This window comes from Bradyrhizobium sp. HKCCYLS1011 (assembly GCF_051167795.1).
Classification (GTDB): Bacteria; Pseudomonadota; Alphaproteobacteria; order Rhizobiales; family Xanthobacteraceae; genus Bradyrhizobium.
In genome coordinates this window covers 287075-399262 of the sequence record NZ_JBNPTT010000006.1, presented here as the reverse complement: position 1 = coordinate 399262, position 112188 = coordinate 287075, and the positions used below count along the sequence as shown (strand labels likewise).

Below are 112188 nucleotides of genomic sequence, written 5' to 3'. Positions count from 1 at the left end.
AGCGGGGTGCAGCAGCGCTCAACGAAATGAGCGGGAACCCAGCGCAAGCTTCGGACGCGGGCAGGTGATCTGCAGATGCGACATATCCATGCAAATCTCCCCGGTTCGAGCGACAATCGCCGTTCTATATACGTCGCGGTATGATTTGGCAACCCGCCAAGATCACGTGCGCGTGCGTGCTCAGTGGGCGTCGCCTCCGCCGGCCATCGGAGAGCTCGGCTTTTTCAACAGCATCACCGTCAGGCTGAGGCCGATGTAGAAACAGGTCAGCATGAAGAACGCATCGCCATAGCCCATCACGACCGCCTGACGGTGCACGATCTGCGACAGCTGCTTCATCGCCATCAGGGCGGAATCGCCCATGCCCTGCAGCCGCTGCTGCAGCATGTTCAAGGTCTCGACCGCGGTGGCATTGCCCCAGGTGACACGGTCATGCAGCCGGCTGATATGCAGATCAGTGCGGTCGTTCAGCACCTCGTTGATCACGGCAAGGCCGACCGCGCCGCCGAGATTGCGCATCAGGTTGAACAGGCCGGAGGCGTTCTTCACCCGGTCCGGCGCCAGCGTGCCGAGCGCGATATTGTTGGTCGGCACCATCGCGCACATCATGCCGACGCCGCGCAACACCTGCGGAACGAACAGCTCCCAGAAATCGAAATCGCGGGTGATGCCCGTCATCTGATAGGAGCCGAGCGCGAACACGACGAGACCAAATGCGATGATGTAGCGCATGTCGAAGCGCAGCATCAGCCGTCCGACGATCGGCGCCATCAGGAACATGGTGACGCCGGAGACGAACATGGTCTCGCCGATCATCATCGCGCTGTAGCCGCGCACCTCGGCGAGATAACGCGGATAGATATAAGTGAGGCCGTAAAGGCCGATGCCGATGCAGAACTGCAGCAGGCAGCCGACCGCGAAATTGCGGTTGCCGAAGGCGTAGAGGTCAACGATCGGCACCCGCGCCGTCAGCACGCGCCAGAAGAACGCCACCGCCGAGACGATACAGACCGCGGCAAAGATCGCGACCGAGGTATCCTGGATCCATTCATATTGCGGCCCCTCCTCCAGCACATATTCGAGCGAGCCGAGGAAGCCGGCCATGAACAGGAGGCCCCACCAGTCGAAATGCTCGAGCAGCTCGAAATGCGGCTCGTCGAAATCGACCAGCGCCAGCACGCCGATGGTGATCAGGATGCCCGGGGGGATGTTGATGAAGAATAGCCAGTGCCACGACATCGCGTCGGTGATGTAGCCGCCGATGGTCGGACCGATGGTGGGAGCGAGCGTGGCGACGAGCCCGATAATGGGGCCGACGATGTAGAACTTCGAGCGCGGAAACACCGTGTAGGCCGAGGCGAACACGGTCGGGATCATGCCGGCGCCGAGGAAGCCCTGCAGCGCGCGCCACACGATCATCTCCTCGATGGTCGAGGCGAAGCCGCACAGGAAGCTGGACATGGTGAAGCCGGCCGCCGAGATCGCGAACAGCAGCCGCGTGCCGAAGGCGCGCGACAGAAAGCCGGACAGCGGAATGGCGATGACTTCGGCGATCAGATAGGCGGTCTGCACCCACGAGACTTCGCTCGAGCTTGCCGACAGCCCGGCCTGGATCTCGGTGAGCGAGGCCGACACGATCTGGATGTCCAGGATCGACATGAACATCCCGAACACCATGATCAGGAACGCGATCAGCCGGCGCGGCGCCACGTGCTCGGACGGCGCATCCGGCGCTGCGATCATGGTGAGATTTGCTGTCGTCGCGTTGGCCATGGTGTGTTCGGTTCGAGGTGCGGTCCAGCTCAGCAGGAGGTGCGCCCCCTCTCCCCGCGTGCGGGGAGAGGTGCAATCCATCACTGCGGATGGATCATCATCGGCGAGTCCAGGTCTTCCTCGCTGTCGGCATCCTTGGCGCCGTCGGTGGTATCGACGGTGACGTAGACCGACATGCCGGCACGCAACAGGTTCTGCTGCGCGACCGCCTTCGGCACACGGATGCGCACCGGCAGCCGCTGCACGATCTTGGTGAAATTGCCGGTCGCGTTGTCGGGCGGCAAAAGCGTGAACACGGAGCCCGCTGCCGGCGCGATGCTGTCGACCGTGCCCTTGAACTTGCGCGAGCCATAGGCATCGACCTTGATCGTCACCGGCTGACCGGGAAGGACGCGCTTGAGCTGCGTCTCCTTGTAGTTGGCGTCGATGTAGACGTCATCGAGCGGCACCACGTTGCCGAGCCGCTGGCCGACGGACACGAAATCGCCGGTGTTGACCAGACGGTTGGAGAAGGTGCCGTCGACCGGCGCACGCACGGTCGCGAAATCGAGGTCGCGCTCGGCCTTGGCCAATGAGGTCTTCAATTCCGCAAGCTGCGCCTGCGCTTCGGCCTGCTGCGCCTTGGTCACCTCGACATTGTCGCGCGCGGCATCATAGGCCGCCTGCGCCGCCTTCACCGCGGCGACGCCCTGGTCGCGTGCGGCTTCGGACTGTTCGAAGATGGCGTGCGAGGCGAAACCCTTGGTGCTCAGCGCCTGCTGGCGATCATAGTCGAGACCGGCCCGCTTCAGGCCGGCTTCGGCGGACGCAAGATTCGCCTGCGCCTGCTCGACCGCGCTCTGCTGCGCGGCGACCTGGCGGCCGATGCGGGCGATCGTCGCCTCCTGCGTGCCGATCTTGGTGCGGGCGGCGTCGACGGCGATCCGATAGTCGCCGTCATCGATGCGGAAGATGACGTCGCCCTTCTTCACCACGGCGTTGTCACGCGGCAGGATGTCGACGATATGGCCGGACACGCGGGCGCCGAGCATGGTGTTGTTGGCGCGGACATAGGCGTCATCGGTCGAGACCAGGAAGCGTCCGACCAGATAATAATGCACGCCATAACCGGCAGCGGCGAGCGCGAGCACAAGGCCGATGCCCATCATCACCCGCTTGCGCTTGCCCGATTTCGCCGGCGCTGAGGGCGCAGTCCCGTTGGCGGCCTGCGGCTGCCCCGCGGGCGGAGTCGCTTGAGGCGGGCTGCCGGCCGGGGTCTCGTTCGGAGCGTCCGGAGCATGGCGCTTGCTCTCGTCGCTGACATGGTTGCGCAGCTGCTCGCCGAGCGCAGACTCGCGCGCGACAGGCTCCGCGGCCTCCTCCGGCTCGGGACGACGCGCACGTGCAGCCTGATCTCTCGCTGCGGCCATAAGACACTCCTGAACGCTCAAAAAATGCGGCCCGCTCTCGGTCCGACGATGACATTAGCATTGACCGAACCGTTCGGTCAATATAGATATTCGCACGTGCAAACTAGGGAATCACATCCTTTCGGGACCTTTTCGCCCGCCAGAATCTTTGAAAAGACGCTGAACCAATGATTGAAGCCCAGTCCGACACTGTCCGCATCCTCGGTGAGGAGGAGACCTCGAAACGGCGCCAGATCCTCGACGGCGCCCGTAAGGTATTCATGGATCTGGGGTTTGACGGTGCCAGCATGGGCGAGATCGCCCGCGCCGCCGGCGTCTCCAAGGGCACGCTCTACGTCTACTTCACCGACAAATGCGGGCTGTTCCAGGCCATCGTCGAGGAGGAATCGCTGCAGCAGGGCGCGGCGATCTTCAAGTTCGACCCGGCCCAGGACGTCGCCGCCAATCTCGCCGGGTTCGGCGAAGCCTATCTGGCGCTGATCTGCCGCCCCGGCGGCGGCTCGGCCATTCGCACCGTAATGGCGATTGCCGAGCGGATGCCGGATGTCGGCCGCCGCTATTACGACCGCGTGCTGGAGGGCACCATCAACCGGCTCGCCGGCTATCTCGAAGGGCGCGTGAAGGCCGGCGAGCTCGCGATCGACGACTGCCAACTCGCGGCGTCGCAATTCCAGCTGATGTGCCAGGCGACGCTGTTCCTGCCGTTCATCTTCCAGGCCGCCCCTGCCCCCTCGCCCGAACGCATCCGCGCCGTCGTTGACAGCGCGATCCGGATGTTTCTGGCGGCATATGGGGTGAAGGGATAAGGGCCAGACAGAGCCGCACGAACGCTGTTGGCAGGTCCCACGCTGTCGTCGTCCGGCTTGACCGGACGACCCGGTATTCCAGAGACCACAGTGATTGAATCGATAGAGCGCGGCGTACTGGATCGTCCGCTTGCGCGGACGATGACGGCGGAGGTCAAAGCAGCAGCGCCGTAAACTCGACAAGGCACACGTTCTCCCTCTCGCGGCGGACTACGCCCGAGCTTCGCAGATGGATCACCCTCGAAAGATGGAGGGCGCAGGGAATGCCGGGTGAAGGCCTCACCCATGGCCCGCCTGCGAAAAAAATGCAGGCGGCAGGTACCACAGGTGCTGCCGATCAACCGGCATTCCCTGCGCGATGGTCTTCACGCTTATACGCAGTCTCCCTGGTGCGCCGGGCTTTCTGGCCACCATGTCGCGCATGATGCTGACGCATCAGCGCGAGGACACCAGCGTCGGGGTGTCAGGACGCTGCGACTTCACGTCCGCAGCAACACCGTTCGTCAGCGCATCAAAGATACGCTCCGGCTCGCCGCGGCCATCGCTCCCCGCCTCGCGTGTCGTGACGATCGCGCGCAACGCCCCTCCGCAAGTGAGGCGGGATGCCGATAGACAACCACGATTTCTGAAAATACGAAACAAGAATATTTTTCGCCGGGGGACTGGACAGGCCGACTCGCGTTGAAACTGCAGTCGAACTTCGCGTTTTGGCGGATATTTCCCGCGCGAGTCTCAGAGCGGGCAAAACCAGCCTGCTTGTGCGACCGCCACCCACGCGAGGGCGGACATCACCCTGGTCGGCACCAGGCTGGTTGAGCACGTTGCCAGTCGAGTCAAACTGTGGCCTTCTCCAGCGCAAGAGCGCAATCGAACTCTTACCCTGAAGCAAGGACATGCCAGGACCCTCAACAAGGAACATGCATCAGTTACCTGACGTCTTCTCGTTAAAGCGACTGCTTCAGTCTGTGGCGATGCTTGACACGATTATCTGCCCTCAGTGGGAGCATCGTTACTACTCATTCAACTCCAACTGGGCCGCAGGAGAAATGGTTGGCTCCATGCGAAACGGTCAGGGCGATGAGTTCTTTGCAGCGTTCAACTGTCACGGAACCTTCATCAAAGGCTTTGACCATGAGTCCGCAGCGGCATCACTAGGACTGCCTAGTGAACGTTTCTATCGCGCTCTGCCTCACCACTTCGCGGCATTTAGCCGTGAGCCTGCGTTCTCCCCCGAGTACGTCACGTTTTGCATGTGGCGCCTTTCCGACGAACCAGCATGGTCGAGTGCAAAGATTGAGCTGCCCGAAGCCGAAGACAGCGATGGTTCGGCGCATCTTCTTGAAATTCTTGATTGCCTACCCAAAACGTACTGGCGCTGGGCCACTGAATATTACGAGACCGAAGTGTCACAACAGGCTGTGATCGCCGTGTACGAACACCGCACGCTGACCGAAGAGATAGTAGCCTCTCTTAATCCGACCTGCAGTGTCGCGGCACTCCGCGACGATATTGCTGAGATCGGCTATCCAAGTTGAGACTTTTGTCGCTGATGACAGCCTCGGGTCAGAGGCGCCGGCCGAAAACGACGGGCTCTGCCCACCTTGATGACGGACCTCAGTCCGTCGGTCGATGCGCTCCTGCTGAGATGATGCCGTGGTGCTTTGCAAGGCGGTCGTAGCCCGGATAGGCGAAGCCTACCTGGGATTCTGCCCGCATGTCGCTCCGCTCATGCGAGCTACTCGCTGCCGGAAGGTCGGCTTGGGGAAGGTTTGCGTACCCCCAGGCGTTCGGCGAAGCGCATCAGGTAGCCATCCGGATCTTGAACGAGAAATTCACGCTGTCCGTATTCCTGGTCCCCGACCCGATACCAGGTTTCGCTCGGTTGCTCGTAGAGCGGCCAATTTGCATTCTCCAGAGCCTTCAGGATCGGCGCGATGCGATCGACGACCATCTGGAAGTTGATGCCTCGTCCAAACGGACGCTCCATCGCCGCCGTCTCCCAGCGCCCGTTGAGCTCGCAAAGCATCACCTGCAAACGTCCCCGCACGAGATATGCAAATCTGGCAGCTGGGCGATCATAAGCGACTTCGAAGCCAAGCAGATCCCGCCAGAACGATAGGCTGTCTTGTAGGTTCGAGACGCTGAGTTCAGGGACAAGATCGGCCCAGCCGCCTTGCGGCGCATTCCCCATGCTATCGGAGGTCGCACGAGAGACAGGATCTGAAAGGAACGATTGAGACATTTTGGGATCACCCGGCGGCTAATTTCATGTCCGACCAGCTTGTCGGCCCGCTCTTCACCGGAATATCAAATTGAAGAGCGTATGCAATCCAATAACTCTTCTGGGAAACGTCACTCGACTACGAACACCCCGTCGCAAGGCATACACATCCGACATGATCGACTTGTAGTTTGGATCTGAACTGTCCTGCTCAATTCGGGTCGCCCCATCGCAAGCATCACTCGGCTGCTAACGTTCAGGTGTCGCTGTGCCCGAAACCCGGTGGCCAGGACAGTGATCGCGCTGATCGTGTCCATGGCTCTTCCATGATCTGCGCTAGACCCTCAACGAGGAAACCCGGACCTCGTCTGATCAAGCTCTCTGATGACTTGGGTCCGCTCGGTCCGAGGAAAAGCAGCTTGATCGGCATGAAAATACCAGAAGCCGCTGCAGATCGACAGACCGTGCGATACTCATCGGTGCTTGGTCACCGGCTTTCGAAAACCGTACAGGAGTGGAGGAGCCGAGCGCATTAGTTCACTCTCCAACTCGTGACTCAAAAATGTGAATTGCTTTACAGCGACAGGCCGCCGCGCTGCTAGATTGCGCGCGGCTGATTAGCTCAAAGCCAAATCAACTCGATCCCAACTCAGTCGTCGATGCCTGTGCGAGTGTATGTGGATCCTATCGCCAGGGGCCATCAGCCAGGTTGCGTATCTGACTATGGACCGACACGGGCGGCAGGCGCCTTTCGACCTGCCGGTCATGCAGCAGCAACGCTGCTTCGCTACTCTGACAAGTGCAAAACCGAACTGCTCATTGCGAAACGCCTTTTCGAGGTCCGTGCGGGCCAAGAACCATTAACTAGCGACATCGTATTTGCCCGTCATTGGGCTCTCACATTCCAAGGAGCCGCGCTCATGGATGTTCTCGATGTTTTCAGTCAAGATTCTGCGCACATCGCCAGCCACATCAGCGACGAACCTCCGGGAAGCAGTCGCGAAGACGAAATTACTCACCGGCGTTGGGCAAGGTGTGTTCTGGCCTTCTATCTCTGCCTGTTCTTGGGAGGCGCGACAGCGATAGCCATCCGTCAGATGGTGACGCCGCCAAGCGGCACAGAACAACATGCCTCCGTGCGCTCTGACGTGCTGTCAAAGCACTAGCGGTTCACGAGACGGCAAGAACCAGCTTTTCCATCCCGACTGATATTCATAGGAGTTCGACATGGCGATTGCAGGGTTCGTTCATTCGACATCTCCGGCGCAGGTCGCGCGGAACCATGACGGCTGGATCATTGCGGGATACGCTCTGCTCGCAGCTATCGCGCTTGCTGCGCTTTATGTTGCTTCCGGTGGTCCGGGAAACGACCCGGCCGCCCTCGCCACCATGGTGGCCATGCCTTGATTGGTAGCTGAGATGCGAGGCCTCCTGGTTCTCTTGCTTGCCGCTACGATGATATTGGCAGCCCGCGCGCAGCACCAAGAGGATTTTGTGCCGCGCCCGACCGAACCCATGCCGCACGTCAATGTGCCCTAGCATCCCGGGACTTCGGATCCACGGCACGTGCGCCGCGGATCAGCTTTGTAGATCGGGCGGAGCAAGCCGACCCACGCAAACCGTCTTCGACCTGGGTGCTCCCTGCCGTTCAACGCAGTGGCATCGAGGCAAGTTCGGTGGTCGATCTGCCTCAGCACCGCACTTGTCCTATGCCTTTATCTACCGTGATACCATGGCGACATGGGCCGAGCCTTCCATTGGAACCCCCGGAGGCGGTCGCGCATGAGTCGGCATGGAGAATCGGCTCATCGCGCTCCTGCCCCGGGAGCGATACTCCGTTGCGGTGCGATACCTGGGCACGCTCGTCATCGTGGGCGTTGCCACGCTGCTCCGTCTGTCGCTCGCCGAGGAGCTGCAACACTATCCCGTGCTCCTGTTCATTCCCGCCGTGTTCCTGTCGGCGCTGCTGTTCGACCGGGGCTCGGGATTTTTCGCGACAATCGTCAGCGCGCTGATTGCGATCTATCTGTTCATCGAACCGGCCGGCAGCTTCGACCTCGACATCCGCGAATTTGTGCCGCTGAGCATCTTCGTCGGTGTCGGGTTCGCCATCTCGGCTGTGATGGAGGCCTTGCGCCGGGCGATCGACAAATTGAGTCGCGCGGAAGCGCAGAAGAGCCTGCTGCTGGAAGAGCTCGGGCATCGGACCAAGAATGATCTCTTCATGGTCTCATCTGTCCTGAAGCTGCAGGCCAGGGCTCAGAAGGACCCTAAGATCAGAAGCGCGTTGGAAGCAGCGGTGGCGAGAGTGGCTGTCATCGCGCGCGCCCAAGAGCGGCTGCGCGGCGACAAGGACGGCGGCACCGTGGAGCTCGCCGGTTATCTCGAAGACCTTTGCCATACGCTCGGCGACATGCTGCGGAATGTGCGACCGATTGCGGTTGTCGTCAATTTAGCGCGCGTCGAGGTCAGTTCGTCGGATGCGGTTTCGATCGGCCTGATCGTCAACGAGCTCGTGACCAACGCCTTCAAATATGCCTTTCCCCAGGACCGGGGAGGCACGGTCAAGGTGACGTTGTCGCGTCACACGACCGGTCTCGAGCTGGTGGTGGAGGACGATGGCGTGGGTTGTCCTCCAGAGCCGTCTCAGGGCATGGGATCGCGTCTGGTGCGGCTCTTGGCGGCTCAGATGCAAGGTGAATTGAGACGTGATGCCGACCACGCGGGATGCAAGACCATCGTCAGCCTTCCGATCGAGAGATTGGCCTGACCGACTGTTGAAAACGGTATCCGGGGACTCAGGCCATGCACGTCGCTGCGCTCATGAACCGCCCACGCGGTGGCGAAGCCGCGAAATTCTCACCAAGCGGAAGCCTCAAAGGCTGCAGGTGACGCCTGTCGAATCCTGGTATGATCGCTGCTGCCACCCGGGAGGCGACCATGAGCGCCAAGTCTGAGACGTTCGTTTTGAATTCGGCCTTGGAAGAGGCCCTTGCGATCACCGGGCAAAAGCAGGGCAATATCCAGCTCGTCGACTGGCAGGCGGGGTGCCTGGAAATCGTTGCTCATCGCGGCTTCTCGATCCGGTTCTTGACTGCCTTTCAGCGTGTCAGAAGCTCTGATGGATGTGCCTGCGGACGCGCGCTGTTGCAGCGGCGCGCTGTCCTGGTCGAGAACGTCCACGAGGATCACCGCTTCCCGGCTCTGCGTGACGTTGGCGACCAAGATGGTTTTTCGTCGGTCCAATCCACCCCGCTCATCTCGTCGAGTGGAGCGCTGTTTGGCATGCTCTCGACCCATGGTGTGGCCAGGCCGATGGATGCACAGCTCGAGCGGATCGCAATACTGGCCCAGAGAACTGCGAATGAGCTGGTGCGGCTGAGAGCGCAGCGCTGACGCGGAACCCCGACGGACCGCATGTTCGCGTGCGCCCTCAGGCGCCCTGCTTCCTGCTGCCCTTCCCACCATGTGCATGGCCGTGATCATGATCATGCGAATGGTCGTGGGAATGAGAATGAGACTGCACGGCTTCGATCGGCATCATCACCACATGACCGTGGCGCACGCCGCGCTCGGCGATGACGTGATCGGCGAACGCCTTCACCTCGGTGCTCTTGCCCTTGAGCACGGTGACCTCGAGACAGCTTTCGTGGTCGATATGCACGTGCAAGGTCGCCTGCGCGAGCCCGGAATGATCATGTGCCTCCTGCGTCAGCCGCTTCGGCAATTCGCGCGCGGCGTGATCGTAGACATAGCTCAACGTCGCGATGCAGTTGCGGCTCTCGGTGCCCTCGCTGCCGGCACGCTCGAGCCCGCCGCGCAACAGGTCGCGAAAGGCTTCCGAGCGGTTCGCGTAGCCGCGCTGCGCCATGAAGTCGTCGACGTCGGCCAACAGGTCGTCGTCGATCGTGATGGTCAGGCGTTGCATGCAGGTCTCTCCCGGGCGGGCCTCTGGGGCAGCAGTATGATCTTTTCACATTGACATCATACCGGCGTCACCGTAGCGTTCTTTAACATTCGACAAGCGGGCGATCCAAGCGATCTCGCCGAGGGCTGTGCGAGGCCGGCGGCGAACGATGGCGCATGCCCGCATCGAACTGTGGGGCGTGTTGGGGAATGCGTTTACGTGGGTTGGGAGCCGGTCTGCTGACGCTGTCAGTCGCCCAGCAGATCGGGATGGCGTGCGCACAGAGCGCGGCGGAGCCGGTGAAACCGGTGGCGGCCGCAGCCACGCTGCCTGAAGTCAACGTGGACGCGCCTGCGCGCAGCAGCAAGCCGAAGCCCCAGATCAAGCGCCAGGCGCAGCGCCAGCCATCGACCGCGGCCCGTCACACCGCCGCCGCTCCGGCGCCGTCGCAGTCGGCAGCCGCTGCCTCCGGCGCACCGAATGTCGCCTCCGGCCCGTCGCTCGGCCAGAGCATGGCGAGCGAAGTCGCGATCTCGGGCGAGGAGATCAATGCGCGCCCCGCCACGCGGCCGGGCGAGGTGCTCGAGGCCGTGCCCGGCCTGATCGTGACGCAGCATTCCGGCGAGGGCAAAGCCAACCAATATTTTCTGCGCGGCTACAATCTCGACCACGGCACCGACCTCGCGCTCTATGTCGACGACGTGCCGGCCAACATGCGCACGCACGCGCATGGCCAGGGCTATGCGGACCTGAACTGGCTGATGCCGGAGACGATCGGCCGCCTCGACGTGCGCAAGGGCCCCTACTTCGCCGACGAAGGCGACTTCGCCTCGGCCGGCAGCGTCCATATCGGCCTGATCGACAGCGTGCCGAAGGCGATCGCGCAAGTCACCGCCGGCAGCTTCGATTATCGCCGCTTCTTCGCGATGGATTCGAGCAAGGTCGGCAACGGCAACCTGCTGATCGCCGGCGAAGCGGCACATTATGACGGGCCCTGGACCACGCCCGACGACATGCAGAAGCTCAACAGTCTGGTGCGCTACAGCCAGGGCACCGCGACCGACGGCCTCTCGATCACCGGCATGGCCTATGCCAACCGCTGGACCTCGACCGACCAGGTGCCGGAGCGCGCGATCACGTCGGGCCAGCTCGGCCGTTACGATTCGCTCGACCCGAGCGATGGCGGCAAGACCAACCGCTTCGCGCTCTCCGGCCGCATGGCCGGCACCGACGACGTGGGTTCGTGGAAGGCCAATGCCTATGTGGTGAAGAGCCAGCTCGATCTCTACAACGACTTCACCTATGTGCTGCGCGATCAGCAGGCCGGCGACCAGTTCCACCAGCATGACGACCGGCTGATGCTCGGCGCCAATGCCTCGCGCACGCTCGACGGCAGCCTCGCCGGCCTGCCGATGCAGACCACGTTCGGCGTGCAGACGCGCTATGACGACATCGCGCTGGCCCTGAGCTACACGGCGCAACGGGCGTTCCTCAGCAATGTCCGAAGCGACAAGGTCGGCGAGGGCTCGGTCGGCGTTTACGTCGAGAACTCGGTGAAATGGACCGACTGGCTGCGCACCACGGTCGGCTATCGCGGCGACTATTATCAGGCGCACGTCTATTCGCTGTTCGACGGCAATAATACCGGGGATGCCAGTGCCGGCATCGGCAGCCCGAAATTCCGCATGACCATCGGCCCGTTCAACAAGACCGAGTTCTTCCTCGGCGCCGGCTATGGCATGCACAGCAATGACGCCCGCGGCGCCACCACGACCGATGATCCGAACAATCCCGGAACCAGGCTCGACTCCTCGCCGCTGCTGGTCCGCACCAAGGGCGCGGAGGTCGGCCTGCGCACGCGGATCGTGCCAGGGCTCGATTCCTCGCTCAGTCTGTTCATGCTCAATCAGGATTCCGAGATCCTGTTCTCGGGCGATGCCGGCGACACCGAGGCGAGCCGGCCGAGCCGCCGCTACGGCTTCGAGCTGACCAATCATTATCGCCCGGCGTCCTGGATCGACATCGACGCCGACCTCGCCATGACCCATGCGCGCTTCGTCGGCTATGACAGCGGCCAGGCGGCGACCTATGCGTCGCTGGCGGGCTTTCCGGAAGCCCAGCTCGGCAACGCACCCGGCAACTACATCCCCAACGCGCCAGCGATGGTGGCGTCCGCCGGCATCACGCTGGGCGAAAAGACCGGCTGGTTTGGGGCCTTGCGCTGGCGCTATCTCGGTTCCACGCCGCTCACCGAGGACAATTATTTCCGCTCGACCGCAACCAGCATCTTCAACGGCCGCGTCGGCTTCCGCGACGCCAATGGCTGGCGCATCCAGCTCGACGTGCTGAATCTGTTGAACACCAAAGCCAACCAGATCGCCTACGGCTATGGCTCGCTGATTCCGACCGACCAGCTCTACAAGGAGTGCTATGTCACGCCGCCGGCAACGCCGGTGCCGACGCAAGTGTGCCAGAACGGCGTGATGGACCGCGTGCTGCATCCGGTCGAGCCGCTGACATTTCGGATCACGGTGGCCGGCACGTTCTGAAACGTGCTATTCTGCGCGCCCGCTCCCCAAGCCGGACGCAACTCATGTCCGACCGCACCTCGCATTGGCAGGCCGTCTACACCAGCAAGGCCGAGACTGAGGTCAGCTGGTATCAGGACAACCCGGCGACCTCGCTGCGCCTGATCCGCGACGCCAACGCCGCGCCGGCTTCGCGCCTCATCGATATCGGCGGCGGCGCTTCGCGGCTGGTTGATGCGCTTCTGGCTGCCGGCTATCGCGCGCTCACGGTGCTCGACATCTCCGCAGCGGCGCTCGAGGCGGCGCGGGCGCGGCTCGGCGCCGCCGGAGCGAAGGTCGAATGGATCACAGCTGACGTGACGACATGGATGCCGCAGCAGCGCTACGACATCTGGCACGACCGGGCGGCGTTTCACTTTCTCACCGAGGAGCGCGACCGCCGCGCCTATGTCGAGCGGATGCGCGAGGCCGTGGTCCCGGGCGGGCAGATCATCATCGGCACCTTCGCGCTCGATGGCCCTGAGAAATGCAGCGGCCTTTTGGTGCAGCGCTACGACGCGCAAAGTCTCGCCGACACGCTCGGCCCGTCGTTCGAGCTGCTCGACAGCTGCACTGAAGCCCATCGCACGCCATGGGATTCGGTTCAGCAGTTCCAGTTCAGCCGCTTCCGCCGCAGCTGAGTTGGCAACGCGCGACACCGCGCATGCGTCACGCGGTGCGCCACATCAGCTCCAGTTCCTCCAGTTCGGCAAGGTCGACAGCCTCGGCCGGAGCTTCATGGCGGGCGCATGACGCGCGCTGTGGACGCGCGCGCGGCGGCGTCCGCTCCAGCCGCTCGGCATCGGCCACGACACGTCGCGCGAGCTTCATCGTCCTGCAGATCAAGACAGCGCCGTCATCGGTCCCCACTGCGAAGCCCGCGCCAAGCGCCGTGATGCAATACCCTGCCATATGCGCCTCCAACCCCCGCGGCAACATCACCCCGCGCGCCTTGTTCCTGGCGACTGTGGCAGGTCTAGTGTCGGCCAAAGGCAGACCGCGGATCTGGTAAATGAGAGATTAACCAGCCTTCGAACGCATTGGATTTGCGCTGTCGCGCCAAGGCGATGCAGCACGGCGCGAGGCAGCGGTAGCATATGCTTCAGTCGTCCTCGGCCTCGTCCTCCTCGTTATTCCGCCCCCGCTTCGAGCGGGCCTCCTTGCGGCTCGGAATCGAACTCGTCAGATCGGGATCGCGCGCACCGTAGCCATAGCGGTGCTGCTGCGCGCGCGCGGCCACCACCTCGCCCGACACCGCCGCCGGCTGGCAGATCAGGCGGCGGCTGGCGCGGCGCATCAGATCAACGTGGATGTGATCGTAGTGATAGACATTGGAGCCCGGCGCCAGCACCGTGGTGAATTGCTGACAGGCGCCGGCCTCGACATCGCGCAGGAATCCCTGCTCTTCCGGCAGGCCGTGCCAGCCGTCCTTCACGGTGATGCGCCGGCCGTCGGCCAAGGTAAAGGCGGCGACGTCGAGCGCATTGCCGAACGCGTGCTCGGAGATGTGGGCGCTCGGATTGCCGTTCATGCCGCGGCAGGAATAGGCCGAGATCTGCTTGATCTCGACGACGCGCGCGCCGAACCAGCGCATCGCGGCGGTCTGCACGGACTCGGCGAGCCAGTGGTCAAGCGCCGAGACGATCGGGCACGCCAAGGTCGCGGTCGGCTTCACCGCGACTGGCCCCACCGCGCCGACGACATCGCCACGCGACGGCCCGAGCCGCGGCGCCTCGGGCTGCTGGCCATAGGGCCGCAGCGGCGCTCCCTGTGCCGGCGGATAGGCGCCCGGCGCGCTTTCCGGCGGCAGGTTGATGTCGTCCTCGCCCGGCTCCATCCCGGGTGGATTGAGCGACAGCGGTCCGCTCGCCGGCGCCGCGTAGGCCGGCTGCCGGGTGGTGTCATTGGGATAGCCGGCGGGCGGTGGATAGGACGACGGCGGGATAGACGCCTGCGGAGTGGGTGGCCGCGCCGGATAGGGTTGCGATGACGGATAAGATGACGACGGCTGATAGGGCGGCGGCGACGTGGCCGGCGGCTGGTTGATCGGCCAGCGTGGCTGATTGCCGATCGGCGCCGGCGGGCGCAAATCTTCGTCGGCAAAGCCGTAGGACGCCGTGCCCTCGCCGAGCGCGGCCACCTTCAGCGGATAATCCGCACCGCACATGCCGGGGCCGGTGATCGGCTCGATGCGCACGATCTCGGCGCTCTCCTTCACCGCACCGGATTTCAGGCAGGCGATCTCGGCCTCGGCCCGCCACGGCTCGCGCTCCTGGAAGAATCCACGGCCGCAACCCGCAAGCGAGACAAGGACGATGGAGCCGACGAGATACAAACGAACTCCGCGCGTCATGCCCAGAGATTTGCGGCAATTTGCTTAAAGACTTATCAATGCCGTGTGCTGATACCGCGCGACCGATCGCGCTACGGAACTGGCAGCGCGGCTGTCTTTTTTGCCGCCCCCGATCCGCTATGATCGTCAAATCGATTGCGAAATCGACGGGGAATCCTGGAGCCCTTGCCATGACCGTCGCCGGTCGGCTGAGTATGGTTGCCGCCTATCTCGCGTTTGCATTCGTCGGCGCCATTGTGCTCGGCCTGTTTTGAACAAGCAAAGTTGATCTCATTCTGCGCTGAACGCGTTCGCCGCGGCCTGTTCTGCGGCGGCCAGACCTGGAAGCGCGGCGGCTGAGCAGGCAGGTCCTTGATGCTAGGCCTTCATAAAGGCTCGGCCATCGGCCGGGCCCGATCGCATTCATCATGCATTCAGCCGTGCCCCGCTGAAATCGGCGCGTCGCCCTTCCCTCGCCGTCCCCAGCGGATTCATCGTGAACATCCTACGGCTTGCCTTCGCAACCTGGCTGCTTGGCGCCCTGCCGCTCGGCGCGCCCGCAAGCGCGGCGCCGTCGCTGTCATCGGCAGCCGCCACGACGCCATCGGCCGGCACACATGTGGCGCAGGCCCAGCCGACGCAACCGGCCACTCCGCCCGCATCGCCAGACAATGTCGCCGCCCCTGCGAGCACCGAGCCGATCGGCAATGTCGCTGCGCTGAGCGGCACCGTCACCGTGATCCGCAACAAGGATTCGCTGCCGCTGAAGCTGCGCGACGACATCTTCCTCAACGACGTCGTGCAGACCTCGGCGGCCTCCTCGCTCGGCATCACCTTCGACGACGGCACCACGTTTCATTTGTCGGCCAATGCCAGGATCACGATCGACAATTACGTCTATGAAGACGGCGGCAAACAAAATAGCGCGGTGTTCAATATCGGCCGCGGCACCGTCGCCTTCGTCGCGGCAGCGGTGGCGAAGACCGGGGACATGAAGATCGACACGCCGACCGCCACGCTCGGCATTCGCGGCACCACCGGCGTCGTCGACGTGCCCGACAACGCCTCGGCCGCGGCCGGCGCAACCAACAACGTCGCGATCAAGCTCTATCCCGATGCGGACGGACGCGTCGGGCATATCGAGGTCAACGACCGCAACGGTGCGCGGCTGGGCGCCCTGACGACGGCCTCAAGCGGCTTTTCGATTCGCCCGGGCGCCGTCGGCGCCCGCTTCGCCGCCGTTCCGATGGTGATCGCCGCCCGCGAGATCCAGCGTGACCAGGGCTTTGTGCGGCAGGTGCATACGACGCAAAGCGTCGGCCGGCAGATCGTCACCGAGCAGCGCGCCTTCCGCCGAGCCAATCCCGGCCTCGCGCCGAACCGCGGCACGCCGCAGGCACCGCAGCGGCCGAATACCGGCCCCGGCCAGAACAACAATCGTCCGGGCGCGCAGCCGCCCGCGACACCAAACAACCGGCAGGGCCAGCCGCAGCAGCCCGGCGCGCGTCCACCGCAGAACCAGCCGGAGCAGCCGAGCCGGCCGCAGCAGAACCAGCCGAATGACCGCCGCGGCGAGCGACAGAACAATCCGCAGGGACAGCCATCGCGGCAAGGCCAACCACAGCCGCCGGCGCTGCCGGGCCGACAAGGCCAACAGGGCCAGCCGCCGCAACCGACCACTGCGGCGCGACCCGCAGCGCCGCCAATCCAAGCGCCTCCAGCACAAACGCATCCCGGCGCCGGGGCGCGGCCTGCACCGCAGCTACAGCGGCCAGCCCAACCGCCGCGACCGGCGCCGCAGCGCAAGCGCCCAGCCCCCAAGCACGGGCGGCAGCCGGAGCCACGCTGACCCGCGTTAGGCGGCCTCCGATAGCGGCGCTAATCGATGTCGGGATCAGGCGACCTTCGCCGGACGCTCAGCCGTCGCGGCGGGCACAGCTGCGCGCAGCGGCAAGGACAGTCGGACCCGCAATCCCATGGGCTCGTTCGGCATCAGGGCGATGCTGCCGTCATGCTTCTTCAGGATCTCATGGGCAATCGAGAGCCCGAGACCGAAGCCGGTGCCGCTGGCAGAGCGCGCCTGGTCGAGCTTGACGAACGGCTCGAGCGCGCGCGACTGCAAGGCGGCAGGAATCCCCGGGCCATCATCGGCGATCTCGATGGCGATCGCACCATCCACTGACATTGCGAGGCTGACGACGACGCTGGTGCCGTGCTTCACGGCGTTTTCGACCACATTGGTCACCGCGCGCGCCAGCGCCCGCGGCCGGCATTCGTAAACCAGCCGCTCCGGTCCGTCGTAGGACACGACATAACCGACGTCGGAGAAATCGCAGCAGATGGTCTCGAGGAGGCTCGACAGCTCGATGCGCGACAGCTGCTCGGCTTTGGAATCATCGCGCAGGTAGTCCAGCGTCTCGTCCAGCATGCGGCTGACCTGATCGATGTCGCGCAGCATGGCGTTACGTAGCTCGAGCTGGCCGATGCGCTCGGAGCGCAGCCGGAGCCGGGTCAGCGGCGTGCGGAGATCGTGGCTGATCGCCGCCAGCATGCGGGTGCGGTCATCCAGCAGGTTGCGGATCCGCGCCCGCATCTCGTTCAGTGCCTCGCTGACCTGCACGATTTCGCGCGGGCCCCTCCCGGTCAGGCTCTCATGCTCATCCGGCGATCGGCCGAAGGCTGCAGCCGCGCGAGCAACAGCCGACAACGGCTGAATGATGGCGCGCGCCACATAGATCGACAACAGCAGCGCCATGAACACGATGATGATGAGAACCACCACGGTGGGCTTCAAGAGCAGCGGCCAGATGCTTGGGCGGGGAACGTCGTCGAAGACCAGCGCGCGCTCGGCATCGACCTGCACGATGATCTGCGTCGGCGGGCCGTCGGCATAGCGCACGCCGTTGAGCACGGTGATGTCGCGTTGCGCGGCAAGCTGCCGCCGCGCCAGCTGCGAGGTCCAGGGCGCATCCTTGTCGCCGCGCCTCGCCTGGGCGAGCGCAGCCAGCGGCACGATCTCGGCATTGAGGCCGGAACTGCGCGCCCCCGACAGCACGCCCTCGACGGCATTCGCATCCTTCGCTGCGCGCACGAAATGGGTGATGTCGATGACGCGCACCACACCATAGGCCGGGGATTCCTGCTCGTTCGGCGGATCGAAGAGGAGCATCAGAGCCGCGATCACCAGCGCGACGCCGAGCAGGACCGACAGGGAGGCAAGCGCGACGATCTGCGTGGTGATGCCGAACGGCAGCCGCAACCGTTTAATGTCCATCATCGATCGTCTCGACTCGTGGCGTGAAGACATAGCCGCCCAGGCGGACGGTCTTGATCATGGACCAGCTTTTCGCGCCCGGCTCGATCTTCTGCCGGATGCGGCTGATGTGAACATCGATGCTGCGCTCGACCGGCCCGGCCTGGCCGCCATGGGCGAGCTCGATCAGTTGCTCGCGCGACATCACGCGGCCGGAGTTACGGCAGAACGCGAGCAGGATGTCGAACTCAGCGCTGGTCAGCGTGATCTTGACGCCCTCGGGGTCGGCGAGCGAGCGCGTCGTAGGATCGATGCGCCAGCCGTCAAAACGCATGGGCGACAGCCGGCGCGTGCCCATCGCACCGGAATAGCCCTGGGCACGGCGCAGCAGCGCGCGAATCCGCGCCACCAGCTCACGCGGATTGAAGGGCTTGACGACATAATCGTCGGCGCCGAGCTCGAGTCCGAGAATGCGGTCGATGTCCTCACCCTTGGCGGTCACCATGATGATCGGAACGCCCGAGGTCTGGCGCAGCCTGCGGCAGATGCTCATGCCGTCCTCATCGGGCAGCATCAAGTCGAGCATGATCAGATCGAACGGCTCACGCTGCAGGAGGTCGTTCATCGCGGCGGCAGAGGCGACGAAGCGCGGTGAAAAACCGTGATCCTGCAGCACTTCGGTGATCAGGCTGGCGATCTCCCGATCGTCCTCGACGCAGAGGATGCGGGCATTGCCCGGCAGAGCCGCGTCAGTAGCAACGGTCGCATTGTGTGACGACATCATGGGCGCAACATGGTCGATTTCCGGCTGAAAGAACAGTGCCGAGCCGCGGCCAATGATGGCGAAATCAAGTTGAATTATTAACGCAGAAACATTTCTTGACAGATCTTAATCCGCGGCAATCCGCACTCCGCCTATAGCCTCATCAAACTGATAACAGGGATGTCTTCGCGGTCGGCCTGAATGATCGGCGCGGCATCCTTTGAGTGCAGGCGAATTCGTCGAACGTGAAGACTCCTCTCGTCCTCTTGTGCCTCGCCGGCCTGCCGCTCGCCGGCTGCGCCGTTGGTCCCGACTATGCGACTCCCGCGCTCAGGCTGCCCACGGCCTGGAGCAGCGATCACCATTCACGACCGAAGCCGCCGCAGCTGTCGCATTGGTGGCGCAATCTGAAGGACCCGTTGCTCGATGCGCTGATCGCGGAAGCCGTCGACGGCAATCTCGACGTCGCCGCGGCGAAGGCCCGCATCCGCGAGGCACGCGCGACGCGGCGTCAGGCGGTGGGCGCGCTGTTTCCGACCATCACAGGCTCCGGCACGGCGACCGAGAGCCGTACCGCGACGAGCGCGACCGGCGGCTTCGACGTCAGTCCGACCACCTACAGCCAGTACCAGGCCGGCTTCGATGCGAGCTGGGAGCTCGATCTGTTCGGCGCCAACAGGCGCGCGGTCGAAGCCGCGAGCTACGGCGTCGATGCCGCGGAAGATGATCTGCGCGCGACCCTGCTCACGCTGGTCGGCGATGTCGCCTCCTATTACATCGATGCCCGCGCCTACCAGGCGCGCGCAGCGCTTGCCCGCCGCACCGGCGCATCGCAGCGGCAGACGGCGGCCCTGACCGAGCGCAAGCTCGCCGCCGGCTCGGCCTCCGCGGTTGACAGCGAAAAGGCCAATGCGCTCGCGGCCTCTACCGAAGCTACGATCCCGACCTATGAAGCCTCCTATCAGCAGCAGGTGCATCGGCTGGGCGTGCTGCTCGGGCGCGATCCGGCCGCTCTCGCAGCGCGCATGGCCAAGGCGACCACCATTCCGGCGCCGCGGCTGCCTCTGCCCAAAGGCATCCCCGCCGACGTCCTGACGACGCGTCCCGACGTGCGCAAAGCCGAGCGGCAGCTCGCGCAATACACCGCCAAGATCGGCCAGGCCGAGGCCGCGCTCTATCCCGATGTCAGCCTGAGCGGATCGGTCTCGACCACGGCGCTGAAGCTCGGCGATCTCGGCAAGACCTCGACGATCGGCTGGTCGATCGGACCGAGCGTGAGCGTCCCGATCTTCAACGGCGGCAAGCTTGCTGCCGCGGTGGAGATCGCAGAATCGCAGCGCGACGAATATCACCTCGCCTGGCGCAGCGCGGTGTTGAGCGCGCTCGAAGACGTCGAGAACGCGATTGTGAATCTGGACCAGGAGCGGTTGCGGATTGGAAGCCTCGCCGATTCGGCCAAGCGCTATGGCGAGGCGGCGCGATTGTCGCGCGCGCTTTACGAGACCGGATCGAACACCTTCCTCGACGTGCTCGATGCCGAGCGCTCGCAATTCTCCGCCGAAGACAGCCTGCTGGCCAGCCGCGCCAACGTGGCAAAGTATTACGTCGCGCTCGCCAAGGCGCTCGGCGGCGGCTGGGACGGCGGAATCGACGTGAGCAAGCCGGAGGTGGTGGATACCGGGACGGGTCCGCACCTGGCGCAGAGCCGTTGAGAGTTTGATCGCATGAATGCTCCGCTTAATGCTCCCCTTGCTAATCCGCCGCGACCGATCGAGCTGGCCCAGCCGCACGAGCCCGGCAAGCCGTCGCTGCCGAAGCCGCGTCGGTTACGGCGATGGATGGCGTGGCTCCTCGTTGCCGTAGCGGTGGCAGCAGCCGGGCTGGTTGCCCGCGCCAGATGGTCGGACAACGCCGCCGCGAAGCTTGCGACCGCGCCCGTGACGCTCGGCGACGTCGAGCAGACGGTGCTCGCGACCGGCACCCTCAAGCCGGTCAAGCTGGTCGCGGTCGGCGCCCAGGCCTCGGGACGGCTGGTGAAGCTGAATGTCCAGCTCGGTCAGACGGTCAAGGCCGGCGACCTGATCGGCGAGATCGACTCGCTGACCCAGCAATACACGCTGCGCACCAACGAGGCCGCGTTGCGCAATGTGCGCGCCCAGCGCGACGAGAAGGTGGCGACCTTGGCGCTCGCTGAAGCCAATCTGGCGCGCCAGCAGACCACGCTGGCGCAGAAGGCCTCGTCCCGCGCCGACTATGATTCCGCCGAAGCGACCCAGAAGCAGACCGAAGCCCAGATCGCGCAGCTCGATGCGCAGATCGTCGAGGCGGAGGTCGCGATCGAAACCGCGAAGGTCAATCTCGGCTACACCCGTATCACCGCGCCGATCGACGGCACCGTGCTCGCGATCGTCACCCAGGAGGGACAGACCGTCAATGCGGTGCAGTCGGCACCGACCATCATCGTGCTCGGCCAGGTCGATACCATGACGGTGCGGACGGAAATCTCCGAGGCCGACGTGGTCAAGGTGAAGCCAGGACAGAAGGTCTATTTCACCATCCTCGGCGATCCCGATCACCGCTTCGAGGCAACGCTCCACCATATCGAGCCAGCCCCGGAATCGATCAAGAGCGATTCGAGCTTCTCGTCATCGAGCACCACGACATCGTCGAGCAGCAGCTCCTCATCCTCATCGTCGTCATCCAGCTCGACGGCGATCTATTATATCGGCGTCTTCGACATCGGAAACGCCGACGGCCGCCTGATGACCTACATGACGGCCGAGGTGCACATCCTGCTCGGCGAAGCGCGTCATGTGCTGACGATTCCAGCCTCCGCACTCGGCAGCGTTGGCCCGGACGGCGTCACTTCCGTCCGCGTCGCCGGCAGCGACGGCACGGTCGCCAAGCGCGCGGTCAGGATCGGTCTCAACAACAAGATCACGGCCGAGGTGCAGTCGGGCTTACGCGAGGACGAGCGCGTCGTCATCGGTGCAGCCGAGGACACGACGTCCAAGAAGACGGTGATGCCGCCGCCGCCGGGAGGGCCATGAGCGTGGCCGAGCCTCTGATCGCGTTGGAGAAGGTCAGCCGCGCCTACGCCTCCGGCGAGAACACGGTCTATGCCCTGCGCGAGCTCGACATCACGATCGCGCGCGGCGAGATGGTGGCGATCATCGGCGCCTCCGGCTCCGGCAAGTCGACCCTGATGAACATCCTGGGCTGTCTGGATCGGCCGACGTCCGGCAGCTACCGGATCGCCGGACGCGAGATGAACTCGCTCGACCCGGACGAGCTGGCGGCGCTGCGCCGCGAGCATTTCGGCTTCATCTTCCAGCGCTACCATCTGCTCGGCGAGCTCACGGCCGCCGACAATGCCGAGGTGCCTGCGGTCTATGCCGGGCTGTCACCGGCTGCGCGGCGCCGGAAAGCGATCGGGCTGCTCGAACGGCTCGGCATGGACGGCCGGACCGAGCACAGGCCGGGCCAGCTTTCCGGCGGCCAGCAGCAGCGCGTCTCGATCGCACGGGCGCTGGTCAACGATCCCGACGTCATCCTGGCGGATGAGCCGACCGGCGCACTCGACAGTCGCAGCGGCGAGGAAGTCTTGCGCATTCTCGATGAGATCAGCGCCACCGGCCGCACCGTGATCATCGTGACGCATGATGCGAGCGTTGCCCGCCGTGCCCGCCGCATCATCGAGCTGCAGGACGGCCGCATCCTGTCCGACCGCCCCAACCCGGAGCGCGCAGGCGCTGCACTCGTGCGAACGCCCGAGGCGGCGGCACAAGAGGCGGCGTCGGGTTCGTGGCGCGCGCTGCTCGATCGCTTTCGCGAAGCGGCACGGATGGCGCTGCTGGCGATGAACGCGCATCGGCTGCGCGCCTTCCTCACCATGCTCGGCATCATCATCGGCGTCGCCTCGGTGGTCTGCGTGCTGGCGCTGGGGCTCGGCTCGCAGGAACGCGTGCTGGAGAACATCAACAGCCTCGGCACCAACACGCTCGAGGTGTTTCCCGGCAAGGATTTCGGCGACACCCGCTCGGGCAAGATCAGGACGCTGGTGCTGTCCGATGCACGCGTGCTGGCGCAGGAGACCTATGTCGATGCGATCTCGCCGACGGTGTCCACCACTAGCACGCTGCGGTTCGGCGCGATCGAGGTCAGCGCGCAGGTCAGCGGCGTCAGCGAGGACTATTTTCGTGTCAAGGGGACCAAGCTCGCCGCGGGCAGCTTCTTCGATCATGACACCGTGCGCTCCTACGCCCAGGATGCCGTGATCGACGACAACGCGCGCAAGGCGCTGTTTCCCGATCCCGATGTCAGCCCGCTCGGCAGCGTGATCCTGATCGGCAAGGTGCCCTGCCGCGTGGTCGGGGTCACCAAGCAGCAGCAGGGCGGCTTCGGCTCCAGCGCCAATCCGACCGTCTATCTGCCCTACACCACCGTGGAGGCGCGCTTCCTCGGCAACCAGATCCTGCGCTCGATCAGCCTGCGCATCGGCGAGACCACGCCGATGGATGCGGCCGAGCGCGCGGTCACGTCGCTGTTGACCGCGCGGCATGCCACCAAGGATTTCTTCATCCTCAACACCGACGACATTCGTCAGACCATCCAGAGCACCGCACAGGTGCTGACCTTGCTGGTCGCCGCGATCGCCGTGATCTCGCTTCTGGTCGGCGGCATCGGCGTGATGAACATCATGCTGGTCTCGGTCTCCGAGCGCGTCGGCGAGATCGGGGTGCGCATGGCGGTCGGCGCCCGCCGCAGCGATATCCTGATGCAGTTCCTGATCGAGGCGGTGTTGATCTGCCTGCTCGGCGGCTCGCTCGGTATTGCCGCCGCCTTGCTGTTCGGCACCGTCTTCAACGCCTTCGATGTCGGCTTTCGCCTGATCTATTCGCCGCTGGCGATGGTCGGCGCTGCCGTCAGCTCAATGGCAATCGGCATCGGCTTCGGCTACATGCCGGCCCGCAATGCCTCGCGGCTCGATCCGGCCACCGCGCTGGCAAGGGAGTAGACGCTGGCAACTGCGCTATTAGCGCGAGGCGGTCTCGGTCACCTTCTGCTCGGTCGGGGCGCCCTTGTCGGCCCATTCCGGCGGCGCACCGAGCCTGTTGGCCACCAGTCCGATGACGCCGGGATCGCGACCGAACGCCTCGCAGGCCGCATATTTCGGCTTGCCGCCGAGCGAGGATCCGATCTTGTCCAATGACGGCAGTTGCGGAAGCTTGCCGAACGGCGTCGTTCCCGTCACCAGCATCTGGCCGAAATCGTCGCTAAACGCGACGGCGAGCTCGTAGGCGTCGCCCGCGGTCGACAGCGTCGGCGAGTTTGTGAAGGAATTGGCGCCGCGCCCCCAGACCATCGCGGCCTGTTGCTTGCCGCCCCGATCCAGCGCCTCGGCTTCGATGGTCAGGCTGCCGAGCCCGATCGGCAGCCGCGGCACCGGCACCGGAGCCGCGACGCCAAGCGCCGCCGGGACCACCGAAGCCACTTTCGATGCGCCCGCCGCGATCCTGTCCGTGGGCGACGCTTGCGTGACCACGGCATGCGTCGTCAAATCGGCCGGCTCACCGCGTCCCACGACGACGAAACGTTCGCTCAAATCGACGCACAGGGCGCGATCGACAGCATTGGCAACGAGCTTGCGCTGCTCATCCGACAGAGCCGGCGCCGCGTTTTGTGGGAAGATCGCCGGCGAGACGCGGATGGTCTTCGCGGCAAGCACCCTGTCCTTGTTGACGTGGAGGAGCGACTTCGCAAGCACGCCGTCCGATGGCGCCAGCTCCTGATAGGAGGCAAGCGTGCCGCTCTGCGTCATCGGCGCGGTCGCGCAGCCGCATAACATCAGCGCGAGAGCGGGACTGATGAGGTTCGCCGCGATGTGCGTTGAGCGGAAGCCCCTGCCGATGCCGATTGCAGCGACACGCTGCGGCACGACGTCTTCACCACGCATCCGGCTGCCCCCACACTCATCGTTGCGCGTCTGACACGCGAGCGCGCGATCTCTATGTGAGAAATAGTGAGTGCATGGGAGCGGCGGGATTAAGAATACGACGCGGCGTAACGAAATGTTGAGGCGATTAGTTCGCGCTCATTCATGCCGCGCCACGGCCATTGTTCAGTCGATGCAGTGGCGGTTGTCTGCCCGGGACACGCTTTTGCTACAACTGAGCCTCGATCGCGGCTTTGTCTATCACTGACCACACTCGCCAGATTTTGTCATCCTGAAACAAATAGAACACATTTTCCGCAAACGAGAGTCTCTTCCCGTTCACGGCGAGGCCGAGGAATTGTCCCTTCGGCGTACATTCGAACTTCAATCGGCTCCCGATGTAAGGCGGATCCGAGATCAAGAGCTCGACGTTGAAATAGAGATCAGGAATCTCGCGAAAATCCTGCTCCAGCATCGCGCGATAGCCGGCAAGCCCGAATGGTCGCTCGTTGTGATGCACGTCATCGGCGACGAACTGGCCAAGCTGCGACCAGTCCTGCCGGTTGAGGCAGGCGATGTAGTCGCGGTAGATGTCTGAGAGTTCGTTCCTGGTCATGGCAGTCCTCCGTCGTCCCGAGCGGCGCTGGGAGCGATCAAATTGCTCAGTGCAATACTGAATGCGGCCGCCAGCGCCGCCAGGTCATAGATCATACAGCATCAACGAAATTCCATTCCCGTCCGAACGCCGATGGACCAAGCTTACGATGAAGAAGCGCTATTGTCGTGATGCGGTCTCGGTTGCTTGCGGCTCGGGAGGCGCCCCCTTGTCGGACCATTCCGGCGGCGCGCCAAGCCGGTTGGCCACCATGCCGACGAGGCCGGGATCACGACCGAACATCTCACAGGCGGCATATTTCGGCTTGCCGCCGAGCGAAGAGCCGATCTTATCGAACGACGGCAGTTTCGGCGGCTTGCCGAACGGCGTCTCGCCCGTCACCAGCAGCTGACCGAAATCGCCACCGAACGCCACCGCGAGTTCATAGGCGTCCCCGGCACTCGATACGGTTGGCGAGTTGGTGAAGGAATCGGCGCCGCGCGCCCAGACCATCGCGGCCTGCTGCCGGCCGGCCTGGTCCAGCGCCTCGGCCTCGATCGTGAGGCTGCCGAGCCCGATCGGCAGCCTCGGCACCGGCGCCGGCACACCGAGCACACTCGGGACCACCGAAACCACCTTCGAGGCGCCGGCAGCCACCTTGTCGGTTGGCGATGCCTGCGTGACCACGGCTCGCGTCGTCAGATCGGCCGGCTCACCCGGCCCCACGATCTTGAAACGCTCGCTCAAGTCCATGCACAGCGCCCGGTTCACCGCATTGGCAACCAGCTTGCGCTGCTCGTCCGACAAGGCCGGTGCGGCAGTCGGCGAAAATGCGGCAGGCGAGATGCGGAGCGTCTTTGCGGCCAGCACGGCGTCCTTGTCGACGTGGAGCAGCGACTTCGCCAGCACGCCGTTCGACGGCGCGAGATCCTTATAGGAGGCCAGAGCGCCGCTCTGGGTCATCGGCGCCGTTGCGCAGCCGCACAACATGATTGCAAGGCCGAGACCGATGAAGCCCGCGGCCTGTGCCGCGGTGCGCGCCGATTGGGCTTCACCGATGCCGACCGCGGCCGCCGACTGCGGCACGACGTCTTCACCGCGCATCCGGCTGCCCCCACTCTCATCGTTGCGCGTGTGACGCGCGGACGCACGACCTCTATGTGAGCAATAGTGAATAGATGGGAGCAGCGAGATTAAGAAATATTACGAAACGTAATGAAGTATTGCAGCCCGGCGCGCGGCCAGTGATGTGGTAGCGCCATCGGTTTCATCACTGACCGATCCACGTGCTGAATCCGCCAACATCATCCCGCGAGCTTATCCAGCGTGATCGGCAGGTCGCGCACGCGCTTTCCGGTCGCGTGATAGACTGCGTTGGCGATCGCAGATGCGACGCCGACGATGCCGATCTCGCCGACGCCCTTGATGCCCATCTTGTTGATGATGCGGTCCGGCTCGTCGACGAAGATCACCTTGATGTCGTGCACATCGGCGTTCACGGGCACGTGGTACTCGGCGATGTTGGCATTCATCACGCGGCCGAAGCGATGGTCGAGCTGTGCCTCCTCGTGCAGCGCCATGCCGATGCCCCAGACCACACCCCCCATGATCTGGCTCGCCGCGGTCTTGGTGTTGATGATGCGGCCGGCGGCGACCGCGTTGACTACGCGCGTCACCCTGATCACGCCAAGCTCCTCGTCGATCTTCACCTCGGCGAACACAGCCGAATGAGCATTGTGGGCATGTTTATCGTCGTCCTCGAACTCCGAGCCGCGTTCCTTCTCGATCCGGTCCATGCCGGCATGCCGCATCGCATCGGCCATGGCGACACGGCGGCTGCGGTCGCTGCTTGCCACGATGGCGCCATCCGCCAGCATGACCTGGTCGGGCGTGAGCCCCTGCAGCGGCATCTCCGGCATCGCCTGCGCCGCCTTCAACAGCTCGGCGCGGATGTCGTCGGCCGCATTGACGATGGCATGCGAGATCGAGGCTGCGGTCCATGATCCGCCTTCCACCTGCGCCGTCGGCAGACTGGAATCGCCGAGCTTGACCGTGACGCTGTCGAGCGGCACGCCGAGCTGCTCGGCCGCGACCTGCGCCATGATCGTATAGGTGCCGGTGCCGATGTCGGAGGCCGCGCTCGCCACCTCGACATGGCCGTTGGCGGTCATCAGGATGCGCGTCGCGAACGGCATCTGCAGCGCTTCCCAGACGCCACTGGCCATGCCCCAGCCGACCAGTTCGCGGCCGTCGCGCACCGACCGCGGCTCGGGATTGCGCTGCGTCCAGCCGAAGGCATTCGCCGCCTGGCGATAGCACTCCTTGAGCTCCTTGCTGCTGAAGGGCAGGCCCTTGTCCTGGTCCTGATCGGAATAACAATGCAGCCGCAGCTCGACCGGGTCCATCTTCAGCGCCACCGCGAGTTCGTCCATGGCGCATTCCAGTGCATAGACCCCGCTGGCCGCGCCGGGCGCGCGCATGTCGCCGGGCGTCGGCATGTCGAGCTTCGCCAGCCGGTGCGTGGCGCGCGAGGTCTCGGAGCGATAGAGCACGTCACCCCAGCCGATGTCGTTGCGGGAGAACGATTCGTGCTGCGAGGTCATGGCGATGGCCTCGTGGGTGAGGGCGGCCAGCGTGCCGTCCGCATGGGCGCCGAGCGCCAGACGCTCGATGGTGGCAGGACGATAGCACAGGCCATACATCTGCGCGCGGCTCAGCACCACCCGCACTGAGCGCTTCAGCTTGAGTGCCGCCATCGCCGCCAGCACGACCTCATATTGCGGCCGCAGGCCGGAGCCGAATGCGCCGCCGACGAACGGCGACAGCACCTGCACGTCTTCGGACTTCAGCCCGAAGACACCGCAGACATATTGCTGCACGTTCTGCACGCCCTGGGTCTTGTCGTAGACGATGAGCTTGCCGTCGCGCCAGATCACGGTCGCGGCAAACAGCTCCATCGGATTGTGATACTCGATCGGAACGACATATTCGGCGTCATGGCGCACCGCTGCGCCGGCCAGTGCCTTGAGCGCATCGCCGCGCGGCTTCACCGGCTTGTCGACCTTGAAGGCCTGCTCGCGCCGGGCGTGGAGGTCGGTCGCGGAGCTTTCGCTGTGATAATTGATCTCGACCAGGGTTGCGGCGAAGCGCGCGGTGTCCTCGTCCTCGGCCACCACCAGCGCCACCGGCTGGAAGTTGAAGTGAACCTTGTCGTCATAGAGCGGGCGGAACGGCGCGCCGCCTGCCGGTGCGACGTCGTCGCGATAGTCGTCGTCCTTCGACCCCATCTTGACGCGGTTCTTGTGGGTGAGAACATCGATCACGCCCTCGACGGCAAGGGCGCGGCTGGGATCGATGGAGGCGATACGCCCGCGTGCGATGGTCGAGGAGACCACCACGCCATAGGCCAGGTCGGGTGCGGTGAACTCGCCGGCATATTTGGCAGCGCCTGTGACCTTGGCACGGCCGTCGACGCGGGAGGTCGCGGTGCCGATATAGGTGGAGACGTGATCAGGCATGTTGTCAGGCATGGGATCACCGTATCGTCTTGACCGACTGGACTTGCGGAGTGGCATTCGCAGCCTGCGTCAAGGTGCGAATGATGGCGCGCCGCGCGAGCCCGATCTTAAATGTGTTGTGAGCATGGCCCTTGGCGTCCTTGAGCAGGACGTCCGCGGCATTGGCGAAGACATCGCGGCTGGGCGCCTGTCCGCGCAGGGCCTCTTCCGCCGCGCTGTCGCGCCACGGCTTGTGCGCCACGCCGCCCAAGGCAAGCCGCGCCTGCTGAATATGACCGCCCACGAGCTCGAGCGCGGCCGCGACCGAAACCAGCGCGAATGCGTAGGAGAGCCGGTCGCGGATCTTCAGATAGCTGTAGTTCGCTGCAAAGCCCTGCGGCGGCAGTTCGATCGCGGTGATGATCTCGTCGGTGCGCAGCGTGTTGTCGAGGTCCGGCCGGTCCCCCGGGAGCCGATGGAATTCGGCAAACGGGACGATGCGCGCGCCGGTAGGCCCTGCGACATGCACGCTGGCGTCAAGCGCAGCCAGCGCTACGCACATGTCGGACGGATGGGTGGCGATGCAGGCATTGCTGAATCCAAGGATGGCATGGTTGCGGTTGAGGCCGTCCTTCGCGGAGCAGCCCGCGCCTGGCGTGCGCTTGTTGCAGGGCGTGGCCACATCGTAGAAATAGGCGCAGCGCGTTCGCTGCAACAGATTGCCGCCGGTGGATGCCATGTTGCGCAGCTGCGCCGAGGCGCCGGCCAGGATCGCGCTCGAGAGCAACGGGTAACGGCTTTCGATCAGCGGATGATAGGCAAGGTCGCTATTGGGCACCAGCGCACCGATCATCACGCCGCCGCTGTGCGACGGCTCGACTGATCGCAGCGGCAGCCGGGTGATATCGATCAGCCGCGCCGGATGCTCGACGTGATACTTCATCAGGTCGATCAGATTGGTGCCGCCGGCGATGAACTTGGCGGCCGGATCGGCGGCCTTCAGCCTGACCGCCTCGGCGATGTCGGCCGCGCGGGCGTATTCGAAGGCGTTCATCGGCTGCCTCCCATTGCGCCCATCGCCTGCTCGATGGCGGCGACGATGTTGGGATAGGCGCCGCAGCGGCAGATGTTGCCGCTCATCAGTTCGCGGATGTCGTCCACCGTCTTCGCCCTGCCCTCCGCGATCAGGCCGGCGGCCGAGCAGATCTGGCCCGGCGTGCAATAGCCGCACTGGAAGGCGTCATGATCGATGAAGGCCTGCTGCAGCGGATGCAGCGCATCTCCCTTCGCCAGCCCCTCGATCGTTGTTACCTCCGAGCCGTCCTTCATCACCGCAAATGTCAGGCAGGACACCACGCGACGGCCGTCGAGCAGCACCGTGCAGGCGCCGCACTGGCCATGATCGCAGCCCTTCTTGCTGCCGGTCAAATCGAGATGGTTGCGCAGGAGATCGAGCAGCGTGGTCCACGGCGCGACGGATACCGTTCGCGACTCCCCATTGATCTTCAGCGTGATCGAAAGAGGCGCGGGCGTGGACGTGGCATGCGCCCCCGCTTGGGGGGATGATGGCGGGCTCATGCGGGATGCTCCGGGTGAGACAACCCGCAATAACCCGCAACGCAACGAATCGTTCGAAAGAAGTCGCGCTAAGCTTCAGGCCGCCCGACCAAGCCAAGCACGCATCTTCTGCGCCAGGCTGCGGCGCGGCGACCCGTCGGGATCGCTCGGATCGTCCGATCCGTCGGGATCATCGACCGTGACGCTGCCGGGCTGGCCGGCGTCAGATCCGCTGCCCTCCTCCACCGTCTCGTGGTCGCTGCCGGCAGTCGGCGGCACGGAGGACGATTTCGCGGCTGGGATCATCGACTTGATCTGGGCGGCGACCGCTTGCACCCGGTCGACGTCATCCAGCATGGCCGGCGCGGTTTTCGGCTGCTCCGGCTCAGCCTCGGCATCTGCCGGCCCGGGCGGCGCAGCTTCGACGAGGCTCTCGCTAACAGGTTCGACCGCAATAGCCACGATCTCGATCGCATCGATCTCGTCGGCGACCGGCTCCATTGGCGCGCTCGCGTCGCGCGAACTTGGCGGCTCCACTGGCTCGGCTGCCACTTCCGGCAACGGCGCCGGCTGCTCCTCGGCGCCTCGGCTGCGGCGCTTGCGCGTTGCAGCCGCCTTGCTCGCCGCCGTCAGCTTGCTCTCGGACGCCGGCTTGGCCAGCTTCTCGGCAGCGACGGCAGGCTTGCCCGCAGGCGCGGGTTTGGCCTTGGTCTTGCGGATCAGACCCGCCAGCGCATAGGGCCCGACATTCTCCAGGAACGTCTTCTCGTGCTCCCGCGACAGCCGCGCCACCGCGGCATCCAGCGTCAGCCAGTCGACCGCACGCACATCGTTCATCAGCGCGCGGGTCGGCTCGCCGCTCGCCTCCATGCGCCAGTAGTGCACGACCTTGGCACGCACGCCGGTGTCATAGACCAGGGTGCCGAGGAATTCGTGCACAGTCACACTGTGCCCGGTCTCCTCCAGCACCTCGCGCTTGGCCGCTTCACGCGGCGTCTCGCCGTCGTCGAGCTTGCCCTTCGGCAGCACCCATTCGTCGCGCTTGCGCAGGCGCACGACCGCGATCCGCGGCGGCTGCTCCCGCCGCAGGACAATACCCCCCGCCGCCATGACCGGCGCTCTCGCCATCGCGTCTCCCGACTTTCAGGTTCGGAACATCAAAAGCTTCGATTCGTCGAATTGAACGAAACGATATAGCGATGCGCAACGGCGAAATCGAGGTTTCGCCGCCGCATCTTGCGCATTCGCCTTCATCAGATACGCCGGCGCCACAGCCGCTCGCCGGCCTTGATGCGCGCCCCGTCCTGCACATTGTCAGAGAATTCGAAGTCGCCGGGCGCAAGCAGGATGATGGTCGAACCATGCTCGAACCAGCCGAGTTCCTCGCCTTTGCGCACGCTGGTGGCGCAGGAATATGTCAGGGGGCGTTCGGTCTGCGCGTTCAGCACACGGTCGAGCGCGTGCAGGCGGATGCTCGCAACCAGAATGGCCGCGACCGGCACGATCGTGAACGGCTCGCCGGTGGCCAGATGGGTGCGGATGACGGCGCGCTCGTTCTTGCAGAACAGCCGCTCGACCCGCTTCAAGGCGATCGGGTTGACGTTCCAGGTGTCGCCATGGATCAGGCTGACATGCTCGAGCGTCATGTCGTAGGGCGCGTGGAAACGATGATACATGCTCGATGTGAGGCGCAGGGTCATGAAGCGGCCATTCCGATGCGTCTCGACCACAGCGGGGTCGGCGACCAGGTCGATCAATGAATACGGCGCGCCTTTGATCTGGTAGAGTTCGCCATCCACGATCGTGCCGTGGGCGCCGATGATGCCGTCCGACGGGCTGGTCACAACCGCGGGGTCCGAATCAAACGGCCGCAGGCCCGGCTTCAGCTCCCGGGTGAAGCAGTCGTGCAGGCTCTTGAAATGGGTCTGTTTGGCCTCCGACAGATCGAGATCGGAAAACAGCTTCCACAGGCCGATCGAGGCATCCCGCAGCAGAGGGTTCTCAATCTTGCTGAACCAGCCCATGAAGCGGGTCAGCGCCGCCCGGGGGACGCGGTTGGTGAGCAGGAAGTTGAGGTCTTCCTGTTGGGTCAGGGTGGAGATCAGGCTCTTGACTGTCATGAATCTGTCAGCAGGACTGAGTAGCGCTTGTGAACATGGAAAACTCGATTCCTCTCTTGTCGCTCGCTGCCGGCGCAGTTGCTGTCACAGCGGCTGTCGCCCCCAAGGTCAAGGCCCGTATTGAATTGTCACGGGCCAAGCACCGCTCGCTGGCCGGCCATTCCAAGATGTCGCGGCGGATCTCGAAACTGATCCCGCGCTACGAGTTCGATATCAACGATTTCTTCCGGTCCGATGGCGCGCCGCAGGACGTCGCGACCAAGCGGCAGGACGGCTTCTTCCGGCTGGGCGCCCAGTTCCAGGAGAAATTCGCCAAGAGCCGCGCTTTGACCGCGGAGGCGGCCGCGGGGATCTCCGACCTGCAGTTCACCCAGGCTTACCGGGTGCCGTTCCAGTACAGCCGGCTGGTCAAGGAACATCTCGGCGCCGGCTCCTTCATGCAGGCCTCGTCGGGCGTCACTCTGACCGACCTCGACGGCAATGTCTTCTACGATCTGACCGGCGCCTACGGCGTCAACATCTTCGGCTATGATTTCTACAAGGAATGCATCGCCAACGCCGATACGCGCGCCCAGACGCTCGGGCCGGTGCTGGGCTTCTATCACCCGGTTGTTGCCGACAATGTGAAACGGCTGATCGAGCTGTCCGGCATGGACGAAGTCTCGTTCCATATGTCCGGGACCGAGGCCGTGATGCAGGCCGTGCGGCTGGCGCGCTATCATACCGGCAAGACGCATCTGGTGCGGTTTGCCGGCGCCTATCACGGCTGGTGGGGCGACGTGCAGCCCGGCGTCGGCAATCCGATTGCACCGCACGAGACCTATACGCTGGCGGAGATGTCGGAGCGGACGCTGCATGTGTTGCGGACACGGCGCGATATCGCCTGCGTGCTGGTCAATCCGCTGCAGGCGCTGCATCCGAACTCCAACGCACCGGGCGATTCCGCGCTGGTCGATTCCTCCCGCAAGGGCGGCTTCGATCGCGAGGCCTATACGGCTTGGCTGAAGCAACTGCGCGAGGTCTGCACCGAGCGCGGTATCGTGTTGATCTTCGACGAGGTGTTTCTCGGCTTCCGGCTCGCGCCGAGCGGCTGCCAGGAGTATTTCGGCGTCCGCGCCGACATGGTCACCTACGGCAAGAGCCTCGGCGGCGGCCTGCCGATCGGCGTGGTCTGCGGCAAATCCAAGTTCATGCGCCGCTTCCGCGACGATGCGCCTGCCGACATCTGCTTTGCCCGCGGCACCTTCAACTCGCATCCTTACGTCATGACGGCGATGGACGAGTTCCTGAGCCGGCTCAAGAGCCCGAACTTCTCGGCGATCTATAATGGGCTCGATGAGACCTGGAACGGCCGCGCCAAACAGCTCAACGACATGCTGAAGGCGAGCGACCTGCCGGTCCATGTCTCCAATTTGCAGTCGATCTGGACGGTCGAATACACCGTGCCTTCGCGCTACAACTGGATGCTGCAATATTACCTCCGCGCCGAGGGTCTGGCCCTGAGCTGGGTCGGCACCGGTCGCTTCATCTTCAGCCTCAACTACACCGACGCCGATTTTGCCGAAGTCGCCAAGCGCTTCGTCGCCGCGGCTGAGAAGATGAAGCAGGATCAGTGGTGGTGGAACGATGGTTCGCTCACCAACAAGGCGATCAAGCGCAAGATCCTGAAAGAGATGATCGGCCAGGCCTTCGGGCGCTGAGGCCATCGCTAGCACGATCCTCGTTTTCATGGCCGGACACGTCCCGGCCACTTTCGTGTGTGGGCCTCGCCGGCTCGGCACGCCGTGCCCTGCTCCCTCCCCCTTGCGGGGGAGGGAGCGCAGCTCCAACGCGGCACTAGCACCGCTTCAAAACTGCTATCAGAAACGACAATGCCCGGGACCGGCCCGGACATCATCTTCATCCAGAACTTCAGTCGACTCAGGCGTGCTGTTCCTCGAGCTCGAGGCCGTGCTCCTCCACCAGGTGCAGGCCGGGATCGATCAGCTCGCCGCGGAGCAGCGCCAGCGGCGCCTTGTGGTAGAGCATGAAGTCGTTGAAGGGATCGGTGATGATCTTGGTCATCCAGACGATGCCGGTCTCGACGTCGCGGATGAAGAACAGGTGAACCGTGCGGAACAAGAGACCGCCGATACCGATCACCAGCCACAGCCTCGCGGTCTCGCGGGCGAAGTCCATCGCCGAGACCCAGGGCTTGAGCAGGCCGAAGAAGCTCGGCTGCAGATAGAGCACCACCGGCGCCGCGGCCCAGATCGACATCAGCACCACCTTGCGCTGCAGGTTGTAGCCGACCTTGATCTCTTCCTTGTGCTCGTGGGTCGCCTGGTTGACGTGGTCATAGCCCTTGGGCTCGAAGAAGAAGTGTCCCGCCTGACGCGAGGTCATGGAGACCAGCCAGCCGATCAGGGCCGACATCAAGGGATCGAACCACATCATGACATAGGCGACCATAAAGCTGATCGCGCTGACGAAGTGCAGGCTCTGATTGATGCGGCTGTGGTGATAGTACCGGTGGTCATCCCAGCGCTGAATTCGCAGCTGCTCCAGGAAGTTCTTGATCATTGCCTGCTCCTAAGAGTGAGTTGCAAGTTGTTTACAGGGATTCGATGTAAATCATATGACATCATCATAATGTCACACAACGCGACGCGACACGAACGACAAGACTGAGGGGGAAAGAGAACGGCCGGAGCGCCGTCAGGCGGCGTGACCCGAAGTCCCCGGCGCGGAGGCGCGCGCGGGGACCTCGAATCGGCAGGTATCAGGCGACGGCAGCGAGTTCGACCTTGCGGAACCGAACCAGCGAGAAATGACCGAGCGGCGGGATCAGGCGGCGCTCGACAAGCTCCATGCCCTTCGCGCCCGACAGCCACTTGGTGTAACGCGACCAGGCGAATTCGGCGGTGCGGAAGCCGAGCCGGCGCACCACCGGCTGCAGTGCCTGCTCGATCACCCGACGCAAGCCGTTGTCGGCGCTGACGCGGGTCAGGATGATCAGCTCTCCGCCGGGGCGCAGCACGCGGGCGAATTCGTCCAGCGCGGCTTCCGGATTCGGCACGGCCGTGACGACATATTGCGCCATCACCACGTCGAACGAGTTGTCGGAGAATTCGAGCTTCTCGGCGTCCATGACCGCGAGCCCTTCGATGTTCTTCAGCCGCTGCTCGGCCACCCGGCGCTTGGCCTTGGCGAGCATGGCCTCCGAAATATCGGTGCCGAAGACGCGGACGTTAGGCGCATAGAGCGGCAGCGAGATGCCGGTGCCGACGCCGACCTCGAGCACGCGGCCGCCCATCTTGTTGGTCGCGGAGATCGCGGCCTGGCGGCCCTTCTCGAACACGCCGCCGAACACGAGGTCGTAGATCGGAGCCCAGCGGTCATAGGCCTGCTCGACCGACTCGCGGTCGAAATCCAGCTCCCGTGTACCGTCAAGCTTCATCGTTTCTGCCATCTTGAGATCTCGCTTACTTTGGAAGTGATTTATGGACGCGAAAGTTCCTTGAGATCATGCTGCGATTAAATCGCATCATGATCTCACCTCTTTGATTGAGCATGATCTTTTCGGAAAACCGGTTTCCACTTTTCCGGATCATGCTCTAACCGCGTACCGGACTTTGCGCCGTGACAACCCGGGCGGGCCGGAACGCCCGGCTCGGCTGCAGCACCGCCAGATTGCCGATGAACTGACGTGCACTGTTTTCCCAGGAACGCTCGAGGGCGAACGCCCGGCAGGTCTGACGCGACATGGTCAGCGCACGCAGACACGCCGCACGCAGGTCGTTGTCGATCGCGCCGATCGGATGGTCGGCGATCACATCGAGCGGACCCGTCACCGGGAACGCCGCGACCGGCGTGCCGCAGGCCAGCGACTCCAGTTGCACCACGCCGAACGTATCAGTGAGGCTCGGAAACACGAAGACGTCGGCGGCCGCCATGTGCGAGGTCAGGTCCTTGCCGGTCTTCTCGCCAAGGAAATGCGCGTTTGGGAAGCGGCGTTCGAGCTCTTCCTTCTGCGGGCCGTTGCCGATCACAACCTTGGAGCCCGGCAGATCGAGCGACAGGAACGCCTCGAGATTCTTTTCGACCGCGACGCGGCCGACCGTCATGAACACCGGCCGCGGCAAATCGAGCGTGGCCGGCTCATCCGGATTGAACAGGTTGGTGTCGACGCCGCGGGTCCAGAAGCCGAGCCGCTTGAAGCCACGGAGGCCAAGGTCCTGCTTCAGCGAGTTGGTCGCGACCATGGTCATCGCGGCGGCGTCGTGGAAGCGGCGCATCACCCAATAACCGACCGCGTCGGGAATGCCGGTGCGCACCGAGACATATTCAGGGAAGCGCGTGGTGTAGGAGGTGGTGAAGGCGAGCTTGTTGCGCAGGCAATAGCTGCGGGCGGCCCAGCCGATCGTGCCTTCCGTCGCGATATGAATCGCCTCGGGCGCGGCCTCCTCGATCCGCCGCGCAATCTCGCGCCGGTTGGGAATCGCGAGCCGCAGGCCCGGATAGGTCGGCACCTGGAACGACGGGAAACCCTCCGGCGTCAGGAAGGTGATCTCGGCGCCGAGTGTCTCAGCGGCACGAGCCAGCGAGGTCAGGGTGCGTACTACACCGTTCACCTGCGGGTGCCATGCATCGGTCGCGATTAAAATCCGCATAAGCGTTCCGGAAAGCTGCAACGATTCTTAACGGCCGCAAAATCCGACATTGATATTTCAAACGTGTGACGTCATCGAATTGTTGAAGAATCTTTTTGCGGCTGTGTCGGGTGCCATCTGTCGCGAAACCGTCATGAAACAAACGGTTAAGCCCGCGAAACCGTTTTTCGCATGCGATGCAAATACGCCGAAACCTTTGTTCCCTAAGCTCGATGCCATTAAGGCGCGGCTCAATGCGCCACCAGCGGTAACAGGCAGAGACATCGGCCCAGCCGGTCAGGCAACAACCGGTATCAGGGCGATCAAACAGGGGGACGACCATGCTCAGCATCGATGCAGTCCGTTCGCAGTCCCGCATCGTTCTCTATGTATTTGCGCTTGGCATCGCCGCCGTCTCCGCGCCCGCGCAGGCGGCGCCGCCGGCCGCCCTGCCCTTCCCGTTCCTGTTGCCGCCGCCCGCGCTCGCCTATGAGCCGCCGGCCGCAGCGCCCCAGATCATCACACCATCCGAAGATGAAGGCGCCGCCTCTGAACTGCCTGCCCGGCTGCGCCGGCAGGTTGTGAGCTACGCGACGCGCGAGGCGCCGGGTACCGTCATCATCGATACGCCCAACACCTATCTCTACTACGTCACCGGAGGCGGCCGGGCGATCCGCTATGGCATCGGCGTCGGCCGCGACGGATTCACCTGGTCCGGCGTGCAGTCGGTGACCAAGAAGGCCGAGTGGCCGGACTGGACCCCGCCGCCGGAGATGATCGCGCGCCAGCCCTATCTGCCGCGCCATATGGCCGGCGGTCCCGGCAATCCGCTCGGTGCGCGCGCGATGTATCTCGGCGGCACCGTGTACCGCATCCACGGCACCAACGCGCCGGAGACGATCGGCACGCACGTGTCGTCCGGCTGCATTCGCCTCACCAATCAGGACGTGATCGACCTCTATTCGCGCGTCAATGTCGGCACCAAGGTGATCGTGCTGCCGATGGAGCGCCGCGCCGATCTCGGCAAGGCGGTGCGCTGAGAGCCTTGCCGGTGTTGTTAGTCTTGCTGCGTCACAAGCGCGAGACCTGGCCCGCTTCACCGTCATTCCGGGACGATGCGACAGCATCGAACTCAGGTGCGCGCACCTGAGAATCTCGAGATTACGGGCTCAGCCCTCCGCACAAAATGGCTTTGCCATTTTGTCGCGCGGGCTGCCCCGGAAAGGACGGCAGATAACGGCGAGGTTGGCGCTGCAAATGTGGCCATGACGCACGCCGGACCAACCGCCGCCTGTTGCCAAATATGTCGAAACGCGGACCTCGTCCCATCACGGCCGATTGACCCGGATCCCGCGCCCGGCCGGTCTGGCGCCGCCGTCCTCCCCCCTATAAACTTGCTCGTTCGACCCAACGGATCTCGTTCCGGCTGACGTGCGCTGCCGCGAGCCCGGAGCCAGAGAGCCAGCGGTCGCCTGTGATCCGGCGGAGATTTGAGACCAACATGAAGCCCCCGACGCCGCGCCCCGATTGGCAGCGCAAGCCGCATCCGCTCGCGCCCAGGTCCCAGCGGCCACCGGGCGCTCCGGGACGGCTCAAGCTCATCCTGACGGTGGCAGCCGGAGCCACCGCGCTGGTTCTGGTCGGGGTCATCGCGCTGGAGCTGATATCGATCGGCCGCACGACGCCGACGCCGCCGATCGCCGCGCTCACGCCGCTACCACCGGTCACGAAAAACTCGATCATCATGGCGCCGGTGTCGATTGCCTTGAGCACGATCCGCGACGTCGCCGAGAAGGCCACACCGCGCAGCTTCGCCGGCAAGGCGGACAATCCGGCCGCTCAGCTCTTGCAGAATGCCGATATCGGCTGGACCGCCTCGCGCGGCGCGATCGCCGCCACCGGCACCCAGGATACGCTGTCGCTGGCGACGCCCCTGACCGGCAAGCTCAACGTCACGGGATCGCTGTCGGGGAAAGCGACCGGGGCGGTCAGTGATGCCATCGGCAGCCTGCTGGGCGCCGACGCCGCCAACAAGGTCGGCGCCATCAACATCAAGAACCTGAACGCAACCGCAGAGATCAAGGGCAATGTGATCATCAGCATGCGGCCGCGCCTGGCAGCGGGGTGGTTTCTGGAGCCCAATTTCGGCGCCCAGGTCAATCTCGGCGACACCACGCTGTCGGTCGCCGGCGCCCGCGTCAACGTGCCGGCCCAGGTCAAGCCCGTGATCGACAAGACCGTGGGCGAACAGCTCAACCAGCTCGCCGAGCGGATCCGCAAGGACCAGACCCTGATGCGCAACGCGCGTGCGCAATGGATCAGGGCCTGCCGCTCGGTGCCGCTGCAGGGCTCCGCGCCCGGCCTGCCCGCCGTCTGGCTCGAGATCAAGCCGACGCGCGCGCTCGCGGCACAGCCCACTGTCGACGCCAATGCCGTGACTGCCGTGATCGGGATCGAGGCGGAGACGCGGGTGACGCCGACCGAGACCAAGCCCGACTGCCCGTTCCCGGACAAGATCAGCGTGATCCCGCCGACATCGGGCGGTGTCAGTGTCGCCGTGCCGATCGATGTGCCGTTCACGGAGCTGAACAAGCTGGTGGACAGCCAGCTGGCCGGCCGCACCTTTCCGGAGGACGGCTCGGGTCAGGTCGCGGTCACCGTCAAGCATGCGAGCGTCACACCGTCGGGCAATCGGCTTTTGATCTCGCTCCAGGTCAGGGCCAAGGAGAAGACCAGCTTCCTCGGCTTCGGCGCCGACGCCACCCTGCACATCTGGGGCCGCCCGCTGCTCGATCAGAACCGCCAGATCCTGCAACTGGCCGACCTGCAGCTCGCGGTCGAGTCGGATGCCGCGTTCGGGCTATTGGGTGCCGCCGCGCGCGCCGCGGTGCCGCATCTGCAGCAGGCGCTGCTGGAAAAATCCGTGATCGACCTGAAACCGTTCGCGGACAATCTGCGCGAGCGGATCGGCGCCTCGATTGCCGAGTTTCAGAAGAACGACAGCAGCATCCGTGTCGACACCGACATCAACAATCTGACTTTGACCGATATCGCCTTCGACGCGACTGTTCTTCGCGTGATCGCCTCGGCAGAGGGGACGATGACCGTCCGCATCAATGCGCTGCCGGCGCTGTAGGCGAGATATCGTCGACCGAGCAGAAATAAAGACCGAGTCGCGTTGCGCATCCCGCAAACGACCCAAACCTCCGGCGGGGCATCGCCGGAGGTCCGTGGTGTGTTGGAGGTTTAACAGGTCAACTTCACCAATTCCGCTGAGCGCGGAGCAGTAAGCTCACGGTGTCCTGGTCCTTGAGCTCGTAAGTGGCTGCCGGCTTGGCAACGCTCGCCACCGTCGGTGCGATCGCCGTGCCGGAGAACTTCTGGTCGAGATGGCTGTAGGTCACATCGGCCGAGAAGGTCAGGTTCTTCACCGGGGTCCAACGCGTGATCAGGCCGATCTGAGCCAGATTGAAGTCCGGGTTGCAGGTCGAACCGGCGGACAGCACGCCGCTCGCGGCAATGCCGGCGCAGACCAGCGCGGAGCCGGTGCTGCCATAGCGCACCTGGGCATAGGCGCCGTAGAGGCCGCTGTTCCAGTGCGGATCCCAGTTGTGGGTGTAGCCGCCACGCATGCCCCAGGTCTGCACGGTGGAGAGACCGCGGCCGGGCGCAAACACCGCATCAGCCACGCCGGCGAAGCCGATGCTCTGATAGGCGAAGTTCGAGCCGCCATACATCGCGTAGGAAGTATTGGCCAAGCTCTGGAAGTTGTAGCGGCTCGCACCATCCGTATAGACGCCCTGGATATTGAGCGTATCGCCGGCGCCGGTCGGGATGTTCTTGATCGACAGAGCGAGCTGCGCAGCCCAGCCCCATTTGTCTTCGGGGTGACCGGTGCTTTCGGTCACGCCGTTGTAGGCCGCGTGGTTGTCATGCGCGGCGAACGACGCCTGGAACAGGCCCCAGGCCTGGTCGACGCGCACCATGCCGATGATGTCGGGCGCGACGGTGCCGCCGATGGCGTTCAACCCGTAGGTTCCGCTCAGCACGCCGCTCGCGGTGATGCCGGACGTGTTCCAGATGTTGCTGGTGAAGAACTGAGCCTGATCCTCCGCCGAGATCGCCGCGGTGATCCCCTGGCCGAAGTCAGCCGTATAGGTGAACTGATTGACACCGTTGACGGTGCCGCCGCCGCCGACGAGGCCGTCGAAATTGTTGGACGGATAGTTGGTCCAGGGCGCGTCGAACTGCGACACCGCCTTACCCATCGTGAAGCCGGCGAACTGGATGAAGGCATAATAGACACCGAGCGTACCGCCCGAGATGCCGTCATTGCTGAGATTGTTGAACGAGGTCAGGCCGGCCGAATTGGCTGCGCCGGTCGAATACTGGGTCGCGCCGTTGCCGACGCCGCTATAGGTGCCCGAGGTCCAGGTGAACACCGCATCGAAATAGGTGCGCACCACGCCATATTCGGTCGCGGTCCGCGTGTCGATGTTGAAATCTTCACGCGAGCGGGCCTGATAGTGGTTGCTCAGGCGGTTCTGGGCGCCGGCCTGCGCGTTGTAGGCGCCGCCATAGTTGCTGTTGGTCCACAGCGCCGTCTCGGCACGCAGATAGCCGCCGAGCTTGATGCAGGTGTCGGTTCCCGGAATGTAATAGAATCCCGCTCCGTAGAGCGAGCACACCTTCACATATTCGACCGCCTTGGCCTTCAAAGGAAGGTCGGCAGCTTGAGCCCCCGCAGCCGCAAATATCACTGCTCCTGAACCCAGAAGCAGGCCCCGAATCGTCTTCATTTGAGAAAATCTCCAACTTGATCGGCGATCCGCGCGAACCCCCGCGCGCCCGCCTCTTGCTCAGCGAACTCCGTGCCTGCACTCCCCCACCTTTCGGACAGCACCTGCGCGAAATGTGGCCTTATTTATCAAATGATAACCATCATATAAAATAGCGAAGCCGTTACGCCTGAAACATTGCGATCAACAAATCGCGAAAACGGAAACATGCGCGCGATCTACGCAACAACGTCATGCAGCAGCGCATGCCTTACTACCATGAATGGAGTCTTCCTGCGCCTATTCGCAGATGACGCGAGTGGATCACTAACTAACAACACTGACCAATTCAGCGAATTTGAAAAGCTGACAACTCGTTTGTAGGAAAACGATACCGCCACAACCTGCCACGCGACCGATTCGCGAGTTGCGCGCCGGAGCACAAGGCGCAACACAAACGCCTTGTCACATGAGGACGCTCAGCTGGCGCCCGGATTCCGGGAGGTTGCCGATCTGCACCGAGCGCGGGCGGCTCCCCGCGGAGCCGGACAATGGCAGATGTCGGAGCCGCTTCAGGTGGCGCCGGGCGTATTGCCGACCGTTTGGCTTTGCACGGAACCTCGAGGCCGGCTAAAATCCTGGCTGCTCGGCCAAAACATTCAAGAAGAGCACATCAGGGAGAAGCACATGAAATCCACGGCCCAAGCCGTCATCGCCACGTTTGCGCTTGCCGCCTTGTGCGCGCCGGCCCAGGCGCAGAGCATTTCCGACGATGTCGTCAAGATCGGCGTGCTCACGGACATGTCCAGCCTTTATGCCGACGCCACCGGCAAGGGCTCGCTCGCGGCGGTGCAGATGGCCGTGGAGGACTACGGCGCCAAGGTCAGGGGCAAACCGGTCGTCGTGGTCTCGGCCGACCACCAGAACAAGCCGGACGTCGGCGTCAACATCGCGCGCAACTGGTATGACAACGAAAAGGTCGACGCCATCTTCGACGTCCCGACCTCCTCGGTCGCGCTGCCGGTCTCGGCGCTGACGCGCGAGAAGAACAAGATCAACATCAATTCCGGCGGCGGCTCCTCCGACATCACCGGTAGTCAATGCTCGCCGAACACGGTTCACTGGACCTACGATACCTATGCGCTCTCCAACGTCGCCGGCAAGGCGATGGTCAAGCGCGGCGAGGACACCTGGTTCTTCATCACCGCAGACTATGCATTCGGCCAGGCGCTGCAGCGCGACGCTGCCAACGTGGTCAAGGAGAGCGGCGGCAAGGTGCTCGGCGACGTGCGCCATCCGCTCAACAATTCGGATTTCTCGTCCTTCCTGCTGCAGGCGCAGGCCTCCAAGGCCAAGGTCGTGGCGCTCGCCAATGCCGGCGGCGACACCCAGAACGCGTTGAAGCAGGCCTCCGAATTCGGGATCACCCAGGCCGGCCAGAAGATGATCGCATTGCTGCAGGAGATCACTGATACGCATTCGCTCGGGATCAATGCGACCCAGGGGCTCATCGTCACCGACGGATTCTACTGGGATATGAACGATGAGACCCGCGCCTTCTCCAAGCGCTTCGACGACCGCGTCGGGCACATCCCGACGATGATCCAGGCGGGACTATATTCGGCCACGATGCATTACCTGAAGGCGATCGAGGCGATCGGCACCGACGAGGCGCCGAAGGTGATGGAGCAGATGCGCGCGACGCCGGTCAACGACTTCTTCGCCAAGAACGGCAAGATCCGCATCGACGGCCGCATGGTGCACGACATGTATCTGTTCGAGGTCAAGAAGCCCTCGGAGTCCAAAGGCGAGTGGGACCTCTACAAGCTGATCGCGACGGTGCCCGGCGACGAGGCGTTCCGCCCGCTCGACAAAGGCGGCTGCCCGCTGGTGAAGACGAACTGAGCGGCCCGGCGGCGATCGCCGCTGGATGACAGGATCGCGGATCAGCGCGCCCGACAAACGGGCGCGCTTATTCTTTGCACGCGCGGCCGGCCGACGGCCGTCCCATCCAGATCGTGCGCCCTTCCGGCAAGCTCTCCAGCGGCAGATCGCGAAAGCCCATTCTGTTCCAGAACTGCAGCGCGCGCGAATTGGCGCGATTGACCGCGACATGTGTTGCCTTTGCTCCATGGCGGCCGAGAGCGGCCAGCCAATGATGGAGGAGGCGCGCGCCCATGCCGCGTCCGCGCAGACGCGGCAGCAGGTTCAGATGCAGATGCGCCGGGAAGCCGCTGGAGACCGCAGCCGGGGTCGGTGCGGGGCGATGAATCATCGCGATCCGGCGCTGATCATCGCTTCGGCTTGCCGGGTCGGACTGAGGCAACAAGGCATATTGCTCGCGAAGCGAAGGCCACCACAGCCGTTCGAGCCGGTCTTCCCATGCGATCGTATCGGCCGTGCCGACCGCGAACCCGGCGACGCCATCCTGGTCTTCGACGACAAACGCCAGGTCTGGTTCGAGCAGAGCGTAGGGCGCCGAATAGATGTGGCCGATCAGCTTGGGATCGGCATAGAGATGGGAGGCATCGTCGCCGGCAAGGCCGGTTGCGAGCGAGATCCTATAGAGCGCATCGAGATCGTCAGCGCGGAATGGCCGGACGGTCAGCATGTCAGCTTCCATCATATGCGAGCTGGGCCATCATACCGATCCGCATCCGTCGCGGTAGCATCATGCGGCGGCGCCGCTGGCAATAGAGATCGGCTGATGCATCAGGCGGCAGATCTGCACGTGTGAGTCAGAGGCCGCGGGCCGAGACGACGATCATGTCCGACTGTTAAGGTGAACGCCCAAGCCTGCCGCGATAGGGTTGACGTGGCGCACCTCATCCTGGCAACGAATGGACGCAGCCTGTTATCTGCCGCCAGATAAAACGTTGCGAGCCGCCGTACGGAAACAATCCGTAACAAAATTCTTCGCAATCCGGCGCAATTTTAGGTCAATGGTGAGCCATGGCTCAGACACCGCCCCACATCCTTGTCGTCGAGGACGACCGCGAGACGCGGACGCTGATCGCGAAATATCTGCGCAACAATTCCTGCAACGTGACCACCGCGACCGACGGCCGCGAGATGAGCCGGATCATGGGCGACCACCGCGTCGACCTGCTGATTCTCGACGTGATGCTGCCGGGCGAAGACGGCCTGACACTGTGCCGCAAGCTCCGCGCGGAATCGCAGGTGCCGATCATCATGCTCACCGCGCGCGGCGAGGACGTCGACCGCATCCTCGGGCTGGAGATGGGCGCGGACGACTACCTGCCAAAACCCTTCAATCCGCGCGAACTGCTTGCCCGCATCAATGCGGTGCTGCGCCGGCAGGCCGCGGCGATCACGGCGAGCGCGACGGAAGGTGCATCTGCACTGACATTCCTCGGCTGGAAGATCGACTTCCGCCTGCGCGAATTGCGCAACCCGGAAGGCGCACGGGTCGCGATGACCAGCGCCGAGTTCGACCTGTTGCGGACCTTCTGCGAGCGGCCCGGCCGCGTGTTGTCGCGCGACAGTCTGCTGGACCTGACGCAAGGCCGCAGCGCCGGATCATTCGAGCGCTCGATCGACGTGCTGGTCAGCCGCATCCGCCGCAAGATCGAGCCGGATCCGCAGGAAGCCACCATGATCAAGACCGTGCGCTCCGGCGGCTATATGTTCACGCCCGTGGTCGAGGTGGTGACGGCCGTGGCGCAAAGCCACTGACGGAGCATGCTTCGCCCGGTTTCCCAGGCTGGTTATGGCCGCAACACAGTTGCGCCAACTTCGGAATCGACAATAAGGTACTAAAGAACCAAGTCAGGTACCGCCTTTCGATTTGACGTCCCGGGAACGAAGATGCGGAGAGAGTAGAGGGACTACGCCATCGAGAGCAAGCCGCAAGCACCCGCCATGAAGCTGATTAGCTTTCTCAAGCTGACGGGAATTCGCAGCCAGATCACGGCGCTGGTGGCAGCCTCGATCGTCGCGATTCACCTCATCATTACCGCCGTCTTCGTCATCCAGCACGCGGAGCAGCGGGAGCCGGAAAACGAATTCGGACCATTTCAGCTCGCCACCGTGGTCCAGATTGTCAGCCACGCGGCTGTGTCCGAACGGCCCCGGGTGATGGCAGACGTCGCGCGCGCCTTTCCGGATTTCGATATCAAGGACTATTCAGGGCCGGTGCCGAGCGGCGCCGGACCACGGCCGCCCTTTCATGGATTTCGGCAGCTTGGGCCTGGTTACGAAGTCTTCCCGCTCGGCGGCGACAGGCAGGGCGCGATCGTCGCCTTTCCTGACGGCAGCATGATCTCCGCAAAGTTCGGCAATCGCCCGCACCGGCCGCCGTTCTGGGGCAGTCCCTGGCTCACGACGGTGATGTTCGCGCTGATCAGCATCACCCTGCTCGGCTTGTGGGCGGCGCGCGCCCTGACCGCGCCCTTGAGCTCATTCTCCAAGGCCGCCGAAAGCTTCAGCCTGGACGGCGAGGCCGCTCTGCTGCCCGAGCGCGGGCCGGAGGAAATCCGCTCCCTGGCGCGCGCACTCAATCGGATGCGCCAGCGCATCACGTCGCTGATCGACGACCGGACCAAGATGCTGGCCGCCATCAGCCACGACCTGCGCACGCCACTGACGCGCATGCGGCTGCGCTGCGAATTCGTCGAGGATGAAATCCAGCGCAGCCGCATGCTCGCCGATCTCAACCAGATGCATGCGATGCTCGGCTCGGTGCTGTCCTTCCTGCGCTACGGCCGCAAGCTTGAACCGATGACGCTGGTGGAGGTCGCAAGCATCCTGCAGCTCGTCGCCGATCAGTTCACCGACATGGGACACAAGGTGTGCTATGCCGGGCCCGACCACGCCATGGCCACCGTGCGGCCCGACGATCTGTTGCGCACCGTCACCAACCTGGTCGAGAACGCCGTCAAGTACGGAGCAGAAACCGTCATCCGCCTTGCGCTCGCGCCCGACGTGTTGATCATAGATGTCGAGGATGACGGGCCCGGCATTTCGGACGCGCAGAAGCCGCAGATGCTGGAGCCGTTCGTGCGCGGCGATGATGCCCGCAACATGGACGAGGCGACCGGTTTTGGACTGGGGCTCTCGATCGCAAAATCGATCGTGATGGCACATGGCGGCGAGCTGTCGTTGCACGATCGCAGGCCGCACGGACTGATCGTCCGGATCAGCCTTCCTGCGCAGCAGAAGCGCCTCCGCCCCGCGGCGTGATCGCCACGACCGTCGGCATCGCGCCAAGTTTGACTTCTTGACCAAGTCTGAGTTTGCGGTCACCTCGATCGGCTGGCCAACGATGAAGAAAGCGCGCCCGGCAAAGCCGAGCGCGCTGTCTCTATCTAACTGGAACGATCTGACGAAATTACTCCGAGTACTTGAACTCGGGCATCTGCTTCAGCTGATCCTTGGTCGCGTTGACCATCGCGTGATCCGGATACCAGTGGCTCGCGTGCGAGGTGCTCGACGAGGTGGTGCCGGTCGCCGCGCCCGTGGTGGTGCTCGAAGGCGGGGTCGTGGGCGATGTGTTGCCCGAGGCCGGTGCGGTAGACGCCGTGTTCGCGGCAACCGGCTGATCGGAGAACTTCACCTGGTCGAACGGGATCGCGACCAGATGCTGGCCCATGCCGAGGAAGCCGCCGACGCCGACCACGACCGCCTTGATCCGCCCTTCCTTGTCGGTCACGAGATCGTCGATCGAGCCGATATTTTCATTGTTGTTGTTGTAGACCTTGACGCCGGAGAGCTTCGAAGCACGCCAGTCGCCCTGGTAGGAGGCCGCAGTCGTATCGCCGCGAACCGTCGTCGTCGTGGTGGTCGAGGTTTCCGCGGCGAAGGCCGCGCTCGCAACTAGCAACGAGCCGGCAAGGCCGGCCGCAACAATCTTCATCACCATCTGAAGTCTCCCTCTCAGTAAATGGTGACGAGAAAACTGCAATAGCCGGTCAGTGTTCCCCGGAAACCCCTTATTTCGCAAAGCAACGCACAAGCCTTAGTGCGCCGCACGCATCCACGTCTCAAGCCGCGAGTGCACGGGGCCTGCTACGGGCATCGGGAAAGACTGCGACCGCTTCAAAGCGGTAGTCACATGCGCTGCAATGCCAGAGATAGGCCGCGCCGGTCTCCGTTCGCTCGACCCACTCAGGTAATGCGATGGGGGTCCCGCACTGGGCACAGGGGTTGTTGCGGGGCAGTTCCGCGAAAGGTCGCGCAAAACTCGAATAAAGACTGCTGTTCGACAGATCGGCGGATGACCTGGTCATGACGCACTCCCTCCCGGCACAAGATTTGATGAGTAAGTTTTGCTGTCTAAAGAAGCTTGATCAACGATACGGCCGGACCGCGGCTTTTTCACGACGTTGTAAAACGTGCGACGCAGTGCCTCATGTTTTCGGCATCAGCTAATGGAACTAATGACAATCGGAACTAATGGCGTTCCGGCTCGACTGGTGGTTCCATGCTGTGAAGAGCGGCCGCGTTGCGCACATGGATGGTTGCGATGTCGTCGGCATAGATCTTCTGCCACCCGTCGCTGTGGTCGAGCAGCTTGGTCGCCGCGCTCTGGGTCCGCAACAACGTCGCCTCGATATCGTAGTCCTTCAGCAGCCGAAACAGATTGTCCGGCTCCATGAGGCCGGAGGCCGCGTTGTGGTCGACGAAGAATTTTTCGCCGTAGAGCTCGGTGCGGCCATCGATGAAGGGCGCAACGCCCGAGGCGATCAGGTAGCCGCCGAAATCATAGTCGTTGAGAACGCGGGTCAGATGCAGCTTCTTCAGCTCGGTCACCGCGGCCACCGGCGTGCCGCGGGTGTTCGGTGCGAAATGAAGCAGCGTGGCCGAGGCGATGGTTGCCGCGATCAGCGTGAGCATGACGGCAATACCTGCAGCGCAGCGCGGCGGCGTGCCGGCTGCGCTGCCTGCGTCATTCGCCGCGCTTTCCATCTGCCGCGCCAAGGGGGCGGCGAGCACGAGCGGCCCGACCAGGGCCAGGATCTCGGCGGCGCGGCCCTGTGCCAGCGCCATATGCAGCAGCCCGAGCAGCATCAGGATCCGGATCGGCGGCAGGCGCACGCCATATAAGAGAGAAAAGCCGATCGCCAGCAGCAGGCAGATCTCGAACGGGCCGAGGCCGCCGAAATCCGCAGGCTTCCACTCCACGATCAACGGCAGCGCGGCGCCGAGCGAGAGAATCTTCTGCGAGGCGAGCAGCGCGTTCCAGCCATAGGGTGTGACGCAGCTTGCGAGCAGCGCGAGTGCGGCGAAGGCCGCCCAGCGCAGCGCGAGAGCGCGGCGCTCCGCAGGTTCGGCATTGATCACCGCATCCAGCGCCGCGGGCGCGATGAACATCAGGCCGAACACGAAGCCGCCATGCAGATTGGCCCATAGCGCGATCAGCAGCACGAGGGAAAACGGTGGTGCGCGGCCGCGATCGGCGGCCTCGATCAGTCCTGCGATCCATGCCACCAGCAGCGGAAACGCCAGCACATGCGGTCGCGCCAACAGGTGCGGCAGCGTCAGCAGCAGCGCCGCCACCACGAAGACCAGCGTCGTGCTCTCGCGCAGATGACGGTTGAGAAAGCGGGCGAACAGCGCGAAGGCCAGCGCAATCGCGGACGCCGCCAGCACCACGGGCCCGGTCCAGCCGGCAGCCGCATAGGCCTCGGCATAGGCGACCTGCGCCAGCCACTGCGTGGAGATCCACGGCGCCCCGCGCATGGTGAAGGAATAGACGTCGGTGGTCGGCACCGCGTGATGATCGAGGATCCAATGCCCGACCGTGATCTGCCAAAGCGTATCGGGGTCGTTGAGCAGGCGGTTGCCGGAGATCAGCAGCAAGGCATAGACGCCCGCGCCGACCCAGAGCGGTAACAACCCGCGCGCCGGCTGAGCCATCGCGTCGGTATGGGTAACAGAGAGCGTCATCGCGCGAGGACCCCTGGACGAAACCGCGGCGAAGCCAATCATGCCCGCTCTAATTCGGGGTAAATCCGTCGCCATCCTTTATCAGGAACGGGACGGGGCGCCGGATTTTCGCCATATTCTCGCCCGGCGATTGCGCCAATTACGGTGCGTAAACTATTAATGCCCGCCAGGGGCTGCGTCGCGGGTGTTCTCGGGGGATCCTGAACGATGAAACGTCTTGTGCTGTCGGCCTGGCTCGCAGGCCTCGCGATCGCAGGTGCTGCGCCGGCCAACGCGGCAGAAGATGCAAGCGCCCCGGCCGAGACTGCTACCAAGACGGGCAAGACCAATGCGGCGAAGGCCGCAGTTGCAGCCCCCGTCAAACTGGCACATGCCAAGACCGCCAGTGCGCAGACGTCGTCGCGCAAGGTCCCGACCACGACGGGGGTGACAAAGACAGCACGCGAGGCGGAGGCCGTCGAGGCCGTCAGCACGGCCGAGATCTCATCCTCATCTACGTCGCTGGCAAGCGCCCCAGCTTCCGAGACGGCCGACGCAGCCGCGCCGGACGCAGTCGCCAACGGGACGCAATCGGCCGACGCCAACGCGACCGAGAGGGCCGACGACGCCGCCGCACGCACCGACGCCGACCAGAAGGCGGCCGAGGTCAAGCCCGCGCATATGAACACCGGTCACCCGCAGATCGACGCCCTGGTCGCCGTCCACGCCAAGGCCAACAATGTGCCGGAGGCGCTGGTGCACCGGGTGATCGTGCGCGAAAGCAAATATCAAAAGGACCTGGTCGGCAGCTGCGGCTGCATCGGGCTGATGCAGATCAAGCTCGGCACCGCGCGCGGGCTCGGCTACACCGGCGATGCGCAGGGCCTGCACGATCCCAACACCAACCTGACCTACGGCGTGAAGTATCTCGCCGGCGCCTATCGGGCCGCCAATGGCGATCATGATCGCGCCGTGCATTATTTCGCCAAAGGCTACTACGAAGTCGCCAAGCGCCAGCGGCTCGCTGACGCGCTGCCCGCGGGCAGGCCCGAGCGCCTCCATGCCCCACTCGATATCACGCCCAAGCTCGCGAGCCTGAAGCACGTCGCCCAGGCGCTGCCGGCCAAGCCTGCAAAGCATGCGTCTGCCGGAGCGGCCAAATAGCCGCTCTGCGGTTCCCGCATGCATGACAGTCCGTTGACAGACGCAGCGATCGGTCTACATTAGCGCCGTTCCGAGGGGAGCTCCGAGGGGAGCTGAGATACCGCAGTAGGTGCGGTGACCCTTTGAACCTGATCCGGGTCATGCCGGCGAAGGGACAGGGATGCAGCAGAACAGAATTACGCGCGGGGATTCCCCCGTTTCCATCATCGGCGCGGGCATTGCCGGTGCTTGGCAGGCTTTGCTGCTTGCCAAAGCGGGTCACGCCGTCACGCTGCACGAGCGCAGCGATGCCGACCTGATGCTCTCAACCAGCCATTGGGCCGGCGGCATGCTGGCGCCCTATTGCGAGAGCGAGATCTCGGAACCCGTCATCAGCCGGCTTGGCCTCGCCTCGCTCGAGCTGTGGCGCCGCGAGCTGCCCGACACACCGTTCAACGGCTCGCTGGTGATCGCCCACGCGCGCGACCGCGCCGACTATGAGCGCTTCGCCCGCCGCACCTCGGGCTATCAGCGGCTCGATGCGGCACAACTCGTCGCGCTCGAGCCGTCACTGGAAGGCCGCTTCCGCGAAGGCCTGTTCTATCCGACCGAGGGTCATGTCGAGCCGCGCCGCGTGCTGCCCAAGCTGCACCAGCGCATTATCGAAGCCGGCGGCGTCATCAAGTTCAACAGCGATGTCACGGCTGATGATCTTGAGGGGCTGGTGATCGATTGCCGCGGGCTGGACGCACGCGACCTCGAGCCGGAGCTGCGCGGCGTCAAGGGCGAGATGATCCTGATCGAGACCTCGGAGGTGCAGCTTGCGCGGCCGGTGCGGCTGATGCATCCGCGCTGGCCGCTCTATCTGATCCCGCGCGCCGACAATCTGTTCATGCTGGGCGCGACCTCGCTCGAGGCCGAGGACACCGGCGTCTCCTTGCGCTCGGCGCTGGAGCTTTTGGGCGCGGCCTATTCGGTACACCCCGCCTTCGGCGAGGCGCGCATTCTCGAATTCGGCTCCGGCCTGCGTCCCGCCTATCCCGACAATCTGCCCCGCATCACCATCAAGGACGGGCACGAAATCCGCGTCAACGGCCTCTATCGCCACGGCTTCCTGATCGCGCCGGCGCTGGCGCAGGCGACGCTGAACTATGTCGCGCACGGCCAGATCGACAATGAGGTGATGCGATGCGTGTGACCGTCAACGGCGAGGCGCGCGACATCTCGTCGACCTCGGTCGCCGCGCTGCTCAGCGAGCTCGACTACGAAGGCACCCATTTCGCCATCGCGCTGAACTACGACGTGGTGCCGAAAAGCCGCTGGGCCGAGACGGCGCTGAAGGCCGGCGACGAGATCGAGATCATCACCCCGCGGCAGGGAGGGTGATGATCGTGATGGGACACTCGCTCGCACGTCACACTCAACTGTCGTCCCCGCGAACGCGGGGACCCATAGCCACCGGCCAGCGTCGTAACGCTGGATATCTGCCACTCTGCCCGCTCGCGACATCACGCGGTATGGGTCCCGGCGTTCGCCGGGACGACATCCGTCGTGGGGCTGCGTCCAGCACATCATCGCATGCGCTCCACTCACCGCTGTCATCGCCCGGCTTGACCGGGCGATCCAGTACGCCGCGGCCCATCGATTTGACCGAACCGCCTCTGGAATACTGGATCCGCGCTTCCGCGGGGATGACCGGCTCATTCGGGGAGAGACTATTCCCATGGTGACCTTCTACGACAAGACCTTCACCTCCCGCCTCCTGATCGGCACGGCGCTCTATCCCTCACCTGCGATCATGCAGGATGCGATCCGCGCCTCGGGGGCGCAGATCGTCACGGTGTCGCTGCGGCGCGAATCCGCTGGCGGCAAGACCGGCGATGCATTCTGGAAGCTGGTGCGCGAGCTCGACGTCACCGTGCTGCCGAACACCGCCGGCTGCCGCAGCGTGCGCGAAGCAGTCACCACGGCCAAGCTCGCGCGGGAATTGTTTGGCACAAGCTGGATCAAGCTCGAGGTCATCGCCGACAACGATACGCTACAGCCCGACGTGGTCGGCCTGGTCGAAGCCGCCAACATCCTCAGCACGGACGGCTTCGAGGTTTTTCCTTATTGCACCGAGGATCTCTCCGTCGCCACAAGGCTGGTCGATGCCGGCTGCAAGGTGGTGATGCCCTGGGCGGCGCCGATCGGCAGTGCAAAGGGCATCATCAACCGCGACGCGCTCAAGCTGCTGCGCGACCGGCTGCCCGACATCACTCTGGTGGTCGACGCCGGCCTCGGCGCACCGAGCCACGCGGCTGAGGCCTTCGAGCTCGGCTATGACGCCGTGCTGCTCAACACGGCGATCGCCAAAGCCGCTGATCCGGTGGCGATGGCGCGCGCCTTCCGGCTCGGCTGTGAGGCCGGCCGCACCGCCTGTGAGGCCGGGCTGATGGACGCCCGCGACTTCGCCTCGCCCTCCACCCCTGTCGTTGGGACCCCGTTCTGGCATGCCGTTTCCTGATCGATTTTACCCGGTTGTCGACTCGCTCGCCTGGGTCGAGCGCCTGACCAAGCTCGGGGTCGGCACGGTGCAGCTGCGCGCCAAGAACCTCAATGACGGCGAGGCGCTCCAGATCGTCACCGACGCGCTCGCCATCACCAAGGGCACCAAGACCAAGCTGATCGTGAACGACTACTGGCGCGCCGCGGTTGTCGCCGGCGCCGAGCATCTCCATCTCGGCCAGGAGGATCTGGCCGACGCCGACGTCGTAGCGATCAGGCAGGCGGGGCTGACGCTCGGCCTCTCGACCCATGACGACGAAGAACTCGCGACCGCGCTGGCCGCCGAGCCGGACTACATCGCGCTCGGGCCGATCTTCCCGACTACGCTGAAATCGATGCGCTTCGCGCCGCAGGGCATTCCGAAGATCACCGAGTGGAAGCGGCGCATCGGCAACATTCCGCTCGTCGCGATCGGCGGCATCAAGCTGGAGCAGGCCGCCGACATCTTCGCCGCCGGCGCCGATTCCATCGCCGTCGTCTCCGACGTCACGCAGAACCCCGATCCCGACGCGCGCGTGCGCGCCTGGCTCGAACTGACCGCGGAGACGGCGTAATGCGCCCAGTTTTTGCGAATGCGTCTGACAGTGAGTGGACGCGAAAGCCAGCCACAAGCACGGTGTACCCCCCTCCCCCTTGCGGGGAGGGGTCGGGGGTGGGGGTCCACACGAAGACCGTCCGTGTAGTTACCCCCCACCCCAACCCTCCCCCGCACGGGCGGAGGGAGCGCTGGCAGCGTCCGTCCCTCACACAACAATCACCCGGCCTCCGCACATCGCGGCTCCGCAACGAAACGCCCATAACGAGTAGGAGGACTCCATGAACATCCGCTCCAATCCTGACAGCACAGTGCCCGCCGTCACCACCGGTCCTCTGCCCTCCTCGCGCAAGATCTATGCGGCGCCGGACGCAGCGCCCGAGCTGCGCGTTCCCTTGCGCGAGATCATCCTCTCGGACGCCGCTGCCGAGCCGAACCTGCCGGTCTACGACACCTCCGGTCCCTACACCGACCCTGATGTCACGATCGACGTCAATGCCGGCCTTGCCCGCAACCGCCAGGCCTGGGTGCTCGAGCGCGGCGGCGTCGAGCAATATGATGGCCGCATCATCAAGCCGGAAGACAACGGCAATGTCGGCGCGGACCATGCCGCGCGCGCCTTCTCGGCCTATCACAAGCCGCTGCGCGGGCTCGACGGCCACAAGGTGACCCAGCTCGAATTCGCCCGCGCCGGCATCATCACCAAGGAGATGATCTACGTCGCCGAGCGTGAGAATCTCGGCCGCAAGAAGCAGCTGGAGCGCGCCGAAGCCGCACTCGCCGATGGCGAGAGCTTTGGAGCGTCAGTGCCCGCCTTCATCACGCCCGAGTTCGTGCGCGACGAGATCGCGCGGGGACGGGCCATCATCCCCTCCAACATCAACCACGCCGAGTTGGAGCCGATGATCATCGGCCGCAACTTCCTGACCAAGATCAACGCCAATATCGGCAACTCGGCGGTGACCTCCTCGGTCGAGGAAGAAGTAGACAAGATGGTGTGGGCGATCCGCTGGGGCGCCGACACCGTGATGGACCTCTCAACGGGGCGCAACATCCACACCACCCGCGAATGGATCCTGCGCAACGCACCGGTGCCGATCGGCACCGTGCCGATCTACCAGGCGCTGGAGAAGTGCAACGGCGATCCGGTCGCGCTGACCTGGGAGCTCTACAAGGACACCTTGATCGAGCAGTGCGAACAGGGCGTCGACTATTTTACCATCCACGCCGGTGTGCGCCTCGCCTACATCCACCTTACCGCCAACCGCGTCACCGGCATCGTCTCGCGCGGCGGCTCGATCATGGCGAAGTGGTGCCTCGCGCATCACAAGGAGAGCTTCCTCTACACCCATTTCGAGGAGATCTGCGACATCATGCGCAAGTATGACGTCTCGTTCTCGCTCGGCGACGGCCTGCGTCCGGGCTCGATTGCGGATGCCAACGACCGCGCGCAATTTGCGGAATTGGAGACGCTGGGCGAATTGACCAAGATCGCCTGGGCCAAGGGCTGCCAGGTCATGATCGAAGGCCCCGGCCACGTGCCGATGCACAAGATCAAGATCAACATGGACAAGCAGCTCAAGGAGTGCGGCGAGGCGCCGTTCTATACGCTTGGGCCGCTGACGACCGACATCGCCCCGGGCTACGACCACATCACCTCAGGGATCGGCGCGGCGATGATCGGCTGGTTCGGCTGCGCCATGCTCTGCTACGTGACGCCGAAGGAGCATCTCGGCCTGCCCGATCGCAACGACGTCAAGACCGGCGTCATCACCTACAAGATCGCGGCCCACGCCGCCGATCTCGCCAAGGGCCACCCGGCGGCGCAGCTCCGCGATGACGCGCTGTCCCGCGCCCGGTTCGAATTCCGCTGGACCGACCAGTTCAACCTCGGCCTCGATCCGGACACCGCGAAGAGCTTCCACGACGAGACCCTGCCGAAGGAAGCGCACAAGATCGCGCATTTCTGCTCGATGTGCGGGCCGAAATTCTGCTCGATGAAGATCACGCAGGACGTACGCGACTACGCGGCGACCTTGAACGACCCGGCTTCGGTCGGCATGTCAATCTCCGGCCAGATCGAGGACGGCATGGCGCAGATGAGCGCCAAGTTCAAGGAAATGGGCGGAAGCGTCTATCTCGACGCAGAGAAGGTCAAGGAGAGCAACAAGGCGCTGTAAGGCGCTACTCAGCTCTCTCCACCGTCATGGCCGGGCGCCTGTCCTCGACGTGATCGGGGATGACCCGGCCATCCATCAGAAGCCGGGCAGAAGCCCGGCTTCTTCATTCATGGCCTTCCTGCAGCGACGCCAATTCGCGGGCCAGATTGTCCCGCGCTCGCCGCTCGTAGATCTCTGCGAACGCCGCATCCGGAAATATCGCCGGCCGCGCGGCGAAGCGCCGGAGTACGTCGGCTCGGCCCGCCCGATAGGCCTGGTCGGACACGTGGGCGAATTCCTCGCGGATCGCCGCGGCGTAGGCGTCGTACCGCGACGGCTCGGACCCCAATATGCTGAGATCGATCGAGATCAGGATGGCACCAAGCCTGTCATCGGGTTCGACCTGGTGAGTCCTGGTCAGGCGGATCAGGCGGCCCACCTCTCCGCCGATGTCGGCAGCGAGACACTGTTCGGCAAGGCGCGCGCTCAGCTCCTCATTGTCCGACCGCGTCGGGTCATAGACGACATCGTGCCACCAGATCGCCTCGGTCAGGATCGCGCGCTCGGCCGCCGACAGATCGTCAGCGCGCGCAAGCAGGCCGAGACAGTCCTCGACATGGGCCAGATTGTGATAGTGACGGCCTGGCGCCGCATAGGCAGCGACAAGTTCTGCACGGGTCATGAGGATGCTTATATCACGGTGCGTTCATCCGGTGTGCAAGCAGAAGCAGCGCCCGAACCCGCGCTGCCACAGCCAAGCTTGCAACCCTGTCCCTTTCGCAGTATCCGGCTTCGTACGTTGCTCAGGCGGTCCGACGCTTCGCCCGGTGGCGGCGCCCCGGATCTCATTGACTCTGACAAGTACGGCTTCACTTGTCCTACGGACTAAGGTAGCATCGCGATGTTCGCATCGAACGCTGCGTGATGAGCATCACTTCAACGCATTCCATTCACCCCGGAATTCGTCCTATGCTCACGCTCTATTCTTACCCGCCTCTCTTCGGCGTCGCCGACAACAACGGCTACGGGCTGAAGGTGTTTGCCTTCCTCAAGCTCGCGGGCGTCCCCTTTGTGCACGAACACCTGTTCGACGCCTCGGCCGCGCCGCGCGGGCAGTTGCCCTACATCGTCGAAGACGGCGAGACCATCGGCGACTCCGACGTGATCATCGCGCATCTCACCGACAAGCACGGCCTGACCATCGACGCCGCGCTCACGCCTGCAAAGCGCCGCATCAACCATCTGGTCACGCGCATGCTCGACGACCTCTATTGGGTGATGTCCTATTCGCGCTGGAAGGACGACCGATATTACCCGCTGTTCCGCGATGCCTTCGTGGCACAGCATTCGCAGCTTGATGCCGCCAGCCTTGACAAGGCCAGGGACTACAACGCGCAGCGCTATTACTATCAGGGTATCGGCCGCTACACGCCGGACCAGGCCTATGCGCGTGGTTTGGCCGACCTCCAGGTGCTCGCCGAGATCGTTCCCACACGGAGCTATGTGTACGGCCCGGCGCCGACCAGCTTGGATGCCGGCATCTACGGCTTCATTGCCAACATCCACTTCTATCCGATTGAAACACCGCTGCAGGCGTTCGTCTCAGCGCATCCCAACCTGGTGCGCCATTGCGAGGCGATCCACGCGATGGTTAGTGGGTAAGTCAGACCGGGACGATCATGAGATCGCCTCTCGATCCCGCCATTTGCGAGGCGCGAAGCGCCGAAGCAATCCAGTATCGTTGCGCGGCCCTCGATTGTCTCGCTCCGCTCGCAATGACGGAGGCAGGTGCGAGGTGGCAAAGCGCGCGTCGCGACGATGCTTTGCCTGGCCTGACGCAGCGCGTGCCCCACCATTGGCAACAATATCCGTAACTGGCGCGCACGGCGCGTCCATTCATCGCGTTCGCGGAAGCATTGTCGCGGACGCGCCTCTGCTCACCGCCCCAAGCAGATTTGCGATATCCTCGACCAGTTTCCGAAACAGCCAGAGGTCTCCATGCCCATGCACCACATCCCCGCTCCACCGCACGTCAAAGCGCCGCCGCTGTCGTTCGGCACCCGCTTCGGCGATCTCGTCTTCATCTCCGGCATTCCCGGCTTCGACGCGCAAGGCGCGCTGCCCGACGGCTTCGAGGCGCAGTTCGCCAATGTCGTGACCAACTTCGCGCGCGTGCTCACGGAGGCCGGCGCAACGATGCGCGACCTGGTCAAGGTCAACGTGCTACTGACCCGCGCCTCCGACGTCGCGACCATGAACAAGCTCTATGCCGAGGCCTTCGGGCCGGCGCCCTATCCCGCGCGCACCACTTGCGTGGTCGCCGCGCTGCCCGATCCGAAAATGCTGATCGAGATCGAGGGCGTCGCGGCGGTCGTGACGTGAGGTTCGCATGCGCGCGGAGGCGTTCTGGAGGACGGGTTTCACCGCTCGACAAGCCTCACCCGAGTGACTATCTTTTCCTCCATGAACCTCGTCCGCCGCACGATCGAGATCGACGCCGACACCGACGCCCGCCTCGCCGAAATCGCGGCCGAGCGGGGGCAGGATGTCGCCACGGTGCTCGCGGACGCTGTCGCGCTGCTGGACTCCGTTGTCGATCTCGCAAGCCCTGACGTCGTAGAGGATCGTCGCCGGCTGGACCAGTACCTTGCGACGGGAAAGGGTGTCACGTTCGACGACATCAAGGCGTGGGTCGCGAGTTGGGACACCGCAGAGGAACTTCCACCTCCTTTATCCCGCAAGACCAGATGATTATCTTTTCGGAGGATGCCCGCGACGACATCGTCCGACTGCGATCCTTTCTCGATCAGATCAATCCCGGCGCAGCGCGGCGCGCAATGGTCGTGCTGTTCACGACAATCGAGAGCTTGCAGGACCATCCAAATCGAGGACACCGCACCGATGATCCCGATATTCGCCAGCTCGTCGTCCGGTTCGGAACGTCAGGATACGTCGTGCGCTACGTGCTGCTTCCTGCGACAAGCGACATTCTGATCACACGCATCTGGCATGGGCGGGAGGCGCGCCATTGACCCCCGGCCCCAAATCACCGGCCGCAACCGTCTCCACCGCCTTCCCCTGACATCGCCGTGAGCGGTGCCATCGTCGCCTTGCCAGCAGCGCGCTTTTGTCGCAGGAGTCCGGGGCCGGTTCGCAAAAGAATGGATCGGCGCTGCCGCAGGCCTGATCCGCCGCGGCGGCTGGGGCTCTGTTTCGTGAGGGGAGATTTCCGATGCGTCGCCTGACCACTCTCGCTGCCGCCGCCGGTATCGCTGCGGCTTCCGTCGCGCCGGCGCTGGCCGTGCCTCGGCACGCCGCGCCCGCGCCGGCGTCCGGTTACTACGTGATCCGCTGGGAGAACACCGGCATCTGCCAGATCTGGAACACCGACTTGCAGTCCAAGCCGGTCGAATGGCCCTCGACCTACAAGGTGATCTCGCAGCCGGTGCCCACGTTCAGCGAAGCATCAACGATCCAGCTCAAGCTGCGCGACGAGCGCCGCTGCTTCTTCTAAGGGCACCATCACCCGACATTCGCGGTCCGGGCGATCGCCGCCACTCGGCGGTCGCCTGATTCATGGCGAGCCGCAAACAGCGCCCTGGATCATGAGATGGGGACAATCGCGGCTGCCGGGAGCGTCCGCCCTCGCCGGCGCCGTCCCGGCCGTATATGCTCGACCCAGGGCGTCATCCTGCTGCTCGCCCGTGGGAGATCGGCATGGCTCAGACCGAGACGTTCGTCCTCCACGCCGCGCTCGACGGTGGCCGCTCCGTCTATCGGGATATCGAGATCGATCCGACCAAATCGCTGCACCGGCTGGCTGAAGCCATCGTGCAGGCATTCGGCTTCGACTTCGACCACGCCTTCGGCTTCTACACCGGACTGACGCTGTCGAAGATCAAGGTGGTCCATCCGCAATATGAGCTGTTTGCCGACATCGGCGAGGCTGACGCGGGCGTGCTCGGGGTCGAGAAGACGCGGATTGCGACGGCCTTCCCCGAGGTCGGCCATACGCTCCTGTTCCTGTTCGACTATGGCGACGACTGGCTGTTCCGGATCACGCTGAAGGCCACCGGGACCAAGCAGCCGAAGACGCGCTATCCGCGCGTGATCGCGGCCAAAGGCAAGGCGCCCGAGCAATATCCCGAGCCGGACCACGACGAGGATGATGATGCATCGCGCTTCGGACCAAGTTACAGCCCGGCGACGTGATCAAGATCGGACAATCGTGAGTGGTGCGCCCGGGCAGGCCGGCGCCAACGGGCAACACCGGTTGCCTGACCAGCTCGTACCAGACCTGCGCCTCGTCTTCGTCGGCACCGCGGCCAGCGAACGCTCGGCCGCGACCGGCCACTATTACGCCCATCCCGGCAACCGTTTCTGGCGCACGCTGCACGCCACAGGCCTGACGCCGCGGCTGTATCAGCCGCATGAATTCCCCGAACTCATAAAGCTCGGCATCGGCTTCACCGATCTGTGCAAGCACGGCGCCGGCATGGACCATGTCGCGCTGCAGGCTGGCGTCGATGTCGATGCGTTCACGGCGAAGATGCGGCGGTATCGTCCGCGCACGGTCGCCTTCACCAGCAAGAAGGCCGCGAGCCTGTTCTACGGCCGCCCGACGACGCGGATCACGCTCGGCCGGCAGCCGCGGCAGGATGATGTCCCGGACATCTTCGTGCTCGCGTCACCTTCGGGCGCCGCGTCAGGCGCGTGGACGCTTGCGCCATGGCTGGAGCTCGCGGCGCATGTGGCCGGGCCCTAGCAGCAGGCCCGTCATGCTCCGACCAGTCGCCCACTCTTCTAGGGGCGCAGCGATCAACCGAGGAGCGCGGCGTACTGGATGCTCCGCCGGAGCCTGTCCTCGGGCGGCGCTACGCGCTAACCGGGGGCGGAGCATGACAGGTCTGCGCGTTGAAGCAGCTCGCACCCAGACCGCGCCCTAAAGCGCGATGAGATTCGGATGAATCGTCATCGCGCTTTAGGTTATTGTTTGAGCATGATCTCCGCGCAAACGCGTTCCGCGTTTGTCGCGAGGGAAAACCGCTTCGCACTTTCCGGATCATGCTCTACCGCATCGAAATCGCGAGCCCCGAGAGGTCGACATTGGCGAGCAGGCCGATCTGCTCACCGGAGAGCTCGAGCACCGCGCCCTTCTGGTTGGTCAGCACGATGCCGCGCACGCCGCGTCCGACCGCGAGGCCTGCACCCGCGGCACCATAGACGCCCTCGACATCGGAGGGACGCCAGATGTTGCTGACTCGGCCACGCAGCACGGTGCGCGAGCCGCCGAACACGAGGCCGTAGTCGAGCCCGCCGGTCGAGAGCGGATAGGCGCGGCCGTGGAAATTCAGAACACCCGAGCCCCCGGAGCCGCCGATGATCCAGCCGGCCTTGTAGATGGTCAGCGTGATGAAGCCGCCATCCGCATGCGCGGTCGCGGGCAGCACGGCAGCTGCCGCGGTCGTCAGCGCAGCAAGCAGCGTACCGCGAAGAAAGGATGCAATCGTCATTTGAAGAACGCTCCGAAGATTTTGCAACACAGATGAGGCGGAAAGTCCAAGCGAATCGGTTTGGCCGAATTTAGCCGCTCGCGAGGCGAAGTACATGCGGCTGCGCGCGCAGCTTCAGCGCGCTTTCTCATGCGCACGTGGTCTTCAGCAGAACGTCCTGGGCGGCCGCGAGCTCGCGAAACGCCTCTGCGCTGCCGCCCATATCCGGATGCATCAGCTTGGCGGCGCGACGGAAGGCACCGTGAATCTCGGCACCGGAGAGCGGACCGTCGATCGGCAGACCCAGCAGCTTGCGGGCATGCTGGTCGGGGCTGAGCGGCTTCGGCTTGATGCCGCGGCGGCCGAAACGCGGCGCCGTCAGCTCGATCAGCACGTCGAGCACGACGAGGAGGCGCCGCCGCGCCGCGTCATCCGTCCCATCATCGGTCAGAGACGTCGCCGCCGCACGGACGATCGGCAGGGCCTGGCTCGCAGCCTGCCGCAAAGTCAGCTCGGAACTGTCGCGCGCGATCTGCGAGACCAGCTCGGCGGCCTCGTGCCAGTCGATCTCAGGCGCCTGCAGGAGCCGTTCGAGCGCGAATTTGTACGATATTGCGGAAGTGGTCGCGGCCATAGCGGCGGCACACTGGCGTGAGGTCCGCCGCTTGCCAAGCGTCGGCTGGTGCGGCCGTTAATTTTGGATTTCGCCCCGGAGCGCGCCGAAATGCGTCGGCGATTTCGCCAAACCGTGGCAATTTCGGGATTTTTCCCGTTTTCCGTGCATTGACCGGCCCACATTAAGGTCCTGTTAACCTTGTCGGACCACGGTGTTTTACGGGCTGGGTGTTCAGTTGGGTCTCGATGTTTTCCGCGCCGATGCCGCGGAGCGTTGATCGGGAGGAGTAATGTCACACGAATTCACACAGCATGCCGCAAGCCCATTTACCGTCGAGTCCGGCTCGATCATGCCGGAAGCCCGGCCCGCGACCTCGGTCGTTCCGCTACTGATCGGAACGCCGCTGTCGGAGGTCGAGCGCGAATTGATCGTGCAGACGCTTGCACGCTGCAACGGTAACCGCACCCATGCCGCCAGACTGCTCGGCATGCCCGTGCGCACCTTGCGGAACAAGATCAGGGTCTTTGTCGCCGATGGCGTCGAAGTGCCCGCCTACGGGGCGTAATCCCCTGGTATGGAATGCCGGACATTCGCCTCAGAGCGCGCGGCGCCGTAAACAGCGCCGCGCGACGACGGCCACCATAACGGCCGCCGCGATCAGCGCGACCTGGGCGGCCATCAGTTCGATGGTGCGCAGCACGAAAGCGATCTCGACCGCCCACGAGGGCTGTGGCTCGTCTGCATAACCGACAGGCACGATATCGGGCACAAGCAGCCGCTCGACCGCAAACGCGACGCCGAAGATGATCACGGCGAGCCCGACCAGTCGCCACCCCGCCTGCATGGCGCGCCCCCTCCTTCCGAACCGGCGCTTCATCTCACGACATCCGCACGAGCGGCCGATTGATGTTGATCAATCAGGGAGGGCCGGCGCGCGCAATTGCTGGCTTCGTTGTGCGTCTGCTAGGCTCGCGTGCGAATCAGGAGCTGTACGCGTGGCGCGAAATCCGGCGAGTCGGAGATATCAGGGGCCTGCGGGTCCACGAGGACCGCAAGGGCAGCCAGGACGACGCGGACCGGATGGACAGCGCGGCAAGCCGGGGCCGGACGGCAAGCCCGGCCTGCAAGGCAAGCCCGGTCATCAGGGATCGCGCGGCGAGGCTGGGCCTCCCGGAAAGCCGGGCCCGATCGGGCCGCAGGGGCCGGCCGGTCCCCAAGGACCACGTGGCGAGCAGGGCCCGCCGGGGACGCTGCCGACGATCGATCAGATCATGCCGTGGCTGCATCAGCTGTTCGAGGCCTACGAAGAGTACAAACGGACGCACGATCGCGAGGCCCATGAGCGCGACGCTGCGCAGCTTGCGGTGCGCGACATCTTTGCAGCCACCGAACATGATGAAGCGCTCGAAGATGCCTTCGAGGATGACGATCCGCACCTCGAGGACGAGCAGCATCACAAGAAGAAGAAAGACAAGAAAAAGAAGAAGCACAAGAAGCATCGACACGACGACGACGCGTTGTGAGGTCGCGGCGCCTGTCCCGCCGATCTCGGTCCGGTGATCCCGACAAAGGCACCAGTGTCAGCTCCCTTGTCAGCGGCCCGCGAATCTCGCCTGCGATCGTTCCTTTGCCTTGGCGGCCTCGGTGGCCCGATCGCGCGGCGGCGCCTGGGTGTGCAGCGAGGCGAGCAGCCGCCGCGCCGCGTCCGAGACCTCCTGCACGGCCAGCTCGAATGCCGCCTCGTTGGCTTGCGAGGGCTTATTGAAGCCGGACAGCTTGCGGACGAATTGAAGTGCCGAAGCCTGGATCTCGTCCTCCGTCGCCGGCGGCTCGAAATTGAACAGCGTCTTGATGTTCCGGCACATTCGGTTCCTCCGCTCGTATGGTTCCCACAGTCGAACACATCGGCCATCTGAGGCCATTTTGGTCTACAATGGCAGCCATTACACCAGACCATCAGCATGAAGAAAGCGAGCCCATCGATGACACACGTGACCTATCGGATCGTCGAGCATGACGGCGGTTGGGCCTATACGGTCGACGGCGCCTTTTCAGAGAGTTTTCCGTCCCATGCTGAGGCGCTCGCCGCCGCCAAGCGCGCCGCCGCGGAGCAGCGCGTGCCAGGCCGGACCGAAGCGATCGAATACGAGACTGCGGACGGAAAATGGCACAGCGAAACGGCATCGGGCGAAGACCGTCCCGAGACCGAGGTCGAGGACCGGCCATAAATCGTGCTTTCGGCTGCCTGACGGTTCCGTGCTAATCTGGGGCAACGCACGCCACCAGAGCGCGCGGATCCGGGGAGATGAACATGACACGATCGATGATCGCCGCCGCGACGGCGTTGCTGCTGAGCTCGATGGCGGCGCTGGCCGGCGACTATCCGGCACCGAAGGAAGGCGACTTCGTCGCCAAGGATTTCAAGTTTCACACCGGCGAGACCCTGCCGGAGCTGCGGCTGCATTATGTGACCGTGGGCGAGCCGACCGGCCAGCCGGTGCTGGTGTTGCATGGCACAGGCGGCTCGGCCGCGAGCATGCTGACACCGGCCTTTGCCGGCGAGCTGTTCGGCAAGGATCAACCGATCGACGCGTCGAAATATTACATCATCATTCCCGACAGCATCGGCCACGGCAAATCGTCAAAACCATCCGATGGGCTGAAGACAAAGTTTCCGGCTTACGACTATGCCGACATGGTCGATGCGCAATATCGGCTGCTCACCGAAGGACTGCGGATCAAGCATCTCAGGCTGGTGATCGGCAATTCGATGGGCGGCATGCACAGCTGGATCTGGGGCACGCGCCACCCTGATTTCATAGATGCGTTGGCGCCGATGGCGTCCCAGCCGACCGAGATGGCCGCGCGCAACTGGATGCTGCGGAAGATCATGCTGGACACGATCCGCAACGATCCCGACTACAACGGCGGCAACTACACGGCGCAGCCGCGCATGATGAAATATGCGGTCACGGCCTATGGCATTGCGTCGGCGGGCGGGACGCTGGCCTATCAGACGCTGGCGCCGACGGCCGCAAAGGCCGACAAGATGGAGGAGGAGCGGCTCGCCGCGCCGCTGCCGACCGATGCCAACGACTTCATCTACCAGTGGGAGTCGTCGCACGACTACAATCCGTCGCCGGACCTCGACAAGATCGAGGCGCGCGTGCTGCTGATCAATTCGGCCGACGATGAGCGCAATCCGCCGGAGACCGGCGTCACCGCGGAGGCCATGAAGCGCGTCAAGAACGGCCGGATCTATCTGATCCCCGCCTCGACCGAGACGCGGGGCCATCTCACGACGGGGGCTGCGAAGTTCTACATCGAGCCATTGCGCGAGCTGCTCGCGACCGCGCCACAGCGGGCGGAGTGACATTTTCGACGGAGGCTGCCATGCCGAGATTCTCGCAGGCCGCGCTGCTGATATGCCTGGTGGCGCTCGGAACGGCAGCCTTCGCCTTCGACAATGGCCAATTCGACAACGTGCCACCGGACATCCGCTCCTGGTTCAAGAGCATGATCGCTCCGAACGGTGTTCCCTGCTGCGACATCGCCGACGGCCATCGCACGGACTACGAAGTGCGCGATGGCACCTACTGGGTTCCGATCGAGGGACAATGGATGCAGGTTCCCGAGCGCGCCGTCATCCGCGACCGCGGCAATCCGATTGGTGAGGCCGTGGTGTGGTACATGCACCATCGCGGCGGCATCGTCATCAGCTGCTTCGTCCCCGCAGACGCGGTATGATGAGCGCCGAGTGTCTTGCACGTCGGCGGCGCGCTGCTAGCTTTTGTGGATCACTATGCTTCGGAGGTGGACATTGCCTGATCTCGTCGCCGCGGATCTTGCCGCGATCTTTCCCGAACCCAGCGCACGCGTGATCGCGAAAGCGCGGCCTGCGCTTGACGTGCACAGCAAGAAATTCATCGCGATGTCGCCGTTCTGCGTGCTCGCGACGTCAGGTTCTGACGGCAGTGTCGACGCGTCGCCGCGCGGCGGGCATCCGGGGTTCGTTCATATCGACGGCGACAGCCGGCTGTTGATGCCGGACCGCCCCGGCAACAACCGCATCGACAGCTTCAACAACATCACCGCGGGCTCCGGCCAGCTGCAGCTGATCTTCTTTATTCCTGGCATCAACGAAATGCTGCGGGTCGGCGGCCGGGGCTCGCTGACCACGGCGCCGGAGCTGCTTGCTGCGATGGTGGAGTTCGGCAAGGCGCCGCGCGTGGTGCTGAGCATTGCCGTCGAGCAGGCCTATTTCCACTGCGGCAAGGCGATCATGCGCTCGAAACTATGGATGCAGGAGACCCAGGTCGAACGCTCCGCGATACCGAGCATCAGCGAGATCATCCACGACCAGACCAGCCTCGGCGAACCCGAACCGCAGGACACCGTCGACGCCCGCTACCGGACTCAACTGTGAGATATCGGCCGCGACGGCTTGGCCGTCGGCCGTAGCAGGACATGACAGCAGGACATGACTATCGTCCTGCCGTATCGTGAATGAATGCGTGTGACGGCCGGGGCAGGCCCGGCCATCACAAACCACCCGACCATTACAGACCTAGGAGTGCTCGGATTCGAGACCGCCGACGTGCTTCTGGGTGTAGAGCTCGAGGCCGATCCGGCCGATCAGATCGAGTTGCGTCTCGAGGAAGTCGATGTGGTGCTCTTCGTCCTTCATCAGATCCTCGAACAGATCACGCGTCACGTAGTCCTTGACCCCGTGGCAATAGGTCGCGGCTTCCTGATAAAGCGCGCGCGCCGCAACCTCGGCGGCGAGATCGCACTCGATGATCTCCTTCACGTTCTGGCCGATCCGCAAGGGATCGAGCACCTGCATGTTCGGGAAGCCGTCCAGGAAGATGATGCGGTCGGTGAAGCGGTCCGCGTGATTCATCTCCTCGATCGATTCCTTGCGCCAGACCTTGGCCATCTCCAAGAGACCCCAGTTCTGCAGCAGGCGGTAATGCAGCCAGTATTGGTTGATGGCCGTCAGTTCGCTCCGCAGCCCCTTGTTGAGATATTCGATGACCTTAGGGTCGCCCTGCATTGATGTGCTCCGAAAGTTAGACGCCGCGGCTCGCTCCATAACAGGTTCGTCGGACCGAGACGACCCTGTTCGTGCGTCTTCGACGCGAAAGGATGGGTTGAGGGCTGGTTTGAGGCTCGGGCGGACCGACCTCGTTCAGCAAGCGGCCAGGGCGAAACGGCTCTGAACGTCCTCGACGGAGCTGGCCGCCGAATGGGCATGATCCTGGCGGTGCTGACAGCCGGCGTTGCAGGCGCGTGCACAGGGGCCCAGCGCCTCGTCAATGATCGTCTTGATGGTGCGTGCGCAGCGGCCGCATTCCGCGCTGCAGCCGAGGCAGCCGTAAACCTGCTTGGGACTGCGCGGCAGCTCGTCGGCCGTTTTCACGGCTTGGCGGATGTCGTGGTCACTGATGACGTTGCAGGAGCAGACAATCATTGAAACGGCCAATCTCGAAGATGCCACTCATCGATAGTGATCCGTGCCGCCTGGCGCAAAGGCAAAACACATCTTTTGAAGCGATTCCAAACTGCCAACGCAACCTAGAATGAATCTAAGCAAGACCTGTTGTTATAGATCAAACAAGCAGCGGCCTCCGTTGGAGGCCGGAAATCGATACCATCGCTGCGCACCCGCCCCCTTGTCTGGGCTGCTCCGGAATGACGGCATTTGCGACGACGCGGCAAGACTGGTCCACGTTATGGGGATTTGCCGCCGAGGTCGGGAGCTAGTCGCCGCCGCCATCTCCCCCGCCGCCTCCATCTCCTCCCCCGCCGTCGCTGCCACCGTCCGAGCCGCCGCCGTCGATTGGGTTACCCATGCTGTCGGTAGCAGAATGACTGAACCAGCCTCCCAGGCTGAAGCCATTGTCCGACGAAGAGCCTCCGTCAGAGCTGGATATATCGCCGCCAGCCCGCCGCCGGGCCCGTTGTCGGTCTGCCCGCACGATCAGGACGTAGCAAAATACCGAGGTCAATCCGACGGCGACAACGACGCTCATGGCGCTGGTCATGCTCTGTCCCGCCCTGCCCCTGGCATTCCAAACGCCATGATCGAACCAATTCCGACTCTGGGTCGTCCTATGGAGGCTGCCCGTTCATTGAACATTCAAGCAGAATGTGGAAGTTTGCCTCCGGGACGGTCTTTCCGCCTGAAGACCTGTGAGAAAGGTACGGTCATGAAGAAGACACTCACGGCCCTGGTCGCCACCGCCGCGCTGGCCACTGCGGCCACGGCACCTGCGCCGGCCCAAGCCGGAGGTGGTCGCGTTGCCGCGGGCGTCGCCGCCGGACTGATCGGTGGCGCGATCGTGGGCGGCGCCATTGCCGCCGGCAGCAGCCCCTATTACTACGGCCCAGGCTATTACGCGCCCGGCCCCTATTATTACGGGGGCGGTCCCGCCTATGTCGCAGATCCCGGTTACGCCTGCTATTGGCAGCGGCAGCGATTCTGGGACGGCTATGTCTGGCGCGTGCGGCGCGTCCGGGTGTGCGAGTGACCGTTCACCTTCATTAAATCGCTGGGGGTTCGCCGGATTTCGGATAGCGTCCTGTGTGATGGCGCAAAATTACCGTTTTTCCGGCGCACCTAGCCGCCGAAGTTTACGATCGGTTGACAGATTCGCGTGTTTTCTTGCGAAATTGCCAATCCCTGGTCGAGCGTGTGAGTCACTCTAACCCGGCGCCGTATCGGCGCCTCCTCGAGGAGATCGCGGAAGATGAAGATGATCCTGACCGCCGTGGTGGCGGTTGCCACTATCGCCGGTTCGATGACCGTGACCGCGCCTGCTGCCAAGGCTGGCGACGTCGGTGCGGGTGTTGCGGCCGGCCTGATCGGCGGCGCGCTGATCGGCGGTGCTATCGCCTCGAGCCGTCCGGCCTATGGCGGGCCCGTCTATGTCGAGGCTCCGCCTCCGGCTCCTCCGCCGTGCTACTGGCGCCGTGAACGCTACTGGGACGGCTACGGCTGGGTCGTGCGTCCGGTTCGCGTCTGCTACTGATCTTTCGACGATCGCACACGATCGCGTCCAGAAACCCGGCCTCAACGGCCGGGTTTTTGCTATCCGGCACTCTAGTGCGCCGCGCTGATCGCCTGGAGCACCGCCTCGCTCGGCCAGCAATCCACTTTCAGACCCGCAGATTTCTGGAACGCACCCAGCGCGGCACGGGTCTGCATGCCCGCCTTGCCGTCCAGTCTGTCCTTGTAGAGACCGAGCCGGGTGAGCCCCTTCTGCATCGCCTCGACGTCCCTGGTGCGCAGCTGCTCGGATGCGGACCAGGGCGTCGCGAACGGCAGCGGGCTCGTCATACGGTCGGCGAGATGGCCGACGAAGAGCACGTAGAGGTCGGAGAAGTTGTATTCCTTGATGACGAAGTAGTTCGCTGTCGTGAGGAATGACGGCCCATAGATGCCCTCCGGCTGCAGCAGCGAGGCCGGTTGCGCCTGCTCTGCGGCGCTGAGCTTTTGCCCGCGCACCGGCACGAAGCCCGCACGCAACCAGTCGCCGATCGGCTTCTGCACCTCAGGCACGCCCATGGTGCAGTCGACATTGGCCGGCGCCTTCACCTCGTAGGCCCACCGCACTCCGCTCTGCCAGCCCTTGTTGACGAGCTGCTGCGCGGCGGACCCAAGCGCATCCGGCACGGAATGCCAGAGATCGACCTTGCCGTCGCCGTCGAGGTCGACGCCGTGCTTGTAATATTCCGACGGCAGGAACTGGGTGAGGCCGACGGCACCGCCCCAGGATGCGCGCAGATCCGCACGCTTGACCACACCGTCGCTGAGCATCTTCAGCGCCAGGATGAACTCGTTGCGATACTGGTCCTTGCGGCGACCGACATAGGCCTGCGTGGCCAACACGCGCAGCGCGTCGTAGGGCAGCGTGTAGCGGCCGAAGTCGGTCTCCCGGCCCCAGATCGCGAGCACGACCGGCGCCGGCACGCCGAAGCGACGTTCGATGTCGGACAGCGCGGGACGATATTGCTGCATCAGCTTCTGGCCGTAGGCCGCGAGCCGCGCAATCGAGGCTTCCTTGATGTAGTCGGCCGGCACCTGCACGAATTCGGCCTGAGCGGGTGCGCCGGTTGCGGGACGACCGGGCAGCAGCAGGTCCGGCAGCTTGTAGTCGGGCTCGAGCCCGCGCGTCTCGGCCTCGAAGCTCGCGCGCGACACGCCTTGCGCCTGCGCCTCGGTCCAGAGCGACGCGACGAATTGCGTAAAGGCGGCGTCGGCGGCGTGGGCCGCCGGCGCGCTCCATATGGCAGCAATGGCAACGGCGATGAGCGCCACGCCCCTCATCGAGGATTCACCGCGTCAGCTTCTTGTACTTCACGCGGTGCGGAATGATGCTGTCCTGACCGAGCCGGCGCATCTTGTCCTTCTCGTAGTCCTGGAAATTGCCTTCGAACCATTCGACATGGCTGTCGCCTTCGAAAGCCAGCATGTGGGTGGCGATGCGGTCGAGGAACCAGCGGTCATGGCTGATGATAACCGCGCAGCCGGCGAAATCCTCCAGCGCCTCTTCCAGCGCGCGAAGCGTGTCGACGTCGAGATCGTTGGTCGGCTCGTCGAGCAGCAGCACGTTGGCGCCGGACTTCAGCATCTTGGCCAGGTGCACGCGGTTGCGCTCACCGCCAGACAGCGCGCCGACCTTCTTCTGCTGGTCGGCGCCCTTGAAGTTGAAAGCCGAGCAGTAGCCGCGCGAATTGACCTCGCGCTTGCCCAGCAGGATCAGCTCGTTGCCGCCGGAGATCTCCTCCCACACGGTCTTGCTGCCGTCGAGCGCATCGCGCGACTGATCGACATAGCCGAGATGCACGGAGTCGCCGATCGTGATGGTGCCGGCATCAGGCTTCTCCTGCCCGGTGATCATGCGGAACAGCGTGGTCTTGCCGGCGCCGTTCGGACCGATCACACCGACGATACCGCCGGGCGGCAGTTTGAAGGTGAGATTGTCGATCAGCATGCGATCGCCAAAGCTCTTGCTGAGCCCCTGAAAGTCGACGACGTTCTGGCCGAGCCGCTCGGCGACGGGAATGATGATCTGCGCCGTCTGGGTCTGCTTCTCGCTGGCCTTCTTGAGCAGTTCCTCGTAGCGCTGATAGCGCGCCTTGGACTTGGCCTGGCGTGCCTTCGGTGAAGCCGCGATCCATTCCTGCTCGCGCGCCAGCGTGCGCTGATGCGCCGCCTCTTCCCGGCCCTCCTGCTCCAGCCGCTTCTGCTTCTGCACCAGCCAGGACGAGTAGTTGCCCTCGTAGGGAATGCCCTTGCCGCGGTCGAGCTCGAGAATCCAACTCGTGACATTGTCGAGGAAGTAGCGATCGTGGGTCACGATCAGGATGGCGCCGGGATAGTTGCGCAGGTGGCCTTCGAGCCAGGACACCGACTCGGCGTCAAGATGGTTGGTCGGTTCGTCCAGGAGCAGCAGTTCGGGCTGGTCCAGCAGCAGCCGGCACAGCGCCACGCGGCGGCGCTCACCGCCGGAGAGCTTGGTGACGTCGGCATCATCGGGTGGGCAGCGCAACGCATCCATGGCCTGGTCGACCTTGCTGTCGAGATCCCAGAGGCCCTGCGCCTCGATCTCGTCCTGCAGCTTGGTCATCTCGTCGGCGGTCTCTTCCGAATAATTGACGGCGAGCTCGTTGTAGCGGTCCAGGATCGCCTTCTGCTTGGCGACGCCCAGCATCACATTTTCGCGCACCGTGAGTTTCGGATCGAGCTGCGGCTCCTGCTCGAGATAGCCGACGCGGGCGCCTTCGGCGACCCAGGCCTCGCCGGTGTAGTCCTTGTCGATCCCGGCCATGATCTTGAGCAGGGTCGACTTGCCGGCGCCGTTGACGCCGAGCACGCCGATCTTGGCGTCCGGGTAGAACGACAAATGGATGTTGTCGAGCACCTTGCGGGTCGGATAGGCCTTGGACAGACCCTGCATGAAATAGACGAACTGGCGCGCCATCGCGTGTCCTTGGAAACCGTTGGATTTGCGGAAAAATGTTGCCGCTGATGTAGCTGTGCCGCTGCCAAAGGGCAACCGCGAGGCGGCGATGGGGCGGGACAAATACGGGACAATGGCGGCGTCTTGCCACCCTCCCGCGACCCACGGTCGACTACGGGATCTCAACCATAGTGCGGTCGGTCACGACAATTGAAACCATCTTTTAATCAATTGGGCGGGAAACTCGAACCTGGCGCGCAGGAACGCGCGTCCAAACGGCAATAAGCCGGTTCGAGAACAGCGAGAGCCCGTCATGGCGACCCTTACGTCAGTCTCCCTGCCCTCTGGGGCGGTCAAGCGGAGCGAACCCCAGTCCGGCATCATGGCCGAGATCAAGAACTTCTGGCGCGCTTTCCTGGCCCAGGCATTCAACCCCTACCGGCCGGAATTGCACTATATGCGCGGCCCCGGTCCGGCCTGGCACGCGAAATACGGCAACAGCGCCGCTTTCCGCCTGAAGACCGATCTGGACTGAGCTTTCCTGCTCGGCGTGCATCCCTGACGTGGATGCTTGCGCAGCCCCTGTTTGCGCGCGACCATGGCGTCCGTTCCGGCGACCTTTCCGCCGCTGTTCCAACGATGAATGGACCTGTGCCGATGACGCGGCTGCGCTGTGCGATCCTTGACGACTATTACGATACAGCTCTTTCCCTGGCCGATTGGCCAAAGCTCGGCGATCGCGTTGACGTGACCGCCTTCACGCACCCCTTCACGTCCGAACAGGCTGCCGCCGGTGCGCTCGCCGATGTCGACATCATCTGCGCGATGCGGGAGCGCACGCCGTTTCCGCGCTCGCTGGTCGAGGCGTTACCGAAGCTGAAACTGCTGATCACCTCGGGGATGCGCAATGCGGCCATCGACATGGAATCCGCGAAGGCGCGCGGCGTGACAGTCTGCGGCACGCAATATGGTCGCGATCCCACCGCGCACTTGACATTGGGGTTGATCCTGGAGCTGACCCGCAAGATCGGTCAGGAGAATGCGCGGATGCACGCTGGCGAGCCCTGGCAGAAGCTCGGCGGGACCGAGATCGAGGGCAAGATGCTCGGCGTGATCGGCCTTGGCAAGCTCGGTACCAAGGTCGCAGGCCTCGCCAAGGCGTTCGGGATGAACGTGATCGCATGGAGCCCGAACCTGACGCCGGCGCGCTGCGTTGAAGCCGGCGTCGGCTACGCGACCAAGGAGGAGCTGTTTGCGACCGCCGACATCATCACGATCCATGTGGTCTTGAGCGACCGGTCGCGCGGTCTCGTCGGGGCCGCGGACATCGCGCGGATGAAGCCGACGGCCTACCTCGTCAACACCGCCCGCGCTCCGATCGTCGACGAGGCCGCGCTGCTGCAGGCGCTGCAACAGAAGCGGATCGCAGGTGCCGCGCTCGATGTGTTCTCGAGCGAGCCGCTGCCGGTCGATCATCCGCTCCGCAAGCTCGACAACGCCGTGCTGACGCCGCATCTCGGCTACGTGACCGAGGAGAGCTTCCGCGCCCACTATGGCCAGATGGTCGAGTGCATCGAGGCTTGGCTCAAGGGCATCGAGCCGCCCCGGCGGCTGGCGTAAGTCCCGACCCGCCAGCGCACAAAACAAAACACCCTCCCGATCAGGAGGGTGTTTGCATAGTCGGGAACCAGATCGACCTCAGCGGATCGTGACCGCCGGCGGCAGCGGCTGCACGGCGGCCGGCTGAGTGCCGGGGACCGCCTGAGCTTGCACCGGCGCCCCAGGAGCGCCAGGAACCGGCGCAGCCGAGGCCGTGGCGGTCCCGCCTCCGGCGGGCGACGGACCGCCCGGCAGCACGACCACGCGGGTGCCGACCTTGACCCGGTCAAACAGGTCGGAGACGTCATCGTTCAGCATGCCGATGCAGCCTGAGGACACGAACTTGCCGATCGTTGAGGGCTGATTGGTGCCGTGGATGCGATAGACCGTCGAACCCAGATACATCGCACGTGCCCCGAGTGGATTACCCGGGCCGCCGGCCATAAAGCGCGGCAGATAAGGCTGGCGCTCGATCATCTCGCTCGGCGGATACCAATCCGGCCATTCCTTCTTGCGTGAGATCTTCTGCACGCCGGTCCAGGTGAAGCCGTCGCGGCCGACACGGACGCCGTAGCGCATCGCCCGCCCGTTGCCGAGCACGAGGTAAAGATAAGTGTGCGGCGTATCGACGACGATGGTGCCAGGTGGCTCCTTGGTGACGAAGTCGACCTCCTGACGGCGCAGGTTCGCCGGCAGCTCAGCCGGCGCCGCGTCGGGCTGCTCCTCAGGCGGAAGGGCAGCGACCGTCATCGGTCTGTTGTCGGGCGTTCCAGCGCCGGGCGGGGGCGCTGCCCCGGTCGCAACGACACCACCGACCCCCTCGGGCGGCCGCGGAGCACCGGCGTCCCCATTCGGGGCGCTATTGCCATAGACGCCGCCATAGGGCTGCGCGCCAGCCGGGCGGTCGGCATAAATCACCGGCGGCGGACCGGCAGGACGGCCGTAACGCGGATCATCCGGAGACATCACCGGTCCGGTCGGAGCGGCGCTATAGGCCGGTGCATTGGCCGGGCGGCCATAGCGGGGATCGTCGGGCGACATTACAGGCCCGGTCGGGGCAGCGCCGTAAACCGCGGGCCGGCCATAGCGCGGGTCGTCGGGAGACACCACCGGGCCGGGCGGCGACAATGCAGTCCCGTTGGCGTCGGCTTCCTCGTCATCGACGGCGTCGAAATCAGGCCGCTGACCACGGGGGTCCACCGGGTAGGGAGTCGGAACCGGAGAGTAAGCGCCGGGTGCTGTCTGATAAACCTGCTGCGCTTCGGCATGCGAAACGACCGCCGCGCCCGCCGCCGCGACAGCGCAAATCGTCAGGATCTGTCTGATCATCATTGCCCTTGCAAAATCCCCAAGCCGACCGGGGCTCTTGGGCGCCAAATTGCCGAAGATAGCGGCGCATTCAAGACAATTCCGGCCAGCGCGGTCCAATTCGGCGAATTGTGATCGCTGTTCCGTCGTTGCATGGAAGTCTCACGCCTCCGAAAAAGTCATTTTGGCCATCTTTGACGGCCTTGCCGGCCCTCGATTTCACAGGCGAGGCAGGTCGCCTGCGATATTGTGGTTTACAGCCTGATTCGCGATGCGACGGCCGGCCGGCCCGATCGTGAACGCGGCCATCCCTGTGATCACCGCGTTCCCGCTCTCTCGAAGGTCTCGGCGCCCATCGCCGAGGCGAGAGTTCCCGTCAATGCTCCCCGGCTTTCGTTTCCTGTTCGGCGCGATCGTCTTTTCTCTGTCCATTCTCGTCTTTGGCCTCGGCGCCGCAGCATTGCTGCGAGCGGCCCATGAGCAATTCGCCAGCAACACCACATGGCGCGCGGCACCTACGACGGGCTTCAACACCTTCCTACCGCAGCCTGATCAGCCGGTGCTGGCTGTCTTGCAGGTCGACCCGAGGCTGTCAGTGCCAATCCCGGCCCTGCCCGCGGCGGTCGAAGCGCCCGACAAGGCTGCAGAAGACACCGTCGACGCCGTCGCCCCAGCTGGTCGCGGCGCCGCCGAACGAGACGGCTTGTCCATGGACACCTCCAAAGCTGTCCAGGTTGTTCCTGAAGCAGCGGTCCCAGCGCCTGAGGTGGTGACAGCGGTGGCTGTGCCAATGCCGGCTCCGACGGCCGCCGATCAAGCCGACATCGTGAGCGTCGAGCATCCGACCACCGATGTCACTGATAGTGCCGCTGCCGTTCTGCCCTCGGCGGTGACGGGCGACACGAAGTCCCGCGATATGGCGACCACCCAGGTAGCCGATGCAACGCCGGCTCCGACACAACCCGACACGACCGCAGCCACCAGCTCGCGCGTCGACAGCGCCGAGCCAGTAAGCAGCGCAATCGCGACGCCGACTTCGCCAGCGTCGACGCAGCCGACGCCAAAGACACCTGATCCGATCGCGATAAAAATCGCGTCACTCGAGGACCAGCCCGCAATCGGCGAGAAGCAGCCCGCTGCTGGCGAGAACGAGCAGAAGGCCTCCGTGAAGGTCGCGAGCGTGCAGCTGCACCGGAGCGTGGTGAAGAAGCGGATCGCTAGGGAGCGGCTGGCGGCACGGCGTGCCAAACAGCAGCGCCTCCTCGCGCAGCGGGCGCGCGTGGCACGGCAGGCCGCGATCGCCCGGCAACAGCAGCTGGCTGCCGATCCGTTCGCGCAGCAGCCGACCTTTGCTCAGCCGCCTCCCTTTGGTCAACAGGCTGCCTTTGGTCAGCAGCCCGCGTTTGGACAGCAGGCCGCCACCCAGCGAGTGCGATAGCGGGCCTATCCGTCACGCCGGTCCGGTCGCGATCGGCGGGCCGGCTTCGAGCCCCCATTCGGACCACGAGCCGTCATAGAGTCCAGTATCGCGAACGCCGAGCCGGTAGAGCGCAAGCGTCAGCACCGCCGCCGATACGCCGGAGCCGCAGGAGGTCACGATCGGCTTGGCGAGATCGACGCCGGCGCCGACGAAAGCCGCGCGCAGCTGATCGAGCGGCTTCATCACGCCGGTCTCGGCATCGAACAGTTCGGCATAGGGCAGATTGCGGCTGCCGGGGATATGGCCGGAGCGCAGGCCCGGGCGCGGCTCGGGCACGCCACCGGCGAAACGCAGCGCCTGCCGCGCATCGATCACCTGCTCTGTCCGGCGATCGAGATTCGCGATCATCTGCTCGATCTTGCGGACGCAGGCGTCGTCGAACCGCGCAGTGAAACTGGCGGGCTTCGGCGTCACCCCTCCACTTTCGACCGGGCGTCCCTCCGCCATCCACTTCTTCAAGCCGCCGTCGAGCACACGCACGTCGCGGTGGCCGAACGACAGGAACATCCACCAGGCGCGCGGACCCGCGACCCAGCCGCCGGCATCGTAGATCACGACTGTATCGCCGTTGCCGATGCCGAGGCGGCCAACATCGCGGCCGAACTGTTCGGCGCTCGGAAACATGTGCGGCAGCGAACTCGAATGATCGGCGACCTCGTCGACATCGAAGAAGACGGCGCCCGGGATATGCGCCTTCAGATAGTCATCCTTCGGCAGCGGCAGCACGCCCGGCATCTTGAAGGTGGCGTCGAGAACTTTCACCTTGGGATCGCCGAGATGCGCAGCAAGCCAGTCGGTGGAGACGAGCGGATCATCGGGGATAGTCATTGGACCAGGACTCCAGCGTCACGTTCGATCGTCATCGCCGGACTTGATCCGGCCATCCATCTTCTTGAAGCGATGGACACGCGGGTCAAGCCCGCGTGTGACAGGTGTCATCAATCCTTCTTCTTCGGCTCCCATTTCTCCACCGGCCCGCCGGCGTCACGCCAGGCGGCGAAGCCACCGCCGATATGAGCGACCGGCTTCAGTCCCATGTCCTGTGCGGTCTTGGCCGCGAGGGCGGAGCGTAAGCCGCCGGCGCAATGGAAGATGAAGGTCTTATCCTCCTGGAAGATCGGCTTGGCGTAAGGGCTCTGCGGATCGATCCAGAATTCCAGCATGCCGCGCGTGCAGGAAAAAGCACCGGGAATCCGTCCCTCGCGTTCGATCTCGCGGGGATCCCTGATGTCGATGATCACGACGTCGTCGCGTTTGGCGGCCTCGATTGCCTGCGTCGCGCTCAGTGTCTCGATCTCGGCATTGGCCTCGTCGAGCAGCGCCTTGATGCCGCGGGTGATAGTCTGGGGCATTTGCGACGAACCTCCCTGCTCCGTCATTCCGGGGCAATGCGGCGGCATCGAACCCGGAATCTGGAACGAATGAAAACAATTTCGAGATTCCGGGTTCGCTCGCTGTTCGCGAGCGCCCTGGAATGACGGGATTAGTTTTACCGCACCAGTTCCTTCATCGCGCCCTCCAGGCCCTCGATCGTGATCGGATACATGCGCTCGGAGAAGATGCGGCGGATGATGGTGGTGGATTCCGAATAGTCCCAATGCTTCTGCGCCACTGGATTGAGCCACACCGTGTGCGGATAGGTGCGGATGATCCGCTCCAGCCAGACCGAGCCCGGCTCCTCGTTGACATGCTCGACCGAACCGCCGGGCACCATGATCTCGTAAGGGCTCATCGAGGCGTCGCCGACGAACACGACCTTGTAGTCGTGCGGGTATTTGTGCAGCACGTCCCAGGTCGGCGTCCGGTCGGTGAAGCGACGCCTGTTCTGCTTCCACACGCCCTCATAGAGGCAGTTGTGGAAGTAGAAATATTCCATGTGCTTGAATTCGCTCTTGGCGGCCGAGAACAGCTCTTCGACCTGCGCGACATGGGAATCCATCGAGCCGCCGATATCGAAGAACACCAGGACCTTCACCGCATTGCGCCGCTCGGGCCGCATATGCACATCGAGATAGCCGTGATTGGCGGTCTCGCGGATGGTGGTGTCGAGATCGAGCTCGTCGGGCGCGCCGGTTCGGGCGAATTTGCGCAACCGCCGCAGCGCCACCTTGATGTTGCGGATGCCGAGCTCGACATTGCCGTCGAGATCCTTGAACTCGCGGCGATCCCATACCTTCACCGCGCGGTTGTTGCGGTTCTTCTCCTGGCCGATCCGGATGCCTTCCGGGTTATAGCCATAGGCACCGAACGGCGAGGTGCCTGCAGTGCCGATCCACTTGCTGCCGCCCTGGTGACGGCCCTTCTGCTCTTCCAGGCGCTTGCGCAGTGTCTCCATGAGCTTGTCCCAGCCCATGGCCTCGATCTGCTTCTTCTCCTCCTCGGTGAGGTATTTTTCCGCAAGCTTCTTCAGCCATTCCTCGGGGATCTCCGCCTTCTCCATCGCATCCAAGAGGCTCTCCAGCCCCTTGAACACGGTGCCGAAGACGCGATCGAATTTGTCGAGATTGCGCTCGTCCTTCACCAGCGCCGCGCGCGACAAATAATAGAAGTTCTCGACCGACTGCTCGGCAAGATCGGCGTCGATGGCCTCCATCAGCGTGAGATATTCACGCAAGGAGACCGGGACCTGCGCCTCGCGCAGTGCTGTAAAGAATTGCAGGAACATGCCCATTAGATCGCCCGGCTCCGGGGGCACGTCAAGGGCCGCCGGAACCCGGCGCACTGGACCGGCCGGCTTTTTGCTCTACAATCGATGGAACAGAGTTCTGAATGGGGGCTTCCTATGAGTCTACTCGCGGCAATCATCATCGGCGCCATCGCCGGTTGGCTGGCCGGCCTGATCGTGCGCGGGGCCGGGTTTGGGCTGATCGGCAATATCGTGATCGGCATCATCGGCGCGCTGGTCGCCAGTTATGTGCTGCCCGCGCTGCACATTGATCTGGCAAGCGGCACCTTGGGCGCCATCCTAGACGCCACCATAGGCGCCGTGATCGTGCTGGTGATCCTCTCGCTGATCCGGCGCGCTTGATTATTCCTCGCTGCAATGGCAGCCATTCCCTCAATGCCGCGTGGCGGAAGCGCCGCGTAGCGACTCAACGCAAGTAACAAGAACAGGCAACGCTCGATGAAATTTACCGGTACCCAGGACTACGTCGCCACCGATGACCTCAAAGTGGCCGTCAACGCGGCGATCGTGCTCGAACGGCCGCTGCTGGTGAAGGGCGAGCCGGGGACCGGCAAGACCGTACTGGCGGAAGAGGTTGCCAAGGCGGTGAATGCACCGCTGCTGACCTGGCACATCAAGTCGACCACCAAGGCGCAGCAGGGCCTCTACGAATACGACGCCGTGTCGCGGCTGCGCGACAGCCAGCTCGGCGACTCCAGAGTGTCCGACATCAAGAACTACATCAAGCGCGGCAAGCTGTGGGACGCCTTCACGGCCGAGCAGCGCCCCGTGCTGCTGATCGACGAGATCGACAAGGCCGATATCGAATTCCCCAACGACCTCCTGCTCGAGCTCGACCGGATGGAATTCCACGTCTACGAGACCGGCGAGACCATCAAGGCCAAGCTGCGCCCGATCGTCATCATCACCTCCAACAACGAGAAGGAGCTGCCGGACGCCTTCCTGCGCCGCTGCTTCTTCCACTACATCAAGTTTCCCGATGCAGAGACGATGGGCCGCATCGTCGACGTGCACTTCCCCAGCATCAAGAAGCGGCTGGTCGAGGAAGCCCTGCGCATCTTCTTCGAGGTGCGCGAGGTGCCGGGCTTGAAGAAGAAGCCGTCCACGTCGGAGCTCCTGGACTGGCTGAAGCTGTTGCTCAACGAGGATATCGGCCCCGAGCAGCTGCGCGAGCGGGACCCGCGCAAGCTGATCCCGCCGCTGCATGGCGCGCTTCTGAAAAATGAGCAGGACGTGCACCTGTTCGAGCGGCTGGCGTTCCTGAGCCGCAGAGAGGTGTGAGTTACTGGGCAACGCTCCCTCCAGCATCATTGCGAGCGAAACGAAGCATTTTCGCACCGAGGCTGGGCAGGCCCGCGTCACGTGACGGACGCGAGCCGATCGATGGGCCCGACGGTCGTGCCGATCGGGCAGCCGCCGTCATTGCGCCGAACAACCGGCGGTGCATTTGCCGCTGGCGTCGAACTCCATGGTCTTGCCACTGAGCGGCAGATACACCGGCACGTGCACCGCAGCCTTGAAGGCGGCCGTCTTGGTGTTCGGCAGCAACTTGCCGTCCTTCGTCGCCGCCTCGTTCGCATGCGACGGGATCACCGCAGCGGGCTTGACCAGATCGTTGATGACATAGGCCGCGGTCGCAGGCCCCGTCGTGAACACGTCGCCGATGTTCAGCACCGCGAGCTTGGCCTGGAATTCGCGGCGAATGACGGCCTCCTGATCGGCGATCACGCCGGTATCGCCCGACAGATAGACCGCGAGCCCATTGGAGAAACGCAGCACATAACCGCCGGCCGGCCCGAGATCGGCGGTCAGGCCGTTGGCCTGCATCTGCTTGGCAAGATCGCCGCTCAGAAACGCTGGACTAACACCATTGCTGTGGGCCGCCGGCACGCTCCAGATCGAGACCCCGCCAAGCTTGTTCATGGCGCCGAACCGCAAGGTGACGACCTGAGCCTTGTCGCCGCCGGCCGCCGGAATCCGGACGCCGAAAAAGCTGTTCATCTCGCCGCCGACGAAGAACTTGGCCTTCTTCGCGACCACGACCTTCTCGGTGTTGGAGCCCGGTGTATCCGTGACGTCGAAATCGGGCTTGCCGCAGTCGCCGGCATTCGCCTTTGACGCATGGATGTCACCGAGATGATCGCCATGGGCATGGCTGAGCAGCACGCCGTCGATCTTGCCCAGCCGCGGATCGTCGGCGCCGCGGACGGTGCGCCCGGCGTCGTAGAGAATCCGCGTGCCATCGGGGTCCTCGAAGATCATGGCCCGGTCGAGGGCGCAGAACTCGCCGTCGTGGCTGCCCAGCGGCGTGATCTTCACGTTGGCCGCAAGCGCCGGTTGCACGGCAAGCCCCATCAGGCCGCAAAGCGCCGTCATCAGCAAGGTTGTGCGCATCATGATCTTCCCCAAATTTTGCCGCCGCGCTCACTAGCGTCTTAGGGCGCGGCACGGGCGTTGTTACCCCGGCTTTCTTATCAAAGTAGTACATCAGCCTTGAACAAAACTGCGAGACCGCCGGCGAACGCGCCACTGTCGCGATCAGCGCCTCCGTGACGATCGTGCTTATCAACACAGGCTGCCGGAGCGGCGGAAGTGTCGCAGCATCTCGGTCAGCGCGTTGCCGACGGCGCTCAACTCCTCGAAATGGATCTTCGACAGCTTGCGCAGCCGGCGCTCCCCTTCCGCCGTCAGCCGAACCAGGCTGCGCCGCCGATCGTCGGGATCGGCGAGGCGGACGATGAGTCCGAGCCTGGTCATCCGGTCCACGAGCTCGACCGCCGTGTGATGTCGAATGAGGAGGAGTTTCGCCAGTTCGCCGACCGACACCGGCTTGTCCTGCGAAAATCCCTTGATCGACAGCAAGGCCTGGTGCTGCTGCGGCGTCAGCCGCTCCTTGCGCGCGGCGCTTTCGCTGAACGCCACGAACTTCCGCAGCTCGTAGCGGAATTGTGCGAGCGCCCGATAGTCGACATCCCGAACCTCGTCCGCCGCGCGCGACGCCTGTGCCTTCGCCGGCTGCCGGGTCCTGGTTCGGGAAATCGCCATCCTGCCCTCGATCTCGGAGTGTCGCGCCGACCAACCATAAATCGCGGATGCGCGAAAGACCGAGGGGCGGCTGGCCACCGCTCAAGCCCAGGCTGAGGCTGACGATGCGCTCACCCGAAGGATGCTGGCCAAAATATATCGTGATCCGATATATTGCGTCGCGACATGGTTCATTGCAGCGCCAAGCCTCGGCCAGGCGGGCGCCGAAGGAGATGATATGGATCGGCTGCGTTCTGCCGGCGCTCGCGCGCGTCTTGGCGACTTCACCACCGACAAGCGCGTTCTGGTTCTCGTCGCCATGGCCTTGATCGTCGGCGCCGGCGGCGTCGCCGCCGCCTGGGTGCTGCTGAAAGCTATCGCGCTCGTTACTAATCTGGTCTGGTTCCAGACAGTCAGCAGCGCAAACATCTCGCTTGCCGGCGCGAAACCTAACTGGTGGATGGTGGCCGCGCCCATCCTGGGTGGACTGGTGATCGGGCTGATGGCGCGTTTCGGCTCGGAGAAGATCCGCGGCCACGGCATTCCCGAGGCGATCGAAGCGATCCTGATCGGCGAAAGCCGCATGTCGCCGAAGGTCGCCGTCCTGAAACCGCTCTCGTCCGCGATCTCGATCGGCTCGGGCGGACCGTTCGGCGCCGAAGGCCCGATCATCATGACCGGTGGCGCGATCGGCTCGCTGTTTGCACAGTGCTTCAGCCTGAGCGCCGCCGAACGCAAGACTTTGCTGGTGGCCGGCGCGACCGCCGGCATGACCGCGATTTTCGGCACGCCCATCGCGGCGGTGCTGCTGGCCGTCGAACTGCTGCTGTTCGAATGGAAGCCGCGCAGCCTGATCCCCGTGCTCACGGCATGTGCGCTCGCGGCCGTGTTGCGGCCGTTCGTGCTCGGCTCCGGACCACTGTTCCCGTTTTACGCCACGCTGAATCTTTCGGGCTGGACGCCGCTGATCTGTGTCGGTGTCGGCCTCGTCGCCGGGCTGCAATCGGGGTTGCTGACCGGATTGCTCTACAAGGCCGAAGACCTGTTCGGCGCCCTGCCGATCCACTGGATGTGGTGGCCCGCACTCGGCGGGCTTGCCGTCGGCCTCGGCGGCCTGATCGAGCCCCGGGCGCTCGCGGTCGGCTATGACGTGATCGGCGACCTGCTCGCGAACCATATGACGGCGAAGGAGGTCGCGCTCATTCTCGTCGTCAAGTCGACGATCTGGATCATTGCGCTTGCATCGGGCACCTCCGGCGGCGTGCTGGCGCCGCTGCTCATCTTCGGCGGCTGCCTGGGCTGGCTGGAAGGGCAATATCTGCCCGGCGATGCCGGCGCGTGGGCGCTGATCGGCATGGCGGCGATGATGGGCGGCACCATGCGATCGCCCCTGACCGGCGTGCTGTTCGCGGTGGAACTGACCGGAGATCTCTCCCTGCTGGTGCCGCTGCTGATCGCGACCGGCACGACCTACGCCGTCACCGTGCTGATGCTCAAGCGGTCGATCCTGACCGAGAAGATCGCGCGACGCGGCCAGCACATCGTGCGCGAATACGGCGTCGACCCGTTCGAATTGCTGCGCGTCGGCGACGTCATGGTGCGCGAGGTCGATACGCTGCCGGACCAGATGCGCCTGGAGGAGGCGATCGACTTCTTCTCGACCGAGGAGCCGCGCCACAAATCCTATCCGATCCGCAGCGAGGACGGCCGGATCGCCGGCATGGTCAGCCGAGCCGATATCCTGCGCTGGCGCACGGAGGCGCCGAGCGGCGACATCACGCTTGCCGAGCGCCTGTCGGATGACGCCGTGATCGTGGGATATCCCGACGAAACCGTGTCCCATCTCGCCGATCGCATGGCGATTGAGAGCGTGGGGCGGGTGCCGATCGTCGAGCCCGGCACGATGCGCCTGGTCGGGCTCGTCGCCCGCAAGGACCTGCTGCACATCCGCCGCACCTGGCGCGCCGCGGAGGAGAAACGAGCCACCTACTTCCCGTCGTTCACCCGTTCGGCCGGATCGAAAGAGGCCGCAGACCAGCCGGGGTGAACGCGGGACGCTCATTCGTCCTCCTCGTCTTCCTCCTCGTCGGCATATTCGCCCGAAAGCTTCAGGCCCTCGATGCCGGTCGCGCCGCCGGATTTGACGACGCGGCGGGCTCGCTTGCCGGTCTCCTCCTGCAAATGCGCCGTCAGATCGTCCGAATGCGTCACGATCCAGATGCGCGCGCGCCCTGCCGCCCGCGCGATCAGGCGGGCCAGCGGCGCCAGCAGCGACGGATGCAGGCTCGCCTCCGGCTCGTTCAGCGCAATCAACGGCGGCAGCCGGTAACCCATCAACGCACCGAGCAGGCAGAGATATTTCAACGTTCCATCCGACAGCTCATGGGCCAGGAAGGACCGCGGCATGTCCGGGAAGCTCAGGCTGAACTGGCACCAACTGCCTTCGGCTCCCGCATGAAGCCGGGCGCCGGGGAAGGCGTCATCGACGGCGGCATCGAGATCGGTCGTGTCCCCGCGAATGACGGACAAGGTCGCCAGCACGGCGGCGAGATCACGGCCGTCGGCGGACAGCGTCGGGGTGGTGATGGCATGGCACGGCTGGCGGATCGGCGACGCGGCATCGGTGCGGAAATCATGATAGAGCCGCCATTCCAGCATCTCGCGCCTGATGGCCTCGAGCTCCGGATAGCGGGCGGCGTCGCGGAACGCGGCGAGCGCGGTCTCCGAGGCAAGAACCGCGGATTTGTGCGTCTCGCGTGCGCCATCGTCGTTGCGGAGCATCACCAGCGGCCCCTTGCGCTCCATCATGACGACGTCGCGGCGGCCCTGGCGGACGACGACGCGCTCGGCCTTGATCAGCGGCTCCAGCCCGAATGCGGCCTCGGCCGGCTGCGGCAGGCCGAGCTCGATCTCGTAGGAATGCGGCAACCCGACCTCGATGCCATATTCGAGCTCGTCGAACTGGGCCTTGAGCACCAGCCGCACCGGCTTGCCCTCCCGGCGCCGACCGGCCCAGAACACGGACTCGAGGCCGCCCTCCTCCGCGATCGCCCGCGTGATGCTGCCGTCAGCCGCACCGCGCAACAGCGCCAGCGCCTTGTAGAGGTTGGTCTTGCCGACGCCGTTGGCGCCGACAAAGACCGTCAGCTGCTCGACCGGCAGCCACAGATTGCGCACCGAGCGATAGTTCTCGATATGGACAGCGGAAAGAGGCATCGCGGCGCCCGATCAGTTCAGCTCCGCGCGACCGCGGCGGCCGCTATCGGCGCCCCCGAGCAGCCTGACATTGAGCTGGCCACCGGTAAACAGCATGTCGTCCAGCGCCTCGGCGAGATCCGCTGAGGTTACGACGCCGCCGTCGCCGCGCATGAGGTTCGATTGCGCCGTCCGCCGCATCAGCTCTTTGATGAACGCAGCACTAACGCCCGCGGTGCGGTTCACGGCCTCGGCCACGATTGTCTCGGTCAGCGTGAGGCTGCCGCCATAGAGCCGCACCAGCTTCGCGCGGCCGATGTCGTCAGGCAGCGGCACCTCGACCGCCTGGTCGATCCGTCCCGGCCGTCCGGCAAGCGCGCCCTCCAACTGCTCGGGCCGGTTGGTGGTCAGCACGAACAGGATGTCGGCGTTGTCCTTCAGCCCGTCCATCTCGTTGAGCAGCGCATTGAGCAGAGATTCTTCACACGGACTGTCCATGTCCTCGCGATCCCTGGCGATCAGGTCGACATCTTCGATCACCACCATCGTCGGCTGCAGCAGGCGCGCGAGCGCCATGTAATGCGACAGCAGCCCCATCTGCCCGGCGGTGATGATGAGCGTGGTATGACCGGGCAGGCTGGCCGCGAGATATCGGATCGTATGCGTCTTGCCGGTGCCCGGTGGCCCGTAGAGCAGGATTCCCTTTCGCGTTGATTGCCCAAGCTTGCGCAAAGCATCCCGGCTCTCGATGAACCTGATGACGTTGCGATCGAGCAGCTTCAAGGTCAGCTCGGGCAGGATGACCTCGTCGCGCCGGACCTGCGATAAACGGTGAACCATGATGCCTCTAGAGCGCCCGCGATAGTTGGCCTCCCCGTCGAGCGACAGGACCTTGCCGCGATAGGATCGCGCCGCGTTGATGGCGGCTTCCAGTTCCAAAAAGCATCGCTGCACGAGCGCAATGCCGTCTTCCCCGACGGGAACGGCGATCTCCACCTGCATGCCCGTTTCCTCGCCATATTCGCGGTGAAAGGAGAGCACCACCGCGTAGCGCAAGTCGCCCTCACGGCTGAGCCACAGGCCGTTGTTGAGACATTTGACCGGCGCCTCCTCGCCGATGTCGACGTCCTGGTATTGTGCCGCGGCGATCGTAACCGCCTGCTGACCGTCCTTGGTCAGGCCGGCATAGGTCAACGTTTCAAAGCGATGCTGGTCATAGAGCCCGAAGAAGCGGATCGGCGATACGGAAAAAAGCTGGTCGATGGCGACCTGCACGTCCGCCCGCATGTGGCCGGGAAACCGGCGCGAGGTGGTGACGATCTCATCCTGTGCTACGCCCGCAAAATGCCAGGCGATCGCCTCGTGCGCGTATTTGAATTTCCGACTCGACGCAGCGTATGACAGATGATTGGTCGCAATCAGGGTGCAAGGCGCGCAGATCAGACCGCGCTCGCCCTTGAAATGGCTTTGCTCAACAACTGCAATCTGACCACACAGGGCACAGGCGGGCCCATCATTGTCAGCCGTTGCGCCGAAAGCCATCGAGGTCAACAGCAGGGGATGGCCGGCCTCCTTTATTCGATGTCGAGCCGCCGCCAGCATCGCTTCGGCAACGGCCGATGGATAAGTGCCGCACGCGGCTCTGCCGAGTTGGCCGATCGTCGCCGCAAAGGCGCTGGCCTCAATCTCCGAACGGCCAAAAACGGACCGAAGGAGATCGACGACGAACTCGAACGGGGTTTCATCGTCATCGTGGAAAATGATCTGCAGATCGCTGATCCCGACCGGAGTATCACGCATCAAGAAAACCTTCCTTGAAATTGCAACCTCAGGATTACCCGATTACCCGGCACCGAGCGTCACGGCAAGATGTGGTGGGATCGCTGGTTACGTCTCGGTTAGCGCCGATGAGCGTTTGTCCACGTGTTTTGAGTTCGTCATCAATCCACCACCAGGTCTCGCGCCCTTCACGAGGACCTTCGATTGATGCGACTTTTCAAACAGCGGACATGTCTTCGTCTTCTCGCGGCATGTCGTGCCCGAGTGATGCGATCAGTTCGTCCCTTTCGAAGATCGAGAGGGCGCAGGGAAGGCCGGGAGCCTGCCGCCCCCATGGCCCGCCTGCATCAAGAAAGCAGGCGGCAGTCACCACAGGTTCGGCTTAGGACATCCCGGCCTTCCCTGCGCGAATGGTTTACGGCTTATACGTGATCTCCCCGGGGACCGGCTTTCTTGCCCCCGCAGCGACAATGCGCCAAGAGCGCATCGCACAGGCATCAGCACCGGGATGCCAGGACCACACGACTTCGCCGTCCGTGCCGGCTTGCGCTCGTCGGGCACAGCCTTCACGTCCATCGCAGCCCACCTCAACGTATCGTGACGACGCGTACGTCCCTCTGCATGAGGCGGGATGGCCCAGACAAACACAATTTCTGAAAATACGAAAGTAAAATATTTTTGGCAGAAACACTGGACAGGCCGAGTCATGTTGAAATCGCAGGCGAAATTCGTGGTTTGGCGCATGCCTCGCCGACTACTTTTCAGGCTTCGCGAGCGTCGCCGTTAGGAGACCTTCCTTCGACACCCGTCTCGCGCAAGCGCGGCGAAGTACGTAGTCAGATGGCACCAAGCCAGAGCGACAAGGGAGCCCTTAGGTACGCGCGGTCAACCAGGCACCCCTGGCGTGCCTCCACGGGACCCGGGCTGCTGAACGTTCCATTTGCGACTGAGATGGCGTCGCAAAGCGATGGCCTGGGCGAAAAGGCATATCGTCGCAACAAGAGCGTAAAAAGTCGGATGCCATCCCGGATGTGGTGGCAGCGCGAGCCAAGATGCGATCAACGCAATCCCGAACACAAACATGAGCCTGGATTGGATGCGCATATACCTCGGCCCATATACCGGACCCAAGTTGCCGCCGGGCGCCACTCTGCGTTCGAAATATGGAAGCTTCGGCAACTGATTGACTGCCAGAAGGAAGATGATTCCAACCGCAACAAACAAGGCACGATAGAAGGCCCAAAGCTCCAAGTGAATACCAAGGTCAAGCCTCGTGATGATGACGAGCGCCTGCGCCAGCAGCAGGACGATACAATAGCTCATCGAAACTGTGGCTCCCCATTTGCGCCAAGGTTCATTTCTCGCGGAGTCTGTTCGCTCGCCATGGCCGTGGCCGTAGAGGACACCGACGACGAAAGCACTGCAGGCTGGAAAGATGAACAGTGATGGCAGGGATGCTCTGGGTTGGCCCGCCTGTACGATCCAGTCGTTCGGAACGATGCACCAAAACATGGCCCCGGCGAACATCACGGCGATGAGCGTCCCGCAAATCAAGGCGGTTCGCCGGTCGATCACTTGGTCCTCCTTGTCGCGAACTTGAGCTTTCCGCCGGAACGAACGCCGATCCCGACGGTCTCGGCAAAGCTCAGCAGCGCGTCTTCAAGCACGGACAGTTTCAGACTGTAAGTGATGGTCGTTCCGACTTTGTCCGATTCGACCAGGTCCGCCTCGCGCAACACCGCGAAATGGGCAGAGAGCGTCGGCTTGGCGCAATGGAAATGCTCGGCGATTTGTCCTGCCGTCATTGGTCGGTCCCTCAACAGCTGCAGGATGCGGCGGCGTGTAGGATCGGAGAGCGCCTTGAAACGAGGTTCATATTTCGTTGTTTAGCTAATCATGGAACGATTGTCAGCTGCGTCCTCCGGAGGTCCGCCGATTCACCGGCGTCTGGCGCGAGACAGCGCGTACGCGAGCGCGCCTTCGTCTGGATCAAGCGCTGAGCTCAAATGACTCGGGTGGCTGTCAGCCACGGAATTGACGAAGCAATTTCGCAGATCGAAGACATGAAGGGGAGTGTTGGCCATTGTCTTTGTTGCCGCCAACTCGGCGCATCTATTTCATGAGGCCGAGCACGGCGCCGGACGCTGCGATCATGCCCAATGCAACGATGCTGCCGCGCCAGATCAGCTGCTGACGCGCGGTCTTGCGGTCATGGAAAGCGAGCCAGTCTTGCACAAATCCCGGAGGGATGTCGAAGACGACTGTGCGCTCCTCGCCATGATGCGTTTCGTGCTCACAAAACATCGTCCTGACATTTTGCACGCCGAGCCGCTCAAGCTCGCGATGCCACTGCCAGGCGTGCTCACCGTTCGTCCAGCGATTTTCGAAGGGGACAGCGTGTGATTTCATGACGAGCCTCCTTCTCGCTTGACCTCATTGGGCTCACTTGACCTCACGTTTCGATTGTAGCGCGTTTTCCAAGCCGCCGCGAGCGTCCACCCAGCCCAAGCCTGGCCTTCCGCAGTGCAGGAAGACCTCGGCGCTGGACAAGCGGCGCTGCACGAGCAAAGGCTCGTGCGTTCGTCACGGCGCTCCTAGAAGCAAGCTAAGGCAGAGGGAGATAATCAAGCCGAACTGAGCCGGATGCGAAGCGCAAGGCAGGGATCTGATGACCGCCTTGTCTGATGAGCGCGCTCGTCTGACGGCTTGGCATCAAGCGCTGCTTGAGCTGAATCACGTGGGCCATCCCCCACCCGATGAGGGCTACGCCCAACAGCAGACATACGACGAAGATCAGCATGTCGCGTTTGTTGAATTTGCGCATGAGCGCCTCCGATGACGCTTTCGGGCCAACGCGAATGCGGCGCAATGGACGCGCCGCAAAATTCCGCCAGCGTCGGGAGGCCGCTATGCCATTCGCCAACGGCCCATGCAGCCATTCCCACTCATTCGATTGTACAAGTATCCCACCACATCTCGCAATTGTGATGAGGCGGCGCTCACTCGCGGTCCGGCGGGTTCCGGGTCCGTGTTAAAATCGCGCCGCGCGTATTAGGCACGCGTGGTGAGGGGCAGACCATCAATCCGTTACAGGAGCGCTCCATGTCAGATCTTGTTGCGATTGTGTACCCATCCGAAGCCAAAGCAGAAGAAGTCCGGCAGAAGATCCTCAAGCTGCAGGGCGAGTATCTGATCACGATCAACGATGCCGTGATCGCCGTCAAAACCGAGGACTCCGTCAAGCTCAATCAGCTCGTGAACACGACGATGGCGGGGGCCGCAAGAGGCAGCTTTTGGGGGCTGCTGTTCGGGATGGTGTTCCTGAATCCGCTGATCGGCGTGGCGCTCGGCGCCGGCGCCGGCGCTCTGGGCGGTGCGATGACCGACTTCGGCATCAGGGACCAGTTCATGAAGGATCTGGCGTCGAAGGTGAAGGCGGGAGATGCCGTGCTGTTCCTGCTGATCGAGAATATGACCGCCGACAAGGTCATTCCTGAAATCAAGGATGCGGGAGGGACGGTTCTGAAGACCTCGCTCGACGAAAAGAAGGAGCAGCACCTGCGCGACACACTTGCAGCCGCAACCCAACCCAAGGCGGCCTAGAGACAAGGCGGCTTGGACACAAGGCTGGCTAGAAGCAAGGCGGCCGAGAGCCGCTAACTTCCGGTCGGTCCTGATCACGTGGACTCATCGGACTTTCCAGTTCAAGGCCGATCGCGTGTCCTGGTTCTGACGCTCGTATCATCTCGCGCCATGCTTGTTGACGGACGTCAGAACCTAGGACGCTGAGCAGCGATCGGCCGGCGCGGTTCCGTTCGGTGCGACAGCGGTCCCGTCGAGGCCCGACACACGCCGCGCACCAGTTTCAACGCATCCTCATTGATCCAGAACTGGATGAAGCCCATCCGCGGCTACTCGTCCAGGATGCGGCCCTGGGTGGCGGTCGCCTTGATGCCGCCCGCGCGCAGGGCGCGGATCAACGGATTGACCTCATCGCCGTCACCGGGAAGCCGCTGGCAAATCGTGATGTTGCCGTTGCCGGTCGGATGAAATCATTACATTGGCGCTGCCGATCGACGTGAGATCCGCCTGAGCATGTTCCGCGACATGAGTGCGGTGCCGGTAAAATAAGACGCGGTCGCACCTCGAGTGCATTTCATCAGGCAAAGCACGGCGCATGCAGGACGGCACAGGGAGCTTTCCACCCGAGCTGAGCTCGATCTAGTCTGTCTCGTCCGAGGCGGACTGAGGTGTGCGGCCATGGTCCGGCAACGTTTTCGCGGCCTCTTCCAGAAGTATTGGCTCGTGCTCTTCATGGCGGTGGCGGTTCCGCTCGCGATCAATGGCGTGATCGAAGCCTGGTTCGGCTATCGCGATCAGCGCGCGCGACTGGACCAGTTGCTTGGACTTCAGGCGACGTCGGCCGCGACCAGGATCCATGGCTTCATCAACGAAATCACAAACGAGCTTGGCTGGCTGGTTCAGCTGCCCTGGACCGACGGCCCCGACGAGCTGCGGCGAACTGACGCGCTGCGCCTGCTCCGCCAAGCACCCGCCGTCGCAAGTCTCATGCTGTGTGACCATGCTGGACGAGAACGTCTCTACATCTCGCGTGTCGGTCTCAATCGGGTCGACAGTCGCGCGGACCGATCCACCGATCCTGCGGTCGTCGGCGCCCGCTCGGCCCGCATCTGGTTTGGCGACGTCAGCTATAACCGGGGTTCCGAGCCCTATCTTACTGTTGCGATGTCCGGGAATAGGCCATCGGCCGGCGTGGTCGTTGCTGAAGTCAACCTCAAGCTCATTTGGGAGGTCATATCGGCGATCAAGGTGGGAGACGCCGGCTTCGCCTTCGTGCTGGATAGGCCCGGCCGGCTGATTGCTCATCCGGACCTCAGCCTCGTCCTGCGCGGGGCGGACGAAGCCACGTCCAAACCGTTCCTGGCGATACGCGATTCAATCAGCCGTGCGGGAATGCGCTTCGCAAGAAGCCGGGACCTGCGGGGCGACCCAATTGCCGCCGCCAGCGCTCCGGTCGCAGGTCCTGATTGGATTGTTGTGGTCGAGCAGCCGCTGTCGGAAGCTTTCGCTCCGATCTACGCAGCCTTGTGGCGGACCGCACTGCTTCTCCTGCTCGGCACCATGTTCTCGGGCCTGCTCGCCTATGGGCTGGCGGATCGGATGACGAACCCGATCCGGCTTCTCGAGGAAGGCACTGAGAAGATCAGAGCCGGGCACTTCGACTATCGCATCACCATCGAGACGGGAGATGAGCTTCAGCGCCTGGCGGATAGTTTCAACAGGATGGCGGCCCAACTGGCTCTCGCCAGGGAGCATCAGGAGCGAATTGCCAGACTCAAGCGCTTTCTTGCTCCGCAGGTCGCCGATCTCGTCGACCGAACCGGTGACGACAGCGTCTTGGAAGGGCGCCGCGCCGAGGTGGTGGTCGTGTTCTCTGATTTGCGAGGCTTCACCTCGTTCTCCGCTGGTGTGGCGCCAGAGGAAGTCATGAGCGTTCTCTCGGAGTACTACGAGGTGCTCGGCAAAGTCATCGCGGCATTCGCAGCCACACTGATCAGCTTCTCGGGCGACGGCTTGATGGTTCTTGTCAATGCGCCCGTCCCGGTCAAAGAGCCCGCCCTCACCGCCGTCGATCTGGCCGTGGCGATGCAGAGGAGCGTGCAGGAACTCATCGGCTGCTGGCGAGAGCGAGGCTACGAGGTCGGCTTCGGTGTGGGACTTGCCAGCGGCTCGGCAACCGTCGGGCGGATCGGATATGCAAGCCGGTTCGACTATACGGCCATTGGCAGTGTCGTGAATCTCGCGGCCCGCCTGTGCGCCTCCGCGGCCGACCGAGAAATCCTGATGAACGGCGAAGTTGCCGCAGCGGTCAAGGACAGGCGCGCGCTGAAAGCATTGGGGGATCGTCCGATTAAGGGCTATGATGAGGCCATACCGGTCTTTGGAATCGCGTTCGATGCGCCGTCGAAGGCGTGTGCCGATTGACTTCAATCGCACCCATGTCTGGCGCTCGACGCATGTGGCGCGACGTGAACAGCAGGATCCGCGCTCATGGGCGATCAGGCGATGCCGGTTGGTGCACCCATGGCCAGCGCTGGCTGCAAGGCCGCTCGCCGGACGCCGATGTTCGGCCGCATCGGGCGGCGAGACGTTCTTGCCTTGCTCGGCTCTGCCGCAGCCTTGACGTATCCGGCACGGGCGCAGAGATCGATCCCGGTCATTGGCTATCTCTGCCCGGAGTCGCCTGTTCCGTTCGCCAGCCGACTCAAAGCCTTTCACGATGGTCTCCGGGAGACCGGCTACGTCGAAGGCAAGAACGTCGCGATCGAATATCGATGGGCGGAAGGGCAGTACAAGCGATTGCCGGACCTGGCTGCAAGTCTGGTCGCTCGTGACGTGGATATCATTGTCGCGCCCGGTGGCGCTCCGGTGGCGCTCGCGGCCAAAGCTTCCACCACGAGCAAGACGATCGTCTTTGAGATGGGCGGCGATCCGGTCCAATTGGGCGTGGTCGACAGCTTGTCGCAACCGGGTGGGAACATCACCGGAGTGTCCAGCTTGAGCGTGGAAGTCTCGCGCAAACGGCTGGAGTTCATGCACGAGTTGCTACCGGCGGCAACGGCGTTGGCGGTCGTTGCCAATCCGACAAGTCCAACCGCCAAGTCACAATTGGAGAGTCTTCATGCCGCCGCGGGAGTCCTGGGAGTCGGCCTGCAGATTCTGAATGCCAGCATCGAACAAGAGTTCGAGCCTGCATTCTCGGCCGCGGCTCAGAAGCCGCCGACCGGACTTGTATTCACCTCCGATCCCTACTTTGCGTTCAGGAGCGGACAGCTTGCCGCGCTTGCTCAGCGATATGGTGTACCCGCAATCACGCAATCTCGCGACTTTCCCATCGCCGGAGGCCTGATGAGCTATGGAGGTGATTTCGTCCAGTCGCATCGTCGCACCGGAGTCTATGCCGGACGGATCCTCCATGGCGAGAAGCCCTCCAATCTGCCAGTCCAGCTGGTCACGAGAGTCGAGTTCTTCGTCAACCTGAAGGCCGCCAAGATTCTGGGCATCGAACTTTCACCTTCGCTCACCAGCAGCGCCGACGAGGTGATCGAGTAGAACGCGGCTGGTGCGCGCTCGGCGTGCCGCGCGCTACGGTTTGGCCATGAGAGATCCGCCGCATTTCAGCGGCGGAGTCTGCAGCCAATGTCCGCTTCCCTCAGTTCTGTGCCACGGCGGTCCTGTCGAGCGCCGCACGCACGCCGCGCGCCAGCTTCAGCGCATCGTCATTGGCCCAGAAGTGGATGAAGAACATGCGCGGCTGTTCGTCCAGCATGTGGCTGTGGATCGCGGTCACCTCGATGTCGCCGTCCCGCAGCGCCCGGATCAGCGGATTGACCTCATCGCCCGTCACCAGGAAGTCGCCGGTGATCGCCGCATTGCCGTTGCCGGTCGGCTGAAAGTTGATCGCGTTGGCGCCGCCCATCGCCGCGCTGACCGCCATGCCGCCCTCGGTGGCGGCGTCGCGGCGCGGGATGCCGAACTGATAGACGCCGCCGGTGGCCGTGCCCTTGGCGTGCATGATCTCGTCGAGCTTTGCGGTGTCGAGATCAAGCGCCGGTGCGGCGCTGGCCGTGGTGGCCGGCGGCTCGAACGGCGTCTTGCTCCCGGTCGACAGCGCCTCGTGGATCGCGGCCGCCATCTTCTCGGGATCGCCGTGGCCGGCGACATGCATGTAGAACGTGGCGGGCTGGGCCCGCAGCAGGTGGTTGTGGATGGCGGTGATCTCCAAACCGCTGTTCAGGAGCTTGCTCATGACCGGCGTCGTCTCGGTATCGAGCAGAACCAGATCCCCCATCACCATCGCTTCGCCATGCATCGGCGCGAAGGCGACCCAGCCACCGAGCGCGAGCGACGGCTTGATCGGCACGCCGTCCAGGGTGACATGCAGGTCGGATCGCGGCAGACCGTAACGGTGGACCTCGCCGCTGACGCTGGCGGTCTTGCCGAGCGCCGCATCCACCTTCTTCCAATCGATCGACTGGGCGGCGGCGAGGCTCGGCACAAGCACAGCAGCCGCCACAGCGGCGATCATTCTCATTGTCGTCATGATCTCAACTCCTGTCTATATTGATCGCCCCTCTCGTCAGATGACGCCCGCCACGCGGAGCAGGACGCCGGTGATGCAAGACGCCGCGAGGACAACGAGCATCCCCGCATTGAAGCGGAAGATCGCGACCGCGGCCGCGACCGAAAGCAGGAGCGCCGGCAGGTCGATACTTGCTGGCACCGGCGCATCGAAGGCGAGGCCGAAGCCCTGTACCGGAACGGTCTGCCGGAACAGCGTATGCAGCGCGAACCAGATCGACAGATTGAGGATCACGCCGACGACAGCCGCCGTGATCGCCGACAGCGCGCCGGCGAGCGCCTTGTTGCCGCGCAAGGCTTCGATGTAGGGCGCGCCGACGAAGATCCAGAGGAAACAGGGCGTGAAGGTCACCCAGGTCGCGAGCAGGCCACCGAGCGTGCCGGCAAGCATCGGTGACAGTCCGCTCGCCTGGCGGAACGCCGCCATGAAGCCCACGAACTGGACCACCATGATCAGCGGCCCGGGCGTGGTCTCGGCCATGCCCAAGCCGTCGAGCATCTCGCGCGGCTGGACCCAGTGATAGTATTCGGCGGCCTGCTGCGCCACATAGGCAAGAACCGCGTAGGCGCCGCCGAATGTCACCAGCGCCATCTTGCTGAAGAAGATCGCGATCTGGCTGAACACGTCGTTGGGCCCGAGGCCGATCAGGAGCGCGAACACCGGAACCAGCCAGAGCGCGAGCCACACGAGGCCGGTGCGCAGCGCGCGCGCCGAATTCGGCCTGACGTGATCGGGCACGGCTTCGCCGAGCATGCTGTCGATCGCAGCCGAGCTCTTGCCGCCATGCTCGATCGCGGCGAATTCCGACCGGCCGAGCCGGGCGCCGACGAAGCCGATGGCCGCAGCTCCGATGATGATCACGGGGAACGGCGCACCGAAGAAGAAGATCGCGACGAACGCCGCCGCCGCGATTCCAATCATCAGCGGATTGCGCAGCGCCCGCCTGCCGACGCGCACCACCGCCTGAATGACGATGGCGAGCACGGCCGCCTTCAGGCCGAAGAACAGCGCTTCGACCAGGCCGACATTGCCATAGGCCGCGTAGATGTAGCTCAAGCCCATGATCGCGAAGATGCCGGGCAGGATGAACAGCCCGCCCGCCACGATGCCGCCGGCGGTCCGATGCAGCAGCCAGCCGATATAGGTCGCAAGCTGCTGCGCTTCCGGGCCGGGCAGCAGCATGCAGTAGTTGAGCGCGTGCAGGAAACGCCCCTCCGAGATCCAGTTCTTCTCCTCGACCAGGATCCGATGCATCACCGCGATCTGCCCGGCCGGCCCGCCGAAGCTGAGGATCGCGACGCGGATCCAGACCACGAGCGCCTCGGTGAAGGAGATGCCGTGGGCCTGGCCCTGCGCCGCGACCTTCTGGCTTGCCGTGACGTCGGTCATGGCTTCACCTTGTTGGTCGGCCAGTTGTGCGTCTCCTTGGTCGCGTCCCTGCACCAGCGATAGAACGCGTCATAGAGCAGCATGCCGGCGTCGAGCTGTTCGAGATCATCGTCGAACATCCGCGACAGCCCGAGCGAAGCGGCGAGCAGGCCCGGCGCTTCCGGACAAAGATCGAGCCGCGCGGTGTCCGCCGCGCGCACCATGGTGGCCAGCCGGTCCAGCCCTGGCATCGTCGATAGGCCGAATTCCCGGACCATGACATCGAAGGTGCAGGCCTCGCCGCGATGGCTCCAGAACACGTTCTCGATGTCGAACGCGGTCGCGCCGAAGCGCTCGGCCACGGCTTCGACCTCGGACGACGTCACGAACAGGAACACCGCGGCGGGATCGACGAACCGCCGGATCAGCCAGGGGCATGCGATGCGATCGATCTTCGGTCGCGCGCGCGTGACCCAGACGGTGCGGCCGCGTCCGTCGCGTTTGGGAATTTTGTCGACCGGGACGGTCGGGTATTCGGCTTGGACCCAGCCGACGTGGCCACCATCCAGGCTCTCGGCGGAGACGCCCTGACAGCGGAGCCATGCGGCCGTGCCTTCGCTGAGCTTCTGGCCCCTCTCGCAGATGACGACGACGGACTGGCCCGTGAGGCTTTTGGCCCACTCCTGCACGTCGAGGTGCGAGCGCCGGCTCGCACCCGGAATCAGCCGCGGATGCGTGGCGAAATCCTCGTCGGTGCGGACATCGACGAGAACAGGCACATTGGAGGTGCCAATGAGCCGTGACAGTTTTTCGGAGGAAATCGAGGTGTAGGATGTAGACATGCTGCGCCCTTTCGAAGAATCAGGACGCGATACTTGGGCATGTCGCCTCGCGGGGAGATCGCAATCCCCGTATGCGGGATCAAACCGCTTTCGACCGTCACTGTCAATCCGGTCGGGGATCATGACGGTTTGTTGAGAAAATCCGGTTCCGTGCGAGCCCCTGATCGACGGATGCATCCACACTGCATGTGGAACATGGGACAATGATCCATCGCCGCTCGACGCGGCGCGCCGGGCTTGATAACCGCCTCTCTCCGGAAGGCTGGTTCTTTGAGTCGGGGCACATGACGGTAGCGATCGAGATGGGGCAGACGATGGCAGGCGCGCCTGCGTCAGTCGACCTCGAGGAGCTGCTGGCAACGCGCCTGCTGGTGCAGGGCAATTCGGGCTCCGGCAAATCGCACCTGCTGCGGCGGCTTCTGGAGCAGAGCGCGCCCTGGGTGCAGCAGACGATCATCGATCCCGAGGGCGACTTCGTCACGCTCGCCGAGCGGTTCGGCCATCTCGTGATCGATGCCGAGGAGCATACCGAGCGTGGGCTCGAGGTAGCCGGCGAGCGCGCGCGCATCCATCGCGTCTCCACCGTGCTCAATCTCGAGGGGCTCGATGCCGAGAACCAGATGCGGCGCGCCGCCGCGTTCCTGAACGGGCTGTTCGACGTCGCGCGCGACCATTGGTACCCGATGCTGGTGGTGGTGGACGAGGCGCAGCTGTTCGCGCCGGCGGTCGCCGGCGAAGTCTCCGACGAGGCGCGCAAAGCATCGCTATCGGCGATGACCAACCTGATGTGCCGCGGCCGCAAGCGCGGGCTGGCCGGCGTGATCGCGACGCAACGATTGGCGAAGCTTGCCAAGAACGTCGCGGCGGAAGCCTCCAATTTCCTGATGGGGCGCACCTTCCTCGACATCGACATGGCGCGCGCCGCCGACCTCTTAGGCATGGAGCGGCGTCAGGCCGAGGCCTTCCGCGACCTCGAGCGCGGCCACTTCATGGCGCTCGGCCCTGCCCTCTCCCGCCGGCCGCTGGGCCTGCGTATCGGTGCGACCGAGACCAGGCCGCGCAATGCGACGCCGCGCCTGTTGCCGCTGCCGGAAGCGACGCTCGAAGACGCGCGCGCCGTCATTCTGGCGGCGCCGCCGCCCGAGACCAACCGGCCGCAGCGCCGGACCCCGGCGCCTGATCTGCTCGAGCAGCTGATGGCGGCGAAATCGGCCGCGCTGGAAGCCGCGCCAGAGCCGGCCGAACAGCCTGTCAGCGCTGAGGAGCTGGCGGAACGGCGCGCGCGCGTCGACCGCGTCCTGGTCGCCCTGCTCGCCGAGCCCGACGCCGGCTTCCGCGCGGTCGGCGTGCTCTATCAGGAGTTCGTGGTCCGCTGCCGCATCGAGGGCCTCGGCACCGATGTCCCGGAGCTGAGCGACTTCCGCCGCATGCTGGCGCGGGCCCGCGCCGGCCTCGGCGCCGACCTGGGGGAAGACGATGCGTGGCAGGACGTGTCGCTGCGCGCGTCGCTGCTGCCAGAGGACATGCAGGGCGTGTTCATGATGGTCGCGCGCGCGGCCAAGGAAGGCTGGCCGTGCCCGAGCGACGCCGCGATTGCGCGGGCTTATGGCTCGCACTCGCTGCGCCGTGCCCAGCGCCTGCTGACCTACATGGAAGACCAGGGCCTGATCGTCTGCCAGCTCGACGGCTCCGGACGGCGGATCGTGACCTTGGTCGAACTCGCCTGGGCCACCGCTCCGGGTGACCCGAATGCGGACGAGGTGGCCGCGGAGCAAGGCTGCAGCCCGGCGCCTTGAGATGCCCTGCGCGTGAGCGGAGCCGGAGACGACTGCGCTTGCGCCGATGCCGAAAACCTGAATGATCGGCCCCGTGGCATTGCGCCCTTTGGTTGCCTGCCTCTTGGAGATCGTCGCGATATGCCGATACCCATGCCACAAGGCGCGGGCCTGTCATGGACGCCGCAGTTGCTCTGGCTGAATACCGTGTCCGGTGCGATCATCGCGGTCGCCTTCTTCTCCATTGCGTTCGTGATCGGCTCGTTTGTGTGGCGACGCCAGCGCGACGTCATGTTTCGCGGCGTCATCGGCGGCTTTGCGGCCTTTTCCGCGGCCAGCGGCGTGGCCCGCCTGCTGGCGATCCTCGATCTCTGGGTTCCAATGCCGGCCGTCGCAAGCGCCTTCGATGTGCTCCTGGCAATGCTGTCGATCGGGGTCAGCATCGCCGTGTTCAAGATGCTGCCCCGCCTTCTCGTGCTGCCCACGCGCATCCAGCTGCAGAAGGCCTATGACCGGCTGGAAGAGGAAATCAGACAGCGCCGCCAGGCCGAAGCCATGGTCGCGCGTTTCCAGGAGATCGAAGCCAATGAGGCCAGGCTGCGCCAGGCCCAGAAGATGGAGGCGATCGGTCAGCTCACGGGCGGCGTTGCGCACGACTTCAACAACATCCTCACGGTGATCACAGGCACCATCGAAATCCTCGCGGAGGCCGTCAAGGACCAGCCGCAACTCGTCCAGGTGACGAAGATGATCAGCGCCGCGGCGACCAGGGGCGCCGACCTGACCCAGCATCTGCTGGCGTTCGCCCGGCGCCAGCCGCTGCAGCCGCGCGCCACGGACGTCAACAAGCTCGTGATCGAGGCGGCGCGACTGCTGCGGCCGACCTTGGGCGAACAGATCGAGATCGAATCGATGCTCGCACCCGACATTGCGCCGGCCCTGGTCGATGCCAGCCAGCTCTCGACGGCGATCCTGAACCTCGCGCTGAATGCACGCGACGCGATGCCTCACGGCGGCAAGCTGACGCTGGAGACGAAACCCGCCACGCTCGACCCCGACTATGCCCGCCTGAACAACGACGTCATGCCGGGCAACTACATCATGATCGCGGTGAGCGACAGCGGAGAAGGCATCCCCGGCAACATGCTTGACAAGGTGTTCGAGCCGTTCTTCACCACCAAGGAGATTGGACGGGGGTCAGGCCTTGGACTCAGCATGGTCTATGGCTTCGTCAAGCAATCGAACGGGCACATCAAGATCTACAGCGAAGAGGGTCACGGCACCACGATCAGGCTCTATCTGCCCCTGGCCTCCGGGCCGGCGGAAGCGACGGTCGACGAGGTGCGGAAAACAGAGGTCGAACGCGGCAATGAATCGATCCTGATCGTGGAGGACGACGCGCTGGTGCGCGAATATGTGGTGGCGCAGGTCGGCCGCCTCGGCTATCGAACGCTTGCCGCCCGCAATGCCGGCGAGGCGCTTTCGATCATCGACAGCCCCGAACGCATCGACCTCCTCTTCACCGATGTGATCATGCCCGGCGGCATGAACGGCCGGCAGCTCGCCACCGAGGCGCTGAAGCGGCGTCCGGAGCTCAAGGTCCTGTACACGTCAGGTTACACAGAGAACGCAATCGTGCACCATGGCCGACTCGATGCCGGCGTTCTGCTGCTGGCCAAACCGTATCTGACGTCCGATCTCGCCAGGATGATCCGGATCGCCCTGGCGTCGTGATTCTTGCTGCAAGCCTGGTACGGCCCCGCGCGCTGATCAAAGCGAAACGCCCGGGAGTGCTCCCGGGCGTCAGTGTCAGGGGACTTTGCCGGAATAGGCTGGCGATCAGGTCGACGCGATCTTGCCCATCGCGGGGTCGCTGGTGGTGGCGCAGCCGTTCTCGACGTGACCGGCGAGCTGCCATTTGAAGCCCGGGTCGGTATCGGCGGTGACCGCCAGGTCGTACCAGCCTTGATTGTGCTGCACATGGATCATGGTCTGGAACGTCTCACCATGGCGCAGCCGGTGCTTTTGGCTCTGTCCGGTATAGTTGTCGACCAGCGTCACGGTGCAGATCGCGCCCTTGTTGGTCATGACGAGACCGAGACCGTACACGTCGTTGCCCGAACCCTCGTTGGAGAAGTCCATCGAAGAGATGTCGACATTGGCGACATTGGCCGCGATGCCGCCGCCCTTGAAGCCGCGGAAGAAGCCATTCGGCCCATACACCGACAGATCGTACTGCCCGGCGGTGGCGGCGAGATCCCAGACGTCGTTCAGCGACTTCTCGGATTCGACCGTGTAGCTCCACGGACCGAGCGTGCTGTTGCCCGAGCGGACATGGAAGCAGACGCCGGCATCGCCGGGATTGGCGAAGCGGATCGCGAACCTCTTCTGCGCAGGATCGGCCGAGCCGTCGACGCTCAGATTGTAGGGCAGCGGACGCGCCGGGCGGACACCCTGCTCCTGCACCGGCATCGCCGGCTGGGCCGGCGGCACCGGGTGGTAGTTGTCGTAGCGGATGCCGGACGTGATGTCGCTTGCGGGCGGCGCAACTGTCGGAGGCAGCGGCGCCAGGCCTTCGTTCGGCGAACGGAAGTTGAAGGCGGAGGTCAGGTCGCCGCAGACCGCGCGCCGCCAGGCCGGGACGTTCTTCTCGAACAGGCCGGGCGCCGTGCGGTGGAAACGTTTCTCGATGAAGCGGATCACGGAGGTGTGGTCGAAGACTTCCGAGCAGACAAAGCCGCCGCGAGACCAGGGCGAGACCACCAGCATCGGCACGCGGACGCCGAGGCCGTACGGACCCGCGACATGGCTGCCGTCACCGGCGAACAGATCGGTGCTGGTGTCGACGGTCGACTGGCCATATGCCTTCGACGGCGCCGGATAGGGACCGACCACGTGATCGAAGAAGCCGCCGCCCTCGTCGTAGTTGATCAGCAGGACGGTCTTGCTCCAGAGCTCCGGATTCGAGGTCAGGATGTCCAGCACCTTCGAGATGTACCAGGCACCGGGACCGGGCAGCCAGTTCGGATGCTCGCTGAACGCTTCCGGCGCCGCGATCCACGACACCTGCGGCAGCGTGCCGTTCCTGACATCATTGCGCAAAAGGTCGAACAGGGTCTCGAAGCTGCCGCCCTTGGCGATGTTGGTGCCGCGCAGCGCCTTCTCATAAAGCGGGCTGCCCGGCTGCGAGTTCTGATACTGGTGGAAATAGAGCAGCGAGTTGTCGCCGAAATTGCCGATCCACGGATTCGAAGTCCAGCCCCACGAGCCGGCCGCGGTCAGTCCGGTGCCGATGTCCTGATAGATCTTCCAGGAGATGCCGGCCTTTTCCAACAGTTCAGGGAAGGTCGACCAGTCGTAGCCGGCTTCCGCATTGGTGATGACCGGGCCGCCGTTCTTGCCGTCATTGCCGTCCCAGCCGGTCCACATGTAGTAGCGGTTCGGATCGGTCGGCCCCATCACCGAGCAGAAATAGGCGTCGCAGACGGTGAAGGCGTCGGCCAGCGCATAGTGCCAGGTCAGATCCTGACGGTTCATATGGGTCATGGTCGTGGTCCCCTTGTTCGGGATCCACTGGTCATATTTGCCGTTGTTCCAGGCCTTCTGGCCGTCGTTCCAACCATGCGCCACGTCTTCGACATAGACGTTGGCCGCGTTGTCGACCCGGAACGGCATCACGCTGGTGTTGCCGTTCGGCTGCTGCCAGACCGGATTGCCGTTGGGCAGCTTGACCGCACGCGGGTCATTGAAGCCCCGCACGCCGCGCATGCTGCCGAAATAATGATCGAACGCGCGATTCTCCTGCATGAGAACCACGATGTGCTTGACGTCCTCGATCGTGCCCTGACGGTTGAAGGCCGGAATCGCGTGCGCACGCTCGATGCTCTGGGTCAGCGCAGCGGTGGCAGCGGACGCGCCGAGCAGGCGCAGAAATTCGCGACGATCATGACGCATGTCATTCGACATCTATTCACTCCCCAAGTGATGCGTCGCGTCGAATAGGGGCGCGCGGTAACAGCCACGTGACCACAGCATTAAAGATGTGTGGCTGGTTGATGTCGCAGTCTGCTCTACCGCAGCGAGAGGAGCGAGCACGGGTCAGCCGAACATTCAGCCGAAGACGATGGAGCCGCCGGATTGCTCACGCGATGGCGTGGAGCGGTCCATGCCGAAGAACCTCCAGCACCAGCGGACCAGCCAAGTGCCGAGCAGCAGTCTCCACTATTGCAGCCGAGGCAGTGGTCGCAGCGTTTCCGAGGGCGTCTCGCCGAACATCTTCCGATACTCTTTGGCGAAATGGCCGGAATTGTTGAACCCGCACTTCAGCGCGATCGAAGTCACGGTATCGCCCGGGTCGGGATTGCAGAGCATGCGGCGCGCATGCTGCATGCGGTTCTGCTTGATCTTCTCTCCCAATGAGACCCCGTGGGCGGAAAAGTACTGATAGACCGCTCGGGGGCTGATGCCGTACTGCGCGGCGAGCTGTTCGATCGAGATCTTCTGGTTCCAGTGCCGTTCGATGTGGCCCAGAATCTTGCGAATCGGCTCGGGCGTGTCCCCGTCCCGGCCGGCCCTCGTTTCGGTGATGTCGATGGTCGAGCCTACGAGATGCGTCCGACCTTCGGATGAGCTGTCAACACAGGTCCCCATGCCGCGGACCCAACGAAAGCCGCCGCTGTCGTCGATCGTCCGATATTCCTGCGTGTAGCCGGCCCGCTTCACGATGGCCCGACGTATCACCTTCTCCAGCGCGTCCCTGTCGTCAGGGTGGACGCGGCGCATCATGTCGCGCAAGGATGGCACTGAGCTCGCGGGACTACCTGAAGACCGACCGTCGGTTTCAACCACGATATTGAATGTCGTGAGGCCCGCCAGTTTTTCGGCCGCCGCAAGCTGCCCTTCCAAGATCTTCGTCGCCGTGATGTCTTCGACGACGGCGCAATACCATCGTAGTCTCCCCTCGCCGTCCCGTATCGGATTGACGATCACATGGGCCCAGACCACGCTGCCATCCTGCCGAACGTAACGCTTATCGAGTTGGTACTGATCGATTTCACCGGCGAGCAGCCGCTCATGCTGGAGCCGGTTGCGCTCCCGGTCATCGGGATGCGTGAACTCGAAAAAGTCGATCCGATCGGTGATCAGCTGCTCCAGCGTGTAACCGACGATGCGGCAGTATTCCGCGTTCGCAAAGCGAAGCCGGCCGCCTTCGGCATCCACGACGGCAATACCGACCCCTAAACTGTCGAGGAACAGCCTCGGCATCTGGATGATTTCGGCAAGATCTTTTTCTGGCATGCCCGAGTATTGAAAGCGCGTTTGAAACCGGGCGCAAGCTAGCCCGCACCAACACTCAAATTTTGATCTAAAGCAAAGCAAACGCGACGGAACGAGCGGTGGATCACCAACGCCGGAACTCTTGCAGAATTCGAACAGCGCTGCAGAAAATCGCCTAACTAAATCTTACTAAGAGTTTGATAGATTTAAATAACCCCGGGATTTCCCGGAGATTCTTGGGAGTTCGAAACGCGCATCGAGCCGTAGCCCGCACCTCTAACTCGTCGTCACAAGACGCGACATCTCAAAGATGCGGATCGCCTCGGCCTGCCGGTATTTTCGAGCTCGACCGATTGGAGATATTTATGTTCGGCCGCAAGAACCAAAGTGAGACGATGGCCTCCCTGGCCGCGAGCGCGATTAGCGCCAAGGTCATGGTCGCAGACGACAAGCTCAACATCGTCTACATGAACGAGGCGGTGAAGGCGATGTTGCGCGAGGCCGAGCGCGATCTGCAGAAGCAGCTGCCGAGCTTCAGCGTCGACAAGCTGATCGGCACCAACATCGATTCTTTCCACAAGGATCCGTCTCGCCAGCGGCGCATGTTGCAGGCTCTCAATTCCGAGCACCGGGCGACGATCAAGATCGGCCCATGGGTGTTCGACCTTGTCGCCACGCCGCTCAAATACCCGGATGGAACCCGCGCCGGCACCGTGGTCGAGTGGTCCGACGCCAGCATCAGGCTGCAGAATCTGGATTATGCGGCCCAGGTCTCCGCGATCGGCAGATCGCAGGCGGTAATCGAATTCAATCTCGACGGTACCATCGTCACCGCCAACGACAACTTCCTGAAGGCATTGGGCTACACCTTGCCGGAGATCCAGGGCAAACATCACAGCATGTTCGTCGAGCCGCGCGAGCGCGACGGCGCGGCCTATCGCGAGTTCTGGGCGGCACTGAACCGCGGCGAATACCAGGCCGCCGAATACAAGCGGATCGGCAAGGGCGGTAAGGAAGTATGGATCCAAGCCTCCTACAATCCGATCCTCGACGAGCACGGCAAACCGTTCAAGGTCGTCAAGTTCGCAACTGACGTCACCGCGCAGAAGCTCCGGAATGCCGACCTCGCCGGCCAGATCGCCGCGATCAGCAAGTCGCAGGCGGTGATCGAGTTCAATCTCGACGGTACCATCATCACCGCCAACGACAATTTCCTTCACGCGCTCGGCTACACGCTTTCGGAGATCAAGGGCAAACATCACTCGATGTTCGTCGATGCGGCCGAGCGCGACAGCGGGGAGTATCGCGAGTTCTGGGCGGCGCTGAACCGTGGCGAATACCAGGCCAACGAGTATAAGCGCATCGGCAAAGGCGGGCGCGAGGTCTGGATTCAGGCTTCCTACAACCCCATCCTCGATCTCAACGGCAGGCCGTTCAAGGTCGTCAAATATGCCAGCGACGTCACCAAGCAGGTGCTGGTCCGGATGGGCAATGAGCGCGTCCGCAGCATGATGGAATCGGTCGCTGCCGGCGCCGAAGAACTGAACACCTCCGTCCGCGAGATTTCGGAAGCCATGACGAAATCGCGCGAGACCGCGATGGGGGCAGTGGAGCGGGTCGCGTCCGCCGATACGCAGGCCAAGCGCCTCAGCGATGCCGCGCAGGCCATGAGCGGCATCGTCGAGATCATCAGCGACATCACCGGACAGATCAACCTGCTGGCCTTGAACGCCACGATCGAATCGGCTCGCGCCGGCGACGCCGGGCGCGGCTTCGCCGTCGTGGCCTCGGAGGTCAAGAACCTCGCCAATCAGGCCAAGGCGGCCACCGACAAGATCGGCTCGGAGATCGGCGGGCTGACGGGAATTTCGAGCGAGGTCGTGAACGCGCTGAACGCGATCAAGCTCGAGATCCAGAACGTCAGCGAATACGTCACCTCGACCGCGGCCGCGGTGGAGGAGCAGAGCACGGTCACCAGCGAGATGTCGTCCAGCATGCAAAGGGCGGCAGCGGAAGCCCAGGCGATCGCCGCACGCGCCAATGCGTAAGGAGGACAGCGGCGTTCGCTGTCCGGGTGAGGCACGTTCGATGCGCCGATCTAGGCAACGGCGCTCGTCCCCCTGATCAGATCGCTGGCCTTGTCGGCAATCATTAGCGTCGAGGCGTTGAGGTTGGCCGAGATCATGCGCGGCATTACCGAGGCGTCGACCACGCGCAGGCCCTCGAGGCCATGCACGCGCAAATGATCGTCAACCACGGCCCAGGTGCTGTCGGCCGGTCCCATCCGGCAGGTGCAGCCGGGATGGAAGGTCGTGGTCGCTCGCTCCGTGGCGGCAGCCAGGAGCTCATCATCGCTGGAGACCTTCGGTCCCGGAAAATCCTCATAGGCGTAGTACGGCGCGAGCGGTGCTGACGCGAGCAGCCGCCGCGCCAGCTTCATGCCGGCGACGACCACGCGGCGGTCAAGCTCGGCGGTGAGATAGTTGGTCTGGATCACGGGCGGAGCGAACGGGTCGGCCGAGCGCAGCCGCAGATAGCCGCGGCTCTCCGGTCGCTGCTGCCAGGAGGCAACCGTCATGCCCGGCTCATCCTCGAGCTGGCCCTGCACGCCCTCCTTGTAGCTTGCCGGCGTGAAGGTGAGCTGCAGGTCGGAGCTCTCCGCGGTCTCGCCGGAGTGCCAGAAGCAATAGACCATGGTCGGCGACAGCGACAGGATGCCGCGCCGCGTCACCGCCCATTTCAGCGCCTCGCCCCACAGATTGACGCCGCGCGCGAGCTCGTTGATGGTCTTGATGTTCTTGACCCGTGCCACCGTGCGCGGCGCATAGTGATCCTGAAGGCCTTCACCGACGCTGTTCAAGGCATGGCGCACCTCGATGCCGTGCTCGCGCAACAAATCCGGCGCGCCGATCCCGGAGAGCTGCAGCAACTGCGGCGAATTGTAGGCGCCTCCGGAGAGGATGACTTCCTTGCGCGCGCGCACCTCCATCGGCACGCCGCCGCGTCCGCCGCGGCTGTAGCGCACGCCGACGGCACGCTTGCCGTCGAGGATCACGCCGGTGGCATGTGCGTTGGTGCGAATCTCGACATTCGGGCGCCGGCTCGCGGGCCGCAGGAACGCAGTCGCCGACGAGACGCGGCGGCCGTTCTGGATCGTGCGCTGGACGTAGGAGACGCCCTCCTGGATCGCGCCGTTGTAATCAGGATTGCGCGGAATGCCGAGGCTGATCGCGCCATCCATGAAGGCTTCGCACAGCGTGTCCTTCCACTCCATCGTGGTGACGGTGAGGCTGCCGTCGCGGCCGCGATAAGCCTCGTCGCCGAGGCCGATCCGCTTCTCCATGCGCTTGAAGTAAGGCAGGATGTCCGCATAGCTCCAGCCGCGATTGCCCATCTGCGCCCAGGTGTCGAAGTCCTGGCGCTGGCCGCGATTGTAGATGTGGCCGTTGATCGAGGAGGAGCCGCCGAGCGTCTTGCCGCGCGGCGCATAGATGCTGCGCCCACCGGTATAAGGGCCCGGCTCCTGCTGATAGCCCCAATTGATGCTCTTCATGTAGAAGGTCTTGATGAAGCCGGCCGGCAGGTGGATGTAGGGATGCCAGTCGCGCGGCCCCGCCTCCAGCACGCAGACCGTCACCGACGGATCCTCACTCAGACGGTTGGCGAGCACGCAGCCGGCTGATCCTGCGCCGACGATCACATAGTCGAATGTATCCATCTTGATCTTTTCACTCGTTCGTCCAGCCGCATGTGCCATCACGCGGCGCGCATCGCACCATCAACGCGTCTTGTCATGCAGCTGATAGTCGAGATGGGCTCTCACGGTCGGCCATTCGGACGCGATGATGCTATAAACCACTGTATCACGCAGCGTTCCGTTCGGCGCAATCTGGTGGCTGCGCAAGATCCCGTCCTGCTTGGCGCCGAGCCGTTCGATCGCCCGTCGGCTCTGGTGGTTGAAGAAATGGGTGCGGAACTCGACGGCGATGCAGGCGAGCGTTTCGAACGCGTGGGCAAGCAGCAGCCTTTTGCACTGCGTATTGAGCGCGCTGCGCTGCACGCGCATTGCATACCAGGTCGAGCCGATCTCGACCCGCCGGTTGGCGGCGTCGACGTTCATGTAGGTGGTCATGCCCGCGATCCGTCCCTCGGCATCGAACACCGTGAACGGCAGCATCGTGCCCGCCGCCTGGAGACCGAGCCGTCGCTCGATCTCCTTGGCCATGCTCTCCGGCGCCGGCACCGAGGTGTACCAGAGCTTCCACAGCTCTCCGTCTTTCACCGCATCCACAAGCGCGTCGTGGTGCGTCGGTGACAGCGGCTCGAGGCGCGCGTGCGGACCGCGGAGGGTGATCGGTTCAAGAAATGCCAATTTCGTCTTCCTTCCCTCATCCTGAGGAACATCGCGCAGCGATGCGTCTCGAAGGATGAGGCCAACAGCGGGGGCATGGTTCGAGACGCGCCTGCGGCGCTCCTCACCATGAGGATCATCTATTGCACTATTTGTTCAAAAAGTTCAGCGGCAATCCCGGCCGGGGCCAGTCCATCGCCACCAGCTCGCCTTTGCCGGACAGCGTGATATAGGCCGTCTTCAGGTCCGGCCCACCGAAAGCGATATTGGTGGTGACGCGGTCGCCGGTCGGCACCTGCTCGACGACCGTGCCATCCGGCGCGATCACGCTGATGCAGCCACTGACCAAGGTCGCGACGCAAACGTTGCCACCGGCCTCCACCGCAAGCGAATCGAACATCTGGTAGCCGCCGAGACCAGCAATCGGCTTGCCGCGTTCACCGCGATAGATCACCTCGCGCGGCCTCACCGTGCCGGGCTCGGAGAGCTCATAGGCCCAGAGCCGCGCGGTCGGTGTCTCCGCGATGTAGAGCGTCTTCTCGTCCGGCGACAGGCCGATGCCGTTGGCCGGCAGAACGCCATGCACGGCCTCGACGATCTCGCTCATGCCGGGCTTGAGGTAGTAGAACGCGCCGACATCCATGTCGCGCGCGCGGCGCTTGCCGAGGTCGGAGAACCACAAGCCGCCGTGACGGTCGAACACCAGGTCGTTCGGCCCGCGCAGCGCATGCTCGCCGCAGCGGCTGACCACGGTTTCGACCGCGCCGCTCTGCAGATCGACGCGCTGGATCGAGCCGCCCAGATAGTCCTCGGGCTGCGCACCGGGCATGATCATCTTGCCCGTCGGAATCCAGGAGAAGCCGCCATTGTTGCAGATGTAGATCTTGCCGTCCGGCCCGAGCGCTGCGCCATTCGGCCCGCCGGGAATCTGCGCGACCACCTCCTTGCGGCCGTCGGGCCAGACCCGGGTCAGCCGGCGGCCACGGATTTCGACCAGCACGACGGAGCCGTCCGGCATCGCCACCGGCCCTTCCGGAAATTCCAGATCGGTGGCAAGCACACGCAGATTGGCCATTCGGACGTCCTCCCGCTCTTGTCGGCGCAGGCGAACGCCGGATTTCGATCGCCTGCAAACGTTTTTTTGCTGACGTCGTTATGGCAAAGCGACGCCTGCTTGCCAAGCAAGCGAGCCTCGGCCGCGCTGCAGGGCTGCGTTGCAGCAGGCTGGCGCGAGCGGTCTATTCGATCACCGGCACCCAGATCTCGAAACCACCATTGCCGGTTTCCGGATCGAAGCGCGCACCGTAGCGCTCGAAAATCGGCGCGTCGGCAACCTTGTATCCGGATGCCGGCAGCCAGTGATTCCAGATCGCGCTCATGGTGCGGCGAATGGTGGAGACATGCTCGGAATGGGCGAACACCGCGAAGGTCGCCGCGGGAATGCGAACCTTGCTGAAGTCGCGCGGCAGATCGGAGAAGTCGGTGACCTCGACGCCGGCGATATAGTCGAAATTGCCGGCATCGTCGCCGTTGCAGCAGACGCCGTAGGCGTCGCCGCCGACGCGGCCCGGGATGGCGTCGACCGTCTGATGAAACCGCTGCCAGAGAGCGGGAATGCCAGCGGCATTGTCGTGGCTGAAGCGGTCGCCGACGCCGGCGACGAGCAGCGGCTTGGTGCTGATGATACGAGGCGGGGCAAGATTGGCGAGCGGAGTTGAGTCCATGGTGATCGGCTCCAGAAGCTTGAGGCCATCAAGGCGCGCCTTCATGCGGACCGTCTCCGGCGTGACGCCGAACTGGTCGCGGAACGCGCGGGTGAACGCTTCGTGGGAGCCGTAATCCGCCTCCAGCGCCAAGGTGAGAATATCGGGCGCGCCGGCGGCCAGAGCGCGCGCCGCCTCGCTGAGGCGACGCAGCCGCACGTAACGCATCACCGAGACGCCCATCGCGGCCGCAAATGCGCGCACCAGGTGGAAGCGCGACACGCCGGCGATAGCGGCGATGTCGTCGAGCGCGAGCGGCGCCGACAAATGGCTCTCGATGAACCAGAGCGCCTTCTGGGCTGGACTGCCGGACAACGGCCCTCCTTTCGAAACGGCGCGATCATCCGCGATCTTCGAATCCGGGACTTGATCGCCGTTGCGCTCTCCTAACGCTTCGGCACAACGGAACCGCTATTTCCCGCTGTCTTTCGCGACCGGCGCCGCATCCTTCGCAGGTGCATCGACTTTCTTCTTCAACTCATCGAGAAGCTTCGCCTGTGCCGATTTGAGTTCCTCGATCGTGCCTTGCTGTGCTGCGAGCGCAGCCTTCAGCACCTGGACCTGACGGTTGGCGGCATCGATCTTCTGCTGATGGTCGAGTGAGAGCTTGGTGATCATCTTCTGCAGGAACTCAACGTTGCTCTGCAAGCAGGACGTGCGACGGTCCATCGCCTTCTCGGCGGTGCAGATCTCAAGACCTGGAACGTCCTGCGCCAGCGCCGCCGTTCCCGTCGCCAAAGCAAGGCAGAAACACAGCGAAAACATTCCAAGATTCGATCTCATCACAATTTCCTCATCCCGCCGCCCCACACATGAATTTGCGTGGAACTAGCACCTTGTCCTGATGCTACCATACTCACACCTCAATCACGCATTGAGGTTGTGAGCGCTGGGACCCGTTTCGAGGGAGATGCACAGAATGGCTACGCGCGAAAAACGGCTGGCGCAATTCGATGGCAGCGGCGAACCGCCGCCGGGACAAGCGGTCGAAGTGCTATGCGAGGATCATAGTGGCACTTACCAACTGCCGTTTCCATGCCTCTATGTCGACGGCAAATGGCACAATCAGGAATCCGGCGGCATGCT

105 protein-coding genes, 2 pseudogenes and 1 riboswitch (1 of these 108 running past the window's edge) are annotated in these 112188 nt (G+C 64.1%); of the genes and pseudogenes, 52 read left to right on the top strand and 55 right to left on the bottom strand.

Annotated features, from left to right (window positions below; genetic code table 11):
• Window positions 1-180: 180 nt before the first annotated feature.
• Window positions 181-1773, bottom strand: coding sequence for a DHA2 family efflux MFS transporter permease subunit (locus ACQR1W_RS22325; RefSeq protein ID WP_434852807.1), 1593 nt, complete (start codon window positions 1771-1773; stop codon window positions 181-183).
• Between the two features lie 80 nt (window positions 1774-1853).
• Window positions 1854-3182 (bottom strand): HlyD family efflux transporter periplasmic adaptor subunit, encoded by a 1329-nt coding sequence (locus ACQR1W_RS22320; RefSeq protein ID WP_434852806.1) that lies wholly within the window; start codon window positions 3180-3182, stop codon window positions 1854-1856.
• 167 nt (window positions 3183-3349) lie between these two features.
• Between ACQR1W_RS22320 and ACQR1W_RS22315 the strand changes: the two genes are divergently transcribed.
• On the top strand, window positions 3350-3988 hold the full coding sequence (locus ACQR1W_RS22315) for a TetR/AcrR family transcriptional regulator (protein WP_434852805.1): 639 nt from the start codon (window positions 3350-3352) through the stop codon (window positions 3986-3988).
• A 435-nt stretch (window positions 3989-4423) separates the two neighbouring features.
• Here ACQR1W_RS22315 and ACQR1W_RS22310 read toward each other — a convergent pair whose 3' ends face one another.
• Entirely contained in the window at window positions 4424-4567 is a 144-nt protein-coding gene (locus tag ACQR1W_RS22310; protein ID WP_434852804.1) for a hypothetical protein, read from the bottom strand.
• A gap of 392 nt (window positions 4568-4959) precedes the next feature.
• Between ACQR1W_RS22310 and ACQR1W_RS22305 the strand changes: the two genes are divergently transcribed.
• Window positions 4960-5523: a hypothetical protein gene (locus ACQR1W_RS22305; protein WP_434852803.1), complete on the top strand. Its 564-nt coding sequence runs from the start codon at window positions 4960-4962 to the stop codon at window positions 5521-5523.
• A 200-nt stretch (window positions 5524-5723) separates the two neighbouring features.
• On the opposite strand, the gene ACQR1W_RS22300 is transcribed toward ACQR1W_RS22305, so the two are convergent.
• Window positions 5724-6230, bottom strand: a complete 507-nt coding sequence (locus ACQR1W_RS22300) for a bleomycin resistance protein (protein WP_434852802.1) — start codon at window positions 6228-6230, stop codon at window positions 5724-5726.
• Between the two features lie 899 nt (window positions 6231-7129).
• On the opposite strand from ACQR1W_RS22300, the gene ACQR1W_RS22295 reads away from it, so the two are divergent.
• The 3 genes from ACQR1W_RS22295 (at window position 7130) to ACQR1W_RS22285 (ending at window position 9605) form a co-directional block, all read left to right on the top strand.
• Window positions 7130-7375, top strand: a complete 246-nt coding sequence (locus ACQR1W_RS22295; protein WP_434852801.1) for a hypothetical protein — start codon at window positions 7130-7132, stop codon at window positions 7373-7375.
• A 626-nt stretch (window positions 7376-8001) separates the two neighbouring features.
• Window positions 8002-8979 (top strand): sensor histidine kinase, encoded by a 978-nt coding sequence (locus ACQR1W_RS22290; protein WP_434852800.1) that lies wholly within the window; start codon window positions 8002-8004, stop codon window positions 8977-8979.
• Window positions 8980-9119: 140 nt separating this feature from the next.
• Window positions 9120-9605, top strand: a complete 486-nt coding sequence (locus ACQR1W_RS22285; protein ID WP_434852799.1) for a GAF domain-containing protein — start codon at window positions 9120-9122, stop codon at window positions 9603-9605.
• Window positions 9606-9642: 37 nt separating this feature from the next.
• Here the strand turns inward: ACQR1W_RS22285 and nikR are convergent, their stop codons facing one another.
• Window positions 9643-10137 (bottom strand): nickel-responsive transcriptional regulator NikR, encoded by a 495-nt coding sequence (gene nikR, locus ACQR1W_RS22280; RefSeq protein WP_434852798.1) that lies wholly within the window; start codon window positions 10135-10137, stop codon window positions 9643-9645.
• Between the two features lie 248 nt (window positions 10138-10385).
• Between nikR and ACQR1W_RS22275 the strand changes: the two genes are divergently transcribed.
• Both ACQR1W_RS22275 and ACQR1W_RS22270 read left to right on the top strand, forming a co-directional pair.
• Window positions 10386-12665: a TonB-dependent receptor gene (locus tag ACQR1W_RS22275; RefSeq protein WP_434852797.1), complete on the top strand. Its 2280-nt coding sequence runs from the start codon at window positions 10386-10388 to the stop codon at window positions 12663-12665.
• Between the two features lie 44 nt (window positions 12666-12709).
• Complete coding sequence (locus ACQR1W_RS22270; protein ID WP_434852796.1) at window positions 12710-13324, top strand: class I SAM-dependent methyltransferase; 615 nt, start codon at window positions 12710-12712, stop codon at window positions 13322-13324.
• 28 nt (window positions 13325-13352) lie between these two features.
• Here ACQR1W_RS22270 and ACQR1W_RS22265 read toward each other — a convergent pair whose 3' ends face one another.
• Together ACQR1W_RS22265 and ACQR1W_RS22260 are read right to left on the bottom strand one after the other, a co-directional pair.
• Window positions 13353-13595 carry a hypothetical protein gene (locus tag ACQR1W_RS22265; RefSeq protein ID WP_434852795.1) on the bottom strand — a complete coding sequence of 81 codons (243 nt, stop codon included), beginning with the start codon at window positions 13593-13595 and terminating at the stop codon, window positions 13353-13355.
• A 190-nt stretch (window positions 13596-13785) separates the two neighbouring features.
• Window positions 13786-15036 carry an extensin family protein gene (locus ACQR1W_RS22260; protein WP_434852794.1) on the bottom strand — a complete coding sequence of 417 codons (1251 nt, stop codon included), beginning with the start codon at window positions 15034-15036 and terminating at the stop codon, window positions 13786-13788.
• Between the two features lie 475 nt (window positions 15037-15511).
• Here ACQR1W_RS22260 and ACQR1W_RS22255 point away from each other — a divergent pair, with 475 nt between their 5' ends.
• Entirely contained in the window at window positions 15512-16864 is a 1353-nt protein-coding gene (locus ACQR1W_RS22255) for a FecR domain-containing protein (RefSeq protein ID WP_434852793.1), read from the top strand.
• A gap of 45 nt (window positions 16865-16909) precedes the next feature.
• Here the strand turns inward: ACQR1W_RS22255 and ACQR1W_RS22250 are convergent, their stop codons facing one another.
• Together ACQR1W_RS22250 and ACQR1W_RS22245 are read right to left on the bottom strand one after the other, a co-directional pair.
• Window positions 16910-18292, bottom strand: a complete 1383-nt coding sequence (locus ACQR1W_RS22250) for an ATP-binding protein (protein ID WP_434852792.1) — start codon at window positions 18290-18292, stop codon at window positions 16910-16912.
• Entirely contained in the window at window positions 18279-19052 is a 774-nt protein-coding gene (locus tag ACQR1W_RS22245; RefSeq protein WP_008970757.1) for a response regulator, read from the bottom strand. Before ACQR1W_RS22245 ends, ACQR1W_RS22250 begins: the two co-directional genes overlap by 14 nt.
• 224 nt (window positions 19053-19276) lie before the next feature.
• Between ACQR1W_RS22245 and ACQR1W_RS22240 the strand changes: the two genes are divergently transcribed.
• Genes ACQR1W_RS22240 through ACQR1W_RS22230 form a run of 3 tightly spaced genes read left to right on the top strand, consistent with a single transcriptional unit; the run spans window position 19277 to window position 24048 of the window.
• The gene (locus ACQR1W_RS22240; RefSeq protein WP_434852791.1) at window positions 19277-20743 is read left to right on the top strand and encodes an efflux transporter outer membrane subunit; all 1467 of its coding nucleotides are present in this window, start codon (window positions 19277-19279) and stop codon (window positions 20741-20743) included.
• A gap of 12 nt (window positions 20744-20755) precedes the next feature.
• Entirely contained in the window at window positions 20756-22081 is a 1326-nt protein-coding gene (locus ACQR1W_RS22235) for an efflux RND transporter periplasmic adaptor subunit (RefSeq protein WP_434852790.1), read from the top strand.
• A gap of 2 nt (window positions 22082-22083) precedes the next feature.
• Window positions 22084-24048: a MacB family efflux pump subunit gene (locus ACQR1W_RS22230; RefSeq protein WP_434852789.1), complete on the top strand. Its 1965-nt coding sequence runs from the start codon at window positions 22084-22086 to the stop codon at window positions 24046-24048.
• Between the two features lie 18 nt (window positions 24049-24066).
• On the opposite strand, the gene ACQR1W_RS22225 is transcribed toward ACQR1W_RS22230, so the two are convergent.
• From ACQR1W_RS22225 to asd, 8 genes are all read right to left on the bottom strand, one after another.
• Window positions 24067-24987 (bottom strand): DUF3313 domain-containing protein, encoded by a 921-nt coding sequence (locus ACQR1W_RS22225; RefSeq protein WP_434852788.1) that lies wholly within the window; start codon window positions 24985-24987, stop codon window positions 24067-24069.
• Window positions 24988-25195: 208 nt separating this feature from the next.
• Window positions 25196-25582, bottom strand: coding sequence for an ester cyclase (locus tag ACQR1W_RS22220; RefSeq protein ID WP_434852787.1), 387 nt, complete (start codon window positions 25580-25582; stop codon window positions 25196-25198).
• 159 nt (window positions 25583-25741) lie between these two features.
• The gene (locus ACQR1W_RS22215) at window positions 25742-26665 is read right to left on the bottom strand and encodes a DUF3313 domain-containing protein (RefSeq protein WP_434852786.1); all 924 of its coding nucleotides are present in this window, start codon (window positions 26663-26665) and stop codon (window positions 25742-25744) included.
• A gap of 200 nt (window positions 26666-26865) precedes the next feature.
• The gene (locus ACQR1W_RS22210) at window positions 26866-29091 is read right to left on the bottom strand and encodes a xanthine dehydrogenase family protein molybdopterin-binding subunit (RefSeq protein WP_434852785.1); all 2226 of its coding nucleotides are present in this window, start codon (window positions 29089-29091) and stop codon (window positions 26866-26868) included.
• Between the two features lie 4 nt (window positions 29092-29095).
• Window positions 29096-30112, bottom strand: a complete 1017-nt coding sequence (locus ACQR1W_RS22205; RefSeq protein ID WP_434852784.1) for an FAD binding domain-containing protein — start codon at window positions 30110-30112, stop codon at window positions 29096-29098.
• Window positions 30109-30636 (bottom strand): (2Fe-2S)-binding protein, encoded by a 528-nt coding sequence (locus tag ACQR1W_RS22200; RefSeq protein ID WP_434852783.1) that lies wholly within the window; start codon window positions 30634-30636, stop codon window positions 30109-30111. The genes ACQR1W_RS22205 and ACQR1W_RS22200 overlap by 4 nt, the downstream gene beginning before the upstream one ends.
• Window positions 30637-30711: 75 nt before the next feature.
• Entirely contained in the window at window positions 30712-31743 is a 1032-nt protein-coding gene (locus ACQR1W_RS22195) for an NUDIX domain-containing protein (protein ID WP_434852782.1), read from the bottom strand.
• Window positions 31744-31868: 125 nt separating this feature from the next.
• On the bottom strand, window positions 31869-32735 hold the full coding sequence (gene asd, locus ACQR1W_RS22190; RefSeq protein ID WP_434852781.1) for an archaetidylserine decarboxylase: 867 nt from the start codon (window positions 32733-32735) through the stop codon (window positions 31869-31871).
• Window positions 32736-32770: 35 nt separating this feature from the next.
• Between asd and ACQR1W_RS22185 the strand changes: the two genes are divergently transcribed.
• The gene (locus tag ACQR1W_RS22185; RefSeq protein ID WP_434852985.1) at window positions 32771-34435 is read left to right on the top strand and encodes an aminotransferase class III-fold pyridoxal phosphate-dependent enzyme; all 1665 of its coding nucleotides are present in this window, start codon (window positions 32771-32773) and stop codon (window positions 34433-34435) included.
• Window positions 34436-34655: 220 nt separating this feature from the next.
• Here the strand turns inward: ACQR1W_RS22185 and ACQR1W_RS22180 are convergent, their stop codons facing one another.
• The 3 genes from ACQR1W_RS22180 to ACQR1W_RS22170 all read right to left on the bottom strand — a co-directional run bounded on the left by ACQR1W_RS22180 (window position 34656) and on the right by ACQR1W_RS22170 (window position 37387).
• Window positions 34656-35297 (bottom strand): hypothetical protein, encoded by a 642-nt coding sequence (locus tag ACQR1W_RS22180; protein ID WP_008967494.1) that lies wholly within the window; start codon window positions 35295-35297, stop codon window positions 34656-34658.
• 199 nt (window positions 35298-35496) lie between these two features.
• On the bottom strand, window positions 35497-36186 hold the full coding sequence (locus ACQR1W_RS22175) for a class I SAM-dependent methyltransferase (RefSeq protein ID WP_434852780.1): 690 nt from the start codon (window positions 36184-36186) through the stop codon (window positions 35497-35499).
• A gap of 145 nt (window positions 36187-36331) precedes the next feature.
• A complete protein-coding gene (locus tag ACQR1W_RS22170; protein WP_008967496.1) occupies window positions 36332-37387 on the bottom strand; it encodes a glycosyltransferase family 4 protein in 1056 nt (351 codons plus the stop codon).
• Window positions 37388-37707: 320 nt separating this feature from the next.
• Between ACQR1W_RS22170 and ACQR1W_RS22165 the strand changes: the two genes are divergently transcribed.
• Both ACQR1W_RS22165 and ACQR1W_RS22160 read left to right on the top strand, forming a co-directional pair.
• Window positions 37708-38406: a L,D-transpeptidase gene (locus ACQR1W_RS22165; RefSeq protein ID WP_434852779.1), complete on the top strand. Its 699-nt coding sequence runs from the start codon at window positions 37708-37710 to the stop codon at window positions 38404-38406.
• Window positions 38407-38867: 461 nt separating this feature from the next.
• Window positions 38868-40502, top strand: a complete 1635-nt coding sequence (locus ACQR1W_RS22160; protein WP_434852778.1) for a DUF4403 family protein — start codon at window positions 38868-38870, stop codon at window positions 40500-40502.
• Between the two features lie 124 nt (window positions 40503-40626).
• Here the strand turns inward: ACQR1W_RS22160 and ACQR1W_RS22155 are convergent, their stop codons facing one another.
• Window positions 40627-42165 carry a porin gene (locus ACQR1W_RS22155; protein WP_434852777.1) on the bottom strand — a complete coding sequence of 513 codons (1539 nt, stop codon included), beginning with the start codon at window positions 42163-42165 and terminating at the stop codon, window positions 40627-40629.
• A 666-nt stretch (window positions 42166-42831) separates the two neighbouring features.
• On the opposite strand from ACQR1W_RS22155, the gene ACQR1W_RS22150 reads away from it, so the two are divergent.
• On the top strand, window positions 42832-44049 hold the full coding sequence (locus ACQR1W_RS22150) for an ABC transporter substrate-binding protein (RefSeq protein WP_434852776.1): 1218 nt from the start codon (window positions 42832-42834) through the stop codon (window positions 44047-44049).
• 67 nt (window positions 44050-44116) lie between these two features.
• On the opposite strand, the gene ACQR1W_RS22145 is transcribed toward ACQR1W_RS22150, so the two are convergent.
• Window positions 44117-44755, bottom strand: a complete 639-nt coding sequence (locus ACQR1W_RS22145) for a GNAT family N-acetyltransferase (protein ID WP_434852775.1) — start codon at window positions 44753-44755, stop codon at window positions 44117-44119.
• A gap of 341 nt (window positions 44756-45096) precedes the next feature.
• Here ACQR1W_RS22145 and ACQR1W_RS22140 point away from each other — a divergent pair, with 341 nt between their 5' ends.
• Both ACQR1W_RS22140 and ACQR1W_RS22135 read left to right on the top strand, forming a co-directional pair.
• A complete protein-coding gene (locus ACQR1W_RS22140; protein WP_434852774.1) occupies window positions 45097-45840 on the top strand; it encodes a response regulator in 744 nt (247 codons plus the stop codon).
• A 186-nt stretch (window positions 45841-46026) separates the two neighbouring features.
• Window positions 46027-47346, top strand: coding sequence for an ATP-binding protein (locus ACQR1W_RS22135; RefSeq protein WP_434852773.1), 1320 nt, complete (start codon window positions 46027-46029; stop codon window positions 47344-47346).
• Between the two features lie 148 nt (window positions 47347-47494).
• Here ACQR1W_RS22135 and ACQR1W_RS22130 read toward each other — a convergent pair whose 3' ends face one another.
• Together ACQR1W_RS22130 and ACQR1W_RS22125 are read right to left on the bottom strand one after the other, a co-directional pair.
• Complete coding sequence (locus tag ACQR1W_RS22130) at window positions 47495-48025, bottom strand: PRC-barrel domain-containing protein (RefSeq protein ID WP_434852772.1); 531 nt, start codon at window positions 48023-48025, stop codon at window positions 47495-47497.
• A 530-nt stretch (window positions 48026-48555) separates the two neighbouring features.
• Window positions 48556-50052 (bottom strand): hypothetical protein, encoded by a 1497-nt coding sequence (locus tag ACQR1W_RS22125; RefSeq protein ID WP_434852771.1) that lies wholly within the window; start codon window positions 50050-50052, stop codon window positions 48556-48558.
• Window positions 50053-50259: 207 nt separating this feature from the next.
• On the opposite strand from ACQR1W_RS22125, the gene ACQR1W_RS22120 reads away from it, so the two are divergent.
• From ACQR1W_RS22120 to thiC, 6 genes are all read left to right on the top strand, one after another.
• The gene (locus tag ACQR1W_RS22120; protein WP_434852770.1) at window positions 50260-51195 is read left to right on the top strand and encodes a transglycosylase SLT domain-containing protein; all 936 of its coding nucleotides are present in this window, start codon (window positions 50260-50262) and stop codon (window positions 51193-51195) included.
• 63 nt (window positions 51196-51258) lie between these two features.
• A riboswitch (TPP riboswitch) is annotated at window positions 51259-51368 on the top strand.
• Complete coding sequence (locus tag ACQR1W_RS22115) at window positions 51356-52372, top strand: FAD-dependent oxidoreductase (protein ID WP_434852769.1); 1017 nt, start codon at window positions 51356-51358, stop codon at window positions 52370-52372. (Overlaps the previous riboswitch by 13 nt.)
• A complete protein-coding gene (thiS, locus tag ACQR1W_RS22110; protein ID WP_434852768.1) occupies window positions 52363-52560 on the top strand; it encodes a sulfur carrier protein ThiS in 198 nt (65 codons plus the stop codon). The genes ACQR1W_RS22115 and thiS overlap by 10 nt, the downstream gene beginning before the upstream one ends.
• Window positions 52561-52897: 337 nt before the next feature.
• Window positions 52898-53680 carry a thiazole synthase gene (locus ACQR1W_RS22105; protein ID WP_434852767.1) on the top strand — a complete coding sequence of 261 codons (783 nt, stop codon included), beginning with the start codon at window positions 52898-52900 and terminating at the stop codon, window positions 53678-53680.
• Window positions 53667-54275 carry a thiamine phosphate synthase gene (locus tag ACQR1W_RS22100; protein WP_434852766.1) on the top strand — a complete coding sequence of 203 codons (609 nt, stop codon included), beginning with the start codon at window positions 53667-53669 and terminating at the stop codon, window positions 54273-54275. Before ACQR1W_RS22105 ends, ACQR1W_RS22100 begins: the two co-directional genes overlap by 14 nt.
• 262 nt (window positions 54276-54537) lie before the next feature.
• Window positions 54538-56436 carry a phosphomethylpyrimidine synthase ThiC gene (thiC, locus tag ACQR1W_RS22095; protein ID WP_434852765.1) on the top strand — a complete coding sequence of 633 codons (1899 nt, stop codon included), beginning with the start codon at window positions 54538-54540 and terminating at the stop codon, window positions 56434-56436.
• Window positions 56437-56539: 103 nt separating this feature from the next.
• Here thiC and ACQR1W_RS22090 read toward each other — a convergent pair whose 3' ends face one another.
• Window positions 56540-57097, bottom strand: coding sequence for an HD domain-containing protein (locus tag ACQR1W_RS22090; protein WP_434852764.1), 558 nt, complete (start codon window positions 57095-57097; stop codon window positions 56540-56542).
• A gap of 287 nt (window positions 57098-57384) precedes the next feature.
• Between ACQR1W_RS22090 and ACQR1W_RS22085 the strand changes: the two genes are divergently transcribed.
• The 7 genes from ACQR1W_RS22085 (at window position 57385) to ACQR1W_RS22055 (ending at window position 61180) form a co-directional block, all read left to right on the top strand.
• Window positions 57385-58077, top strand: a complete 693-nt coding sequence (locus ACQR1W_RS22085) for a glutathione S-transferase C-terminal domain-containing protein (RefSeq protein ID WP_434852763.1) — start codon at window positions 57385-57387, stop codon at window positions 58075-58077.
• Between the two features lie 336 nt (window positions 58078-58413).
• Window positions 58414-58797, top strand: coding sequence for a RidA family protein (locus tag ACQR1W_RS22080; protein WP_434852762.1), 384 nt, complete (start codon window positions 58414-58416; stop codon window positions 58795-58797).
• A 63-nt stretch (window positions 58798-58860) separates the two neighbouring features.
• The gene (locus tag ACQR1W_RS22075; RefSeq protein ID WP_434852761.1) at window positions 58861-59166 is read left to right on the top strand and encodes a hypothetical protein; all 306 of its coding nucleotides are present in this window, start codon (window positions 58861-58863) and stop codon (window positions 59164-59166) included.
• Window positions 59163-59447 carry a type II toxin-antitoxin system RelE/ParE family toxin gene (locus ACQR1W_RS22070; RefSeq protein WP_434852760.1) on the top strand — a complete coding sequence of 95 codons (285 nt, stop codon included), beginning with the start codon at window positions 59163-59165 and terminating at the stop codon, window positions 59445-59447. Before ACQR1W_RS22075 ends, ACQR1W_RS22070 begins: the two co-directional genes overlap by 4 nt.
• A gap of 200 nt (window positions 59448-59647) precedes the next feature.
• Window positions 59648-59929 (top strand): hypothetical protein, encoded by a 282-nt coding sequence (locus tag ACQR1W_RS22065; RefSeq protein WP_434852759.1) that lies wholly within the window; start codon window positions 59648-59650, stop codon window positions 59927-59929.
• Between the two features lie 203 nt (window positions 59930-60132).
• Window positions 60133-60627, top strand: a complete 495-nt coding sequence (locus ACQR1W_RS22060) for an IS1096 element passenger TnpR family protein (RefSeq protein ID WP_434852758.1) — start codon at window positions 60133-60135, stop codon at window positions 60625-60627.
• Window positions 60584-61180 (top strand): mismatch-specific DNA-glycosylase, encoded by a 597-nt coding sequence (locus ACQR1W_RS22055; RefSeq protein ID WP_434852757.1) that lies wholly within the window; start codon window positions 60584-60586, stop codon window positions 61178-61180. Before ACQR1W_RS22060 ends, ACQR1W_RS22055 begins: the two co-directional genes overlap by 44 nt.
• Window positions 61181-61484: 304 nt before the next feature.
• Here the strand turns inward: ACQR1W_RS22055 and ACQR1W_RS22050 are convergent, their stop codons facing one another.
• On the bottom strand, window positions 61485-61928 hold the full coding sequence (locus ACQR1W_RS22050; protein ID WP_434852756.1) for a hypothetical protein: 444 nt from the start codon (window positions 61926-61928) through the stop codon (window positions 61485-61487).
• 127 nt (window positions 61929-62055) lie between these two features.
• Window positions 62056-62541: a J domain-containing protein gene (locus ACQR1W_RS22045; protein WP_434852755.1), complete on the bottom strand. Its 486-nt coding sequence runs from the start codon at window positions 62539-62541 to the stop codon at window positions 62056-62058.
• 271 nt (window positions 62542-62812) lie between these two features.
• Between ACQR1W_RS22045 and ACQR1W_RS22040 the strand changes: the two genes are divergently transcribed.
• Window positions 62813-63088 carry a helix-turn-helix domain-containing protein gene (locus tag ACQR1W_RS22040; protein ID WP_008972642.1) on the top strand — a complete coding sequence of 92 codons (276 nt, stop codon included), beginning with the start codon at window positions 62813-62815 and terminating at the stop codon, window positions 63086-63088.
• 30 nt (window positions 63089-63118) lie between these two features.
• Here ACQR1W_RS22040 and ACQR1W_RS22035 read toward each other — a convergent pair whose 3' ends face one another.
• Window positions 63119-63400, bottom strand: coding sequence for a hypothetical protein (locus tag ACQR1W_RS22035; RefSeq protein ID WP_434852754.1), 282 nt, complete (start codon window positions 63398-63400; stop codon window positions 63119-63121).
• 118 nt (window positions 63401-63518) lie between these two features.
• Between ACQR1W_RS22035 and ACQR1W_RS22030 the strand changes: the two genes are divergently transcribed.
• Window positions 63519-64046: a collagen-like protein gene (locus tag ACQR1W_RS22030; protein WP_434852753.1), complete on the top strand. Its 528-nt coding sequence runs from the start codon at window positions 63519-63521 to the stop codon at window positions 64044-64046.
• Window positions 64047-64115: 69 nt separating this feature from the next.
• Here the strand turns inward: ACQR1W_RS22030 and ACQR1W_RS22025 are convergent, their stop codons facing one another.
• Window positions 64116-64388 (bottom strand): DUF2277 domain-containing protein, encoded by a 273-nt coding sequence (locus ACQR1W_RS22025; protein WP_434852752.1) that lies wholly within the window; start codon window positions 64386-64388, stop codon window positions 64116-64118.
• 117 nt (window positions 64389-64505) lie between these two features.
• Between ACQR1W_RS22025 and ACQR1W_RS22020 the strand changes: the two genes are divergently transcribed.
• From ACQR1W_RS22020 to ACQR1W_RS22005, 4 genes are all read left to right on the top strand, one after another.
• A complete protein-coding gene (locus ACQR1W_RS22020; protein WP_434852751.1) occupies window positions 64506-64751 on the top strand; it encodes a DUF2188 domain-containing protein in 246 nt (81 codons plus the stop codon).
• Window positions 64752-64834: 83 nt separating this feature from the next.
• Entirely contained in the window at window positions 64835-65896 is a 1062-nt protein-coding gene (locus ACQR1W_RS22015) for an alpha/beta fold hydrolase (RefSeq protein ID WP_434852750.1), read from the top strand.
• 20 nt (window positions 65897-65916) lie between these two features.
• The gene (locus ACQR1W_RS22010; RefSeq protein WP_434852749.1) at window positions 65917-66270 is read left to right on the top strand and encodes a hypothetical protein; all 354 of its coding nucleotides are present in this window, start codon (window positions 65917-65919) and stop codon (window positions 66268-66270) included.
• Between the two features lie 73 nt (window positions 66271-66343).
• Window positions 66344-66949 (top strand): MSMEG_1061 family FMN-dependent PPOX-type flavoprotein, encoded by a 606-nt coding sequence (locus ACQR1W_RS22005; protein WP_434852748.1) that lies wholly within the window; start codon window positions 66344-66346, stop codon window positions 66947-66949.
• 141 nt (window positions 66950-67090) lie between these two features.
• Here ACQR1W_RS22005 and bfr read toward each other — a convergent pair whose 3' ends face one another.
• The gene (bfr, locus tag ACQR1W_RS22000; protein ID WP_434852747.1) at window positions 67091-67579 is read right to left on the bottom strand and encodes a bacterioferritin; all 489 of its coding nucleotides are present in this window, start codon (window positions 67577-67579) and stop codon (window positions 67091-67093) included.
• A gap of 135 nt (window positions 67580-67714) precedes the next feature.
• Window positions 67715-67996 carry a (2Fe-2S)-binding protein gene (locus ACQR1W_RS21995; protein WP_434852746.1) on the bottom strand — a complete coding sequence of 94 codons (282 nt, stop codon included), beginning with the start codon at window positions 67994-67996 and terminating at the stop codon, window positions 67715-67717.
• Window positions 67997-68735: 739 nt separating this feature from the next.
• Between ACQR1W_RS21995 and ACQR1W_RS21990 the strand changes: the two genes are divergently transcribed.
• Both ACQR1W_RS21990 and ACQR1W_RS21985 read left to right on the top strand, forming a co-directional pair.
• On the top strand, window positions 68736-69056 hold the full coding sequence (locus tag ACQR1W_RS21990; RefSeq protein WP_008972631.1) for a hypothetical protein: 321 nt from the start codon (window positions 68736-68738) through the stop codon (window positions 69054-69056).
• Window positions 69057-69275: 219 nt separating this feature from the next.
• A complete protein-coding gene (locus ACQR1W_RS21985; RefSeq protein ID WP_008972630.1) occupies window positions 69276-69557 on the top strand; it encodes a hypothetical protein in 282 nt (93 codons plus the stop codon).
• 71 nt (window positions 69558-69628) lie between these two features.
• Here the strand turns inward: ACQR1W_RS21985 and ACQR1W_RS21980 are convergent, their stop codons facing one another.
• The gene (locus ACQR1W_RS21980; protein ID WP_434852745.1) at window positions 69629-70855 is read right to left on the bottom strand and encodes a lytic murein transglycosylase; all 1227 of its coding nucleotides are present in this window, start codon (window positions 70853-70855) and stop codon (window positions 69629-69631) included.
• A 7-nt stretch (window positions 70856-70862) separates the two neighbouring features.
• Window positions 70863-72512, bottom strand: coding sequence for an energy-dependent translational throttle protein EttA (ettA, locus tag ACQR1W_RS21975; protein ID WP_434852744.1), 1650 nt, complete (start codon window positions 72510-72512; stop codon window positions 70863-70865).
• A gap of 292 nt (window positions 72513-72804) precedes the next feature.
• On the opposite strand from ettA, the gene ACQR1W_RS21970 reads away from it, so the two are divergent.
• Both ACQR1W_RS21970 and ACQR1W_RS21965 read left to right on the top strand, forming a co-directional pair.
• Window positions 72805-73026, top strand: coding sequence for a hypothetical protein (locus tag ACQR1W_RS21970; RefSeq protein ID WP_434852743.1), 222 nt, complete (start codon window positions 72805-72807; stop codon window positions 73024-73026).
• A 122-nt stretch (window positions 73027-73148) separates the two neighbouring features.
• Complete coding sequence (locus ACQR1W_RS21965; protein ID WP_434852742.1) at window positions 73149-74111, top strand: D-2-hydroxyacid dehydrogenase family protein; 963 nt, start codon at window positions 73149-73151, stop codon at window positions 74109-74111.
• 78 nt (window positions 74112-74189) lie between these two features.
• Here the strand turns inward: ACQR1W_RS21965 and ACQR1W_RS21960 are convergent, their stop codons facing one another.
• Complete coding sequence (locus ACQR1W_RS21960; RefSeq protein ID WP_434852741.1) at window positions 74190-75422, bottom strand: L,D-transpeptidase family protein; 1233 nt, start codon at window positions 75420-75422, stop codon at window positions 74190-74192.
• A 355-nt stretch (window positions 75423-75777) separates the two neighbouring features.
• Between ACQR1W_RS21960 and ACQR1W_RS21955 the strand changes: the two genes are divergently transcribed.
• Entirely contained in the window at window positions 75778-76836 is a 1059-nt protein-coding gene (locus ACQR1W_RS21955; RefSeq protein ID WP_434852740.1) for a hypothetical protein, read from the top strand.
• 12 nt (window positions 76837-76848) lie between these two features.
• Here ACQR1W_RS21955 and sseA read toward each other — a convergent pair whose 3' ends face one another.
• From sseA to ACQR1W_RS21940, 3 genes are all read right to left on the bottom strand, one after another.
• Window positions 76849-77706 carry a 3-mercaptopyruvate sulfurtransferase gene (gene sseA, locus ACQR1W_RS21950; RefSeq protein ID WP_434852739.1) on the bottom strand — a complete coding sequence of 286 codons (858 nt, stop codon included), beginning with the start codon at window positions 77704-77706 and terminating at the stop codon, window positions 76849-76851.
• Window positions 77707-77816: 110 nt separating this feature from the next.
• Complete coding sequence (locus ACQR1W_RS21945; RefSeq protein WP_434852738.1) at window positions 77817-78230, bottom strand: rhodanese-like domain-containing protein; 414 nt, start codon at window positions 78228-78230, stop codon at window positions 77817-77819.
• A 137-nt stretch (window positions 78231-78367) separates the two neighbouring features.
• Window positions 78368-79543: a vWA domain-containing protein gene (locus ACQR1W_RS21940; protein ID WP_434852737.1), complete on the bottom strand. Its 1176-nt coding sequence runs from the start codon at window positions 79541-79543 to the stop codon at window positions 78368-78370.
• A 117-nt stretch (window positions 79544-79660) separates the two neighbouring features.
• Between ACQR1W_RS21940 and ACQR1W_RS21935 the strand changes: the two genes are divergently transcribed.
• Complete coding sequence (locus tag ACQR1W_RS21935; RefSeq protein WP_434852736.1) at window positions 79661-79906, top strand: GlsB/YeaQ/YmgE family stress response membrane protein; 246 nt, start codon at window positions 79661-79663, stop codon at window positions 79904-79906.
• A gap of 96 nt (window positions 79907-80002) precedes the next feature.
• A complete protein-coding gene (locus tag ACQR1W_RS21930; protein ID WP_008972619.1) occupies window positions 80003-80845 on the top strand; it encodes an AAA family ATPase in 843 nt (280 codons plus the stop codon).
• 138 nt (window positions 80846-80983) lie between these two features.
• Here the strand turns inward: ACQR1W_RS21930 and ACQR1W_RS21925 are convergent, their stop codons facing one another.
• Together ACQR1W_RS21925 and ACQR1W_RS21920 are read right to left on the bottom strand one after the other, a co-directional pair.
• On the bottom strand, window positions 80984-81961 hold the full coding sequence (locus ACQR1W_RS21925; RefSeq protein WP_434852735.1) for an MBL fold metallo-hydrolase: 978 nt from the start codon (window positions 81959-81961) through the stop codon (window positions 80984-80986).
• A gap of 168 nt (window positions 81962-82129) precedes the next feature.
• The gene (locus ACQR1W_RS21920; protein ID WP_434852734.1) at window positions 82130-82609 is read right to left on the bottom strand and encodes a MarR family winged helix-turn-helix transcriptional regulator; all 480 of its coding nucleotides are present in this window, start codon (window positions 82607-82609) and stop codon (window positions 82130-82132) included.
• 217 nt (window positions 82610-82826) lie between these two features.
• Here ACQR1W_RS21920 and ACQR1W_RS21915 point away from each other — a divergent pair, with 217 nt between their 5' ends.
• Window positions 82827-84635: a chloride channel protein gene (locus ACQR1W_RS21915; protein WP_434852733.1), complete on the top strand. Its 1809-nt coding sequence runs from the start codon at window positions 82827-82829 to the stop codon at window positions 84633-84635.
• A gap of 11 nt (window positions 84636-84646) precedes the next feature.
• Here the strand turns inward: ACQR1W_RS21915 and ACQR1W_RS21910 are convergent, their stop codons facing one another.
• The 5 genes and pseudogenes from ACQR1W_RS21910 to ACQR1W_RS21890 form a co-directional block, all read right to left on the bottom strand.
• The gene (locus ACQR1W_RS21910; RefSeq protein ID WP_434852732.1) at window positions 84647-85804 is read right to left on the bottom strand and encodes an AAA family ATPase; all 1158 of its coding nucleotides are present in this window, start codon (window positions 85802-85804) and stop codon (window positions 84647-84649) included.
• A gap of 12 nt (window positions 85805-85816) precedes the next feature.
• Window positions 85817-87070: an AAA family ATPase gene (locus ACQR1W_RS21905; RefSeq protein ID WP_434852984.1), complete on the bottom strand. Its 1254-nt coding sequence runs from the start codon at window positions 87068-87070 to the stop codon at window positions 85817-85819.
• A 321-nt stretch (window positions 87071-87391) separates the two neighbouring features.
• Window positions 87392-87583 (bottom strand): annotated as a pseudogene (locus tag ACQR1W_RS21900) (ATP-dependent Clp protease adaptor ClpS); the annotation flags it as partial.
• Between the two features lie 864 nt (window positions 87584-88447).
• On the bottom strand, window positions 88448-89137 hold the full coding sequence (locus ACQR1W_RS21895) for a hypothetical protein (RefSeq protein WP_434852731.1): 690 nt from the start codon (window positions 89135-89137) through the stop codon (window positions 88448-88450).
• Window positions 89134-89415: pseudogene (locus tag ACQR1W_RS21890) on the bottom strand (metalloregulator ArsR/SmtB family transcription factor); the annotation flags it as partial. The pseudogene ACQR1W_RS21890 and the gene ACQR1W_RS21895, both read right to left, overlap by 4 nt.
• A gap of 223 nt (window positions 89416-89638) precedes the next feature.
• Here ACQR1W_RS21890 and ACQR1W_RS21885 point away from each other — a divergent pair.
• Window positions 89639-89965 carry a hypothetical protein gene (locus tag ACQR1W_RS21885; protein WP_434852730.1) on the top strand — a complete coding sequence of 109 codons (327 nt, stop codon included), beginning with the start codon at window positions 89639-89641 and terminating at the stop codon, window positions 89963-89965.
• A gap of 202 nt (window positions 89966-90167) precedes the next feature.
• On the opposite strand, the gene ACQR1W_RS21880 is transcribed toward ACQR1W_RS21885, so the two are convergent.
• The gene (locus ACQR1W_RS21880; protein WP_434852729.1) at window positions 90168-90386 is read right to left on the bottom strand and encodes a hypothetical protein; all 219 of its coding nucleotides are present in this window, start codon (window positions 90384-90386) and stop codon (window positions 90168-90170) included.
• A gap of 278 nt (window positions 90387-90664) precedes the next feature.
• On the opposite strand from ACQR1W_RS21880, the gene ACQR1W_RS21875 reads away from it, so the two are divergent.
• From ACQR1W_RS21875 to ACQR1W_RS21865, 3 genes are all read left to right on the top strand, one after another.
• Window positions 90665-91165 carry a DUF1269 domain-containing protein gene (locus tag ACQR1W_RS21875; RefSeq protein WP_008974524.1) on the top strand — a complete coding sequence of 167 codons (501 nt, stop codon included), beginning with the start codon at window positions 90665-90667 and terminating at the stop codon, window positions 91163-91165.
• 657 nt (window positions 91166-91822) lie between these two features.
• Entirely contained in the window at window positions 91823-93568 is a 1746-nt protein-coding gene (locus tag ACQR1W_RS21870; RefSeq protein ID WP_434852983.1) for an adenylate/guanylate cyclase domain-containing protein, read from the top strand.
• Window positions 93569-93718: 150 nt separating this feature from the next.
• Window positions 93719-94696 carry an ABC transporter substrate-binding protein gene (locus ACQR1W_RS21865; protein WP_434852982.1) on the top strand — a complete coding sequence of 326 codons (978 nt, stop codon included), beginning with the start codon at window positions 93719-93721 and terminating at the stop codon, window positions 94694-94696.
• Window positions 94697-94796: 100 nt separating this feature from the next.
• On the opposite strand, the gene ACQR1W_RS21860 is transcribed toward ACQR1W_RS21865, so the two are convergent.
• Genes ACQR1W_RS21860 through ACQR1W_RS21850 form a run of 3 tightly spaced genes read right to left on the bottom strand, consistent with a single transcriptional unit; the run spans window position 94797 to window position 97936 of the window.
• Complete coding sequence (locus ACQR1W_RS21860) at window positions 94797-95687, bottom strand: DUF1259 domain-containing protein (RefSeq protein WP_434852728.1); 891 nt, start codon at window positions 95685-95687, stop codon at window positions 94797-94799.
• A 36-nt stretch (window positions 95688-95723) separates the two neighbouring features.
• On the bottom strand, window positions 95724-97115 hold the full coding sequence (gene chrA, locus ACQR1W_RS21855) for a chromate efflux transporter (RefSeq protein ID WP_434852727.1): 1392 nt from the start codon (window positions 97113-97115) through the stop codon (window positions 95724-95726).
• Complete coding sequence (locus ACQR1W_RS21850) at window positions 97112-97936, bottom strand: chromate resistance protein ChrB domain-containing protein (protein ID WP_434852726.1); 825 nt, start codon at window positions 97934-97936, stop codon at window positions 97112-97114. Before ACQR1W_RS21850 ends, chrA begins: the two co-directional genes overlap by 4 nt.
• A gap of 284 nt (window positions 97937-98220) precedes the next feature.
• On the opposite strand from ACQR1W_RS21850, the gene ACQR1W_RS21845 reads away from it, so the two are divergent.
• Window positions 98221-99732 (top strand): helicase HerA domain-containing protein, encoded by a 1512-nt coding sequence (locus ACQR1W_RS21845; RefSeq protein ID WP_434852725.1) that lies wholly within the window; start codon window positions 98221-98223, stop codon window positions 99730-99732.
• A 120-nt stretch (window positions 99733-99852) separates the two neighbouring features.
• Window positions 99853-101445 (top strand): ATP-binding protein, encoded by a 1593-nt coding sequence (locus ACQR1W_RS21840; protein WP_434852724.1) that lies wholly within the window; start codon window positions 99853-99855, stop codon window positions 101443-101445.
• A 105-nt stretch (window positions 101446-101550) separates the two neighbouring features.
• Here the strand turns inward: ACQR1W_RS21840 and ACQR1W_RS21835 are convergent, their stop codons facing one another.
• On the bottom strand, window positions 101551-103677 hold the full coding sequence (locus ACQR1W_RS21835) for a phosphocholine-specific phospholipase C (protein ID WP_434852723.1): 2127 nt from the start codon (window positions 103675-103677) through the stop codon (window positions 101551-101553).
• Between the two features lie 255 nt (window positions 103678-103932).
• Entirely contained in the window at window positions 103933-105009 is a 1077-nt protein-coding gene (locus tag ACQR1W_RS21830; RefSeq protein WP_434852722.1) for a PAS domain S-box protein, read from the bottom strand.
• A 344-nt stretch (window positions 105010-105353) separates the two neighbouring features.
• Here ACQR1W_RS21830 and ACQR1W_RS21825 point away from each other — a divergent pair, with 344 nt between their 5' ends.
• On the top strand, window positions 105354-107036 hold the full coding sequence (locus ACQR1W_RS21825; RefSeq protein ID WP_434852721.1) for a PAS domain-containing protein: 1683 nt from the start codon (window positions 105354-105356) through the stop codon (window positions 107034-107036).
• A 50-nt stretch (window positions 107037-107086) separates the two neighbouring features.
• Here ACQR1W_RS21825 and ACQR1W_RS21820 read toward each other — a convergent pair whose 3' ends face one another.
• The 5 genes from ACQR1W_RS21820 to ACQR1W_RS21800 all read right to left on the bottom strand — a co-directional run bounded on the left by ACQR1W_RS21820 (window position 107087) and on the right by ACQR1W_RS21800 (window position 111867).
• Window positions 107087-108706 carry a GMC family oxidoreductase gene (locus ACQR1W_RS21820; protein ID WP_434852720.1) on the bottom strand — a complete coding sequence of 540 codons (1620 nt, stop codon included), beginning with the start codon at window positions 108704-108706 and terminating at the stop codon, window positions 107087-107089.
• Window positions 108707-108766: 60 nt separating this feature from the next.
• Window positions 108767-109360 carry a GNAT family N-acetyltransferase gene (locus ACQR1W_RS21815; RefSeq protein WP_434852719.1) on the bottom strand — a complete coding sequence of 198 codons (594 nt, stop codon included), beginning with the start codon at window positions 109358-109360 and terminating at the stop codon, window positions 108767-108769.
• Window positions 109361-109487: 127 nt separating this feature from the next.
• A complete protein-coding gene (locus ACQR1W_RS21810; RefSeq protein ID WP_434852718.1) occupies window positions 109488-110414 on the bottom strand; it encodes an SMP-30/gluconolactonase/LRE family protein in 927 nt (308 codons plus the stop codon).
• 163 nt (window positions 110415-110577) lie between these two features.
• Window positions 110578-111417 carry a GyrI-like domain-containing protein gene (locus ACQR1W_RS21805; RefSeq protein WP_434852717.1) on the bottom strand — a complete coding sequence of 280 codons (840 nt, stop codon included), beginning with the start codon at window positions 111415-111417 and terminating at the stop codon, window positions 110578-110580.
• 96 nt (window positions 111418-111513) lie between these two features.
• Window positions 111514-111867 (bottom strand): hypothetical protein, encoded by a 354-nt coding sequence (locus tag ACQR1W_RS21800; protein WP_434852981.1) that lies wholly within the window; start codon window positions 111865-111867, stop codon window positions 111514-111516.
• A gap of 154 nt (window positions 111868-112021) precedes the next feature.
• Between ACQR1W_RS21800 and ACQR1W_RS21795 the strand changes: the two genes are divergently transcribed.
• On the top strand, window positions 112022-112188 hold the 5' portion of the coding sequence (locus ACQR1W_RS21795; protein ID WP_008974541.1) for a hypothetical protein. It continues 112 nt past the right edge of the window; 167 of the gene's 279 nt are visible here — the first part of the coding sequence; its start codon is at window positions 112022-112024; its stop codon lies off the right edge, out of view.

What these genes read in the sequence shown, in the direction of transcription:
- ACQR1W_RS22325 (WP_434852807.1), bottom strand. Translation starts at nt 1,773, where the DNA reads ATGGCCAACGCGACGACAGCAAATCTCACCATGATCGCAGCGCCGGAT.
- ACQR1W_RS22320 (WP_434852806.1), bottom strand. Translation starts at nt 3,182, where the DNA reads ATGGCCGCAGCGAGAGATCAGGCTGCACGTGCGCGTCGTCCCGAGCCG.
- ACQR1W_RS22315 (WP_434852805.1), top strand. Translation starts at nt 3,350, where the DNA reads ATGATTGAAGCCCAGTCCGACACTGTCCGCATCCTCGGTGAGGAGGAG.
- ACQR1W_RS22305 (WP_434852803.1), top strand. Translation starts at nt 4,960, where the DNA reads ATGCTTGACACGATTATCTGCCCTCAGTGGGAGCATCGTTACTACTCA.
- ACQR1W_RS22300 (WP_434852802.1), bottom strand. Translation starts at nt 6,230, where the DNA reads ATGTCTCAATCGTTCCTTTCAGATCCTGTCTCTCGTGCGACCTCCGAT.
- ACQR1W_RS22295 (WP_434852801.1), top strand. Translation starts at nt 7,130, where the DNA reads ATGGATGTTCTCGATGTTTTCAGTCAAGATTCTGCGCACATCGCCAGC.
- ACQR1W_RS22290 (WP_434852800.1), top strand. Translation starts at nt 8,002, where the DNA reads ATGGAGAATCGGCTCATCGCGCTCCTGCCCCGGGAGCGATACTCCGTT.
- ACQR1W_RS22285 (WP_434852799.1), top strand. Translation starts at nt 9,120, where the DNA reads ATGATCGCTGCTGCCACCCGGGAGGCGACCATGAGCGCCAAGTCTGAG.
- nikR (WP_434852798.1), bottom strand. Translation starts at nt 10,137, where the DNA reads ATGCAACGCCTGACCATCACGATCGACGACGACCTGTTGGCCGACGTC.
- ACQR1W_RS22275 (WP_434852797.1), top strand. Translation starts at nt 10,386, where the DNA reads ATGGCGTGCGCACAGAGCGCGGCGGAGCCGGTGAAACCGGTGGCGGCC.
- ACQR1W_RS22270 (WP_434852796.1), top strand. Translation starts at nt 12,710, where the DNA reads ATGTCCGACCGCACCTCGCATTGGCAGGCCGTCTACACCAGCAAGGCC.
- ACQR1W_RS22265 (WP_434852795.1), bottom strand. Translation starts at nt 13,595, where the DNA reads ATGGCAGGGTATTGCATCACGGCGCTTGGCGCGGGCTTCGCAGTGGGG.
- ACQR1W_RS22260 (WP_434852794.1), bottom strand. Translation starts at nt 15,036, where the DNA reads ATGACGCGCGGAGTTCGTTTGTATCTCGTCGGCTCCATCGTCCTTGTC.
- ACQR1W_RS22250 (WP_434852792.1), bottom strand. Translation starts at nt 18,292, where the DNA reads ATGATGGACATTAAACGGTTGCGGCTGCCGTTCGGCATCACCACGCAG.
- ACQR1W_RS22245 (WP_008970757.1), bottom strand. Translation starts at nt 19,052, where the DNA reads ATGATGTCGTCACACAATGCGACCGTTGCTACTGACGCGGCTCTGCCG.
- ACQR1W_RS22235 (WP_434852790.1), top strand. Translation starts at nt 20,756, where the DNA reads ATGAATGCTCCGCTTAATGCTCCCCTTGCTAATCCGCCGCGACCGATC.
- ACQR1W_RS22225 (WP_434852788.1), bottom strand. Translation starts at nt 24,987, where the DNA reads ATGCGTGGTGAAGACGTCGTGCCGCAGCGTGTCGCTGCAATCGGCATC.
- ACQR1W_RS22220 (WP_434852787.1), bottom strand. Translation starts at nt 25,582, where the DNA reads ATGACCAGGAACGAACTCTCAGACATCTACCGCGACTACATCGCCTGC.
- ACQR1W_RS22215 (WP_434852786.1), bottom strand. Translation starts at nt 26,665, where the DNA reads ATGCGCGGTGAAGACGTCGTGCCGCAGTCGGCGGCCGCGGTCGGCATC.
- ACQR1W_RS22210 (WP_434852785.1), bottom strand. Translation starts at nt 29,091, where the DNA reads ATGCCTGACAACATGCCTGATCACGTCTCCACCTATATCGGCACCGCG.
- ACQR1W_RS22205 (WP_434852784.1), bottom strand. Translation starts at nt 30,112, where the DNA reads ATGAACGCCTTCGAATACGCCCGCGCGGCCGACATCGCCGAGGCGGTC.
- ACQR1W_RS22200 (WP_434852783.1), bottom strand. Translation starts at nt 30,636, where the DNA reads ATGAGCCCGCCATCATCCCCCCAAGCGGGGGCGCATGCCACGTCCACG.
- ACQR1W_RS22195 (WP_434852782.1), bottom strand. Translation starts at nt 31,743, where the DNA reads ATGGCGAGAGCGCCGGTCATGGCGGCGGGGGGTATTGTCCTGCGGCGG.
- asd (WP_434852781.1), bottom strand. Translation starts at nt 32,735, where the DNA reads ATGACAGTCAAGAGCCTGATCTCCACCCTGACCCAACAGGAAGACCTC.
- ACQR1W_RS22185 (WP_434852985.1), top strand. Translation starts at nt 32,771, where the DNA reads ATGGAAAACTCGATTCCTCTCTTGTCGCTCGCTGCCGGCGCAGTTGCT.
- ACQR1W_RS22180 (WP_008967494.1), bottom strand. Translation starts at nt 35,297, where the DNA reads ATGATCAAGAACTTCCTGGAGCAGCTGCGAATTCAGCGCTGGGATGAC.
- ACQR1W_RS22175 (WP_434852780.1), bottom strand. Translation starts at nt 36,186, where the DNA reads ATGGCAGAAACGATGAAGCTTGACGGTACACGGGAGCTGGATTTCGAC.
- ACQR1W_RS22170 (WP_008967496.1), bottom strand. Translation starts at nt 37,387, where the DNA reads ATGCGGATTTTAATCGCGACCGATGCATGGCACCCGCAGGTGAACGGT.
- ACQR1W_RS22165 (WP_434852779.1), top strand. Translation starts at nt 37,708, where the DNA reads ATGCTCAGCATCGATGCAGTCCGTTCGCAGTCCCGCATCGTTCTCTAT.
- ACQR1W_RS22160 (WP_434852778.1), top strand. Translation starts at nt 38,868, where the DNA reads ATGAAGCCCCCGACGCCGCGCCCCGATTGGCAGCGCAAGCCGCATCCG.
- ACQR1W_RS22155 (WP_434852777.1), bottom strand. Translation starts at nt 42,165, where the DNA reads ATGAAGACGATTCGGGGCCTGCTTCTGGGTTCAGGAGCAGTGATATTT.
- ACQR1W_RS22150 (WP_434852776.1), top strand. Translation starts at nt 42,832, where the DNA reads ATGAAATCCACGGCCCAAGCCGTCATCGCCACGTTTGCGCTTGCCGCC.
- ACQR1W_RS22145 (WP_434852775.1), bottom strand. Translation starts at nt 44,755, where the DNA reads ATGCTGACCGTCCGGCCATTCCGCGCTGACGATCTCGATGCGCTCTAT.
- ACQR1W_RS22140 (WP_434852774.1), top strand. Translation starts at nt 45,097, where the DNA reads ATGGCTCAGACACCGCCCCACATCCTTGTCGTCGAGGACGACCGCGAG.
- ACQR1W_RS22135 (WP_434852773.1), top strand. Translation starts at nt 46,027, where the DNA reads ATGAAGCTGATTAGCTTTCTCAAGCTGACGGGAATTCGCAGCCAGATC.
- ACQR1W_RS22130 (WP_434852772.1), bottom strand. Translation starts at nt 48,025, where the DNA reads ATGGTGATGAAGATTGTTGCGGCCGGCCTTGCCGGCTCGTTGCTAGTT.
- ACQR1W_RS22125 (WP_434852771.1), bottom strand. Translation starts at nt 50,052, where the DNA reads ATGACGCTCTCTGTTACCCATACCGACGCGATGGCTCAGCCGGCGCGC.
- ACQR1W_RS22120 (WP_434852770.1), top strand. Translation starts at nt 50,260, where the DNA reads ATGAAACGTCTTGTGCTGTCGGCCTGGCTCGCAGGCCTCGCGATCGCA.
- ACQR1W_RS22115 (WP_434852769.1), top strand. Translation starts at nt 51,356, where the DNA reads ATGCAGCAGAACAGAATTACGCGCGGGGATTCCCCCGTTTCCATCATC.
- thiS (WP_434852768.1), top strand. Translation starts at nt 52,363, where the DNA reads ATGCGTGTGACCGTCAACGGCGAGGCGCGCGACATCTCGTCGACCTCG.
- ACQR1W_RS22105 (WP_434852767.1), top strand. Translation starts at nt 52,898, where the DNA reads ATGGTGACCTTCTACGACAAGACCTTCACCTCCCGCCTCCTGATCGGC.
- ACQR1W_RS22100 (WP_434852766.1), top strand. Translation starts at nt 53,667, where the DNA reads ATGCCGTTTCCTGATCGATTTTACCCGGTTGTCGACTCGCTCGCCTGG.
- thiC (WP_434852765.1), top strand. Translation starts at nt 54,538, where the DNA reads ATGAACATCCGCTCCAATCCTGACAGCACAGTGCCCGCCGTCACCACC.
- ACQR1W_RS22090 (WP_434852764.1), bottom strand. Translation starts at nt 57,097, where the DNA reads ATGACCCGTGCAGAACTTGTCGCTGCCTATGCGGCGCCAGGCCGTCAC.
- ACQR1W_RS22085 (WP_434852763.1), top strand. Translation starts at nt 57,385, where the DNA reads ATGCTCACGCTCTATTCTTACCCGCCTCTCTTCGGCGTCGCCGACAAC.
- ACQR1W_RS22080 (WP_434852762.1), top strand. Translation starts at nt 58,414, where the DNA reads ATGCCCATGCACCACATCCCCGCTCCACCGCACGTCAAAGCGCCGCCG.
- ACQR1W_RS22070 (WP_434852760.1), top strand. Translation starts at nt 59,163, where the DNA reads ATGATTATCTTTTCGGAGGATGCCCGCGACGACATCGTCCGACTGCGA.
- ACQR1W_RS22065 (WP_434852759.1), top strand. Translation starts at nt 59,648, where the DNA reads ATGCGTCGCCTGACCACTCTCGCTGCCGCCGCCGGTATCGCTGCGGCT.
- ACQR1W_RS22060 (WP_434852758.1), top strand. Translation starts at nt 60,133, where the DNA reads ATGGCTCAGACCGAGACGTTCGTCCTCCACGCCGCGCTCGACGGTGGC.
- ACQR1W_RS22055 (WP_434852757.1), top strand. Translation starts at nt 60,584, where the DNA reads ATGATGCATCGCGCTTCGGACCAAGTTACAGCCCGGCGACGTGATCAA.
- ACQR1W_RS22050 (WP_434852756.1), bottom strand. Translation starts at nt 61,928, where the DNA reads ATGACGATTGCATCCTTTCTTCGCGGTACGCTGCTTGCTGCGCTGACG.
- ACQR1W_RS22045 (WP_434852755.1), bottom strand. Translation starts at nt 62,541, where the DNA reads ATGGCCGCGACCACTTCCGCAATATCGTACAAATTCGCGCTCGAACGG.
- ACQR1W_RS22040 (WP_008972642.1), top strand. Translation starts at nt 62,813, where the DNA reads ATGTCACACGAATTCACACAGCATGCCGCAAGCCCATTTACCGTCGAG.
- ACQR1W_RS22035 (WP_434852754.1), bottom strand. Translation starts at nt 63,400, where the DNA reads ATGAAGCGCCGGTTCGGAAGGAGGGGGCGCGCCATGCAGGCGGGGTGG.
- ACQR1W_RS22025 (WP_434852752.1), bottom strand. Translation starts at nt 64,388, where the DNA reads ATGTGCCGGAACATCAAGACGCTGTTCAATTTCGAGCCGCCGGCGACG.
- ACQR1W_RS22020 (WP_434852751.1), top strand. Translation starts at nt 64,506, where the DNA reads ATGACACACGTGACCTATCGGATCGTCGAGCATGACGGCGGTTGGGCC.
- ACQR1W_RS22015 (WP_434852750.1), top strand. Translation starts at nt 64,835, where the DNA reads ATGACACGATCGATGATCGCCGCCGCGACGGCGTTGCTGCTGAGCTCG.
- ACQR1W_RS22010 (WP_434852749.1), top strand. Translation starts at nt 65,917, where the DNA reads ATGCCGAGATTCTCGCAGGCCGCGCTGCTGATATGCCTGGTGGCGCTC.
- bfr (WP_434852747.1), bottom strand. Translation starts at nt 67,579, where the DNA reads ATGCAGGGCGACCCTAAGGTCATCGAATATCTCAACAAGGGGCTGCGG.
- ACQR1W_RS21995 (WP_434852746.1), bottom strand. Translation starts at nt 67,996, where the DNA reads ATGATTGTCTGCTCCTGCAACGTCATCAGTGACCACGACATCCGCCAA.
- ACQR1W_RS21990 (WP_008972631.1), top strand. Translation starts at nt 68,736, where the DNA reads ATGAAGAAGACACTCACGGCCCTGGTCGCCACCGCCGCGCTGGCCACT.
- ACQR1W_RS21985 (WP_008972630.1), top strand. Translation starts at nt 69,276, where the DNA reads ATGAAGATGATCCTGACCGCCGTGGTGGCGGTTGCCACTATCGCCGGT.
- ACQR1W_RS21980 (WP_434852745.1), bottom strand. Translation starts at nt 70,855, where the DNA reads ATGAGGGGCGTGGCGCTCATCGCCGTTGCCATTGCTGCCATATGGAGC.
- ettA (WP_434852744.1), bottom strand. Translation starts at nt 72,512, where the DNA reads ATGGCGCGCCAGTTCGTCTATTTCATGCAGGGTCTGTCCAAGGCCTAT.
- ACQR1W_RS21970 (WP_434852743.1), top strand. Translation starts at nt 72,805, where the DNA reads ATGGCGACCCTTACGTCAGTCTCCCTGCCCTCTGGGGCGGTCAAGCGG.
- ACQR1W_RS21965 (WP_434852742.1), top strand. Translation starts at nt 73,149, where the DNA reads ATGACGCGGCTGCGCTGTGCGATCCTTGACGACTATTACGATACAGCT.
- ACQR1W_RS21960 (WP_434852741.1), bottom strand. Translation starts at nt 75,422, where the DNA reads ATGATGATCAGACAGATCCTGACGATTTGCGCTGTCGCGGCGGCGGGC.
- ACQR1W_RS21955 (WP_434852740.1), top strand. Translation starts at nt 75,778, where the DNA reads ATGCTCCCCGGCTTTCGTTTCCTGTTCGGCGCGATCGTCTTTTCTCTG.
- sseA (WP_434852739.1), bottom strand. Translation starts at nt 77,706, where the DNA reads ATGACTATCCCCGATGATCCGCTCGTCTCCACCGACTGGCTTGCTGCG.
- ACQR1W_RS21945 (WP_434852738.1), bottom strand. Translation starts at nt 78,230, where the DNA reads ATGCCCCAGACTATCACCCGCGGCATCAAGGCGCTGCTCGACGAGGCC.
- ACQR1W_RS21940 (WP_434852737.1), bottom strand. Translation starts at nt 79,543, where the DNA reads ATGTTCCTGCAATTCTTTACAGCACTGCGCGAGGCGCAGGTCCCGGTC.
- ACQR1W_RS21935 (WP_434852736.1), top strand. Translation starts at nt 79,661, where the DNA reads ATGAGTCTACTCGCGGCAATCATCATCGGCGCCATCGCCGGTTGGCTG.
- ACQR1W_RS21930 (WP_008972619.1), top strand. Translation starts at nt 80,003, where the DNA reads ATGAAATTTACCGGTACCCAGGACTACGTCGCCACCGATGACCTCAAA.
- ACQR1W_RS21925 (WP_434852735.1), bottom strand. Translation starts at nt 81,961, where the DNA reads ATGATGCGCACAACCTTGCTGATGACGGCGCTTTGCGGCCTGATGGGG.
- ACQR1W_RS21920 (WP_434852734.1), bottom strand. Translation starts at nt 82,609, where the DNA reads ATGGCGATTTCCCGAACCAGGACCCGGCAGCCGGCGAAGGCACAGGCG.
- ACQR1W_RS21915 (WP_434852733.1), top strand. Translation starts at nt 82,827, where the DNA reads ATGGATCGGCTGCGTTCTGCCGGCGCTCGCGCGCGTCTTGGCGACTTC.
- ACQR1W_RS21910 (WP_434852732.1), bottom strand. Translation starts at nt 85,804, where the DNA reads ATGCCTCTTTCCGCTGTCCATATCGAGAACTATCGCTCGGTGCGCAAT.
- ACQR1W_RS21905 (WP_434852984.1), bottom strand. Translation starts at nt 87,070, where the DNA reads ATGCGGGCGGACGTGCAGGTCGCCATCGACCAGCTTTTTTCCGTATCG.
- ACQR1W_RS21880 (WP_434852729.1), bottom strand. Translation starts at nt 90,386, where the DNA reads ATGCGCAAATTCAACAAACGCGACATGCTGATCTTCGTCGTATGTCTG.
- ACQR1W_RS21875 (WP_008974524.1), top strand. Translation starts at nt 90,665, where the DNA reads ATGTCAGATCTTGTTGCGATTGTGTACCCATCCGAAGCCAAAGCAGAA.
- ACQR1W_RS21870 (WP_434852983.1), top strand. Translation starts at nt 91,823, where the DNA reads ATGGTCCGGCAACGTTTTCGCGGCCTCTTCCAGAAGTATTGGCTCGTG.
- ACQR1W_RS21860 (WP_434852728.1), bottom strand. Translation starts at nt 95,687, where the DNA reads ATGACGACAATGAGAATGATCGCCGCTGTGGCGGCTGCTGTGCTTGTG.
- chrA (WP_434852727.1), bottom strand. Translation starts at nt 97,115, where the DNA reads ATGACCGACGTCACGGCAAGCCAGAAGGTCGCGGCGCAGGGCCAGGCC.
- ACQR1W_RS21850 (WP_434852726.1), bottom strand. Translation starts at nt 97,936, where the DNA reads ATGTCTACATCCTACACCTCGATTTCCTCCGAAAAACTGTCACGGCTC.
- ACQR1W_RS21845 (WP_434852725.1), top strand. Translation starts at nt 98,221, where the DNA reads ATGACGGTAGCGATCGAGATGGGGCAGACGATGGCAGGCGCGCCTGCG.
- ACQR1W_RS21840 (WP_434852724.1), top strand. Translation starts at nt 99,853, where the DNA reads ATGCCGATACCCATGCCACAAGGCGCGGGCCTGTCATGGACGCCGCAG.
- ACQR1W_RS21835 (WP_434852723.1), bottom strand. Translation starts at nt 103,677, where the DNA reads ATGTCGAATGACATGCGTCATGATCGTCGCGAATTTCTGCGCCTGCTC.
- ACQR1W_RS21830 (WP_434852722.1), bottom strand. Translation starts at nt 105,009, where the DNA reads ATGCCAGAAAAAGATCTTGCCGAAATCATCCAGATGCCGAGGCTGTTC.
- ACQR1W_RS21825 (WP_434852721.1), top strand. Translation starts at nt 105,354, where the DNA reads ATGTTCGGCCGCAAGAACCAAAGTGAGACGATGGCCTCCCTGGCCGCG.
- ACQR1W_RS21820 (WP_434852720.1), bottom strand. Translation starts at nt 108,706, where the DNA reads ATGGATACATTCGACTATGTGATCGTCGGCGCAGGATCAGCCGGCTGC.
- ACQR1W_RS21810 (WP_434852718.1), bottom strand. Translation starts at nt 110,414, where the DNA reads ATGGCCAATCTGCGTGTGCTTGCCACCGATCTGGAATTTCCGGAAGGG.
- ACQR1W_RS21800 (WP_434852981.1), bottom strand. Translation starts at nt 111,867, where the DNA reads ATGTTTTCGCTGTGTTTCTGCCTTGCTTTGGCGACGGGAACGGCGGCG.